78 protein-coding genes, 1 tRNA gene and 1 pseudogene (1 of these 80 running past the window's edge) are annotated in these 115,343 nt (G+C 43.1%); 45 read left to right on the forward strand and 35 right to left on the reverse strand.

From position 1 onward, the window contains the following. Positions 1-231: 231 nt before the first annotated feature. Positions 232-576, forward strand: coding sequence for a hypothetical protein (locus BMX56_RS19570; RefSeq protein WP_090651376.1), 345 nt, complete (start codon positions 232-234; stop codon positions 574-576). A 111-nt stretch (positions 577-687) separates the two neighbouring features. Here BMX56_RS19570 and BMX56_RS19575 read toward each other — a convergent pair whose 3' ends face one another. The 4 genes from BMX56_RS19575 to dusB form a co-directional block, all read right to left on the reverse strand. Beyond that, positions 688-1,380: a flagellar basal body L-ring protein FlgH gene (locus BMX56_RS19575; protein WP_090651377.1), complete on the reverse strand. Its 693-nt coding sequence runs from the start codon at positions 1,378-1,380 to the stop codon at positions 688-690. Beyond that, complete coding sequence (locus tag BMX56_RS19580; RefSeq protein ID WP_177183867.1) at positions 1,370-4,867, reverse strand: RICIN domain-containing protein; 3,498 nt, start codon at positions 4,865-4,867, stop codon at positions 1,370-1,372. The genes BMX56_RS19575 and BMX56_RS19580 overlap by 11 nt, the downstream gene beginning before the upstream one ends. Positions 4,868-5,251: 384 nt before the next feature. Continuing rightward, positions 5,252-5,638 (reverse strand): Co2+/Mg2+ efflux protein ApaG, encoded by a 387-nt coding sequence (apaG, locus tag BMX56_RS19585; RefSeq protein ID WP_090651379.1) that lies wholly within the window; start codon positions 5,636-5,638, stop codon positions 5,252-5,254. Between the two features lie 48 nt (positions 5,639-5,686). Continuing rightward, positions 5,687-6,679 carry a tRNA dihydrouridine synthase DusB gene (dusB, locus tag BMX56_RS19590; RefSeq protein ID WP_090651380.1) on the reverse strand — a complete coding sequence of 331 codons (993 nt, stop codon included), beginning with the start codon at positions 6,677-6,679 and terminating at the stop codon, positions 5,687-5,689. 40 nt (positions 6,680-6,719) lie between these two features. Here dusB and BMX56_RS19595 point away from each other — a divergent pair, with 40 nt between their 5' ends. The 4 genes and pseudogenes from BMX56_RS19595 to BMX56_RS19610 form a co-directional block, all read left to right on the forward strand. Next, complete coding sequence (locus tag BMX56_RS19595; RefSeq protein WP_090651381.1) at positions 6,720-7,658, forward strand: CPBP family intramembrane glutamic endopeptidase; 939 nt, start codon at positions 6,720-6,722, stop codon at positions 7,656-7,658. Between the two features lie 7 nt (positions 7,659-7,665). Beyond that, on the forward strand, positions 7,666-7,878 hold the full coding sequence (locus tag BMX56_RS19600) for a hypothetical protein (RefSeq protein WP_090651382.1): 213 nt from the start codon (positions 7,666-7,668) through the stop codon (positions 7,876-7,878). After that, positions 7,875-8,681 carry a phosphatidate cytidylyltransferase gene (locus BMX56_RS19605; protein ID WP_090651383.1) on the forward strand — a complete coding sequence of 269 codons (807 nt, stop codon included), beginning with the start codon at positions 7,875-7,877 and terminating at the stop codon, positions 8,679-8,681. Before BMX56_RS19600 ends, BMX56_RS19605 begins: the two co-directional genes overlap by 4 nt. 26 nt (positions 8,682-8,707) lie before the next feature. After that, positions 8,708-9,361: pseudogene (locus BMX56_RS19610) on the forward strand (phosphatidylserine decarboxylase family protein); the annotation flags it as partial. Positions 9,362-9,655: 294 nt separating this feature from the next. On the opposite strand, the gene BMX56_RS19615 reads toward BMX56_RS19610, so the two are convergent. The 6 genes from BMX56_RS19615 to BMX56_RS19645 all read right to left on the reverse strand — a co-directional run bounded on the left by BMX56_RS19615 (position 9,656) and on the right by BMX56_RS19645 (position 16,959). Beyond that, positions 9,656-10,756 (reverse strand): SGNH/GDSL hydrolase family protein, encoded by a 1,101-nt coding sequence (locus BMX56_RS19615; RefSeq protein ID WP_090651384.1) that lies wholly within the window; start codon positions 10,754-10,756, stop codon positions 9,656-9,658. A gap of 402 nt (positions 10,757-11,158) precedes the next feature. Beyond that, positions 11,159-11,572 (reverse strand): hypothetical protein, encoded by a 414-nt coding sequence (locus tag BMX56_RS19625; RefSeq protein ID WP_090651386.1) that lies wholly within the window; start codon positions 11,570-11,572, stop codon positions 11,159-11,161. Between the two features lie 256 nt (positions 11,573-11,828). Continuing rightward, entirely contained in the window at positions 11,829-12,410 is a 582-nt protein-coding gene (gene ruvC, locus BMX56_RS19630; RefSeq protein ID WP_090651387.1) for a crossover junction endodeoxyribonuclease RuvC, read from the reverse strand. A 19-nt stretch (positions 12,411-12,429) separates the two neighbouring features. Further along, complete coding sequence (aat, locus tag BMX56_RS19635; protein WP_090651388.1) at positions 12,430-13,068, reverse strand: leucyl/phenylalanyl-tRNA--protein transferase; 639 nt, start codon at positions 13,066-13,068, stop codon at positions 12,430-12,432. Between the two features lie 11 nt (positions 13,069-13,079). Then, positions 13,080-14,852: a DUF3857 domain-containing transglutaminase family protein gene (locus BMX56_RS19640; RefSeq protein WP_177183868.1), complete on the reverse strand. Its 1,773-nt coding sequence runs from the start codon at positions 14,850-14,852 to the stop codon at positions 13,080-13,082. 172 nt (positions 14,853-15,024) lie between these two features. Further along, entirely contained in the window at positions 15,025-16,959 is a 1,935-nt protein-coding gene (locus BMX56_RS19645; RefSeq protein ID WP_090651390.1) for a DUF3857 domain-containing protein, read from the reverse strand. Positions 16,960-17,333: 374 nt separating this feature from the next. Here BMX56_RS19645 and hflX point away from each other — a divergent pair, with 374 nt between their 5' ends. Continuing rightward, on the forward strand, positions 17,334-18,518 hold the full coding sequence (gene hflX, locus BMX56_RS19650) for a GTPase HflX (protein WP_090651391.1): 1,185 nt from the start codon (positions 17,334-17,336) through the stop codon (positions 18,516-18,518). A 114-nt stretch (positions 18,519-18,632) separates the two neighbouring features. Here hflX and BMX56_RS19655 read toward each other — a convergent pair whose 3' ends face one another. Further along, positions 18,633-19,493: a menaquinone biosynthesis family protein gene (locus BMX56_RS19655; protein ID WP_090651392.1), complete on the reverse strand. Its 861-nt coding sequence runs from the start codon at positions 19,491-19,493 to the stop codon at positions 18,633-18,635. 140 nt (positions 19,494-19,633) lie between these two features. Beyond that, positions 19,634-20,254 carry a futalosine hydrolase gene (gene mqnB / locus BMX56_RS19660; RefSeq protein WP_090651393.1) on the reverse strand — a complete coding sequence of 207 codons (621 nt, stop codon included), beginning with the start codon at positions 20,252-20,254 and terminating at the stop codon, positions 19,634-19,636. Positions 20,255-20,351: 97 nt separating this feature from the next. Here mqnB and BMX56_RS19665 point away from each other — a divergent pair, with 97 nt between their 5' ends. From BMX56_RS19665 to BMX56_RS19680, 4 genes are all read left to right on the forward strand, one after another. Further along, positions 20,352-20,768 (forward strand): 6-pyruvoyl trahydropterin synthase family protein, encoded by a 417-nt coding sequence (locus tag BMX56_RS19665; RefSeq protein ID WP_090651629.1) that lies wholly within the window; start codon positions 20,352-20,354, stop codon positions 20,766-20,768. A gap of 9 nt (positions 20,769-20,777) precedes the next feature. Continuing rightward, positions 20,778-21,416, forward strand: coding sequence for a GTP cyclohydrolase I FolE (gene folE / locus BMX56_RS19670; RefSeq protein ID WP_090651394.1), 639 nt, complete (start codon positions 20,778-20,780; stop codon positions 21,414-21,416). 87 nt (positions 21,417-21,503) lie between these two features. Next, positions 21,504-22,388: an ACP S-malonyltransferase gene (fabD, locus tag BMX56_RS19675; protein ID WP_090651395.1), complete on the forward strand. Its 885-nt coding sequence runs from the start codon at positions 21,504-21,506 to the stop codon at positions 22,386-22,388. A 63-nt stretch (positions 22,389-22,451) separates the two neighbouring features. After that, the gene (locus BMX56_RS19680) at positions 22,452-26,183 is read left to right on the forward strand and encodes an ATP-binding protein (protein ID WP_090651396.1); all 3,732 of its coding nucleotides are present in this window, start codon (positions 22,452-22,454) and stop codon (positions 26,181-26,183) included. Positions 26,184-26,309: 126 nt separating this feature from the next. Here BMX56_RS19680 and BMX56_RS19685 read toward each other — a convergent pair whose 3' ends face one another. Next, entirely contained in the window at positions 26,310-26,840 is a 531-nt protein-coding gene (locus BMX56_RS19685; RefSeq protein WP_090651397.1) for a YfiT family bacillithiol transferase, read from the reverse strand. An 88-nt stretch (positions 26,841-26,928) separates the two neighbouring features. Here BMX56_RS19685 and BMX56_RS19690 point away from each other — a divergent pair, with 88 nt between their 5' ends. Then, positions 26,929-28,266: an FAD-dependent oxidoreductase gene (locus BMX56_RS19690; protein ID WP_090651398.1), complete on the forward strand. Its 1,338-nt coding sequence runs from the start codon at positions 26,929-26,931 to the stop codon at positions 28,264-28,266. Here the strand turns inward: BMX56_RS19690 and BMX56_RS19695 are convergent. Beyond that, a complete protein-coding gene (locus BMX56_RS19695) occupies positions 28,263-28,784 on the reverse strand; it encodes a GNAT family N-acetyltransferase (protein ID WP_090651399.1) in 522 nt (173 codons plus the stop codon). The two genes, BMX56_RS19690 and BMX56_RS19695, sit on opposite strands and share 4 nt — an antisense overlap. An 87-nt stretch (positions 28,785-28,871) precedes the next feature. Here BMX56_RS19695 and BMX56_RS19700 point away from each other — a divergent pair, with 87 nt between their 5' ends. The 21 genes from BMX56_RS19700 to BMX56_RS19815 all read left to right on the forward strand — a co-directional run bounded on the left by BMX56_RS19700 (position 28,872) and on the right by BMX56_RS19815 (position 57,864). Beyond that, positions 28,872-31,235 carry a prolyl oligopeptidase family serine peptidase gene (locus BMX56_RS19700; RefSeq protein ID WP_090651400.1) on the forward strand — a complete coding sequence of 788 codons (2,364 nt, stop codon included), beginning with the start codon at positions 28,872-28,874 and terminating at the stop codon, positions 31,233-31,235. Further along, positions 31,235-31,939, forward strand: a complete 705-nt coding sequence (locus tag BMX56_RS19705) for a hypothetical protein (RefSeq protein WP_143065483.1) — start codon at positions 31,235-31,237, stop codon at positions 31,937-31,939. The genes BMX56_RS19700 and BMX56_RS19705 overlap by 1 nt, the downstream gene beginning before the upstream one ends. Before the next feature lie 126 nt (positions 31,940-32,065). After that, positions 32,066-32,530, forward strand: coding sequence for a ribosome assembly cofactor RimP (gene rimP, locus BMX56_RS19710; RefSeq protein WP_090651402.1), 465 nt, complete (start codon positions 32,066-32,068; stop codon positions 32,528-32,530). Between the two features lie 3 nt (positions 32,531-32,533). Beyond that, complete coding sequence (gene nusA, locus BMX56_RS19715; protein ID WP_090651403.1) at positions 32,534-33,769, forward strand: transcription termination factor NusA; 1,236 nt, start codon at positions 32,534-32,536, stop codon at positions 33,767-33,769. Positions 33,770-33,828: 59 nt separating this feature from the next. Then, positions 33,829-36,894 (forward strand): translation initiation factor IF-2, encoded by a 3,066-nt coding sequence (gene infB, locus BMX56_RS19720; RefSeq protein WP_090651404.1) that lies wholly within the window; start codon positions 33,829-33,831, stop codon positions 36,892-36,894. Positions 36,895-37,800: 906 nt separating this feature from the next. Beyond that, positions 37,801-38,541 carry a hypothetical protein gene (locus BMX56_RS19730; protein ID WP_090651406.1) on the forward strand — a complete coding sequence of 247 codons (741 nt, stop codon included), beginning with the start codon at positions 37,801-37,803 and terminating at the stop codon, positions 38,539-38,541. Between the two features lie 92 nt (positions 38,542-38,633). Then, entirely contained in the window at positions 38,634-41,411 is a 2,778-nt protein-coding gene (locus BMX56_RS19735) for a TonB-dependent receptor (RefSeq protein ID WP_090651407.1), read from the forward strand. Positions 41,412-41,452: 41 nt separating this feature from the next. After that, positions 41,453-41,779, forward strand: a complete 327-nt coding sequence (locus BMX56_RS19740) for a hypothetical protein (RefSeq protein WP_143065484.1) — start codon at positions 41,453-41,455, stop codon at positions 41,777-41,779. Beyond that, the gene (locus BMX56_RS19745; RefSeq protein ID WP_090651409.1) at positions 41,779-42,951 is read left to right on the forward strand and encodes a DUF4249 domain-containing protein; all 1,173 of its coding nucleotides are present in this window, start codon (positions 41,779-41,781) and stop codon (positions 42,949-42,951) included. The genes BMX56_RS19740 and BMX56_RS19745 overlap by 1 nt, the downstream gene beginning before the upstream one ends. A gap of 17 nt (positions 42,952-42,968) precedes the next feature. Next, the gene (locus tag BMX56_RS19750; protein ID WP_177183869.1) at positions 42,969-44,141 is read left to right on the forward strand and encodes a DUF4249 domain-containing protein; all 1,173 of its coding nucleotides are present in this window, start codon (positions 42,969-42,971) and stop codon (positions 44,139-44,141) included. A gap of 74 nt (positions 44,142-44,215) precedes the next feature. Further along, a complete protein-coding gene (locus BMX56_RS19755) occupies positions 44,216-46,600 on the forward strand; it encodes a hypothetical protein (RefSeq protein ID WP_090651411.1) in 2,385 nt (794 codons plus the stop codon). 204 nt (positions 46,601-46,804) lie between these two features. Beyond that, a tRNA-Asp gene (locus BMX56_RS19760) sits at positions 46,805-46,878 on the forward strand. A 235-nt stretch (positions 46,879-47,113) separates the two neighbouring features. Beyond that, a complete protein-coding gene (locus BMX56_RS19765) occupies positions 47,114-47,263 on the forward strand; it encodes an Arm DNA-binding domain-containing protein (RefSeq protein ID WP_090651412.1) in 150 nt (49 codons plus the stop codon). A 218-nt stretch (positions 47,264-47,481) separates the two neighbouring features. Next, positions 47,482-48,384 carry a site-specific integrase gene (locus BMX56_RS30405; protein ID WP_255369882.1) on the forward strand — a complete coding sequence of 301 codons (903 nt, stop codon included), beginning with the start codon at positions 47,482-47,484 and terminating at the stop codon, positions 48,382-48,384. A 388-nt stretch (positions 48,385-48,772) separates the two neighbouring features. After that, positions 48,773-49,216: a hypothetical protein gene (locus BMX56_RS19785; RefSeq protein ID WP_143065486.1), complete on the forward strand. Its 444-nt coding sequence runs from the start codon at positions 48,773-48,775 to the stop codon at positions 49,214-49,216. A gap of 1,209 nt (positions 49,217-50,425) precedes the next feature. Next, positions 50,426-52,096, forward strand: a complete 1,671-nt coding sequence (locus BMX56_RS19790) for a vitamin K epoxide reductase family protein (protein ID WP_090651417.1) — start codon at positions 50,426-50,428, stop codon at positions 52,094-52,096. A 74-nt stretch (positions 52,097-52,170) separates the two neighbouring features. Next, the gene (locus BMX56_RS19795) at positions 52,171-52,434 is read left to right on the forward strand and encodes a hypothetical protein (protein WP_090651418.1); all 264 of its coding nucleotides are present in this window, start codon (positions 52,171-52,173) and stop codon (positions 52,432-52,434) included. Positions 52,435-52,506: 72 nt separating this feature from the next. After that, positions 52,507-52,767, forward strand: a complete 261-nt coding sequence (locus BMX56_RS19800; RefSeq protein WP_143065487.1) for a hypothetical protein — start codon at positions 52,507-52,509, stop codon at positions 52,765-52,767. Positions 52,768-53,217: 450 nt separating this feature from the next. Next, positions 53,218-54,333 carry a TlpA family protein disulfide reductase gene (locus BMX56_RS19805; protein ID WP_177183870.1) on the forward strand — a complete coding sequence of 372 codons (1,116 nt, stop codon included), beginning with the start codon at positions 53,218-53,220 and terminating at the stop codon, positions 54,331-54,333. Between the two features lie 11 nt (positions 54,334-54,344). After that, the gene (locus tag BMX56_RS19810; protein ID WP_090651421.1) at positions 54,345-56,531 is read left to right on the forward strand and encodes a peptidase domain-containing ABC transporter; all 2,187 of its coding nucleotides are present in this window, start codon (positions 54,345-54,347) and stop codon (positions 56,529-56,531) included. A 4-nt stretch (positions 56,532-56,535) separates the two neighbouring features. Beyond that, on the forward strand, positions 56,536-57,864 hold the full coding sequence (locus BMX56_RS19815) for an HlyD family secretion protein (RefSeq protein ID WP_090651422.1): 1,329 nt from the start codon (positions 56,536-56,538) through the stop codon (positions 57,862-57,864). Positions 57,865-57,869: 5 nt separating this feature from the next. Here the strand turns inward: BMX56_RS19815 and BMX56_RS19820 are convergent, their stop codons facing one another. Both BMX56_RS19820 and BMX56_RS19825 read right to left on the reverse strand, forming a co-directional pair. After that, positions 57,870-58,067, reverse strand: coding sequence for a hypothetical protein (locus BMX56_RS19820; RefSeq protein WP_090651423.1), 198 nt, complete (start codon positions 58,065-58,067; stop codon positions 57,870-57,872). 243 nt (positions 58,068-58,310) lie between these two features. Beyond that, positions 58,311-58,949, reverse strand: coding sequence for an RNA polymerase sigma factor (locus BMX56_RS19825; RefSeq protein ID WP_090651424.1), 639 nt, complete (start codon positions 58,947-58,949; stop codon positions 58,311-58,313). Positions 58,950-59,155: 206 nt separating this feature from the next. Between BMX56_RS19825 and BMX56_RS19830 the strand changes: the two genes are divergently transcribed. The 7 genes from BMX56_RS19830 (at position 59,156) to BMX56_RS19860 (ending at position 77,714) form a co-directional block, all read left to right on the forward strand. After that, entirely contained in the window at positions 59,156-60,319 is a 1,164-nt protein-coding gene (locus BMX56_RS19830; RefSeq protein WP_090651425.1) for a FecR family protein, read from the forward strand. Between the two features lie 367 nt (positions 60,320-60,686). Then, positions 60,687-64,100 (forward strand): SusC/RagA family TonB-linked outer membrane protein, encoded by a 3,414-nt coding sequence (locus BMX56_RS19835; RefSeq protein WP_218152460.1) that lies wholly within the window; start codon positions 60,687-60,689, stop codon positions 64,098-64,100. Positions 64,101-64,123: 23 nt separating this feature from the next. Then, complete coding sequence (locus BMX56_RS19840; protein WP_090651426.1) at positions 64,124-65,776, forward strand: RagB/SusD family nutrient uptake outer membrane protein; 1,653 nt, start codon at positions 64,124-64,126, stop codon at positions 65,774-65,776. A gap of 306 nt (positions 65,777-66,082) precedes the next feature. Next, positions 66,083-67,546, forward strand: coding sequence for an alpha-L-fucosidase (locus tag BMX56_RS19845; RefSeq protein WP_218152461.1), 1,464 nt, complete (start codon positions 66,083-66,085; stop codon positions 67,544-67,546). A gap of 1,790 nt (positions 67,547-69,336) precedes the next feature. Next, the gene (locus tag BMX56_RS19850) at positions 69,337-72,495 is read left to right on the forward strand and encodes a SusC/RagA family TonB-linked outer membrane protein (RefSeq protein ID WP_090651427.1); all 3,159 of its coding nucleotides are present in this window, start codon (positions 69,337-69,339) and stop codon (positions 72,493-72,495) included. A 21-nt stretch (positions 72,496-72,516) separates the two neighbouring features. Beyond that, on the forward strand, positions 72,517-74,076 hold the full coding sequence (locus tag BMX56_RS19855; RefSeq protein ID WP_090651428.1) for a RagB/SusD family nutrient uptake outer membrane protein: 1,560 nt from the start codon (positions 72,517-72,519) through the stop codon (positions 74,074-74,076). Positions 74,077-74,150: 74 nt separating this feature from the next. Then, positions 74,151-77,714 (forward strand): VCBS repeat-containing protein, encoded by a 3,564-nt coding sequence (locus tag BMX56_RS19860; RefSeq protein WP_090651632.1) that lies wholly within the window; start codon positions 74,151-74,153, stop codon positions 77,712-77,714. A gap of 152 nt (positions 77,715-77,866) precedes the next feature. Here BMX56_RS19860 and BMX56_RS19865 read toward each other — a convergent pair whose 3' ends face one another. The 6 genes from BMX56_RS19865 to BMX56_RS19890 form a co-directional block, all read right to left on the reverse strand. Further along, complete coding sequence (locus tag BMX56_RS19865) at positions 77,867-80,092, reverse strand: CRTAC1 family protein (protein ID WP_090651429.1); 2,226 nt, start codon at positions 80,090-80,092, stop codon at positions 77,867-77,869. Between the two features lie 283 nt (positions 80,093-80,375). After that, complete coding sequence (locus BMX56_RS19870) at positions 80,376-81,581, reverse strand: endo-1,4-beta-xylanase (RefSeq protein ID WP_090651430.1); 1,206 nt, start codon at positions 81,579-81,581, stop codon at positions 80,376-80,378. Between the two features lie 77 nt (positions 81,582-81,658). Beyond that, a complete protein-coding gene (locus BMX56_RS19875; protein WP_090651633.1) occupies positions 81,659-82,513 on the reverse strand; it encodes a sialate O-acetylesterase in 855 nt (284 codons plus the stop codon). A 14-nt stretch (positions 82,514-82,527) separates the two neighbouring features. Further along, entirely contained in the window at positions 82,528-84,501 is a 1,974-nt protein-coding gene (locus tag BMX56_RS19880; RefSeq protein WP_090651431.1) for an alpha/beta hydrolase-fold protein, read from the reverse strand. Between the two features lie 30 nt (positions 84,502-84,531). Beyond that, positions 84,532-85,806 (reverse strand): glycosyl hydrolase family 8, encoded by a 1,275-nt coding sequence (locus BMX56_RS19885; RefSeq protein ID WP_090651432.1) that lies wholly within the window; start codon positions 85,804-85,806, stop codon positions 84,532-84,534. Between the two features lie 67 nt (positions 85,807-85,873). After that, on the reverse strand, positions 85,874-87,823 hold the full coding sequence (locus BMX56_RS19890; protein WP_090651433.1) for a family 43 glycosylhydrolase: 1,950 nt from the start codon (positions 87,821-87,823) through the stop codon (positions 85,874-85,876). A 621-nt stretch (positions 87,824-88,444) separates the two neighbouring features. Between BMX56_RS19890 and BMX56_RS19895 the strand changes: the two genes are divergently transcribed. Next, entirely contained in the window at positions 88,445-92,581 is a 4,137-nt protein-coding gene (locus BMX56_RS19895) for a hybrid sensor histidine kinase/response regulator transcription factor (RefSeq protein ID WP_143065488.1), read from the forward strand. Positions 92,582-92,784: 203 nt separating this feature from the next. On the opposite strand, the gene BMX56_RS19900 is transcribed toward BMX56_RS19895, so the two are convergent. The 6 genes from BMX56_RS19900 to BMX56_RS19930 form a co-directional block, all read right to left on the reverse strand. Then, on the reverse strand, positions 92,785-94,065 hold the full coding sequence (locus BMX56_RS19900; protein ID WP_218152462.1) for a family 43 glycosylhydrolase: 1,281 nt from the start codon (positions 94,063-94,065) through the stop codon (positions 92,785-92,787). A 234-nt stretch (positions 94,066-94,299) separates the two neighbouring features. Then, a complete protein-coding gene (locus BMX56_RS19905; RefSeq protein WP_090651435.1) occupies positions 94,300-95,877 on the reverse strand; it encodes a glycoside hydrolase family 43 protein in 1,578 nt (525 codons plus the stop codon). 99 nt (positions 95,878-95,976) lie between these two features. Further along, a complete protein-coding gene (locus BMX56_RS19910; RefSeq protein ID WP_255369876.1) occupies positions 95,977-97,074 on the reverse strand; it encodes an alpha/beta hydrolase-fold protein in 1,098 nt (365 codons plus the stop codon). A gap of 193 nt (positions 97,075-97,267) precedes the next feature. Further along, positions 97,268-98,716 (reverse strand): family 43 glycosylhydrolase, encoded by a 1,449-nt coding sequence (locus tag BMX56_RS19915; RefSeq protein WP_090651436.1) that lies wholly within the window; start codon positions 98,714-98,716, stop codon positions 97,268-97,270. Positions 98,717-98,767: 51 nt separating this feature from the next. Beyond that, positions 98,768-99,499 carry an acetylxylan esterase gene (locus tag BMX56_RS19920; RefSeq protein WP_090651437.1) on the reverse strand — a complete coding sequence of 244 codons (732 nt, stop codon included), beginning with the start codon at positions 99,497-99,499 and terminating at the stop codon, positions 98,768-98,770. A 464-nt stretch (positions 99,500-99,963) separates the two neighbouring features. Further along, on the reverse strand, positions 99,964-100,518 hold the full coding sequence (locus BMX56_RS19930) for a histidine kinase dimerization/phospho-acceptor domain-containing protein (protein WP_090651439.1): 555 nt from the start codon (positions 100,516-100,518) through the stop codon (positions 99,964-99,966). 531 nt (positions 100,519-101,049) lie between these two features. Here BMX56_RS19930 and BMX56_RS19935 point away from each other — a divergent pair. Next, positions 101,050-101,502: a pyridoxamine 5'-phosphate oxidase family protein gene (locus BMX56_RS19935; protein WP_090651636.1), complete on the forward strand. Its 453-nt coding sequence runs from the start codon at positions 101,050-101,052 to the stop codon at positions 101,500-101,502. A gap of 121 nt (positions 101,503-101,623) precedes the next feature. Further along, positions 101,624-102,451: a universal stress protein gene (locus tag BMX56_RS19940; RefSeq protein ID WP_090651440.1), complete on the forward strand. Its 828-nt coding sequence runs from the start codon at positions 101,624-101,626 to the stop codon at positions 102,449-102,451. Between the two features lie 106 nt (positions 102,452-102,557). Here BMX56_RS19940 and BMX56_RS19945 read toward each other — a convergent pair whose 3' ends face one another. From BMX56_RS19945 to BMX56_RS19955, 3 genes are all read right to left on the reverse strand, one after another. Further along, positions 102,558-102,947 (reverse strand): HIT family protein, encoded by a 390-nt coding sequence (locus tag BMX56_RS19945; RefSeq protein ID WP_090651441.1) that lies wholly within the window; start codon positions 102,945-102,947, stop codon positions 102,558-102,560. Positions 102,948-103,045: 98 nt separating this feature from the next. Continuing rightward, complete coding sequence (gene greA, locus BMX56_RS19950) at positions 103,046-103,519, reverse strand: transcription elongation factor GreA (protein WP_090651442.1); 474 nt, start codon at positions 103,517-103,519, stop codon at positions 103,046-103,048. A 254-nt stretch (positions 103,520-103,773) separates the two neighbouring features. Beyond that, a complete protein-coding gene (locus BMX56_RS19955) occupies positions 103,774-104,706 on the reverse strand; it encodes an NAD(P)-dependent oxidoreductase (RefSeq protein WP_255369877.1) in 933 nt (310 codons plus the stop codon). Positions 104,707-104,835: 129 nt separating this feature from the next. Here BMX56_RS19955 and BMX56_RS19960 point away from each other — a divergent pair, with 129 nt between their 5' ends. Together BMX56_RS19960 and BMX56_RS19965 are read left to right on the forward strand one after the other, a co-directional pair. Beyond that, positions 104,836-105,549 (forward strand): hypothetical protein, encoded by a 714-nt coding sequence (locus tag BMX56_RS19960; RefSeq protein WP_090651444.1) that lies wholly within the window; start codon positions 104,836-104,838, stop codon positions 105,547-105,549. A 92-nt stretch (positions 105,550-105,641) separates the two neighbouring features. Then, a complete protein-coding gene (locus tag BMX56_RS19965; RefSeq protein WP_090651637.1) occupies positions 105,642-106,196 on the forward strand; it encodes a hypothetical protein in 555 nt (184 codons plus the stop codon). 10 nt (positions 106,197-106,206) lie between these two features. Here BMX56_RS19965 and BMX56_RS19970 read toward each other — a convergent pair whose 3' ends face one another. Beyond that, positions 106,207-108,108, reverse strand: a complete 1,902-nt coding sequence (locus BMX56_RS19970; protein ID WP_090651445.1) for a DUF4153 domain-containing protein — start codon at positions 108,106-108,108, stop codon at positions 106,207-106,209. Positions 108,109-108,249: 141 nt separating this feature from the next. Here BMX56_RS19970 and BMX56_RS19975 point away from each other — a divergent pair, with 141 nt between their 5' ends. Further along, positions 108,250-109,233, forward strand: coding sequence for a pyruvate dehydrogenase complex E1 component subunit beta (locus tag BMX56_RS19975; RefSeq protein WP_090651446.1), 984 nt, complete (start codon positions 108,250-108,252; stop codon positions 109,231-109,233). A gap of 376 nt (positions 109,234-109,609) precedes the next feature. On the opposite strand, the gene BMX56_RS30540 is transcribed toward BMX56_RS19975, so the two are convergent. The 3 genes from BMX56_RS30540 to BMX56_RS19990 form a co-directional block, all read right to left on the reverse strand. Then, on the reverse strand, positions 109,610-111,070 hold the full coding sequence (locus tag BMX56_RS30540) for a TolC family protein (protein ID WP_090651447.1): 1,461 nt from the start codon (positions 111,068-111,070) through the stop codon (positions 109,610-109,612). Further along, a complete protein-coding gene (locus BMX56_RS19985; protein ID WP_090651448.1) occupies positions 111,070-114,234 on the reverse strand; it encodes an efflux RND transporter permease subunit in 3,165 nt (1,054 codons plus the stop codon). Before BMX56_RS19985 ends, BMX56_RS30540 begins: the two co-directional genes overlap by 1 nt. 147 nt (positions 114,235-114,381) lie before the next feature. Further along, positions 114,382-115,343, reverse strand: the 3' portion of a protein-coding gene (locus tag BMX56_RS19990) for an efflux RND transporter periplasmic adaptor subunit (RefSeq protein ID WP_090651449.1). It continues 178 nt past the right edge of the window; only the last 962 of its 1,140 coding nucleotides appear in the window; the start codon falls outside the window, past its right edge; the stop codon is at positions 114,382-114,384.

Consider the following 115,343-nt stretch of genomic DNA (forward strand, 5'->3'; position numbering starts at 1 on the left):
TTGATGGTATAATAAGAGCCGTATGAAGTGAGAGCTTCACGTACGGTTCTGTGAGAGGCTTGGGCTGAAATGCCCTTGCCTACTCGACCCTCCAGCCTTGTGGCCCGCTGATAGGTAAACGCCATGCTAAGTAATGAATGTGCAAATCCCGGGTGTTCGTTTCATCCGGGATTTTGTATTTTTAAACGGAGCAAAAGAGTAATACAAGAGCATTAAGAAAAGTAATAAAAAATGGGGACATTTAATACGCTAACTATCGATTTTAAGTGTGAGCATTGCGGCCAATTATTTGCCCACAGGATTCAGTTTAAATTTGCAAAAACGTGGCAATACGAATATAAAGTAAACGACGAGCTAGCCCGTGGGAATCCCCGCTATGATATTGGTGCTCCCGGCCTGGATAGGGTTAGGGCTTACGGTATCCTGGAAAATGAGCTTTGCCCGCATTGCAATGAGTTAAATTCAGAAGACTACGATGTTATAATTGAAAAAGACGTTATCAAAACCATTACTCCAGTGGCGGACCTGAAAAGGTATGACGATGATGTTTATTACAATTATTATATCGATGAGTAGCCTTCCGGAAAAATATTTCCCTCAGTTCAAACAGCGCAGGCAAACCCGCAACCAGTCACACAACACTTGCACCAAAGTAGTCGGCAGCCGGCATACGGGGGATTACAAAACTCAGTTCACTTTAAATTGGAATAAGCCGGAATCGGAAGTATTACCATTGGCATCTTTGGTAACAATTTTCCAATAATATTGTAATCCCGATAGTACACTAACATTATTATAGAAATTATCTATAACGTTGCTTTTTAATACCGCCGGTGATGTACTTGTACCGAAATATACATCATAGCCCGAAATATTCCCGCTAACCGAACTGCCTTTCCAGCTCAGGTTAACCGTACCTGCGGCAACATTTTGACCAATAGCAGGGGCAACAACATCTGCCGGGTAAGGCGCATAGGATACCGTGCCGGCACCGGCATTGTAAAATTTCCAGGTATCGCTTTGTACCGTAGTCGCCGACTTGCTTGATTTTGATACGATATACCACGAATATGGCGTGTTTCTGAATAGGGTTATTTGCAGTTGTGTAGTGCTTGCAGTTTGCGATGTGGTAAGCCCCGTTAAAAGGTTTTTGAGGTTTAAATCATAACTATCGGCATTGTTTGAAGCAGCCCATGTAAACAAAACAGAACTTTGGGTTGCAGAAATAATTGTTCCGCTTGTGCAGGCCTCATTTTGTTTTGGAAGCGTCAAAACCGCCTTGCCTGGTGTCAAATCCGGGGCAGGAGGCGTGGGAGAACTCTTTTTCCCGCAGCCCGTCGCTATTAAAAACAATGCGGCTATTAATAATCTACTTTTCATTTTTTATTATTTTATATAGCGTTTCGGAATTATCTAATGACAGCTTAAGAATATACACGCCCTTCGCAAGACTGGACAGATCTAAAGAAATGATGCCCGATTGATTGGAATATTGCTTAGCATAAAGCACCTGCCCGGTTTTTACGCTACAGATTTGAACAGCAGCCTTATTAACAACATCATTACCAATGCTCAGGTTTAACGAACTTTCAAAAGGGTTGGGATAAACCAGCGCCTTGTTAGCTACGATGATGTCTTTTTGTATAATGCCCTGGCATTCCTTGTCGGTGGTTACGGTTAGTTTATTCATTCCTTTTGAAAGGGACAGGGTTACCAGGTTTTCTGTTGTGGCGTACAACATACCGTTTAGGTTTATATTGTAGCTGGCGCCGCCCTGTAATTTCAAATCAATACTATTGGTGCTGTTGTTTACCGTTGAATAAACCGATAGGTCTTTCGGCTCAGTTACTACTACGTTGTCACATTGCAGATTGTCCGTTTTTCCCGCTATCGTTATGCAAACAGCATAACTGCCGGCCGCTAAATTTTGCACCTGCAGGGAATCTGTAAACTGATAGGGCGTGCTTACGCTATTTCCTGTAATGGTGGCGGTATAATTTAAAGATTTGGCCGCTTTGATATTTATCAACCCGTTATTTTTTCCTTTACAGGTGGCGCTGGTTACTGATATTTTAAAGTTTGTTACCGGCAGCGCTATAGTTAAAGTTTGGTTAACCGGGGTTGCCGCGGTATAAATATTATTGCCCTGTTGCAATGCGGTAATTATACTTGTTCCCGGGCCGGCTACATGTATTTTCCTATTAACAATGGTTGCAACGGTAGTATCGCTGCTGGTATAACTTACCGGCAAGCCCGAGCTTGCTGTCGCGCCGGCATCAAAATCGGCGTCGTCCGCTTTTTTCCGGGGAATGGTGTTAAACGTAATGGTTTGGAGGCCTCCTGTCAGCTGGGTAATTTCGCTTACCGATAAAGCGTAGTTGTACACCCTGAAATCGTCGATATTGCCGTTGAACAATGGATCGGGGTATTGACTGCGGCCTATGTAGTTCAGTATGGGTTTAAAGTCCAATGGCCGTATGGTGATAGCAGCAGAGGAAGCCACTTTTTCGCCATTAACATATATGGTTGCACCGGCCGTATCTAAGGTTACAGCCACATGGCTCCACTTCCCCGAAGGTAATGCCGCTGCTTCTAAACCTTGCTCGGCCCCGCCGTTCTTAATTGCAAAACGTAGTCCCGCCCCGCCGTTTGGGGTTAAAAACAGGTATTGATCCTGGTCGTTCCCAAAATCGAAGATGCGTTGCCAGGCGGCCCCTCCGTTCCAATAAACCCACGCGGCAATGGTAATACTTTGCTGATTTGCCAAAGTTGCCGGCAGTTGCACAAAAGTATTTGTACCGTTGAGCGCAATTGCCTGTTTACCAACCTTACCCGCAACGAATGAAACATCGCCATACGAAGCACCGTGGTTTAAATTTATTGAGCTATCGCGGGTATTCCCTTCGAATTGGAGTTGAGCAACAAGGTTTTTTGCTCCGGTTGTAGCAGCCGAAACCTCAGTTGAATAAGCCGAAAAATTCAGGGATTTATCTACCGCTTTTATTTTATAAAAGTATGTTCCGTTTATGGTGGTGGTGTTATCTACAAAAGAGGTTGAGGTTATGTTGCGTGCGATGGTAGTATAGGTACCCCCCGTCGTTGCTGAACGATAAATGTTATACCCGGCCACGTCTTTGTCGGGGCTGGCAGTCCAGCTCAACAGTACAGATTCGGCATTTGCCTTGGAAACCAGATTGGTGGGTGTAGCCGGCGCAACAAATTCCACCGCTGCACCAACAGGCAGAAGACGCCATTGCTGGTTGGTTCCCCCATTTTTATCCCATTGGCAGATGTTTGCCCCATCTGCGGTGCTGCCATTAAATACATCAATACATTTTGCACTGTAACGGCTGCGGATATAAAACCAGCCATCCTGGGTATATTCCAGGTACCATTGCTGGGCGGCGTTTTTATTATCGTCCCATGCGTCGATGGTAGCACCATTGTCCAGCGAAAAATTAAAGAGGTCTGCCGCTTTGCTGCTGTTTACATTAATAAAGCTAAAGTAACTAAAGTCGCCCCCTATTCTTGAATCAACCGGGGTTACATCCCATTGCTGATAAGCGGCCCCGGTATTGGTTCCCTGCACAAGATTTGTACCTGCTGCGGTACCGCCCCCCGCAACCTGCAGTACTTTACCGCTATTGCGGTTCACCAGTACGTAACGTCCGCTGATAACGGGCTGAATATCCTCGCCCCAGGTTACATTTACCACCCTTTCGGCATTGGTTTGTCCATTCTGGTAACTGCCGGCAGCGCCGCCGGGCATTACCATGGTGTATTCCCGTTGCGGGCCATAACCATTGTAGTACACGTCCCTGTCTTTTGATACAAACCGATAGGTGGTGGTAACGCCCTGCCGTTCAGACATGCCGGCGAAGGCCTGCACCTTGCCATCGGGGTTCCGGTAAACCGATGCAGCTGTCCAGTTGGGGCGGTGTTCGGCATATCCGAGCCGAACGCCGTCGCTGGCTTTTACAAACTCGCCGCGGGCCAGCTCGGCTGTGCCCCACCAGATACCGGCCTGCATACCATATTCAGCACCAACCATCGCTTCCATAACATTGTGCAACTCATCATTAGTGGCATAATGGGAGTTGGCCCTCACGGTTTGCTGAAAAGAAGCATAGTTATCAAAACTACCGGCAAGCTGGTGCGTATTTCCTTCATCTAACCTGTCTTTTAAAGGGATGTACCAGGTTAAGGCCTGATCGTCATTCAGCGTGTTGCCCCCGCTGATACGAATATTGGCAAAGCGGGGATTAGCTTTCAGCAAGCCGGCAATATTAAAAAAATCGGTAACCGAACCTTGCGTACTCGATGGGTTATCGGGCTCATTAAATGGCGAGACGGTAATTACGGTGTGTCCGGCATCCTGGTGCCGCCGGGTAGTTACATCTATTAGTTGCGCCCAATTAGTGGCATTGCCAGCAAACGAGGGATCAACCGTGGGGTTGTCGTCATTTAACACCACTTTGGTATTTGGGCTCAGCCAGGTATTAATTATATTTATTCGTTTATTAAGTGTGGCGAGTTCCGCGGGCGCGAGGTCGCCATTTACCAATGCGGAAGTTGGCGTAAAGGAAGACCGCACCAGGCGCACCCTATCCGCACCCATAAAGGCTACTCCCCGTCTCACGTTTTCTTCGCTGAGCCAGGCCAAATCTAATCCAAACGTAATGGGTTTAGAAACGCCCGCATCCGCAACTCCAAATATCACCGTCCTATCCGGAACGGGTTGGGCAACAAAGTAGTTACTTGCACTGGTGGTTTGAGCCGAAACATACGAAGAAGCCATTATGGTCAAAGCAGACAGGCCCAATTTGTACAGGCTATCCAACTTAAAAACAGCGGTTTTAATTTTCACGATACTTTTTTTGTATGTATTAGACCGCATTACGAATAAAAGGGTGAACTACCTTGTAGTTTTAAGTTGCTAAATCGATCACCGGGAAACCAGGAGATTAAGCGCATAGCAATTGGATGAGGGACAGAAGAAGACTACCAAACTATTTAGGCGACACAATAATTATGGCGTAACCCTCCTTTGGTCGGGTCGGGCTATACACTTATACGGCTGCAGGCATTAGGCGCGGGGCCGGTATTTGTTACTATCCCTTACGCAAACGCGGGGAAATTACAGGCTTCCGACAGTATTTAATCTCAGCCCACCCCACAAAAAAGCCCGGACAATCACTCATCCAGGCTTTATATTTTTTGTCTTAATTCTTGATTCTAATCTCTTGACTCTTTAATTCATCCTATACGGTGCAATCAAATAAAATTCCGGGATTTGCACATTAAAGCTGGCGTTATCCATCAGGCGGGTCATCTGGTATTCGCCTTTCATGCTGCCCATATCGGTTTTAAGGTTACAGCCCGAAACGTACTCATGCGCATGGCCGGGTTCTATCACCGGTTGCTGGCCTACCACACCTTCGCCTTCCACTTCGCGCTTGGCGCCGTTGGAATCAAAAATATACCAGTGGCGGCTAATTAGCTGGATAGCATAATTGCTCATATTCTCGATGCTCACCTTGTAGGCAAACATAAAATGATCATTAGCCGGGTTAGAATACTCGGGCTGATATATGGTTTCTATGGAAACCTTAACACCTTCTGTAATAGTGGTAACCATGAGGATATTGTCTCGTTTAAATTCAAATATAATGAAAGCGAACAAATATTAAGCCATTTCTATGGCATATTTTTCGTCAATCTCGGCCAGTATCTGTTGCACCTCCTCTAAATCGCCTGCCGTTACCAGCCTCATGCGGAATTCTTTAAAGTGATCTATCCCTTTAAAGTAGTTTGAATAGTGCCTGCGCATTTCAAAAATACCGGTTTTCGGGCCTTTCCACTCTATAGATTTTTGCAGGTGGGTTGAGCAGGCTGCAATGCGTTCGGTAATGGTTGGTTTATCTAAGTGCTCGCCGGTATTAAAAAAATGTTTTATCTCCCTGAAAATCCAGGGGTAACCAATGGCTGCACGGCCAATCATCATACCGTCTACCCCAAATTCCATACGCCAGTTGGCCGCTTTTTCGGGCGAATCGATGTCGCCATTGCCGAAAATGGGGATTTTTATACGCGGGTTTTTCTTGATATCCCTTATCAGCGACCAATCGGCAACGCCTTTATACATCTGCGCACGGGTACGGCCGTGAATGGTAAGGGCTTTTATGCCCACATCCTGCAGGCGTTCGGCCACTTCGTATACGTTTTTGGTATTATCATCCCAACCTAAACGGGTTTTTACGGTTACGGGCAGGTGGGTAGCTTCAACAACCGCTTTGGTCATGGCTACCATTTTATCAATATCCTGCAATAGACTGGCGCCGGCGCCGCGGCAGGCTACCTGTTTTACCGGGCAGCCGTAGTTAATATCCATCAGGTCGGGCCCGGCAAGGGATGCAATTTCGGTGGCCTCGCGCATATGGTCGATATCGCTGCCGAAGATCTGGATGCCAATGGGCCTTTCGTACTCAAAAATGTCCAGTTTCTGGCGGCTTTTTGCCGCATCGCGGATGAGGCCTTCGCTCGAGATGAACTCGGTGTACATCATATCCGCGCCGTTTTGCTTGCACACGTAACGGAAGGGAGGATCGCTCACATCTTCCATCGGTGCCAGCAACAGCGGGAACTCTCCTAAATCAATATTTCCTATTTGTACAGACATGCTTATCTTTAGCCCTGCAAAAATACGAAAATTACCCTAAATGATACAAGAACCTATAAAACAGGACACTCCGCAAACAAATACCATTAATCCCTTCCTTCAGTTTCTAAGCATCACCGGGATAACTATTGGCTTGGTGATCGTTTTTTCGGCGATAGCCGCGGGGGTTATCATGTCTGTTTTTGGGATGAAAACCCTTACCGATACCTTTGCATTTAATACCGGCAATCCCCACCTTGGTTCGGCGTTGTGGATATTGCAAATAGTAAGCACAACTATCCCGTTATTCCTGGCTCCGGTCATTTTTGCCCGATTAATCATGAACGATACCCGCGATTATCTGAAGCCCACCTTTAATTTCAACCCGGTTTTTTTGCTGCTGATATTTACCATCATGCTGTTTTCAAACCCTATAATGGAGGCTTTAACCAATATTAACCAAAGGCTGGTTTTACCCGCATCGTTAAAAGGACTGGAAGAGTGGATGCGCGCTGCCGAGCAATCGGCACAAAAAGCAACCGAGGCTATGCTCAGCATGAAAAATATCTGGAGCATGTTGTGGGCGGTATTTGTTGTAGGCCTGCTTACCGCCATTGCCGAAGAGTTTTTGTTCCGCGGCGTCATCCAAACCATTTTTGTGCGCCTTACCAAAAACAAACATGCTGCTATCTGGATAACCGCCATCCTGTTCAGCGCTTTTCACATGGAGTTTTTTACTTTTTTGCCAAGGTTGTTCCTGGGCGCCATATTCGGCTATTTTGTAGCGTATAGCGGCAGCATCTGGACGGGCGTTTGGGGGCATTTTTTAAATAACGGTTCGGCGGTGGTTATTACATACCTGTATAATCAAAAAATAGTTAAGCTTAATCCCGATGATCAGCATGTATTTAATTTATGGGCCTATACTTTTAGCTTGATAATTGTATTATTTTTGCTTTTTATATATAGAAATGTATCGATGCAAAAAAAACCGCGCTGAGTAATTAATGGAAAAAAACTGGGTCAAAATTTTTAGTTCATCCAATTTTTATCAATCAGAGATTGTTAAGCAAGTACTTATCCGCCACCATATCGATACCGTTTTATTAAACAAACAAGATTCATCGCACCGTGCCTTCGGCGATATTGAAGTTTACATTCACCAGGAGGATTTTAGTAAGGCTATCGAGATCATGATCCTCAATCAAATTAGTTTATGAAATTACGCGCCATCACCGGCTTCTTTTTTATTATCGTGATGATTGCCTCAAACCTGTTGGGGCCATACGTTTTCAGTGGGTTTTACCTGTTATTATCCGCCTTCTGCCTGTTCGAATTTTATAAACTGGTAAGGGAGGGCGGCATGACGGCCAGCCGCGAAACCGGTATTATCAACGGCGCATTGTTTTTTTTACTGGTTGCGGCCAACTTCTACTTCCCGGCCTGGCGGTTAATATTTTTACTCCCCGTTACTTTCAGCGCCATTTTTATACAGGAATTATATAAAAAAACAACTGCTCCGTTCACCAATATCGCCTTTACTTTTCTGGGGATCATATTTGCAGTAGTGCCGTTCATGTTTTTTCACGCTATGGCATTTATGGGCGCGGGCGCTGTTTTTAACTTCCATATCCCGCTTGCCTTCCTCATTATTTTGTGGAGCAACGACACCGGGGCTTACCTGGTGGGCAGCAAAATGGGTAAAACCAAGCTGTTTGAACGCCACTCGCCTAAAAAAACTTACGAGGGACTAATTGGCGGCATCATCATCAGCGCAGTTGCCGCTTTAATACTGGCCCACTTTTATACCGAACTTACCTGGAAACAATGGGTTACCATAGCTATCCTTATTTCGTGCTTTGGCACCCTGGGCGATTTGGTTGAATCGATGTTTAAACGCAGCATCAACGTAAAAGATAGCGGCGGCATTTTGCCTGGCCACGGGGGCCTGCTGGATAGGTTCGACGGATTATTAATGGCCGCGCCTATTGTTTATGCATACTTATACTTCATTTCAAATTAGTAGCTTTGTAATAAATCATCTATAATATGACTTTTCATAAAGAAGGATACACCTCATTAGCCATAACAGTACTTTTTATTTTTGTACTTAACGCGGTGGTGCAGTTTTATTTTCCGCAGGAACATGCGCTTAAATGGTTTATTTACATCTTATCGGGATTTTTTTTCCTGGTTATCGTGCAGTTTTTCCGTAGCCCGTTTTTTGACATCAGCACCGACGAAACTACTGTACTTTGCCCTGCCGATGGAAAAGTAGTGGTGATTGAAGAAACCGAAGAAACCGAATTTTTAAAAGATAAACGCATCCAGCTGTCGGTATTTATGTCGCCGGTTAATGTGCACGTAAACCGTAACCCAATTGCGGGTGTGGTAAGCTATTTTAAATACCACAAAGGCAAATACCTGGTGGCCTGGCACCCCAAATCGTCAACAGAAAACGAGCGTACTACTATCTGTGTTCAAAACAGCGAGGGTGTATCGGTTTTGTTCAGGCAAATAGCAGGCGCTTTGGCCCGCCGTATTGTATGGTATGTAAAAGAGGGTGATATTGTAGAGCAAGGGCAGCAGTTTGGCTTTATCAAGTTTGGATCAAGGGTTGATGTTTTCCTGCCTTTAGGATCAAATATTTTGGTAAATATTGGCGACGTAGTGAAAGGCGGCCGTACCATCCTGGCCGAACTGCCAACCGGTTTAGCTGCGGTTGCCGAAGAACAACAGGCAAAAATAAACAGGCCCGAAAGTTTTGATGATGAACCTGCCGAAATAACCAACGAAGGTCATCAGCAGGAGTTGCCTTTGGTTATTGACCATCCCGAAGTTGAAGAACCCGCAAAACCGGCAAAGAAGGCAGCACCTACAAAAAAAGCCACACCGGCTAAGAACGCGCCGGTTAAGCCGAAAGGCGACGCGTAGTAACATGGTTTAAAATATAAAAAGGGGGATGTCATATTGGTGACCTCCCCTTTTTTGTGCCTGTCAATTCGCTTTCAACAGGCCTTCAAAAAATGGTTTAAGCTCTTCGGCCAGTATTTGATGATCGGCCACACTGGGATGGCCGGAACAACCGTGTGCATCCATCGGCTTAAAAAAGAAAGTGGCTACCGGTTTATCACTGGGGTAAATAGTATCTATCTGCTTTTTTATGCTGATAAGGCAATGCTGTAAAATAGTATTGGATGTATCCCGTATCATGGGGCTGCTTAGCAAAGCAATCTGCGCTTTGGGATATTTGGATTTTACCAGCTGCACGAATTTTACATAATCGGCCACAAACTTCAGGGTATCAAAAGCGGCCCTGGGGCTGCCGTCGCCTTTGCTCATATCATTTGTTCCTAAAGCAATACTCACAATTTTGGGGCTGTATGTATTAAAGTTCCATTTTTGCGGATTGTTAACCTGGAAATCAGTATTTTCATACACCTGCGGCATCGAAGGGCCGTTCCTGTTCCACGTACGATAAATGCCAATACCACTTACGCTGGCCAAAACAAAATTGGCATTTAAAGCCCGGCTCACCCTTGGCCCGTAAGCCATATAGGCATTGTGATGGTCGTGGTATTCGCCGGTGCCGCATGGTATTTCCGAATCATCTGCCGCCGCGCCGCAGGTAATGCTGTTGCCTATAAACTCAATTAATGGCAGTTTGGGTATCGCCTGGCTTTTTATACCGGGCGCTGCTATTTTTGATATGATGATGGCCCCTGTATGGGCTTCCGTTGCTTTATATATCCAAACGCGGTGTTTCCCGGGGGCGTCCGCCTTTATTATAACCGGCGCGGTTACACCGCCATCGACCCTTACTCTTTTTTGGTAAACACCATCCAGCTCATATTGCAGGTAATTATGCTGACCGGCTACGGCAATTGTGGCATATACCGCGCATTCAGTCCCTTTAAAGCTAAAACCAAAATGTGCTGCGGACGTAATCAATTCTAATTGATGCTGCTTGTTGATTACGGTACGCCCGATAGGTTTTAACAGCGCCGCAAAAATGGTATCTGTTAATTTTGTGTACCCATAGCTTTCGCCGCAGGCCAGTACCAACAAAATAAATGCTATCGCTAATCTTATTTTCATAAAGGTTGTATTGAACAGGCAATATTGGTCATATTTTGATGAAATACAATATTGGTGAATTTATTAGCATAAAAGGTTATAATAATACCAGTAGGAAAAAACTGTACGGCCGGGAGGTTTTGATATTCGTGGAAGACAGGAACCTTTTTTTGGAAAATACACCGAATAATATGGAGCGGAAAATGATAACTACATTATGTCGGGTACCCATCAGGGAAACCTAAAAAAATTGGGATAACGGGCAAAGAAATGTAGTTAGATCAATGTACTAAATTCCCGTCATTGCCAGGTACGAAGCAATCGCGAACTGTGCAAATCCGTTAAGCATGCGGCGAGGTTGCCACGCCGGGCACTGACAATTTATTTAAATACGGATAATGTGTACGTATGCTACAACGTATTTTAACTCGAAGCCTTTACCAGCAGGGGCATCACCGGAGCATCGAAAATATTGGCAAAAGCATTTGCAATGCCCTTGGCTTTTTCGGCTTTCTTGAAATCTTCGGGATAAAAAATGTAATCAACGCCGAGCACTTTTAAAAGGCTATCAACCTTGGTGTGTTCCTTTTGCTTGTAACAGCAAATCTTTATTTTATTGTAAGCGGGGTTTGATTGTAAGCGACGCAATATCTTTTCTATGTCGGCGTTTAGATGATCGTAATCAAAAATTACCAGGTTGGGTTTTTGCTCGTGAATGGACGGAAAAATATGACTTGTTGACGAAATATGCTTAAATTGTTTATTATTCGGCAACAACTCAACCGAAAAAGTATCGGGAGCAACCAATAGCACATTTTTAGACCGTACTCGGATCATGATCAATCAATTAAGGGGACTTAAAAGTAATTGTTAAAGTGCACTTTGTCAACAATTTATTGCTTTTTGTAATAAAATAATGCAAAAAAGAACGGTTTGTTGCGAATTTAATAGGCTGACAGACACGTGGTTTCTTTGGGGTTAAATTTCTTAATTCCGAAAGCGATCTGCGTTTGTCATTGCGGCTTATACGGCGGGAAACAGAAAATGTTACCGAAGGCCTGTTGGTTTTTAAAATGACTTTGGGGAGCCGGATTTAAACTATCCTTTTTGCATTGTCCTTCACAAAGGTATCCCAGCCCGAATATGATTTTTTGCTGCCCGAAGCCGATTTGGTGGCTGTACCCATCCTTTGAAAAGAATGGCAAACAGCAACGGCCAGGCCATCGGTGGCATCTAAAAAATCGGGCGTTTCTTTAAACTTTAACAAGTTTTGCAGCATGGCGGCAACCTGCTCTTTAGTAGCATTTCCGTTGCCGGTTATAGATTGTTTTATTTTGCGGGGAGCATATTCTGTAATATCTAAATTGCGCGATAGCGCCGCCGCAATAGCCACGCCCTGCGCCCGGCCCAGTTTAAGCATAACCTGGATGTTTTTACCGTAAAACGGCGCTTCGATAGCCAGGCAGTCGGGATTATAATTATCAATAAGGGCAACGGTTTTTTCAAATATGCGCTGTAGCTTGAGCATGTGGTCGTCAAGCTTTTCCATCTTTACAACACCAAGGGCAATAAGTTCTATCCTGGGGCCGGTTTCTTTCACCAGGCCATAGCCCATAACAGCGGTTCCGGGGTCGATTCCTAAAATAATACGCTCTTTTGTGTTGGCCTGTTGCATACCCCTCAAAGGTAACCAATCAAAGCAAACTATTGTGCAAAATGGCTATATATTGCTCTCGTGGTATCATTCGTGCCCCCATTGATTCCAGGTGACTGGTGTGCACCTGGCAATCAATTAGTTTAAATTTATTGGTTTGGCACAGGTAAATTAACGCTGTTTTTGACGCGTTGCTTGCTTTACTAAACATGCTTTCGCCACAAAAAACATCGCCAACCCAAACGCCGTAAAGCCCTCCAACCAATTGGCCTTGCTCCCATACTTCAACAGAATGGGCGTAACCTTCAGCATTCATGTTGATGTAGGCGGCCTGCATGTCATCGGTAATCCAGGTGCCGTCCTGCCCTTCGCGTGGTGCCGCCGAGCAGGCTTTTATAATATCGGCGAAGCAGGTATTGGTTGTAACCCCGAACCGGTTGGAGCGCAACACCTGGCGCATTGATTTGGAAATTTTTAATTCATCGGGATACAGTACAAAGCGCTCATGCGGCGAATACCACAGGATAGGCGAATCGTCGCTATACCAGGGGAAAATGCCATTTTGATAAGCGAGTAACAGCCTTTGAGTTGATAAATCGCCGCCTACAGCCAAAAGCCCGTCTGGTTCGGCCAGATCGGGCTCAGGAAAAAGTAAACGTTCATCAAGCCTGAATATCATCAGGCGCAAATTTAAGCTTTGCGGCGTATCACCAGTTTTTTATTTTGCACTTTGGCGATGGCGTCAAAATATACCTGCATTTCGTTGTATTTGGCTGCAGGGATTACCTGGTTGGTTAAGTTGAACTTTGTCGTGTTCACCACTTGATTTTTAGCCGCATCGTATGTGTACTTGACGTCATAAGTACCATAGCTGAATTTGAGGCTTTGGCTGGCAGGTAAAGTTTCAACTTCAAAGCCTGCCGGGAGATCGATAGTAGTAACACATGTTTTTAACACCGGCACATCAAAATAATAATCGTTTTTTCTTTTTTCTTCAACAGGCAATGTTGCTTGCCACAGATCAAATATACGGGGCTTATAAAAATGTTTATCGCCAGAGGTTATGTCGCAAAACTTATCGTAACCCAAATCAATATTTACCTCTTTAATGCCATTGCTATCTATCGATGGCTTGAAGATTAATTCGGAGGGTTGTTTCATATTAAGCATTCTTATAATTACTTGCTTTTGTTCATCCGTTTTCAAAGCTTCTATGCCAATATAATCATCACGATAATCGCCGGTTGTTAAAATTTTTAGATGCGCCTTGGATCCACCATCAGCATCCAATACAATATGAGCTTCGGCATTAAGCTGATTATCAATAGCAATACTTTTGGGGGTGTTAACCAATTTTCCGCCATCATCCGTAATTATTAAGGCATTTCTGTTTTCTGTAAACTTGCCTAACTTGCCAAACGATTGTGTTTGGCTGGTACATTCCAACCACGTTGTGTCATTCTTAAATGGAACGCAAACGATGATGTGATTTGATAAATCGTTAGGAAATGTAGGATTATATGGCTCCTCATTTGTTCCTGCCCTTACTTTGGCGTAATATGCAGGAATGTTGACCGCTTTAAGCATCGCACACATATAGTTTGATAGTCCTTTGCAATCGCCGTATTTTTTTTCATCAACAAAACTGGCAGGGAAGGGCTTCAATCCTCCTATGCCAAGCTGTATCCCAACATATCTAACATTTTTTTGCAAGTAATTGTATAGAAATCTTACTTTTTCCTTGTCTGTTTTAATATCTGCAGTCATTGCCTGTATTTCCTGAACCCGCTTCGGGCTGAGGCTGCATACGTCTGCGTTTAAAGACTGTTGCCATTTTCCATAGTTTTGCCAGGAGCTGATGTTTCCGGGAACCCCATAATATTCAAAATCATTAGCCGCAAAGGATACTTTGGGTAGCACCCTCCATGATTCTGACCCTTCCTCTGGTTTAAAAGCCTTTAGGTTATTAATTTTCCAGGAATAGCTGTCAATTTTATCAATAGTGTTTTTTTGCGGACGGACATTGGTGTTTTTGTTAATATATCTAAATCCAGCATTGCTGTTAATGGAAATATGGTAGTATGCATTTTCAACAGCTTGCTCATAATCCTGATAGACCCAAGCACCAAGATCAATGAGACTCCTGACATCTAAATCATAAATATACTCAATTGTTGTAGGATAGACTGCGATAGTATGTCCAATACTAAGCGACCTATCATCGGTTACCATCGTTTCATTATCAACGGTCAACCTATCATACATATCACTTTTGTGGTATTTTTTTATTAATGTTCCGTCGGCACCATAAACACGCATCTCAAATGAGTTTACTATAGTGTATTTTTTATTATAATGCAGCCCGATTTCAGCTTCATCATTTCCTTTTTCGTTTAAAACGGTAACAATTTTATGGAAATGTTCATAAGCTCTGCCGGGGCCAACAATATTATCATCTTCCATGCTGTACCGCACAACCGAATTTGCATCCTCCTTCAACGAATCGGGTATCGTTGCTGCGATATAAAGATTTTTAGGTATATTTTTATCCTGGCTATAACCCGTGGTATATAGCGCACATAAGGCCGCTGTGGTAAGCAGCAGCCTGGTGCAATGTTTAATAAGCATAATTTTATCAGCCTTTTTTAAGTACAATTTGCTCGTTAAGCATGTCGTACATTTTTTTACAAAACTCACGGAACTCGGGGTAATTCTCTTTAAAATACATCGACTTTTTATGATCGATGCTAAAGCGCACCATTATTGACCCATCCTGCTCGGCAACCAGGCGTTTAAAAACTACGGTTCCATCGGGTATAGCCATGCTGATGCTTTTAGGCATAGCATCAATTTTATATCCTGTCGGAATTTTAAAAATGCCGGTGATGGCGTAGTTGTCGCGGTAGCCAAAATCAATATCAGTAAAGCGGTTTTCGGCCAAAAACGGGTTTGTTTTAAGGCCGGTAAACAGGTTTGAGTTAAAGTAGATATAATTATCATCGCTACCGGTAAGGTCAAGATTGAAGCTGAGCTTTTGACGCAGCGGCAGCGTGTCGATGTCCATATTCTCGAACGTAAGTTCCGATATTTTAAGGTTGTTGTTGTCCTCGCGTAAATAGTCGTTATATTTTTTTTCGCCGTCGGTTTTAAACTTTTTAGTATACCTTATTTTATTGTAGCTGAAGCTGCTGATATCGGCGCTGCCGCTCATTTTGCCATCGGGCTTAATTTCGGCATTCAATAAAACAACCTGGCGTACAGGTTCCGGTTCCTGTAAAAACGAAAGATCGTATATCTTATTTGCGTCATCAATATAAAAGCCAAACGAGTTTAAAAAGTTATCGGGCACCTTATTGTAAAGGTTGTATTTACTGGTGGCATCAAGCGCATAATATTTAGCGCTATCAACAGGGATATAAGCTATCATGCTGTTGAACTGATAAACACTCGGGTAGCTTGGGTTTATCCGCCCGTTTGTGCGTGTGCTTACCATCATAGGATAAACAGTCAACCCCGATTTTTTTAGTAAGTGATAAAGTATTATGTTTATTTCGGCAGAGTTACCCACTTTTTTCTCCCAGGCTTTCGGGGTTCCGTCGGTACTGCTAATGTCATAACTATCATTCCACTTCATGATGTTTTTAACCTCGTTAAAAACATAGGCAATTTTTTCATCATTGGTTTTAAGGGCCTTGGCCTTGTTGATAATTAATTCTTCGCCGGCAAGTTTCCTGTTCAGCTGACCGCCAAAATCCTCGTTATTCATCCTGTTTTCACCCACTTTTTTCCATGAATCCTGGAAATTTGGCATAAAATACCCGGGTATGCGGATACTTAACAACTGGAAAAGGATCCGCTCAGAATTATCATTACGGGCATCCATATAGGGTTCATCTTTTAACGATGGAATATTGGCCATCGCTTCGGTATGGGTATTTGACGAACTTGTTTTATCAACTACGTATGGCGAATGCAAATTTGGCAGCCTCTTATAGGTTAAAATATCCGGGATGTTAGTATCTAACTCGCTGTACCGAGTAGGCAGATCACTTTGAAAATACCAGTCGGGAAAATCGCTCACAGAGGCGCTGGTTAGCCTGTATTTATATTCGATAATACAGCCTGGTTTTACATTTGGAAACGAGAAAACCAGCGCCGAGTAGTATTTATCTACGGCTTCGGTGAAGATCTGTTTTTTATCTACCTTAATAATTTCAACGGCGCCATTGGTTAAATTAATGGTTTGCGCCTGTAGCCCGGTTATATATTGCGAGCGATTGGCGCTATAGTATTTTATGCGGATGTTTGCCTCATCCTTACCGTTATCGTTAAATATTTTGATTCGCTTGTGCCTGTCGGTATTGATATTGTATTGTGTATCAAAATAGGTATCGCCCTTGTCAAATAGAATTTCGGCATTGGCATCGGGCTCAAAATCGCATTTGGTCATTTCCAGATCGGCTTTATCAACTTTACCGAATGATTGAGCTGTTGGCACAGGGGCAGTAGTTTGTGCGTTTGCGGTAATTGCTAAAGATCCCAGCAATAGGAGGGAAAAGAATTTCTTCATGTCAATAAGGTTTAATCAGACGAATATAATAATAGGAAAATGATTCTTGTTAAAATAAATAAAACAATTTATTTACTTGTTTGTAATGCAGCAAAGTGTTTTTCGGGGCAAGCGGACTAAATAGTTAACGGCGACCAGTTTAGTGTTAACCATGTAAAAACCACAAAGCATTGATTATGAGGAAATTGTAAAAATAATATCTGAAATGTGTTAAGTTATGTTAACCCTGTTAGATGGGTTTGTCCTGTGTTTTTTGTAAAACATATTTTATTAGTAATGACAGCCAATTTCCTTTGTATGTGCTATTTTGGCGTTAAATAAGCCCGTTTGTGCTATATTAGTAAATTGGCACCGTGATTGATATACCATAGTTAATGAAGCAAAAATTTTACGATACTGCTGTGAAGCAGGAAAAAGCTGTTTTGGTTGGCGTAATGACACCCCACGTAACCGACGAACAGGAGAAAGAATATTTAGAGGAACTGGAGTTTTTAGTTGCTACAGCAGGCGGCGAAACAATAACTCATTTTACCCAAAAACTACAGCGGCCCGACAGGGCTACCTTTGTAGGCAGTGGTAAGCTGGAAGATATAAAGGCTTTTGTTATTGAAGAAGAAATTGATATGGTGGTGTTTGATGATGAGCTGTCGCCATCGCAATTGCGCAATATTGAAAACGAGCTACAGGTAAAGATCCTTGACAGAAATAACCTTATCCTGGATATTTTTGCCAATCGGGCGCAAACAGCCCAGGCCAAAACCCAGGTAGAGCTTGCTCAGCTACAATATTTGCTGCCCCGCCTTACCCGTTTGTGGACTCACCTTGAGCGCCAGAAGGGTGGTATCGGTATGCGCGGACCGGGTGAATCGCAAATTGAGACCGACAGGCGTTTGATTTTGAACAAGATAGCCTTATTGAAAGACCGGCTGAAACAAATAGACAAGCAAAACGAAACCCAGCGCAAAAACCGCAGCCAGATGGTGCGTGCCGCGCTGGTGGGTTATACCAACGTTGGTAAATCAACCATCATGAACATGGTATCCAAATCGGAAGTGTTTGCCGAAAACAAACTGTTTGCCACATTAGACACAACTGTGAGGAAAGTGGTGCTGGAGAATGTACCTTTCCTGTTATCAGACACGGTTGGTTTTATCCGCAAACTACCTCACCAACTGGTGGAGTGTTTTAAATCGACACTGGATGAAGTGCGCGAAGCAGATATTCTGGTGCACGTGGTAGATATTTCGCACCCTAATTTTGAGGATCAGATACGTACCGTTAACGAGACCCTGAAAGATATTGGCGCTATTGATAAACGGATGATAACGGTATTTAATAAAATAGACGCCTTTAAACCGGAAGATCACCAGATAGAGCAGCAGGAAGAACCCTTAACGCTTGACGATTTTAAACACAGCTGGATGGCCAAAAACAACAGCCCGGCTATATTTATATCGGCCACCAAAAGAGAGAATGTAGATGAGTTCAGGAATTTGCTTTATGAGGAAGTGAAAGCGATACATACCGAAAGGTACCCGTATGATCATTTGTTGTATTAAACGGCGAAGCCCCCTAACCCCCTGAGGGAGGAATTTTTGATTCACTATGTCACTAAATAAAACGGCCCCTCTGATGCAAGAAGGGCCGTTTTATTTTAAACGATGGTTCCCCCTTCAGGGGGTTAGGGGGCTTAGAAATATTTCCTCGTTTATTTGGGGGATAATGTGTTTTTTCTGGGCAGTGTTAAAAAGCAGCTTTATCGCTTTCCTCCCCTCCTCTCCCAATTCTACAGAATATTTATTTACATACAAATCAATGTGTTTGTACATGACCTCTTCACTCATTTCCTGGGCGTGCGAGCGGATAAACTCCAGGCCCGATTTGGGGTTTGCAAAAGCAAACTCAACCGATTTACGCAATACCCTGTTTAATTTGTGCTGAACATCTGCAGGTAAATTACGGTTGGCTACTATCCCGCCAAGCGGAATGGCGCAGCCGGTTTGTTTTTCCCAATGATCGCCCAAGTCGATGATTTTTTTTAAACCCTTATCCTGGTAGGTGAAGCGGTTTTCGTGGATGATCAATCCCACATCAACACGATCTTCCAATACCGCGTTCTCGATATCCGAAAAAACAAGCTCAATTTTATTGGTTGCATTGGGAAAAGCGTTGCCTAATAAAAAATTGGCAGTAGTGTATTTGCCTGGGATCCCTATTTTAAGGTTCGGGCTGCCGGATTCGAGTTGCGAGTAAAGTTTTTCCGGATCTGATTTGCAGATCAGCATTGGTCCCACGCCAAAGCCCAGGGCGCTGCCCGAGTCAAGCAGTACATATTTATCGGCCACGTAAGCAAACGCATGGTAGCTAAGTTTGGTAACATCCAATTCGCCGCGGAAAGCTTTTTGGTTCAGGGTTTCTACATCATCATAAAAAACCTCAAACTCCAGGTCTTCGGTGTCAATTTTATGGTGAATAAGGGCATCAAAAATAAAGGTATCGTTTGGGCAGGGCGAAAAGCCGAGGGTTAGTTTCATGGTACGTTGTAAGTTGTACGTGTTACGTTATACGTTAAAAAGGGGCACGTATAACGTATAAAGTCAAACGTAAAACCCCTGTTTGCGTTTTTGAAGCCCTACGTATAACCTACCACGTCAAACGTAAAACCTCGACGCAATTAAAGCTTAATGATCGCGTCAATCAGATCAATGGCAAAGGTATTCAGATTTTTTATAGCCAGCCCTATCTGCCAGCCATCCCTGTTGCGTTTTTCAACATAATTTGACACAGCCCTGATTTGGATACAACGCGCATTAACCTGCTGGCAGGCATAAAAGAACGCCGCGCCTTCCATACTCTCTAATTGGGGGGTTAACCGCTCCTGCACTTTTTTAATAGATGCATCATTTCCATGAACGGTATTTACCGTAATGGCCCGGCCTTTTTTCAAATAAAAATTGCTTTCAATTTCATCTAATGTGGTTGTTGGTTTATAGGTTACCTCGCCAAAGCCCAAAACGTTCATCGGTATAAACCGCTCGTCGTCTTCCGCACCGGTTTCGGCAAAAGTATCTTCGGTTACTTCAACTAAAAAACCGGGTTCAATGTTCCTGTCGAAGCTGCCTGCAATGCCCAAGTTTATTACCAGGTCATATTTAGCATGGGTAAATTGGCGTCCCAGGGCAAAGGCAGTGGGTACCATGCCTGCGCCGGTTATCAATACATCTATTTTGTTACCGAAGTATTTGACTAAGGGTTCAACTTCGGGCGCTGTTGCGGCAACAATTAATATAAGCATATTGCTTTTTGTACGTTTAATTTACAGATTTTTGACCACGAATATAAAACAACTGGCCTGTTTTTGTTTTGTATATTTGCACCCACTTATTATTATGATGATACATATAACGCGCAAAGAACATTTTAATGCCGCTCACCGGATGTACCGTGAGGAATGGAGCGCTGAAAAAAACAATGAGGTATTTGGCAAATGCGCCAACCCCAACTGGCATGGTCATAATTACAATTTATTTGTAACGGTTAAGGGCGAAATTACCCACGCCACCGGCTATCTGATGGATTTGAAAGAGCTTAAGGTTATTATTAACGAGCATGTTATAGAAAAGCTTGATCATAAAAACATCAATTTGGATGTTGAATTCATGGCGGGTAAAATGGCGTCGACGGAATTGCTTTGCATCGAGATTTTTAATCAGCTTAAGGCGCCTATTGAGGCTTATGAGGGAGTGTTTTTACACTCGGTAAAACTATATGAAACTGAAAATAATTCCGCGGAGTATTTTGGCGGATAACTGGATAAAATGATTGATAAAAACCACATCCCCGACCGCGATGATGATATTGACGGTTACACCAAAATAGACCGGTACAATCCGCAACTAATTGAAAACCTATCGGGCCATTATCTTGACGTTTTAAAGCAGATTGGAGAAAACCCCCAAAGGGAAGGCCTGTTAAAAACACCGGAACGCATAGCCAAGGCGATGTTGTTTTTAACTCATGGCTATGATCTGGATGCTAAAAGCATCCTGAATTCGGCTATGTTTAAAGAGGAATACAGCCAGATGGTAATTGTAAAAGACATAGAAGTGTACTCTATGTGTGAGCACCATATGCTACCCTTTTTTGGAAAGGCTCATATTGCCTATATTCCTAATGGCTATGTGGTTGGGCTAAGCAAAATACCGCGCGTAGTTGATGCCTTTGCCCGCAGGCTGCAGGTGCAGGAGCGCTTAACCAACGAGATTCGCGATTGTATACAGGAAACGCTTAACCCGGTTGGAGTAGGTATTGTTATTGAGTGCCGCCACCTGTGCATGAGTATGCGTGGTGTGCAAAAACAAAACTCGGTTACCACCACATCGGCCTTTACCGGTGAGTTTTTGAAAGAAAAAACCCGCACAGAGTTTTTAAATTTAATAAGTTCGAAATTAGGTTAAACCCCCGGCCCCATAAGGGGTGCAGGAAGGGTTGATAGGCAATAATTATAAACATAAAATTCCCCCTTTAGGGGGTTAGGGGGCTAAATGAAAGCATATATTTTTCCAGGGCAGGGCGCCCAATTCCCGGGTATGGGTAAAGATCTCTACGAACAGTCTGAAAAAGCACATGAGTTATTTGAAAAAGCAAATGAAATATTGGGTTTCCGGATTACTGATGTGATGTTTGATGGCACAGCCGAAGATTTGGTGCAAACCAACGTTACCCAGCCTGCTATATTTTTACATTCGGTAGTTTTAGCTACCGTTTTGGGCGATGAATTTAAGCCGGATATGGTTGCAGGCCATTCCCTTGGCGAATTTTCGGCCCTTGTTGCTGCAGGTGCCTTATCATTTGAAGATGGTTTGCGATTGGTTGCCGCGCGTGCCAACGCCATGCAAAAAGCCTGTGAAATACAGCCATCAACTATGGCTGCTATTTTAGGGCTGGATGACTTTACCGTTGAGGATGTATGCCGCCAGGTAAGCAACGTGGTAGTAACCGCAAATTATAATTGCCCGGGCCAGTTGGTAATATCGGGTAGCATTGCTGGTATTGAAGAGGCTTGCGAGAAATTACTTGCAGCTGGCGCAAAAAGGGCATTAATACTTAAAGTTGGAGGCGCTTTCCATTCGCCGTTAATGGAATCGGCAAGGGTTGAGCTGGAAGCGGCAATTGTAGCTACCGAAATTAAGGCGCCGGTTTGTCCTGTTTATCAAAATATTGATGCTAAGCCATATACAGATCCGGCACTCATCAAACAAAATTTAATTTCCCAGCTTACCGGTGCAGTAAGGTGGACGCAAACCGTTAAACACATGCTGGAAGATGGGGCCACCTCATTTACCGAAGTTGGCCCTGGCAACGTATTGCAAGGGCTGGTAAAAAAGGTTGATAGGGCAATACCCACCCAAAGCGTTGTTTTAGCTTAATAATAATTAAAAAGGCACTATTATAGTGCCTTTTGTTTTTAACGTGTAATATCTGATAGTAATTTGACAACCTCCGGAAAAATACGCTTGTTGCTTACCCTGATAGGTATCGGATTGTTGTTTACGGCCATTTTTATCCAAAAAACATATACGCCGGTAAATAACCTTGACCAAACTGCGCGGGAACTTGAGGATAATTTGCACAAAAAAGAGGCTTATATTGATAAACAGCTAAGTGATAAGGCACAGTTTAACAAATTTAAAATCCTCACAGATAATGATCAGGAAGCAATTAACGGAATAGAAACCTTTACCGCAAAAAAGAATACCTGGTTTATAACGACCTATAAAAACCATCTGAGTTTTTGGAGTGGTATTAAAGTTTTGCCGGATAGCCTTTGGAATATAAAGGAAGGCAATTCGTTTATTAAGCAACCAAACGGGTATTATGAAGCGATAAGGAAAACCGATGGTGATTTTTCTGTAATATTTTTCATCCCGGTGAAAAACAATTACACCTTTACCAACCAGTATCTTCAAAACACTTTTGCTAAAGACCTAATTACCAGCGACAACATTGAACTTGCCGATTTGGGCGATAAGGACGCCTATGATGTACATAGCATTAGTAACGATTATCTTTTTTCGGTAAAGCAAAAAGCCAACAGTGTTAATTATGCGTTTATATACTACGAGGCCGCTTTTTGGATTTTAACCATCCTAACGCTTTGTATATTAATCCATAATATTTGTTGCCATGTGGCGGCAAAGGGTTACGCCTGGTTGTCGGTGATATTCCTGGCATTTTTTATAATGCTGTTCCGTTTTGTTAATTTATATTACCACCTGCCCGATTTTAGCGGCATGCTAAAGCTTTTTGACCCCCAAATTTTCAATTCGGGCATTTTGTACCCGTCTTTTGGCGATTTATGTATTAACCTGCTTTGCTTTTTTTGGTTTGTTGTATTTATATACCTGCAGCGCCGCAGATTGTTTACGGCGGTATATACAAACGCTGTCGGCTATTTTATTGTAGTTGGTTGCATTCTTTTGCTTATCGCGATATCCACATCGTTGTTAAGATTGTTTTCAGACCTTGTTATCAACTCGGGCATTAACTTTAATGTAAATAATGTGCTGGGCTTGTCATCGTTTAGTGTGCTGGGCGTTTTAATGTTATGCTTTAGTTTCCTTATTTTTTATCTTGTTGATGACGTTGTTCTTTTTATATGCCTTAGGCTGGGTGTGCCGCGGGTGCACCAGTTATTACTACTAATAGCAGGTGTTGCTATCAGCACGGCTGTTTTTGCCCGGTATTATGGCTTTAGCCTGTTTTACCTGTTGTGGATGATGCTGGTATTGATAAGGGCGTTTGGTTTTATATACCACAGAAGCAAACTTACCACAACCTCCTTTTTGGGCGTACTTTTAATATGCTCATTAATATCGGCCATTAAGTTAAACCATTTTGAAAGTATTAAAGAAGAGGTTGTGCGCAAAAAACTGGTACACCGGTTAGAAGACCCGGTTGATCATGATGCCGAAAATACTTTTATAAAAACAGAGAAACGGATTCTTATTGATACAGCCATTGTGCGCTATTTTAAGGAAAATGTACATAATACCGAGTACCTGCTAACCCGTTTTCAGAAATTATATTTTGACGGGTACTTATCAAAGTATGTAGTTAAAATACACGAATATGATGCTAACGACCAGCCCCTTGTTGAAGATGATGTTCCGATAACCAGCTTCAAAGATCAGGTTGTATATAACTCCTATAAGGTTGTGCCAACATCTTATTTTTACCGGGGAACGGCATCGTTTGGGCTTCAGAGCTACTTTGCGATACTCCCCATAAAAAGCAGGAACAAACAATTGGGCACCCTGGCTATTGAGTTTACCTCAAAACCCCTTCAATCGTTAGGTGCCTTCCCCGATTTATTGATAGATGGGTCGCTGCAATCCGAAGATGAATTTAAAGACTATTCGTACGCGTATTATTACGATAATCGCCTGCAAAGCCAGCGGGGCACTTATGTTTATACGCTTAATAATCCCGATTTTAAAGGGGTATTAAAAAAATATATTATAAAAACCACCAGGACAAACAACCCCGAATGGTACAACACCTTTACAAAATACGAACACCTTATTTATAAGCCCAACAAACGTAACATAGTTGTAGCAAGTAAGGAAACAAACCCGCTTTATAATGGGGTAACGTCCATCACCTTCTTTTTTATGGCTTTGCTGGTATTCAGCGCAATTATTATTATTGTCAGGGGTGCATGGGTACGCGTAAGAATTTTAAGCATCAAGGATGACAAAATCCGCTGGAATTTCCGGATCAATTTTGATAAGGTACTTTATAAAACGCGCATACAGTTTGTAATGATTTTTGCGGTTGTTGTTACGCTGATAGCGGTTGGTTTTATCACTTTTGTATCAATAGGGAGCCAGTATCAAAGCCAGCAGGATAAACAAATCCGTAATAAAATAACCCGTATCGCCGAGGCTTTTCAAACGGGAGCGTTAAACAAGTACATATACAATGTAAACGAAAAAAGCCAGGTTGATTTTGACATAATGGCCAAAACCTATTCAACCGACCTGGTTTTGTTTGATACAAACGGAGTACCGCTGGTAACAACCCAGCCCAAAATGTACGAAGCCGGCCTGGTAGCAAAAAAAATGAACTCCCGGGCTTTTATCTATTTAAGCCGCCTGCAAAAAACAGAATTTGTAAATGATGAGCGGATAGGCGAATTGAGTTATAAAGCCGCTTATGCGCCCATTACAAGCTCTGGAAGGATAATAGCCTATATCCAATTGCCTTATTTTTCGAACGAAGCAGATTATAAAGAACGCATAACAGCGCTGCTGAACGTGATGATAAACGTTTATACGCTGGTGTTTATAGCTATTGGTTTATTTGCTATTATTATTGCAAGGCAAATTACCACGCCGTTAAGCTTCATACAGGAAACGTTGAGCAAAACCATATATGGCAAAAAAAACGAACCGATAAAATGGCAGCGAAATGATGAAATTGGGGCATTGGTTAAAGAGTACAATAAAATGATATCGGCCCTTGAAAATAGTGCGAACAGGCTGGCACAGTCTGAGCGTGAAAGCGCCTGGCGCGAAATGGCTAAACAGGTAGCTCACGAAATTAAAAATCCGTTAACCCCGCTAAAATTAGGTTTGCAACTGCTTGATAAATCGTGGCGCGACAAGGACCCTAAATTCGATCAAAAATTCGAGCGCTTCAGCAAATCGTTTGTCGAACAAATAGAAAGTTTATCCTCAATCGCGTCTGAGTTTTCGGCTTTTGCCAAAATGCCCGATACCCGTATCGAACAATTAAATGTTTTTGAAATGCTTAACCAGGCGGTTACCATATTTAAGCAAATGGACAATATGCATATCATGTATCAGCCGCCGGAGCCCCCCTTTATGATTAATGCCGATAAGGATCAGTTGCTGCGTTGTTTTAATAATTTATTAAAAAATGCCATAGAGGCCACCCCGCCGGATAGAAAAGGGTTGATAGATATCAATTACCTAATTACCAGCAAAAATGTACTGCTTACCATAAAAGATAATGGCAACGGGATTCCCGAAAATATGCGCGAAAAGATATTCGAACCCAATTTTACCACCAAAAGCTCCGGAACGGGCCTTGGGCTTGCCTTTGTGAAAAATTCAATTGAGAATGCCAACGGCAAAATATGGTTTGAAACAACCATTGGTATCGGCACTACTTTTTACCTAAGCTTTCCATCTGTTTAGGGTGAAAGGGTAAAAGTAAAAGGTTTTTTTGCGGCGAACGTGGAAGCCAAGGCCTTTTGATAGGAAACAGAAGCCCTCGTCAGTTAACTACTAAAACCCTTTTACTTTTACCCTTTCGCCTTTGACCTACTTAATAAATTTCTTCACTGTCTCGGTAATATGGGCTAAATGGTGTTTGCTGTGCCATGAGTATAATGCCAACCCTTTTTTAAGCGAAACAGTATCGCCGGATGCCGGATGCACAAAAGAACGTTCCCACTCGTTTTCGGTAAAACTTTCAAATAAGGCAACCATGTGGATGTGTATGCCTTCTAACATTTTTAATGATGATTCTACCGGCAGGCGATAATCGGGGAGTAAAGCCCAGTCGGCTTCTTCGTATGGTTTTATAACCGGGTTGTTTTCGGTAAGCGCCAGCTTAAACCGGGTGATTGAATTCATGTGGCTGTCGGCCAGGTGATGGATCACTTGCCTCAATGTCCAGCCGCCGGTACGGTACGGGGTATCCAGTTCCTGGTAGTTTAAACCGGCTATTGCGTTACGCAATTTACCGGGCAGCGTGCGCAGGTCGTCTATCCATTCGCGAATGTTTTCGTCGGTATAGGATGCCGGTGGTGCAAACTTCCCTATCGGGAACCTCATTTGTTGGTCTGTCATATGTCTATAAAAAAATTAAATTAGGTATAATTTTATAGTACAGCAAGCTTTAGCCTAAATTAGCGTTCTGTACGTGTTATTTAAACCGATGATAAAAAAACTGTTTTTAGTACTGCTGCTGTTAAAATGCTCCTTTACATATGCCCAAACCATTAAAACCGATATCCTTGTAATTGGCGGTGGTCCTGCCGGCGCCTCGGCGGCCATACAGGGAGCCCGCAGCAAAATTAAAACAGTACTTGTTGAAGCTGGCCCGCAATTATGCCCATCAATGCAGGCTCAAACAATGATAACTATCGGTAACGGGCGTAACCTGCAATCAGGTATTTGGGGCGAATTTCGAAAATGGGTAATGATTTTTTATAAAAACACTCCGGGCCGCGATACCGCGTATAATGCCCCTCTTCGTTTAGAGCCATTCACCGGGGCGGCCATCATAAAAAAAATGACCGATACCGTCAAAAATCTCACTATAAAGTTAAACACCACTGTTGGCACGGTAAAAAAAGACGGGGATGGTTGGGTGGTAACCGTTAGCCAGGATTCAAAATCGCAACAAATAAAAACAAGGGTGATTATTGACGCCACCCGCGATGCTGCAATAGCCGAAAAACTGCATGTCAATTTTAAGCCAGCGGATTTAATGGCCAATAACTACCAGTCTACCGCCTATCGTACCAGCATCGCGACAGGCGATGGTTATAAGGGCCGTAGTGATGATAAAAAGAACACATCAAACAGTTACCCGCAACCGCCGGTATATTGTATTCCATTAGGCGCTGTTGTAGCGCCGGGCGCAGAGAACCTGTTGATAACGAGTTCGTTTTTCCCCGAGGATGACATTCAATATCTGCCCAACCAGCTTATGCTGGGCCAGGGTGCCGGAGCAGCAGCAGCATTTTGTGCGTTTTTTAAAACTACTACCCACAAATTAAACGCACGCACTGTACAGGGCGAACTACTTGATTTTAAAAGCTACCTGCTTCCATTTGCCGATGTGAACCAAAACGATCATTATTTTAGGGCAGTGCAGCAGGTTGGGGCAACCGGTTTATTAAAGGGAGTGCAAAAATTGGATAGTAATAAAACTGATGTACTGTTTATGCCCGATTCGACTGTTAATACGGCCGAGATTGAACCGGTATTAAATGATATTTATACCCGTACATTTTTATGGTTCAACAGGGAAAAGCCCGCGCTAAAATTTACAGTAGAAAACACGCTGTCGCTTATAAGCGAGATAACGCTAACTGATCCTAAAACCCTGCACATCTCCATGGCCAAGGCCTGGAAAAACCAATATAAATTCCAAACGGATTTTGATGTTAACCGGCCAATAACCCGCCGGGAGTTTGCTATACTGGTTAACCAGTTTTTAAACCCGTTTGCCCGAACGGTGGATTTATCGGGCAGATTTGTTAATTAAACGGAAGGCTTAAGTATAGCGTATAAATGCTCATCTAAAATAAGACCATTTTTAATAATGGCATTTTTACAGATAGCTTCTTTTACGAAACCCGCTTTTTCCAATACCCGCATCGATTTTGGATTGTTGCCCAATACGCCCGCCTGCAGCCTTACAATATCAAGTTTGGCAAAGCCGTAATCAACAACCTGTTTCACAGCTTTGTGCATTATGCCTTTTCCCCAATATTCCTGGCCCAGCCAATATCCAATTAATGCGGATTTTCGATAAATATCGACCCTTAAATCAATGCCAATTACGCCTGCAACTTCGTGGTTAATAACTATCGCAAACTTAGTTTGCACTTTGTCGGCCATTGCAAGCCCTATAAAATCAACGGCATCCGCAATTTTATATGGCGATGGAAAGCGATCAAGAAGGGCATCAAAAACCCTTGTGTTATCGGCATGTTTTTGTAACGATTTAGCATCGGCCAACCGCAACTCCCGTAAAATAAAACCGTCGCCTTTAATTTCCATTTGTAACAATAAACGCCTAAAATTAGCAAAGCAAAGCCAAACTGTTAAATTGCATCGCGTATTAGTTACGCAAAATAAGACTGACTCATGAAAAAAATATTTACGCTGTTGTTGCTTGCCAATACTGCCGGTGCTTTTGCCCAAAAGCTGGATACCCTTACCATTGAAAAAATTATGCGCGATCCAAAATGGATAGGCGTATCCCCATCAAACATTCACTGGAGCGATGACAGTAAGAAAATTCTTTTTACCTGGAATGCAGATAAAACCGGGCCGGATGAATTGTTTGCCGCTACGCCTGCCGGTGCGGCACCACAAAAAGTAAGCATTGCCAATAAGCGCGGTTTACCGGCAGAAAATGGTAATTGGAATAAAAAGCGCACTCAAAAAGTTTTTGAAAAAAACGGAGATTTGTTTTTAGAAGATCTCAAAACGGGCAAAATAACGCAGCTTACTCATACCGAGGAAGGAGAAAGTTCGCCGGTTTTTAACGGCGATGAAAACCACATCATATTTTCTCAAGGCAGTAACCTGTTCTCCATGAAACTTAACGGAAATGGGTTGGAGCAGCTAACTAATTTTGTTAAATCAAAAAGTAAAAAGAGCAACGACGAACTTAACGAAGAAGAAAAATGGCTTAAAAGGCAGCAGCTGGAATTGTTTGATATTGTTAAAGTTGAGAAGAAAGAGAAAAAACAAGACTCAACTGAAAGTGCAGAGTTGGCGCCGAAGCGATTGAGGGAACTGGTTTTTGGAACAAAACGAGTTGGGCGGGTTAAAATAAGCCCCGATGAACGCTTTGTTACTTACCGGCTTACAAAGCCGGCCGATGACGTTAAAAACAGCATCGTGCCTAATTATGTAACCGAATCGGGGTTCACGGAGGATATTCCCAATCGTTCAAAAGTAGGCCGTCCATCATCAACGTCCGAAACTTTTATTTATGACCGTCAGCGCGATTCTGTTTATCGCATCAGCACGGCCGATATCCCAGGAATTAAAGACCAGCCCGATTATTTAAAAGATTATCCTAAAGAACAGGAAGCTTATAAAAAGGCAAATGCCGACAGGCTGGTAACCATAGAAGGCGTGTTATGGAGCGAGAACAGCGCCCATGCAGTTGTTGTAATATCGGCCCAGGATAATAAAGACCGCTGGATTATGCGATTGGACGCCGCTACCGGCAAGCTTAGCCTGCTTGACCGCCAGCGCGATGAAGCCTGGATTGGTGGTCCCGGAATTGAAAACTCGGCGACAGGGAATGTTGGGTTTATCGACAATGATCATTTTTGTTTTCAGAGCGAGGCCAGCGGTTACTCCCACATCTACGTAATTGATGTTAATAGCGGCGTAAAAAAGCAAATTACCAGTGGCAAATGGGAAGTGCAAACCTTGCAGTTATCCAACGATAAAAAAAGGTTTTACTTCACCGCTAATATCGATCATCCCGGGTTGACGGATTTTTATAGTCTGCCGGTTGATGGCGGGACGCCAACAAAAATAACCGGCATGAAGGGCGGCAACGACGTAACACTATCGCCCGACGAAAAGTGGCTGGCTATCCGCTACTCCTACTCTAACAAACCATGGGAACTATATGTGCAGGCCAATAAGCCCGGTGCCAGGGCGGTGCAGGTTACCAAATCCATAAGCAAAGAATACGAATCATACCAATGGCGTGCCCCGGAAATTATCACCTTTAAGAACCGTTATGGCAGCGATGTTTACGCCCGCCTTTACCTCCCCAAAAAGGCCGACCCCGCCAAACCGGCGGTGGTTTTTGTGCATGGCGCAGGATACCTGCAAAATGTAACTTATTCCTGGAGCTATTACTTCCGCGAGTTTATGTTTAACAATATGCTGGCCGACAATGGTTATACTGTGATTGATATTGATTATACGGCAAGCGCGGGTTACGGCCGCGACTGGCGCACAGGTATTTACCGGCATATGGGGGGCAAAGACCTATCCGACCAGGTTGATGGCGTAAAGTACCTGGTTGATAAATATGGCGTAAACCCCAAACACGTTGGCTTATACGGCGGATCATACGGCGGGTTTATTACGCTGATGGGCATGTTTACCGAGCCCGATGTTTTCGCGGCGGGCGGTGCTATCCGCTCGGTTACAGATTGGGCGCATTATAATCATGAGTATACCTCCAATATTTTAAACGAACCTTTTACAGATGAAGCAGCTTACCGCAAAAGTTCACCCATTTACTTTGCCAATGGCTTAAAAGGCAATTTATTGATGTTGCACGGGATGATAGATCAGAACGTGAATTACCAGGATATAATCAGGCTGACCCAGAGATTAATTGAGTTGCACAAAGAAAATTGGGAGCTGGCATCGTACCCCGTAGAAGACCACGCCTTTGAACAGCCCAGCAGCTGGACGGATGAGTATAAACGGATTTATAAATTATTTGAACAAACGTTGAAGAAATAATGGGACGGCACAAAAGCATCCGTTTTGAACGCGGGCGAAGACTCACCCGGCGAGGCTACGCCCGCCACCCTCTCTTCACCTACGGTGGAAAGAGGGACTTGAACGGTGAATATCACAATGTTAAAAAAAAACAATTAATAAATTTTCAAGCCCCTCTTTCCGGCGAAGCCGAAGAGAGGGTGGCGGGCGTAGCCTCGCCGGGTGAGTCTTCGTCACCATGCGATGTGCGTCAATCGCTCTTCAGTATTTTGTCGAATTTTACTAACTCGAATCACTTGTTTTTTTATCAGGCACTTTTGCTTATTACCCTCTTTTACGCTGGCTGCTCCTCCGATAAACCCAAAGTCAACAACGTTAAAATTAACCTTACCCCCGATAAGCATTCCCTCAAAATAACAGGCCTCGACCCATTAATAGTCCAGGATATCAACCGCGACTCATCCGGTGGCAACTGGCAAAGCCTGGTGCCTGTATTTAAAATGCCGATAGATACCGAGCTAAAAAACTATCAGCCCATACAGCCGGGCAAGTATGTGGTTACAGATAGCGTGGTGGTTTTTACGCCCGACACCCCTTTTATCGCGCAGCAAACTTATTTTGTACGCTACTATAAATTTGATGCCAATAGCAAGGCCTCTGATTTTATATTAGGAAAAAACAAACTGGGCAGCTTGCACTATACAGATTTGATTTTTAAGCAATAACCCTATTTGATAGTTGAAAAATTAATAAATTTGATTATATTTGCAGTCAATTAATAAAAGAGGGGGCAAATAGCCCCCTCTTTTATTTTATCAATTAAAAATTATCAATCAAAAAACGGGCGGGTAATGAACATTGAAAAAAGAGTAAGGGAACTGGTAGGAGAAAAAATAGCCGATAAGCCGAATTTGTTTTTGGTGGATGTTAAAATGCACTCAAACGGAAAACTTATAGTGTTGCTTGATGGCGATGACGGTGTAGGTATTGACGATTGTGTGGCGGTAAGCAGGCATGTGGGCTTCCATTTAGAGGAAGAAAACGTAATTGAAACAGCCTACAACCTGGAAGTATCGTCGCCGGGGATTGATTTTCCGCTTTCATCGGCAAGGCAATATGCCAAGAATGTTGGGCGCACATTGGGTATCAAAATGGCCGATGGCGTAAAACGAGAGGGTGTTTTATCGGCATTAACCGAAGACGCTATTATAATTGAAGAAAAAATAAAAGAAAAAGGGAAAAAGGCCGAAACTGTTGAAAGCGTTATCCCATTAGATAAAATAACAGAAACAAAAGTTTTAATATCATTCAAGTAGAAAATGAGCAATATTAATTTAATTGATTCTTTTCAGGAATTTAAAGATTTCAAGAACATTGACCGCCCAACCATGATGAGCGTTTTGGAAGACGTTTTCAGAAGCATGATCAGGAAAAAATACGGCACAGATGAAAATTGCGACGTAATTGTTAATACCGATAACGGTGACTTAGAGATTTGGCGCACCCGTAAGGTTATGGAAGATGGGTTTAGCGAAGACGATGACCTGGAAGTTGAACTGGCCGAGGCCAAATTGTTTGATCCGGACCTGGAAGTTGGCGACGAGCAAATTGAGCAAATTACCCTGGAAAGCTTTGGCCGCCGTGCTATTTTAGCGGCACGCCAAACACTGGTTTCAAAAATTCTGGAATTGGAGAAAGACGAGATCTTTAAAAAATACAAAGATCGTGTGGGCGAAATTGTTACAGGCGAAGTTTACCAGGTTTGGAAAAAAGAAACTTTGGTATTGGATGATGAAGGTAACGAATTGTTGCTTCCAAAAACAGAGCAGATCCCGGCCGACTACTTTAAAAAAGGCGATAGTGTAAAAGCGGTTGTTCATAAGGTAGATATGCTGAACAGCAACCCTAAGATCATCATTTCGCGTACAGCGCCCGAGTTTTTACAGCGTTTGTTTGAGCTTGAAGTACCCGAGATCTTCGACGGATTGATCACCATTAAAAAAATTGTACGCGAACCGGGCGAAAGGGCCAAGGTTGCCGTAGAATCATATGATGATCGTATTGATCCGGTTGGTGCCTGCGTAGGTATGAAAGGTTCACGTATACATGGTATCGTTCGTGAATTAAAAAATGAAAATATTGATGTGATTAACTTCACCAATAATATTCAGCTTTATATTCAACGCGCGTTGTCGCCGGCCAAAATCACATCTATTAAATTAGATGATGAGAAAAAAACAGCAGCTGTGTACTTAAAGCCCGACCAGGTTTCTTTAGCTATCGGCCGTGGTGGTCATAATATTAAACTGGCTGGTAAATTAACCGGCTATGAAATAGATGTTTACCGCGAGGCTGATGAACATGATGAGGATGTGGATATCGAAGAATTCTCAGATGAAATTGATAGCTGGATTATTGATGAATTTAAGCGTATTGGCTTAGATACAGCAAAATCGGTATTGGCTTTAACTGTTGGCGAGTTGGTAAAACGTACCGATCTGGAAGAAGAAACGGTAAAAGAAGTGCTATCAATATTGAATGCTGAGTTTGAATAAGCATAATAACCAAAATTAAAATCGTATTTTTGCGATAATTAGCAGAGAAAATATAATAAATGTCAGAAGACAAATCAATAAAATTAATTAAGGCGGTAAAAGAGCTCAACATTGGTATGGGTACCATTGTCGATTTTTTGGCGACTAAAGGCTATAAGGTTGATAAGCACCCCATGGCCCAGCTAAATGGCGACATGTACAATGCGTTGTTGAAGGAATTTGCCTTTGATAAAAGTATTAAAGAGGAAGCCAAGCAGATCAGTATCGGTAAGATAAGGAAAGAGGAAACTGCACCGCTGCCTGAAAGACCGGTTGAAAACCGCCGTTCGCGCGATTTTGAGAACGAAGAAATACTGATCAAAAATGCCGGCCAATATACTGCGCCGCAGGCCGAAAAACCGAAACCGGTTGAGCCTGCTGCTCCTGTTGCCCCGGTGAAAACCGAGGAGCGCAGCGATGTATTGCCCGGAGTTAAGGTAATTGGAAAAATTGACCTTAATAATCTGAATGCGAAGCCGCAGCCTGTTGCCGACAAGCCGGTTGTAGCAGAAGCGCCTAAACCAGAACCAGTTGTGGAAGCGCCTAAACCGGTTGTTGCTGAAGTGCCGAAAGTAGAAGCGCCAAAACCAGAGCCAGTTGTGGAAGCACCAAAGCCGGTTGTTGCAGAAACCCCTAAGGCAGAAGCACCCAAACCACCGGTTGTTGAAATGCCAAAGGCAGAAGAGTCTAAAGTAGAGGCTCCAAAACCGCCTGCAGTGCAAGCCCCTGTTGTTGAAACCCCGGCCGAAGCACCTGCAGATGGTGATGATGACGTAATACGGGCCAAGGCCGAACGCCTTACAGGGCCTAATATTATTGGTAAAATACAATTGCCGGTTAATGCGCCAAAGCGTAATCCTATAGCATCTTCATCAAATTCAAACAGCGCCGATCATAAGCGCAAAAGGAAACGTAAAGATAGTCAGGGCAATCCGCAGCAAGGTGGCGGTGGCAACCATCCGCAAAACCAACAAGGCGGTGGAGGCAATCATCCTCCGCATACCCCATCGGGTGGCGGTACTATTAACCCCAACCGTCCGGATTTCAGGAATCGGGGTAATGGTGCGCCAGGAAACGGAGGCCCTCAGCAAGGAGGTGGTGGTGGAAACCGCCCCGATTTCAGAGGCAACCGTAATAATGCGCCGCAAAATACCGGTCCTAAGGAAGAACCTTCAGAAAAAGATATACAAGACCAGATTAAAGCAACACTCGCTCGCTTAAGCGGTGCAGGTAAATCAGGTAAGTTTGCACAGCGGGCCAAATTCCGCCGTCAAAAACGTGATGACGTTGCCGCCAGCGCCGATGAATTGGCAATGGAGCAGGAACTGCAATCGAAAGTATTAAAGGTTACCGAGTTTGTAACTGCCAATGAGCTTGCATTAATGATGGATGTATCTGTAACACAGATTATATCTACCTGTATGAGCCTTGGCATGTTCGTATCTATCAACCAAAGGCTTGATGCAGAAACATTAACCATTGTGGCCGATGAATTTGGCTACCAGGTTGAATTTGTGAAGCCACAGGATGAAGAGGCCAACCTTGACCAACCCGATGATCCGGCAGATTTGGTTCCCCGTGCTCCTATCGTAACCATCATGGGTCACGTGGATCATGGTAAAACATCATTGTTGGATTTTATCCGCAAAACAAACGTAATAGGCGGCGAAGCCGGCGGTATTACCCAGCACATTGGCGCCTATGAGGTTACTTTGCCGGATAATAAAGGAAAAATAACATTTCTGGATACACCGGGTCACGAGGCGTTTACCGCCATGCGTGCAAGGGGTGCACAGGTAACAGATATCGTAATTATTGTAATTGCTGCTGATGATAGCGTGATGCCGCAAACCCGTGAGGCCATAAACCACGCGCAGGCTGCAGGTGCACCAATCATCTTTGCTTTCAACAAAATTGACAGGCCCGGAGCCAACTCGGATAAAATCCGCGAGCAATTATCGGCCATGAATATTTTGGTTGAAGAGTGGGGTGGTAAATACCAAACACAAGAGATATCGGCCAAAACAGGCTTAAATATCGAATTGCTGTTAGAGAAAGTATTGCTTGAAGCCGAATTGCTTGAATTAAAAGCAAACCCTAATAAACGTGCCGTAGGTACTGTTATTGAGGCGGCGTTGGATAAAGGCCGTGGTATTGTAACCACTATATTGGTACAGGCCGGCCGTTTAAAAGTAGGTGACCCTATTTTGGCCGGTTGCTACAGCGGTCGTGTTAAGGCATTAACCAATGAGCGTGGTCAAAGGGTTGAATCTGCCGGCCCATCAACACCGGTACAGGTATTGGGTATGCAGGGCGCGCCAACAGCGGGCGATAAATTCAACGTATTGGAAAGTGAAGTTGAAGCACGTGAAATTGCCAACAAGCGTTTACAATTACAACGCGAACAAGGTTTACGTACGCAGAAACATATTACACTTGATGAAATTGGCCGCCGTTTGGCAGTTGGTAACTTTAAAGAGCTTAACATTATTGTTAAGGGCGACGTGGATGGATCTATCGAGGCGTTATCAGATTCGTTGCTGAAACTATCTACCGAGCAGATACAGGTTAACATAATATCAAAAGCGGTGGGTCAGATCTCTGAATCTGACGTATTGCTGGCTTCTGCGTCAGATGCTATTATCATTGGTTTCCAGGTTCGTCCTTCGGGAAGCGCCCGTAAACTGGCCGAGGCTGAGCAGATTGATATCAGGCTATACTCTATCATCTACGATGCCATTAACGAAATTAAGGCGGCGATGGAAGGCATGCTTGCACCAACCTTTGAAGAGAAGATTGTTGCGAATGTGGAGATCCGAGAAACCTTCAAGATCAGCAAGGTGGGTACCATTGCAGGTTGTATGGTGCTGGATGGTAAAATTAACCGTAACAGCAAAATCCGTATCGTTCGTGATGGCGTGGTTATCTACACCGGCGAGCTTGCCTCACTGAAACGCTTTAAAGACGATGTGAAAGAAGTATTGACTGGTTACGAGTGCGGTTTGAACATCCAAAACTTCAACAATATTGAAGTAGGCGACATTGTTGAAGCTTACGAAAACGTAGAGGTTAAACGGAAGCTGTAATAACATTAGTCTCCTAAAAAATACAAGGGCCAATCTTCAACAGATCGGCCCTTTTTTTATTTGTTCGCCTGGTGTGGGTTCAAACAAAGGATAAAATCCGAATGATCTTTGATAGTGGGAGGCGTTAACCCAGGGCGATGGTATCGGGGGGGAGCACCCGAAGCAGGAAGACCCCGTGCGGCTAACCTTAGGCTGGCGAACAAGGGAGCAGATGAGACGTCAGTGCCTGAAGAGTACTTTCGGCAGGACGCATGCCCCAATACCCCCCCCCTTTTTAACAAATGCCCCCCTATTGTTTAACAAACGTTCCATATTATTATTTGTACCCATAAATATTGGTGTATACTTTTAGCCAACCAAAAAAACTTAATCTTACTAAAAGCCTTTATGCAAAGAAAACTAAGCAGCTTTGCGGTATGCGCCGGATTTTTATTCATGTGTATGTTGTTTGTTTACCCCAAAAACAACCGCGTGCCAAGTCAGCACAAGCCCGATCCAAATACCGCGATTAACGAAGGTTTGGTAAAGCATTATTATAACAGTTCTTTGATAAAGAAACCTGCAACAAGTGTTAGAACTTATCAATTGACAATTTGCGCAGATCCTAATGCTATACCTGGAGAAAAAAAATGTAAGTCGCGGAGGTTTGCATGGAGCTTAAAGTTACAAAACAATAAAGTAACCTATATTGAAATACCTGTCGGGTACAACCGGCGGCGTCATCTATCGCGGGGCATATATAAATATTTAACAACCCTTGTTTCAATCAGTTTCATACTTCCGTAATATTATTATTTCAATGCAATTGTAACATAATCAATACATTATTAATGTAACAGGCCTTTTGGAGTGAGCGGTTTGATTGTTAATTAAAAGTAATGTACATTTCATCTTTATAAAACCTAAATGACAAACAAACTGGCCCTATGCTTTTTTATCGCCTTCACTTATTTAAGCAGCCACGCCTTCGGGCAAACGGCAACGGATGACAGTACCATGCAAAAAATTGCCATTGGCCACGTAGTTGACGGCTACAATACTTCTATAGGTCAAATGTCCCGCCTGTATAATGGCCCCGAATATGAATTTTATGATCCTTTAATAAAAGGCAATGCTTGTTTTTTAGATATAAACGCGTTCAAAACAGGTTCGGTTAATTATGATGGTATATATTACGCAAATGTGCCAATGATGTACGACATCAACAAAGACCTGGTGGTAACTTTGTTGTATAATGGCTTTTCTAAATACTCATTAATAAACTCCAGGATTCAGAGTTTTGATTTGCTTAACCATCACTTCGTATACGTTGCGGCCGATTCAACAAATGTGGCATCATCAATAAGCAGCGGTTTGTATGAACAGGTATATGTCGGCAACCTGCAGGTGTTGGTTAAATGGACAAAAAGCATTCAAAGCATATCAACGCAAACCACACTCGAAACCTTTTTTACAGAAGCTAAAAAGCATTACTATTTAAAAAAGGGTAGCAATTATTATAGTATTGGAGGGCAAGGTACTTTCCTGAATGTATTGAAGGATAAGAAGAAAGAACTGCAGCAATATATAAAGGCAAATAAAATTAAATTTAATGATAACCCGGAAAAAGCAATGTATTTGATTGCAGCCAGGTATGATCAGTTATAAAAATAAGTAAGCTTTATAAAATATTGTATCAACCCCAAAATAGCTGTTAAATCTTCACCAGATATAGGGCATTGCGAAAAATAAATATGCTAATGAAAAAAATTTACTTTCTAAGTTTTTGGTTTTTGATCCTGATGAAGGTTGGTAATGCCCAGCAAACTGCGGTTAAAACAATAAGTGTAAACTTTCAGCAGGCTACTATCGGGCAACTTGTTGCCGATGTTGAAGCCCAAACAGGGTATCACTTTTACTATGAGCCCTCACTATTTGATAGTTTAAAGGTAACAATTAAGTTAGATAATAAACCGGTTGAAGCAGTGCTGGATGCCGCATTCAAAAATACTGCTTTTCGTTACGCTATAACAGCTGATCGCCAGGTGTTTTTAACCAAAGGACGCGAAATACAACCATCGCTTGCCGCCGGCTTTTTTGGAGGTAAACCCGGCACCCAGGCGGTAAAAAACAATGTGACCACAACCGTAGCGGAATTTACCGATCAGAAAGAAAAGGTTGTTCCAGAAGCGACAACCGAAAACAAATTATATGAAATAGGTAACAAAACAAATACCATTGGTCCCGGTAATGCAACACTATCTGGTTATGTTCGTGATAGTAAATCTGGCGAGGCGGTAATTGGGGGAAGCATTTTTGTTACTAATACCAAAACAGGGGTTGCAACAGATCAGTTTGGTTATTTTACCATCAGCCTGCCCAAAGGCCGCCAAATTTTAAGTATCCGTGGACTTGGGATGCGCGATACGCGCAGGCAAATTGTGCTTTATTCTGACGGAAAGCTAATCATCGAAATGAAAGAGCAAATTACCAGCCTGAAGGAAGTAAAAATATCGGCCGAGAAGGTGGCCAATGTGCGTAATGTACAATTGGGCGTAAACAGGCTGGATATCAAGAGCATTAAACAGGTGCCAACGGTATTTGGCGAGGCCGACGTTTTAAGGGTGGTATTAACGCTGCCGGGAGTACAATCGGTTGGCGAAGCTACAACAGGTTTCAATGTGCGTGGCGGATCGGCCGATCAGAACCTTATTTTAATGAACGACGCTACAATTTATAACCCCTCCCATTTTTTTGGGTTTTTCTCGTCATTTAACCCCGACATTGTTAAAGATATTGAACTTTACAAAAGCAGTATTCCGGAAAAGTTTGGCGGGCGCCTGTCATCGGTGCTGGATGTTACCAATCGCGAAGGCAATAAAAAGAAGTTTACCGGTTCGGCAGGCATTGGTTTAATAACCAGCAGGCTTAATGTGGAGGGGCCTATCATTAAAGATAAGACCTCGTTTTCATTTGGCGGCCGCACTACCTACTCTGATTGGCTGTTGAAATTGCTGCCCGATGCTTATAAACACAGCCAGGCATCCTTTTACGATTTAAACCTCGACATTAGCCACCAGATAAACGAGAAAAATAACATTTATGTAACTACTTATCTGAGTAAAGATAAATTTAAACTAAACAGCGATACATCATACGGATACAGCAACCGCAACGCCAACATTAAATGGAAACACAATTTTAACGATAAGCTGTTTAGTGTAATTGGAGCAGGTATAGACAGGTATCAATATGACATTGCCAGCTATGATAACCCGGTTAACGCCTATAAGCTTAATTTCGACATCAACCAAACCAACTTTAAAGCTGATTTTGTTTATTACTTTAACCGTAAAAACACCATTGATTTTGGTTTAACATCTATTTTTTATAAGCTACATCCCGGAAATTTTCAGCCAAATAACCCCAAATCATTGGTGGCGCCTGATGTTATCCCGGCACAGCAGGCTTTGGAGAGCGCCTTGTACCTGGGCGATAAGTATGATTTTACCGAAGACTTTTCGGTAAGCGGAGGCATCAGGTATTCCATTTACAATTTCCTGGGGCCGCAATTGGTTTATAATTATGCACCTAATTTGCCAAAAACAACCTCAAACCTGCTCGATAGTACAAATTATAGCAGCGGGAAGTTCATTAAAACATACTCCGGACCCGAGATTCGGCTTTCTGCACGGTACCAATTGGGCGATAATACTTCTTTAAAAGGAGGCTACAACACGTTAAGGCAATACATTCATTTATTATCAAACACAACTGCCATTGCCCCTACTGATGTGTGGCAACTGAGCGATCCTAATATTAAGCCACAATATGGCGATCAGGTATCGCTTGGCCTTTACCATAACATGAAGGCAAACACCATCGAGACATCTGTTGAAATTTATTACAAAAGGCTAAGGGACTACCTGGATTACCGCAGCGGGGCCAACCTGGTGTTGAACCACCACATTGAAAATGACGTATTGGGTACCGAAGGCAAGGCTTACGGCATTGAATTTTTGCTAAAGAAAACTACAGGCAAGGCCAATGGCTGGATAACCTATACCTACTCGCGCACGTTCTTAAGGCAAACCAATCCTAATGAAGGAGAGTTGATTAATGGCGGCACGTACTATCCGGCCAACTTTGATAAGCCACACGCGTTTAACTTTATCGGCAATTACCGCTTTTCGCACAGGTTTAGTGTCTCGTTAAACGTTACTTATAGCACAGGCAGGCCTATTACATTGCCGGTAGCCAAATATGAGTACGGCGGATCGGAGCGGGTATATTATTCAGACAGGAACCAGTACCGGATACCAGATTACTTCCGTTCGGACTTTTCAATGAACATTGAGGGGAATCACAAAGTGCATCAGCGCACACACAACTCATTCACCATAGGTGTGTATAACTTAACCGGCAGGCAAAATGCCTATTCCACTTATTTTACCGAGCAGGGGGGCATAATAACCGGGTATAAACTATCCATTTTTGCAAGGCCAATTCCGTTTATCAATTATAACATCAGGTTTTAACCAAATATGTATAGGGGGCCAATTATATGGTTTATTTGATAATGCTTACAGCAATTACGCAGGCTTGTCATAACGCCAATGCGCATTTACCAGTTGAAAGTGAGGCCGGCATAGTTTATTTGTTAAATAAGTTTAAAGCAGGGCGCTATATGCCGGGTGGTGGCCTGTGTGAAAAGGTTAGTTACCGCCTCAATAATGACGGCCTGAGCGCGCCCGGGGCTGTTTATCAAAAAAGGAAATTAAACCCGACAGATACCGTTATAAGACCGCATGCCGGGAGCGTTATTGGTTACGACGCTTCTGTCGTTTGCTGCACAGGGTGCCGGGCACATGGGACATTAGTTGCTCCTGATTTTTGGATATTATAATGATGATAAAAAACAAAGACATATGGTGTATTATTGTAATACTGGGCTGTATAGTTGCCGGGTGCAGAAAACCCTATAACCCGCCAGCAATTTCGGCGCCTAATAGTTACCTTGTAGTTGAGGGGGTAATAAACAGCGGCGCCGACTCAACAGTTATTACATTAAGCAAAACGGTGAACCTATCCGAAAAGCCGTCGTCAACGCTGTTATCAAATGCAACGGTAACTGTCGAGGCTGACGGTGGTGCCATCTATCCCTTGCAAGCATCAATGTCAAACCCGGGTAAATATATTGCCGTTGGCTTAAACCTGGATAATACTAAAAAGTACCGCCTGCATATCACCGCATCGGGTAATGAATATGTATCCGATTACGTGGCTGTAAAAGCTACCCCGCCAATTGATAGCATTACATATAAAATAACAGAGAAAGGCTTGCAAATAAACTCGAACACTCATGATGTCACCAATAACACCCGATATTACCGTTGGGCCTATGAAGAAACATGGCGCTTTCACGCCAGGTTCAATTCGGGATTGATAGTAAAAAACGGCGAGATTGTGTTTAGAGGAAACGATGAACAGATTTATTATTGCTATGCGGGAGATAAGTCGAGTAATATTGTCCTGGCATCATCGTCAAAGCTGGTTCAGGATGTTATATCACAGAATCCGGTTACATTAATACAATCCAATTCAGAGAAGCTTGAAATAAGATACAGCATTTTATTAAAACAGTATGCGTTAACCAAAGAAGGGTATGCATTTTGGGAAAACATTAAGAAAAACAGCGAACAATTAGGTAGCATATTTGATCCTCAGCCGTCAGAGATAAAAGGAAATATTCATAATGTAACCAATCCGGCAGAGCCGGTTGTTGGTTATTTAAGCGTAACGAATGTGCAAACCAAACGAATATTTATATCAAACAACGATTTGCCATTAACCTGGCAACCGCAGGTGGATGCTTTCTGTCAAATAGATTCTGTTTTGTTTGCCAACCCGCATAACGGAGCTAATGATGTTCAAAATCAAATTGTAAATGGTGGGTTGATACCAATTTCGACAATAAGCAAGGATGGGTTTCATGTTATTGGATATACAGCATCAACAGTAGAATGTACAGATTGTAGGGTACGAGGGCAGGTAACAGCTCCTCAATTTTGGAAATAATTGACGATAAAATGATTATGAAAAAATATATATGGTTTTTGGCGATACTTTGTGGAATAACCGGAGGGTGTAAAAAGCCGTATAACCCATCGGTTATAAGCAGCCCCAACCATTATCTGGTGGTAGAGGGGGTAATTGATGTTGGCGATAGTATAACAGTTATTAAGCTAAGCCAAACTGTGAACCTTGGCGATGATGTTAAAACATCCGGCCTGGCCGGTTACACGGTAACTATTCAGGATGCAGCCGGAGCGTCCATAGCAGAATTGCAGCCGATACCCGGACAGGACGGAAAATATGCTTCGGCGGCGCCATTAACGCTTGATCAGTCAAAAAAATACAGGCTGCATATTTCGGGCGATGGCAAGGAATATGCTTCAGACTATACAGCAGTAAAAAAAACACCGCCTATTGATAGCATCGGTTTTATACCGAAGGGCAATAATTTGAACGTATATGTTAATACCCATGATGCAACAAACAGTACACGCTATTATCGCTGGGATTACACAGAGGCCTGGAAATTTCATGCCAAATACGTATCAGGGTTCCTTGTAGACCCGGTAACCAAAGAAGTAAGGAGCAGAAAAGAGAATGAAGCCGCATACTATTGCTATACGGGCGATATATCAAGTAATACAGTAATAGCATCATCAGCCAAGCTAACATCAGATGTTATATTCCAGGCACCGGTAACAACGATACCTTCTACCGCCGAGAAAATTTCAGTGCGGTACTCTATTTTGGTAAACCAGTATGCCTTAACAAAAGAGGCCTATGCGTTTTGGGAAAACATTAAGAAAAACACCGAGCAGTTAGGGAGTATATTTGACGCGCAGCCCTCACAGTTGCAGGGTAATATCCATTGTATATCTAACCCTGCTGAACCTGTTATAGGATTTGTAATTATCACAAACGTACAACGGAAACGCATTTTTATTGACAACCGCCAGTTGCCGACAGCGTGGTATCCTGTTTATCCATATAACTGTGAGGCAGATACGGCGCGTATATATAATCCGAAAAATATGCAGCACGAAGTACAGCAATTTATAATTGATGGAAATGGCATTCCAATTTCGGCCATTATAGAAATGAATGTATTAATTGGTTACACGTATTCAACTATCGAATGTACGGATTGCCGGATAAGAGGTAAATCATTACCTCCGCCATTTTGGAAGCCATAACGCACAAACAAAACACTAAAACAACAGCCAGGTAAGGCAGCTCACATAATTGTTAAACAAACCAGCTTTTAGCTATGGGAAAACATAACAGAATTACTAAGACTATAGTTTCGTCGTTTTTGGTTTTATTGCTTGCACAAACAACGGGCTTTGCTCAGGTAATTGAGCAGGTAAAAAGCAGCTTTAACCAATACCGGCAGCACAACGTACAGGAAAAGATATATGTGCATACCGATAAAAGCGTGTACCTGCCGGGCGAAATTATTTGGTTTAAAATATATAGTGTTGATGCCTCTTTTCATCAGCTATTGAACCTGAGCAAGGTAGTTTATGTTGACGTAATAGATAATGGCCATAACGGTATAATGCAAGCTAAAATAGCTGTGAATTATGGCACAGGGAGCGGCTCGTTATACATACCCGTATCGGTAAGTAATGGCAACTATACCTTGCGCGCATATACCAATTGGATGAAAAATTTTAATCCCGATTATTATTTTGAAAAAAACATCACCATTATAAATCCGTTGAAGTTGCCTGATGCTTCTGCCAAAGAAACGGTGCCGGTTTACGATGTGCAATTTTTCCCTGAAGGGGGCAGTCTTGTGGGCGGTTTAAACAGTAAGGTAGCCTTTAAAGTTACTGCGCCCAATGGCAACGGACTTGCAATATACCGGGGGGCTGTAATTGACCAGCACAGCGATACGGTGGTACGCTTTGAGCCATTAAAGTTTGGTATTGGCAGTTTTACATTTACACCGGCGGCAAACAACAGCTACAAGGCTATTATTAAAACAAGCCAGGGTAATAAGATTATTAAAGAACTACCCGTGGTCAACAACCGGGGCTATGTAATGCAGCTAAAAGATAATGGAACCAATTTAGATGTTACAGTAAACTGCAATAGCGGCGACAATCAGGTGTTTCTTTTTGCGCATACAAGGCAATTGGTTAAAGCTGCTTTAAGTTCTTCGCTTAATTCGGGTGTGGCTACATTTAGCATCGATAAAAGCAAACTGGGCGAAGGCATATCGCATATAACCATTTTTAACAGCGCCAGGCAGCCGGTGTGTGAGCGTCTTTATTTTAAGCGTCCTAAACAGTTACTACAAATAGATGCGGCTGCCGACCAACCTCAATACGCTACACGAAAAAAAGTAAATATTAATGTGGGCACTAAAAGGGCAAACGGGGCTGCTGTGTTGGCTAATTTATCACTTTCGGTTTACCGGGTCGATTCGTTGCAGCAAATGGATGCTGATGATATATTTAACTATCTGTGGCTAAGATCGGACTTGAGGGGCAATATAGAATCGGCAGGTTATTACATCAAAAACCAAAACGCCGAAGCTGATGCCGCTATGGATAACCTGATGCTGTCGCAAGGCTGGCGCAGGTTCCAATGGAATAATATTCTAAATGGCGGGTCGTCGCCATTTAATTTTTTACCAGAGTATAATGACCATCTGATAAGCGCGAAAATAACCAACACACTAACGGGCGCTCCGGCAAAGGATATAGTAGCATATTTGAGTGTGCCGGGCAAAAGGGTACAATTATATGCATCCAGGAGTGATTCATTGGGTCGCCTTGTGTTTAATACCAAGCAGTTATTTGGCCCCGGTGAAGTAGTTGCCCAAACCAATCCCGAAAAAGATTCAACCTACCGGATTGATGTTTTGAGCCCCTTTTCGGAGCAATACAGTAAACGTATCACGCCCCAATTAGCCTTGTCTGCCGATTTACAAAAGGCCTTAGAGCAGCACAGCCTGGGCATGCAGGTACAAAATATATATGCCCTTAATAAAATCAAACGGTTTTATGATCCGGGTGTAGATAGTGCCGGTTTTTTTGCGCAGCCTTATAAAACCTATCTGCTGGATAACTACACCCGATTTACCACAATGGAAGAAGTGTTGCGCGAGTATGTGAGAGAAGACAATATAGTGCGCTCCAAGGGTAGGTACCACATTAAAGTATTGAACGAAAAAGGCTTTTTAGACGGCGACCCCATTGTTTTACTGGATGATGTGCCGGTATTTAATATAGATAAGGTAATGGCAATTGATCCCTTGAAGGTAAGAAAGCTTGAAGTAATAAGGGACAGATACTTTTATGGCCCAACCGTTAATGAGGGTGTATTTAGCTTTACCACCTACAAAGGCGACCTTGGCGGCGTTGAAATAGACCCACACGCAGTAGTTTTGGATTATGAAGGCTTGCAGTTAAAACGAGAGTTTTATTCGCCGGTTTATGATACCCAAAAAGCCGCCGATAGTCGGGTACCTGATTTCAGAAGCTTGTTGTTTTGGTCGCCAGATGTAAACACAAATGCTGTGGGTAAAGGCCTGGTATCGTTTTACACGTCGGATCAGAAGGGAAAATACGTCGTATCGGTGCAGGGAATTAGCGAAGAAGGCGACGCCGGCGCCCAGTATTTTAGTTTTGAAGTTAAATAAAAAAATAAATTTTAAGAAAATTATTAAAGAGATGGCCAACCCTATCGTTCTTTTTTCTTTGATATTGAGATAGTTATGGCGGGTGCAAAGACCGAGGTTAACATTGAAAAGCAGTTGAGGCGGCTAATAAAAGAGATTAAAGCAAGGTTTTTTAAAAAACCACTTGTGTAAACCAAAATGGTGCGTATATTTGCAGACCCAAACGGAGTGGTAGTTCAGCTGGTTAGAATGCCTGCCTGTCACGCAGGAGGTCGCGGGTTCGAGTCCCGTCCATTCCGCGGAAAACTAAAAAGCCTTACTGAGAAGTAAGGCTTTTCTGCATTTAAGCCCTTTTTAAGCGGTTTCTCACAAAAAAGCATATCAAATAAAATCAATTGTTTACAGCCTTGTAGGGTACCATTTCGGGTAACACTGAAAGTGCCGAAATTTGTTACCCTCGACCCTGTGCAATGCGCTATTAATCAGTGATTTGAGGGAAGGATGATTAAAATCATTCATTAAAAATTATTGAGTATGAAAATCAATGAGAGGGTATCATTATTAGTTATGCTGGAGAAATCCAGATTAACCATCGATGGCAAGGCACCTATTTTTATTCGGCTTACGGTTGACGGTAAGCGTGTGGGAATGTCGTTAGGACAAAAAGTACATCAAAAAAATTAGAACCAGGAAACTGGCTATGTGCGGGGAGCATCTATTGAAGCAAGACTGATTAATAACGCCATCGATGCCGCAACGTTAAAAGTCAGGCAGTTGTATGATCAGTTATGTGTCAACGAAGACTATGTTTCAGCTACCATGGTTAAGCAGACATACCTGGGGAAACGTGAAAGAGAAAAGACCTTGATGGACGTTATTGATTTTGTGATCGAGAGAGTTAAATTAAAAGTAGCAGGAGACAAACGGTCCCCGCCACACTAACCAAATGGAACACCGCTAAAGATAAAGTGGTTTCATTCCTTCAATCCGAATACAAAGCTAATGATATACCACTCAGTAAAGTCAAAATGTCCTTCGCGGAGGATTTTGTAGATTGTCTCACCCTTAAAGAACATATTGGGAACAATACCACCATGTGTTACCTAAAGAAAGTACGTTCTGTGCTAAAAACAGCTGTTGAAAGGGAATGGCTAAACAGGAATACTTTAAGTTCCTACCAATGCTCTTATATAGAGCCTGAAAAGGATATCCTTGACGAAAAGGAGTCGTTCACCCTTTATGAAAAGAAGATGGCTGTAGAGCGACTGGAAGACGTAAAAAACGCTTACCTGTTTATGTGCTTTACCGGCTTTGCCTATAAAGATGCCAGTAAATTAACCCGTGAGCACATAGTTAATTTTTTTGCCGGGGAGGAATGGATTGTAAAGAACAGGCAGAAAGTTACCAAAGCGATATGCAGGGAAAGCGTTCCGTTGTTGCCAATAGCCAAAGAGATCATCGAAAAATATAAAGACCATCCCTACTGCCTACAAAACGATGTGTTACTGCCCATCAGCAGCAATCAAAAATACAATGCCTACTTAAAGGAAGTTGCCGATATCTGCGGTATCAATAAAAATCTGACTACCCATACCGCCAGGCATACTTTTGCCACAACAGTTACGTTGGCCAATGGTGTTCCTATTGAAACAGTAAGCGCCATGTTAGGACATAAATCAATTAAGACAACACAGATCTATGCCAAAATAGTGGCCCAAAAAATCAGTACTGACATGAGCGACTTAAAGAAAAAGCTCATGATCAAGATGCCTAATCTGCAAAAACTAAATGAATTAGTGGCTTAATGAATGAAGAAAGCGGCGATGGAAACAATAAAGCCCCGGGATTGCCGGGGCCTTAATTCTTAAACTTGATTACGTTTTTATCGCTAAAAAGAGGCTTTATCAAGCATTACGGAACAAAATCACATAATTTTAGAGTAAAAGACAATAGCGAATTGAAATATCATAAACTTGAACACTTTGTATCAAAACCGAGATTAGACCGGTTTTTAAATGCTTGTGGTAACTCAAAATCAAAGGCGCAAAAACTATATATAATAAACCTTAGGGTATCCCAGGAAGCGTACCCGCTTTTAAACCTTTTTGAGATTTTCCTAAGAAATGCAGTCAACGAGAAGTCTCAGCTTATTTCACAGATACTGACTGGATGGTTAATCAGAAAAGCCGGTTTATGAGTAATCCTTCATTAGCCCCATCCCGGTATCAAATGCGAAATTCTGTTCAAAAGGCAGAAAATACCGTAATAGCGAAGGGGGCGGTAGTAACCTCGGGTAAGGTAATTGCCGAACAGACATTTGGTTTTTGGACCAGCCTGTTTGAAAATCACCATTTCAGATTAGTAGGTGGTGCTCCATTAAACAGTTTTCCGCTAAAGCCAGCCGCTGTTAACCGTAGCGTTATGGCAACCAAACTGAATGAGATTGGGCTGTTTAGAAACCGTGTTTACCACAACGAACCGATATGCTTTCTAAATAATAGGATTGATTTTGCTCATGTTCAAAGAATAATCCAAACGATTTACGATTTACTAAGCTGGATAGAACCAGACCTGGTAACATACGTGAATTATTTTGATAATATCAATAGCAAAATTGCTGCGGGAATGACTCTTTAAGTGGTCTGTTTTATATATTTAACAGTTTCGAGTTTTTTAAGTTGCGGATTTGCCCTTGAAGACATAACAAGTTCAAAAGAAACACCTAGCTTTAAAGGTTATCAATAACGATCAAATTATAATTTATCAAATCCCCAATGGCGAAACTGCAATTGACGTTCAATTGCACGATGAATCCGGCTCTCCCTTAAATCAACTAACAATATTATTTAAACGGGACAAGTTTTCTATTCCCAGACACTTAAAAATATATTCCTCGAAGGAGAATTAGAACGAATTTTAGTTGTTGCAAAAAATGCTAAAACTGCCAATGATGGAAAAACTTATGAGGTATAATATTTCAATCTCGATGTACACAAGCATCTAACCATCAGGGGTGAAGGTATAATTCCGTTCTTATAAAAATCTTTTACCAATGGCATTGTTTTTCCTTGTGGACAAAGTAAGCTTTCGATTAAAGCCCTTAAAGCAGGAGTCAAACGCCATCTCCGTCGAACTGCCGAGGATTGCCCGGTAGTTCGGCAGTCGGGAACCGGAGGTTATTAATGTAGATATTCCGAAGCCATTGATCACCAGAAATGGAAAAAAGCATCATCAGCAATAGTCAAGCTCAATTTTGCAGAACCCTATATTTTACGGCTTGAGATTGGGGATTTTACTAAAAATGAAGAGGCTACCACGGACATGCGGTAAAACCGACTACAAAAGAAAAAGTGGACAAACACATTATCCGCCACGGGTAAGCCTATTCCAGTAGATTTTATTTCACCTGAAAAAAAGGTAATCTTCCGAGCCGGAGCGACAAAGAAATGCAAAAATAAAAGATATCCGAGGTCATTTTTTAAACACCAGAATCCATCAAAATGCACTGCATGCTTGTTTCCTATATCATATTTGTATAATAGTTAAAAAGCAAAGAAAATAAACACAATTACATGAAAATTAATTCTTAATAAGAATAGATATTTGATATGTTTTTACAATTAACACAAAATTGTTACAAATGATATTTCTTTAATGGAAATCATGTGTATATTTTTAGGAAATTATTCTCTACGGAGTTAATTAACGTACCTAATACTTTAAAACAAATGAAACTATATTTACCAGAACGACACGCTCTCTCTTGAATTTCATCTTGACTTTTTCAAGGACCTAACCTTTCACCTAGCCTGCAAGCTATTCACTGGTCTTTCAATTAGAATTCTGATGATAAATTTGCTGAACAGGCTTTTAGAGCCTAAAATGAACGGGCCTGAGATCGCCCATTTATTCGCGACCTTGCTAAAGGTGGATATTTCGAACACGACGCTTGCTATAGAGATTGAAAATCACCCGGACTACCCCAGCCTGCTGAGTATCAGCGACGTCCTGAAGCAGATTGGCATAGATAATATCGGGCTTAGGATCGATGCTAAAAGGTTTTCAGAGATGCCGGTGCCGCTGATCGCCCAGATCAAAGGAAAACAGACCGGAGACGATTTTTTTACCGTGGTCAGGGAGGTCAAAGAAACACGGGTGGATTTTTTTGACCCGGAAAGCCATAAATGGAAAGCTATTCCGAAAGATCTTTTCCTGGAACGATCCTCAGGTGTAGTATTGCTGGCGGAAGCCTCAGCAGGTGCTGGCGAAAAAGATTATAAGATTAAGGTAAAACAGGAGCGGCAAAAGAAGACCGGGGCTTTCCTGGCCGCCTTGGCCATTCCTGCATTGGTCGTGCTCAGCGGGGTTATCGCGTTGGCGCAGGACAGGAACGCCATTTTCCCTTTTTTATTCTCACTGTTGACGGTCTGCGGGAGTATCATCGGCGGTTTACTGCTGTTATACGAACTGGACCAGCACAACCCTATCCTGCAACAAATTTGCTCCTCCGGAAAAAAGGTGAACTGCAGTTCCGTCCTGCAGTCAAAAGCTTCAAAAGTCATGGGACTTAGCTGGAGCATTATCGGCTTTACCTATTTCACCGGAATGCTCCTCCTCCTGTTGTCCGAAGGGATGACTAGCCCAAGAGTCCTATTCGTTTTGGCCTGGCTGAACACCGCGGCGCTGCCTTACATTTTGTTTTCGGTTTATTATCAATGGCGAATCGCCAAAAACTGGTGTATATTGTGTCTTTGCGTCCTGTTCACTTTAGGGATGCAGTTCCTTGTCGTAGCAACGCAAAACTGGTATGGCAGCATATCCCCGGACATGTTGAACTTAACCCTAGCCATGAAGATCCTGGTTTGTTTTGCATTCCCGCTCTTAGCTGTGAAATTGATCGTGCCGGCGCTTGAAGGGGCCAAAGAAGGGAAATACTTTAGAACAGAACTGCAAAAGCTGAAAAATGACAAGCTTGTCCTCGGGGCCTTGCTGAAAAAGCAAAAACAGGTCATCGCTGACCCCAGAGGCCTGGGAATTACGATCGGCAACCCAGAGGCCCCTTATAAGATAATCAAGGTCTGCAATCCATACTGCGGCCCTTGCGGAAGGGCGCATAAGGTCATCGAGGAATTCGTTGAACACAATCCCAACCTGCAGGTACAAATTATTTTCACCGCTACGACTTCAGATCTTGACCACAAGAAGCCACCCGTAAAACATCTTCTGGCGATCGCGCAGCGAAAAGACCCCGCCATGACCAGGAAAGCCCTTGATGACTGGTACCTCGCACCTGAAAAAGATTACGGGGCATTCGCGGCCAGGTATCCCATGAACGGCGAACTCCAGCAGCAGGAAGCCAGGATCGCGGGGATGTTTGCATGGTGCCGGGCGATGAAGATCGAATCGACCCCGACATTTTTTATTTCCTCAGCCGGAGAAGACTCTGCCTTTTCCAGGTTCCATCAGCTGCCGCCTGCTTACTCGATCGCTGACCTCAGGTATTTCTATCACGCTTAAGCAATAAGATCGTGCCTTGAAGTCGCCGGGCCTGATAATAGGCGGCCATCATTTACTTAAATTTTTATTATTTTATGAAAAAGTCAGAACTGGGATCGCTTTCCTACGCTGGTTCGGAAATGCTGTCCAGGGAGCAAATGAAAAATGTATTAGGTGGCTACGTGCAGCCCCCCAATGACGGCATTAAATGCAATTTCGGCACTTCTGCCGGCTGTGGGGTACTCGATGACTTCGACGGTTGTAGTGATTCCTCAAACCTGGATTCGTGTCAGGACGAGGCCGATGCAGCTTGCGAAAAATACGATTGCTGCTATGACGCGGCCTGCAAGTATGCTTAAAACCTTAAAAAAAAGCCGCGGACGTCGTGGCGCTTAAACAATCAATTCTTAACATTATTCGAGTTATTAATCATGAGAAATTCAACATTAAATTTATGGGCTTCAGGGGAGTCGGAGTTGCTTACACGGGATCAAATGAAAAATGTATTTGGTGGTTATGTGCAACCGCCAGACAATGTACAGTGCAATTTTTATTCGACAGGCACCGGATCATGCGCAGCCGCAGATGATATGCCTTCTAACTGCGGTGACCTTGATGCCTGCCAGGATAAGGCGGATTCCATCTGCGAGAAATATGATTGCTGTGATGATTCTACCTGCAAATATGCTTAATTAAGCGCCTGACCAGCCCGGTGGACCATAGGTTCGCCGGGTTTTTACAGGTACGCCAGTTCAAAACATCCTATTTTAAATTTCATGCGCCAATTCATTATCGCGTTCATTTTTTGCCTCATCTTTCAGCTCCGGGGCCTGTCCCAATCCAGGTTCAGGGTAAGCTATCAATTCGACGGAACCCAAAAAAGGGGCTTATATTTCCAGTTGCTCAGGCCACTGAGCAACAATCCGGGAGAGCACCTTCCCGCTTTCCCCCTGCTATCCATCGATACAGGGATAACGAACACCATAACCTGTGTTTTCGCCGTCAGGGATACCTCGATCTGTTTGTTCGCGGATGGGTTTGGACACGAATCATTCATTATACCGGGTGACCAACTGACGATCAGGGTCAAAAAGATGCCGAAAGCAGGGACGCGTGGGGCTGACAAGCTCAATGGGAAATTCATGAGCCCTTTTTTCTACGAATTTGACTACCAGGGCCCCAATAAAAATATTTACACACTTTTCGACTCGCTGACCTACCATACCGGCGGCTTGTTCGCAGGTGGAGATATTGGCTTCAAAGAAGTCGGGCACGATGTAAAAGTGTTCTTTGATACCGTTACCAATCAATACCAGGCCAGGCTGAAATACCTGGATTACTATGCCCGCAAGTACAAACTTCCGAAGACCATACACCAACTGGCCTTTATGGAAATCAAAGCCGATTACGTCGGCAATTTGCTCGAACCGATGCAGAATATCGTAAAAGACCTTGATTTTCAAGACTACCCCAGGGGCTATATCGATAGTTTGAACAATATAAATTTCAATGATCCCCGTTCATTCTTCCGCTCGAGAGAGTTCGCGCTTAAGGCCTATTATTATATGCTGTTGTACCAAAACCGTCCGCGGCTCAGCAGCAGGCTGGATGATGAAGAAACCTTCAGAAGGGTTTTCCGGACGATCAATAAACATTACGATAACAAACAGATACAGGAACGGCTTTTAGCGACTTTACTCATTAACAATCACAAGCACCCTTTCAGCTCATTTGATTCCGTACTTAATGTTTACCATGAGCGTTACCCTTCATCGGTCTACAGGAAAAATATTGACTCACTGTACTTCAACTACAAATCAAGGCCGCGGGGAACAGTAGCGGACGTGCTTGCGGGCCAGCTCGTCGACCCCGCCGGGAACAAAGCGACCTTATCAGACCAGGTAGGTGAAGGGCCGACGGTCATCGATTGCTGGGCCTCCTGGTGCGTACCCTGCCTGCAACAGTTCCCTTTCTCCGAGGAACTGGAAAAGAAATACGCCGGGAAAGTGAAGTTCCTGTACCTATCCTTTGACCGGGAACCTTCAAAGTGGAGAATGAAATCGCAAACCCTCGGTCTGAAGAATTCCTTCCTCCTACCGGACGATTTCAAATCAAGCCTCGCGAACTATTTTGAGATCACCGCGATACCGCGCTACATCATCATCAACAATAAAAATGAAGTGGTATCGCCGGACGCCCCGAGACCTTCGAATAAGGCCGCCCTCGAAAAAATATTAAACAAATTGCTTAAAAACTAGTCCCGCATCTCATGGCCTTCCCCTTTTATCGCCAACTCAATGTCATGGACTGTGGGCCGACCTGCCTCCGGATGGTATCTAAATATTACGGCAAACATTACAGTGCCGATACCTTAAGGCAAAAAGCGGGTTACAGCAAACAGGGCGTTTCCCTTTTAGGCATCAGCGAAACTGCGGAACGGATCGGCTTCCGTACCAGGGGTCTGCAGATCAGTTTTGAAAAGCTGCTTGCGGCGCCGCTGCCGGCTATCCTGCACTGGGACCAGAACCATTTTGTGGTCCTCGTCTCCGCGGGCAAAAAACAAATCCGGATCGCTGATCCCGGGGAAGGCATAGTCACCTATGACAAACAGGAATTCCTGCATTTCTGGCTGTCGAACGGATCGGCCGAAAAAGGAGCTACCGGGACCCTCCTGCTCCTGGAACCAACCAGCGACTTTTACAAGAACGAAGGCGAGGAACAACAAAAACTGGGCTGGGGCATCATTCTTCAATATTTCCGCCAAACCAGGCCCCAGCTGATCAGCATATCCGTTTCGATCATTGTCGGTTCCATCTTACAGCTGATATTCCCCTTTCTGACCCAAAGCATCGTCGATACCGGCATCAACACCCATAATTTATCGTTCATTACGGTCATTCTCTGCGCCCAGCTTATGCTGACCTTCAGCACGACCGTCATCGGTTTTATCAGAAGCAGGTTACAATTACGGGTCTCCAATGTCATCAACATATCGATCCTCTCAGATTTCTGGATCAAACTGACCCGCCTGCCACTATCTTATTTCGACCTGCACCAGACCGGTGACACCCTGCAACGCCTGGAAGACAATAAACAGGTTCAATCCTTCCTGACCGGCCAAACACTGACCACCGTATTCTCTTTGTTCAGCTTCGTTGTCTACGCCGCTGTACTGGTATTATACAGCGTCCAGCTATTTCTGGTATTCCTGGTCGGGAACCTCGCTTATTTCGGCTGGATCAGGATCTTCATGGGTATCCGCCGGAAAATAAACTATGAAACCTTCCGGCTTTCCTCGAAAGAGAACAATTCAACACTTGAACTGATCCAGGGGATGCAGGAGATCAGGCTGAACAACGCGGAGAAACAGAAACGATGGCGCTGGGAAAATATCCAGGCCAATGTCTTCCGCTTAAATTTCAGGAGCCTCAATTTCAGCCAATGGCAATCCGCCGGCGGCTTGTTCATATCCCAAACCAAAGACATCGTGATCACGTACATGGTCGCCCAGATGGTCGTTAAGGGAGAGCTCACCTTAGGTACCATGCTGGCCATCCAGTATATTATCGGGCAGCTCAACAGCCCTGTCAGCCAGTTCATCTCGCTTTCCCAGAACCTCCAGGATGCCAAAATAAGCATGGAACGCCTGAACGAGATCCATGAGCTGTCGAGCGAGGAACCCGATAACAAGGTATTCTCCCAGCTCCTGCCCGCGGACAAATCCCTCTACTTTAAGGACCTGTCATTTTCCTACCCGGGTGCTGGTAACGAACCCGTTCTGAGGAACATCAACCTGGAGATTCCGCAACAACAGGTCACTGCGATCGTTGGCACCAGCGGCAGCGGTAAAACCACGCTTCTAAAGATACTGCTCCGGATATATGACCGCTACCATGGTGAATTGAAAGTCGGGGACACTCATCTGAAACAGATCAGCCATTCTTTCTGGCGGAGCAGATGCGGAGCTGTTTTACAGGATGGCTATATTTTTAACGACACGATCGCCAATAATATCGCCGTCGGGGACGATCATGTAGACCAGGACAGGTTGATCCAAAGCTGTTCCATAGCCAACCTGTTAAGCTTCATCGAGTCGCTCCCTAACGGGCTGAATACCAGGCTGGGTGCCGAAGGTATCGGTATCAGCCAGGGGCAGCGGCAGCGCCTGCTGATCGCGCGCGCGGTATACAAACAACCGCAATTCCTGTTTTTCGATGAAGCTACGAATGCCCTCGACGCCAATAACGAGAAAGCCATCGTCCGCCAACTCGATCATTTTTTCAAGGACAGGACCGTGATCGTCGTCGCCCACCGCTTAAGCACCGTCAGGAATGCCGATAAAATAGTTGTACTGCATGAAGGCAGGATCGTAGAAGAGGGTACGCACCAGGAGTTGACCGAGCTCCAGGGGCATTATTATGAATTAGTCAAAAACCAGTTGGAATTAGGTAGTTAAACGCATGAACGATACCATTGAAAAAACCATCGCCTCACAGAAAAGGGACCTCTCTAAAACCATCCTCCAGCGCTCAGAACTGGCCCAGGAACTGATCACCACCAAATCCGGCCTGCTGGAGCGTATGGGCATCTATATCTTTATCGGTGTCCTGGCAATTGTGGTGCTGGCAGCCTGGCTGATCAAATATCCGGATACCATCATTGTAAAATCAAAACTGACCAGTCAGAACGCGCCTAAAGAACTCCTGGCCAGACAGGACGGCCGCCTGGTCAGGTTATTCGTACGAAACGGCCAATCACTGAAACAACACCAGGTGATTGGCTGGCTTGAAAGTACAGCCAGTCATTCAGAAGTTATCGACCTCTCCGCGAAAATAGAAAGCTGTACCCGGTTGCTGGACATGAACCGGATGGCGGAGGCCTCCGCTCAATTCAGTACCACTTATGGTCAGCTCGGAGAAATTCAGCAAACGTACCAGCAGTTTATGAACTCGGTTCAACAATTTAATGATTACATGGTGAATGGATTCTACGATCGAAAGAAGCGGAGCCTGGAAGATGATATCCTCGCGTTAGATAGCGCCAGCCGGACTATCAGGTTCAAAAGGACTTTAACAGAGCAAGACCTACGATTGGCCAATGAATCTTTCGACATGAATAGAAAACTTTATAAGGAGAAAGTGATCACTACAGAAGAGTACCGAAGCCAGAACAGTAAACTGATCAGCAAACAAATATCGATTCCTGAATTAGATGCTGCAGTACTGGCCAACTTAACTTCGAAACGTGAGAAACAAAAAGACCTTGATCAGCTCGACCATGATTTCGCACAGGAAAAAGAACTTTTTGTTCAAAACCTCCAATCCTTAAAAAGTCGGGTCGACGACTGGCTGCTCAAATATGTGCTAAGTTCCCCTACCAGCGGACAGGTATTTTTCACACTTCCCCTGCAGGAGAACCAATATCTTCGCGGAGGAACTGTCTTAGGTTATGTAAGTCCCAATGAAGGGTCGCTGTATGCTGAGGTTTACCTGCCACAGAACAACTTTGGGAAGATCGACACGGGCAAATACGTTGAACTTCGCTTTGACGCCTACCCTTACCAGGAAACAGGCTATGTTGCAGGCAAACTTGATTTCATTTCAAGCATTCCTTCAGACAGCGGTTTCCTGGCGAGCGTACGCCTGACCAAAGGGCTGCTTACCAACAGCCGACACATCATTCCGTTTAAAACCGGACTCACCGGACAAGCTGTCATCATCACCCGGAATATGCGATTGGGTAGCCGGCTTTACTATACGATATTAAAATCCACGTCAGCAAATAAATAAATCCTTTAGTAACCAACCGGGTTACTCATATATAGAAGATGTAAATCAGAAAACCGCGCCTCATCTTGCCTGATTTTATAAATCTTATCCAAAAAGAAATTTAAACCGAAAATCCTGTCTGTAAATATCGGCCAGCCGATATCATAGCGATGAGGGAATAGCTCAAAGCGTCCACGGAATTTGAAATAGGTATCCGATGTCATAAGATTATTATACGTTTTCAATAAACGATATATTATAATTTGGTTTATCAGATTTCATAAGAAATATTAATTATCGAAAGGATTCGATTACCCTATGGGCTGAGCCAAAGTACCGAGAACAACTATTTCTTTAGCCCAAATGAGAAATTCTTTGAACACTTATTTGAGTTTTTGGAGGCTGTTGAACCAATTTTGAAAACTGAAAATAATGGTTCAACGACTACTGATGTTTCTACCAGTTGATCAGTGTAGTAGATGCAATAAGTTGTCAGGGTCGGGGATTATGCTGGACACGGAATAGAAGAACAATAAGAAGACAAGAGCGATGTCTTGATTTTTAAGTAGGTATTCTCGCACGAGCTTCATCGATTGGGTCATGTGGCTGTTGACGGTTGGTACGGAGATACCCAATTCCAGGCCGGTTTCTTCGTAGGTTTTGCCTTCGATCTTGCAGCGGGTGAAAACCTCGCGACGCTGTGGCGATAACTGGTCAATGGCTTTTTGCAGAAGTTCGCGGCTTTCTTTGGTTTCCAGCAGGATGTCTGAATGCAGGTAATAATCTGTGGCGTTCAGCAGTAATCTGGCAACCAGTCTCTTGTTTTTGGCGATCCGGCGGAAATGATCATAAACCAGATGTTGTGCAATAGTAAACAGGTAGGCTTCAAAAGATTGTTGGGGATCGATATCTTCCCTGTTTTGCCATAATTTAAGAAACAGGTCTTGAACGAGCTCATCAGCTACGGCTTCGTCTTTAACCAGCGAAAAGACGCGGCGATAAATTGGGCGGAAACAGGTACTGTATAGTTTGTTAAAGGCACGTTCGTCATTGTTGTGGAGTCGTGCCAACAAGTACTGTAGTTCCGTATCCTCAAATAATTTCACGCTGCCAATAGTTTAAAGAATTTACTAATGTAACAATTATCGATTATTTCTCAACTACCAACGGTTTCAGCACAATAAAAATATTTTATTTTTTATGAATTTTTATCTTTGATTATCAGCTTCTTATGATATAGTTGAAAATTATTGGCCTTTTGATTCATTGGTTTTTTTTCCATTGACGTATTACCACAACAAATGCTTGAATTATGGATGGAAGTCAACGGGGTTTATGGGAACGCTTTATTCGGAACGAATGCACGACAGCAGAAATCGAAGCTTTATTGGCACAATTTAACAATGCTGGCAATGAAACCGATTTGCTTACGCTGATCGAAGCAGAACTGCATAAAGAGGCAACCCAGATTGATCATGCCTTACCAGACCTGGAACAGAAGGAGAATGAAATATATGCAGCCTTATTGCCACATATCCGGATGGAACGCAAACCATCTTTATGGCCGCGCATTGCTGCCGCAGCTTCCATCGTGGTATTATTAGGATTTGGCGGTTATTTTGCGTTGCACAAGAAGCATACATCGGTACAATTAGTGCAAAATCATATACAAGTTATTGCCCCGGGACAAAATCGGGCAACGTTAACTTTGGCCAATGGCCAAAAAATCGTTTTGGCTAAAGGTTTGAAAGGGCAATTAGCTGTACAGGGCGGGACGGTTATTCAGGCCAGCGACAATGATATTACTTACAACATTACTGATAAAGAAGAGACAGTTAGTTATAATATCTTATCCACAGCGAAGGGCGAACAGTCTCCCTATCCATTGATTTTGGCGGATGGTACCAAGGTGTGGCTGGATGCCGCTTCTTCAATCACATTTCCAACGGCTTTTACCGGCAAGCAGCGCAAAGTCCGACTCACTGGACAAGGTTATTTTGAAGTAAGTCATAATCCGGCTATACCATTTATTGTGGAAACGTCCAAATCTGAGGTGCTGGTATTGGGTACACATTTTAATGTATCGGCATATGACGATGATCTTGAAACTAAAACAACGTTGTTGGAAGGTTCAGTGAGAATAAAAGGCAAAACTGCAACCGGCATACTAAAGCCTGGAGAACAAGCTGTATTAACGGACAATGACCGACTGTCAATAATTAAAGACGTAGATACTGAAACGGCGGTTGCATGGAAGAATGGATTGTTTGTATTTAAAAATGCGAGTATCGAGCAGGTTATGATGAATGCTTCACGCTGGTACGATATAAATATTAAATACGAAGGAAACGTTCCTAAAAGAAAGCTTAACGGAAGGATGTCACGCGCAGCGGATATCTCAGAGTTGTTGGGAATATTACAATTTGGAGGCATTAAATATCGGATAGAAGGAAAAAATATCATTGTTGCTAATTAGATAAAAGCAGGTTCATCATGGGAAGGCCAATCTATTGAATATCTGATATAGTAACGGATTTAATAAACAACCAATTATTTATTTAAAAAACTAATTATGGAGAAAGAACTACGAACAACCAACTAAAAAACTGATACCCTTAATAATTATATATAGCCTATTAGTGTAATATCCTTATTACGCGGTTGGTCTGTATAAATAAAAACCGGGGAGTGCTGTAACACTTTCCCGGCTTATATCTGGGTATCCAATCATCAGAAGTAACCAATTTAAATCTAACGTTTAACCCAAACTAACCAAAATTATGAAAATTAATTTAAAGTGCGCGGAAGCGTCATGGCGCACTATGTCCCAAATTTTTCTAATTATGAAGCTAACGATTGTCATATTGATTATAGCATTTGCACAAGTAAGTGCAAAAAGCTTTGGTCAGCTAATTACACTTCATGAAAAGAATGTGTCTGTAGACAAAGTTTTATCATTAATAGAAACCCAAACAGGATATCATTTTGTATACTACGATAATCTTGATATTCTTAAATCAAAAACTTTAAATATTAATGTAGAAAAGCAGACCATTGCCGATGTTCTCGACCAGTGCCTCAATGGTATGCCGGTAAGTTATAGAATATTCAAAAAGACCATCGCTTTAAAGGAGACTGAGCCATTACAAACTGCAAAGCCGGTTATTGCTGTTCAAAAGATCAGTGGAACTGTTACCGACGACAAAGGCGCGCCATTACCCGGAGCATCTGTAATATTAAAAGATACTAAAAAAGGTACTGTGACCAATGCAGAGGGACAATTTTCAATTGATGCCAAACCTGGCGACGTGCTCGTTATTTCTTTCATAGGCTTTCAAACCAGGGAGGTTGTAATTGGTTCGCAATCGAATATTGAAGTCAGAATGACCGCTTTTGCCAACTCATTAAATGAATTGGTGGTTGTAGGATACGGCACGCAAAAAAAGGTTAACTTAACCGGGGCAGTTGCCAGCGTGGGTGCCGATAAACTGGAAAGCAGGCCGATTGTAAACCTTGGAGATGGTTTAAACGGCTTGATCCCTAATTTGAATGTTAACCTTAACAACGGACAGCCTGGCACCGGGGCCAGTTATAGCGTAAGAGGGTATACAACCATAAGCGGTAGCCCAAATCCGCTAATATTGGTTGATGGGGTACAGCGCGACCCCAACCTGATAGACCCTAATGATGTGGCGAGTGTATCGGTATTGAAAGACGCCGCTTCAGCGGCTATTTACGGGGGGCGGGCGGCTTTTGGTGTGATCCTGATTACCACCAAAACCGGCAAAAAAGGCGCTACACAAATTACGTACTCGGGCTCCTACACTTCATCTCGGCCAACCAAAATGCCTGATTATATCAATTCCAAGGATTACCTGAATATGTTTAACGCCGCCCAAAGATCGGGCGCGAAAAGTGGCGGTTATACGTCCAACGATCCTTTTACCGCCCAGGATTCCACTAATATCATGGCTTATTTTAACGATCCTGCCCATAACCCTTCGGCATACGTGGATCCCGGCAACCCGCAGCGCTACCGTTATGTAGGCAATACCGACTGGATCAAGGTATTATATCCCGGCTGGGCACCTCAGCAACAGCACTATTTGTCGGTATCCGGTGGCGAGGGGAAAACAACCTACTCGGCCAATATGGGTTATTTTACCCAGAACGGATTGGAAAAAGTAGCCAACCAGGTATATAAAAGGTATACGCCAAGCTTAAAGATTGTATCGGATGTTACCAAGTGGCTTACATTTAATTTCAATATGTCCATGACGCATACTGATAATAATCAAAGCGCCTATACTAACCAGTCCAATCAGGGCGGTGCATGGATCCCGAACGACCTGCGCCCTTTGATGCCCGTGTATAACCCTGATGGCAACTTTTCAGGCCAGGGTAATTATACAAATCCTGTAGCGGTTATAAAGCAGAATGGCCGGGATATCAACTCCGAAAACGATTTCTGGACAACCGGCCGCATTATATTAAACCCGGTTAAGCACCTTACCATTACGTCAGATTATACCTGGAACAGCTATACCGCGTTTGACAGGGAACAGGTTATCCCCTTTAACGAATACGGTGTCGACGGCGCTTTTTTAAATATATTCCCCCATACCAATCCATCCAGGGTATCTGAATACCGGCATAATGATAATTACAATGCCTTTAACGCTTATGCCACGTATGAAAACACTTTTGGAACTAAAAACTATTTTAAAGCGCTTGCAGGATATAACCAGGAGTATTTTCATTATGTACTAAGCAATGCCACTGCCCACAACCTGATAGACCCTGCGTTGCCGGCAATTGGCACTAATAATGATCCAAAACCTACAGTAAACGGAGCTGAAACGCAATCTGCATTAATCGGCACTTTTTTCAGGTTGAACTATATATATGATAAAAGGTACCTGTTAGAGGTAAACGGCAGGTACGATGGCACATCACGTTTCCCGGCTAATCACCGCTATGCCTTCTCTCCATCAGTATCGGCTGGCTGGAACATAGCCGAAGAAAGCTTTATGGCTGGGCTTAAAAGTACCATTGATGAATTAAAGATCAGGGCTTCTTATGGCCAGTTACCCAATCAGCAGGCATCAAACGGTGTATCTTCATCGGCGCAGTATCCTTATATAGCTACGCAAAGCACAGGTACGGTTAACTATTTATTCAATAACCTGCCGGGTGTTACTGTTGGTGCGCCGGGCCTTATCAGCACTACCCTTACCTGGGAAAAAGTGCAGACAAAAAATATAGGTTTAGATTATGCTTTGTTAAACAGCCGGCTAAGCGGCAGTTTTGACTACTTTATTACCGATACTAAAAACATGCTGGTTGCCGGGCAACAATTGCCGGCAGTTTTAGGTACGGGTGCGCCGTTAAGAAATGCTGCCGACCTGAGAACAAAAGGCTGGGAGTTGAGTGTGAGCTGGAAAGACCGCATGTTTGATAAGCAGCTGTTTTACAGCATTAGCCTTGGCCTGTCTGATTCCAGGAGCACCATAACCAGGTACGACCTTAACCCAACATTAAGCATAGGCGATTATTATCCGGGCCAGAAACTTGGCAGTATCTGGGGCTTTGTAAGCGATGGCTTTTACAAAACCGATGCCGATGCAGCAAAAGTTGATAACAGCGCACTCGCCGGGTACACCTGGCTTGCCGGGGATATTAAATATGCCGACCTGAATAACGATGGAAAGATTAGCTACGGCAGCAATACGGTAACAAACCCGGGCGATCAAAAAATTATAGGTAATACTACCCCACGCTACCGTTTTGGGGTTAATTTAAACCTGGCATACAAAAGTTTTGATTTCGCTGCTTTTTTCCAAGGGATCTTAAAAGGTAATTTTGTACCTAACGACTACGTTTTTTACGGATTTAAAGGTAACGAGTGGAATATCCCCTATGGGTACGCAACAGACTACTGGACGCCACAAAACCCAAATGCCTATTTTTCGCGTCCGAGGTTTAATGGTTCGGGAAACCAGCAAACCCAAACCATGTATTTGCAAAATGCTGCTTACTGTCGCGTAAAACAAATAACCCTGGGTTATTCGCTTCCGGCACAGCTTATTAATAAACTAAGCCTGCATAAGGTGAGGGTATATGTTACCGGCGCCAACCTTTTTACCATAACATCCATGTTTAAAGGTTACGACCCTGAAATTGTGAGTAATGGCGGCAATTTTGGCACATATCCCATCAATAAATCGGTATCGTTTGGCCTGCAGGCCACTTTATAAACTAATTTAAATCGTTAAATAAGATGAAAAATAAGCATATTATATTCATGACATTTTTTGCTGCGCTAATATTGGCATCATGCAAAAAAGATAGTTTTCTTAACCGCTATCCGTTGAGCGACATCAGTCCGCAAAACTTCTTTAAAAATGAAACCGATTTGCAGATCTATTGCAATCAGTATTACTCAACGTTACCTGTTCAAAACTTTGTGAATGCCGATGACGATTCTGATGATAAGGCAAATGCCTCTATCAACTCCTACCTTGCAGGCACATCAACAGTGCCTACAACAGGCGGCGGATGGAATTTTGGCTTTATCCGTACCTGTAATTTTTTTCTGGCCAACTATTCAAAAGCGACTATAAGCGATGATATCAAAAACATTTATGTAGGCGAAACGCTATTTTTCAGGGCCAATGATTTTTGGGGCAAAGTAAAAACATTTGGCGATGTACCTTACGTTAATAAATATATTGTTGACACATCTAAAAGTGTTTTATACGGAACGCGTATGCCGCATAAGCAGGTGATGGATTCGGTGCTCAAGGATATTAACTTCGCTGTCGCCCACTTGCCCGTAGATGCCCCCGATGGCCGCCTTAATAAGTATATGGCGCTTGCGCTAAAGGCAAGGATATGTTTGTGGGAAGGAACTTACCGTAAATATTTTGGCGTAGGCGACGAAACAATTTACCTGCAGCAGGCTACCGATGCAGCAGAACAGATCATGGCTTCGGGGCAGTTTGATATTTACAGTACGGGGAACCCCCAAAGCGATTATTACAACCTGTTTATACAGGATGAACTACAAGGTAACCCTGAAGCCATTATGCCTATGCGTTATCTGACAACAGTATTAACCAATAATTTCGACAGGCAGCTTGGCGAGGCCGGTGACGGGTATTCCAAGGATTTTGCCCGGTCGTTTTTATGTACCGATGGCAAACCAACCTCGCTTAGTTCGCTTTATAAGGGTGATAATACGCCCGATGATGAAGCAACCAACCGCGACCCCCGTTATAAACAGCAAATTGCGACAAGAGGGTTCGACTTTTTAAACGGGGATATTATCACGTTACCCCGTATCGGTACGTCAGTTACTTCTACCGGTTATCAGCCAATAAAGGGGCGTTCTTCAAGCCTTGCTGCCTGGAATGCAGGACAATCTACATTTGATGTATTTATTTTCAGGTATGCCGAAACGTTGCTGATAGAAGCAGAGGCTAAGGCCGAACTGGGGCTTTGTACGCAAACAGTTTTGGATAATACAATTAATAAATTGCGCGATAGGGTCGGCATGCCTCACATGATCATTGCCAGCCTGGTTAAAGATCCAAAATCAGACTTTCCAGCATTACCGGTACTCATTGACGAGATCAGGAGAGAAAGAAGGATTGAACTGGGATCAGAAGGATTTCGCTTTGATGATATGCACCGCTGGCATGCCGGTACGCTCATCAATAACTCCGAAACAGCTCTGGGTATGAAACTTACGCCTGCACTCAGGGCCCAGTATCCCGCTGACCAGGTAAGCAATATTGTTGTTGATGTTAATAATTATATTAAAGTTTACCCGGGTATTACACGTACGTGGAACGATAAATTATACTTAAATCCTTTACCTATACAGGAGTTAACCCTGAACCCTAACCTGAAGCAAAACCCTGGATGGTAGTAACAGAGCTTAACTTATTAAAGAAACATCAGTTTTTAACCACAACCTTATTTGCTTTGGGTAAGGTTGTGGTTATGAAATAATTTAATTGGAGTTTTTTATTGGTCAATAATAAACAAAGCCCGATTGGATATACAGAATTTGTTGAGACGAATGATATCAGGATCAAACTTTATTTTAAAAAGCATTACGAATTTTTGCAAAAGGCAGTGTCCTGATATAAGGAAGATAGCAAAGCTGGCTTTAAACGGGCGATACAATTACATTATTAACATTATTTATTCAAATGGATTTTTAACTACTAACATGAATTTTAAACAATTAGTCACTCAAATAAAAAAGCAGCTCAGCTTAATTGCTATAGTCTGGGTTTTAATGCCATTAGCGGTTAATGCGCAAACGGCCCCAATTCCCGTTGGCCCGGTACCCAACGCCAGGCAAATTGAATGGTACCATCGCGAAATTATAGCTTTCTTTCACTTCGGGATGAATACGTTTGCCAACGTTAATGAAGGTGATGGCACAGCAAGCCCCCAACTGTTCAATCCTACAGCATTGGATTGTAACCAGTGGACAAGTGTGCTTAAAGGCGCCGGGATTACAACAGCCATTTTGGTTGCCAAACATGCCGATGGTTTTTGTAACTGGCCAACCGCGCATACCAATTATTCGGTAAAAAACAGTCCCTGGAAAAATGGTAAAGGCGATGTTGTAAGAGAATTTACAGATGCGTGTAAAGCCTCGGGAATAAAAGCAGCAATTTACCTGGGACCGCATGACAGGCATGATTCCAGGTATGGCACACCTGATTACAGCGATTATTATGCGGGCCAGCTATCGGAATTACTAAGAAATTACGGGCCCATTTGGGAAATATGGTGGGATGGTGCCGGCGCCGACCAGATTACCACGTCGTTTTATGATCGCTGGGCAGATACCGTGCGCAAATTACAGCCTAACTGTGTTGTTTTCGGAACAAAGAACTCCTACCGCTATGCCGATAGCCGCTGGATGGGTAATGAATCGGGACTATCCGGCGATCCGTGCTGGTCAACCATTAACCCGGTTTCTATCCGCGAGGAAGCCGCCCACATTACCCAATTAAACCACGGCGAAGTTGATGGCAGCGCTTATGTGCCGGCCGAAGTAGATGTATCCATCCGCCCAAGCTGGTTTTATCACCAGGAAGAAGATGCCCATGTTAAAAGCGTAGCTGGTTTGTGGGACCTTTATTTCAATTCCGTAGGCCATAATAGTGTGTTGTTATTAAATTTTCCACCGGATAAACGAGGGTTGGTTTCTTCTATTGATTCTGTAAGAGCCGCTGGTTTACATAACCTGATCAACGGCACGTTTAAAAAAGATCTTGCTGCTGGTGCTGTTATCACATCGCTTCATCCGCGCGGCGGCGTATACAAGCCTGGTAATATGGTTGATGATAACGAAAAAACGTACTATGCAACAAACGACAATGCAGCTACAGATACCATAACTTTTAACCTTGGTAAAAAGAAAACATTTGATGTGATAATGCTTCAGGAGGTTATCGAATTGGGCCATCGCACAACCGGCTGGTCTGTAGATTATTCATCTAATGGAAAAGATTGGATTCCTATTCCCGAAGCAACCAGCAAGCAGTCTATAGGCTATAAATGGTTAATCAAATTTAAACCGGTAACTGCATCGAGAGTTAGGTTGCGTGTTACTTCCGGTAAAGCTTGTTTAGCCATTCATACTTTTGGTATTTATAAGCAGCCGTCGTTACTATGACGGTCTGATCAGAGCGAACATTCAATAGTCATTCGTCCGCTCAGCTGAATTTTATTGTTGGACAAGTAATAGTTCTGTCCATTATATGCGAAATTCCGATTTTTTCAAAGGGTTCCTCTGCAATCCATGCACAGGCGGAAAGTGCTATTCTCATGGCTTTTAGTGTTGGGTTGGCTATATTTAACCTTGAACTAATATCACTAAAATGAAAAAAAAGACCAGCCAAAAGAATTGCAAAAAAAGGAATATCAAAATTTGATAACAACGAAGCTGAATTAATAGATCTGATTGCCCAACTTATAGTAGAAATAATAATAGACGATGATGAAAATGATAAAGATTTAGTCCCGGAAATTTAAAGAGTATTTGAAACAAATCCCAAAAAGGGATTAGAATACTTGAAAAACAATCCAAATAGCTGATTAACAGAGTGTTGTTTGGTCGCTGAAAAAGCCGGACAGAAAGAACATCTTAGCTAAAAAAATCGGTAAGCCTCTAACAATCAAATTGTTAGAGGCTTAAACTTATTGTAGTAGCCCGTAGGGGAATCGAACACGATTCACTATCAGTTAATTATGACACTTTTGGTGAGTAAATCGGTAATGGGCCAAAAAACGCTTTAAAACTCACCAGAACAGTGAAAAAAGATGCATAAAATGGACATTTTACCAAAATCAAAAGCCTGTAAATATTTGATTTTCAGGCTTTTGATTGTTTTTTGAATTAGGCGTATTTGGTCCCGACGAGAATCGTACTTTGTTACCACAATGTGCTTTAGTGGTTATTGCCTGTTTTTACTTCAAAACCTCACCGGCATTTTATAAGGCCTGGCTGTAAACCCTGTAATCAAATTAGGGATTGTTTTTTAAAATACTGCTAAATGTTATTTTTTTGAAGGGATCAAATTTCGTTGAATAATGCTCAACGTTCGATCAGTTCCGGATTTATCCATCAGTAATTTTTGATATAAAGAACCTAGCAGTAGATTAAGCCAACGCTATCTTTTAATAATATTCTTACGTAGCATCCAAAAAAACAAAACAATGGTGAAGCATTCCGGTGGCAAACATTTCAGCAACTTTTTAACACATATGTATAATAAAAAATTTTATTGCCTTTAAACCGCCAATTTTTTAATCAAAAAAAATTGGCGGTTTATTCAGAAGAAGATCACGCTTTAACTTTTGCGACGCTGGTAGTTGATGGTGTATATCGTATAAGTTGACAAATGTTGTGTTTTTATGTTAAAAAATTGGGTACCTAAATTTGCTTCAAACGTAACTTTACTGTTGCAAAGCGGCTATATTCTTATCAATAGCCGCTGAACTATAAACCAATAAAGCCGACCGGCAAGTTCTGTAAATTTTGATTTAAGTTATAAAACTTGATCGCCCTGTTTATTACAATTAGTTGTATCCAGGAAATATACAAACAGGCCCGGCTTCACAATCGATTGCAAACCTTTTATGACGGATATTTATGAGAGAATAAATCAAAGATCTTGTTTTGCCGGTTGCAGATTGCGACCCGCATTAAACTACACCGGTATCCATGTTATCTACCTTGCAACTGAGAAGTCCAATCCCGATACCGCTACCGGTTAAGCCAATAATATAAGTAAACCGATCTTTTATCAAACTAAATGGAGTGATAGTTAAACCATATGATTTATAACTGTGGATACGGGCAATCCATCTATAGCTAAACGTATATAATACCCAAAGAGGCTTGATAAAAGCGCTAAATCTTACCAATTTCTAAACCAATGTTTTCAATTAACAAACCAAAATATGAAAAAAAAATATTTACTAAGTACTTTCATGAGAATGACGGTTGTAATAGTATTTATAAGCATTACTATTATAAGTTCCGCGTTTGCGGATAATGGCCCGGTCAGTGTGCCATATACGGATGTGATAAAAGCCGACGTGAGCAAGGTTATAACCGGTAAAGTAACCGATGAAACCGGATTAGCATTACCAGGTGTAACAGTTACCTTAAAAGGCACCACTACTGCAGTCGGATCCGATGTCAATGGCGTATTCCGTATTGAAGTACCTAATGACCAGGCGGTGCTTGTTTTTAGTTTTGTAGGTTATGTCTCGAGGGAAGTTACCGTTTCCGACAAATCGGTAATTAACGTATCATTAAGGAGTGATTCTAAATCCTTAAGTGAAGTTGTTGTTGTTGGCTACGGAACACAAAAGCGCGCCAGTGTAACCGGCGCTGTTTCGTCAGTAAGTGGCAAAACAATATCAGCGTTACCTGTTGGGGGTGTCGACCAGGCCTTACAGGGCCGGGTAGCCGGTTTAACGGTTACCAACAATGGCTCGCCAGGTACTGCTCCAATTGTACAAATACGTGGCGTGAGTTCTGTTGGTTATGGATCCGATCCCTTGTATATTATTGACGGCTTTCCGGGTTCTATCGGAGCTCTTGATCCAAGAGATATTCAATCAGTTGATGTACTTAAGGACGCGAGCGCTGCGGCGATTTACGGTTCAAGAGGAACTAACGGCGTTATCATCATTACAACCAGGAAAGGTTCCAGTGGTAAGGTTCAGTTAAACTTTGATTCGTACGCGGGATTTCAGGAAGTTGTTAAACGATATGACCTCCTTAACACCAACCAATATGTACAATACGAAAGAGCTTTAGACGGAGCTGCCAATATTGGAGTACCGCCGCGTTTGCAACCGGCAAACTTTAATCTGCCTATTTATGCGGGTTCTTCGCAAACATTCGCCCAAACCAACACAGACTGGCAGAGCGCTTATTTCCAAAAAGGAGTTTTGCAACAGCATAATGTCTCGTTAACCGGTGGCAATGATAACTCACATTTTTTTACTTCCGCCGGTTATTTTAATCAGGATGGTATTACCGTGGGTACAAGTTTCAGCCGGAAAAACTACCGTATGAATTCTGATCATAATGTGAATAAATTTATTACCATCGGCGAAACATTCAATGTTTCGGTAACCCGTCAGCGTTTTGGGATCCCCCCCGGCAACAGAACGCCTATTACCAATGTGGTAAGGATGCAGCCATACATACCTATTTACAATCCAAACAATCCTGGCGGTTTTTTTGGCCCTCAGAACAGTTTTGACGGCGCCGACCCGGTTAACCCGATTGAACAGGCATTAATTAACGAGAACCGTAATTTTGGTTTCGGAATACGTGGCAACGCTTATTTAACCGTAAAGTTTACTCCATGGTTAAAATTCAATTCTACTTACGGGATTGATTACGGAACAAACAGGCAGGAACAATACACTCCTATATATAACGATGGGGGTACTTCAAGCAGCCCGCTTGCGTCAATAACCGAAAATACCGGCACCAGCACTACTACCCTGTATACACAGCAATTAACTTTCGACAAAACCTTCGCCAAACACCACGTTTCGGCTGTGGCAGTTTACGAAGTGCAAACCAACCGGAGTGACAGCCAAAACTCTTTTGGTAACCAAAATAACAACATTATACGCACACTTAACAACGCCACCAACATCACCACCAATTATACTTATGGCACCAACGTGCTGCATTCATTAGTAGGCCGGGTGGGGTATGATTTTGAAGGGAAATATTTAATTTCCGGTTCGATACGCCGCGATGGCTTGTCAGTTTGGGCCCCCGGTCACAAATATGAAAACTTCCCCGCGGCTTCAGTAGGCTGGAAGGTTGATCAGGAAGATTTCATGAAGAATTCTAAAACAATCAGCGAATTAAAACTACGGGCCGGTTACGGCGTTACCGGGATAAATGGAACTGTGTTGGGGAATTATCCTTACGTATCAAATGTTTCTGCAGGTGGCACAACGTATCCTTTTGGCAATTTGGCAACAGGTGCTAACTCTGGTAACGGATCTTATTATAGTGCATTAAGTAATTATTTTCTTCACTGGGAAATAACCAAATCAACAAACATTGGTCTTGACCTCGGCTTACTTCAAAACACGTTTACGTTATCAGCGGAGGTTTATAAGAGAAAGACCAATAACCTGATCTTAACCGTACCGGTACCGCCAAGCGATGGCGTTGGTGCACCGGTTGCAAATGTTGGCTCTATGCAAAACACAGGTATTGAATTTACCGCAGGATACCATAAATCAAGCGGAGACTTTAAATTTGATATAACCGGTGTGTTTGGTTTAGACAAAAATAAAGTTACCTCGTTGACAGGAACTGCAAACGGTTCGATAGTGGCAGGCGGCGATGCAGATTTCGGTGGCGGCGGTCCGATTACTAACACCGTAGTTGGTCAATCTATCCAGTATTTTTATGGTTATGTTGTAGAAGGCATATTCCAAAATGCAGCTGATGTAAGCGGCCATGCTACTCAAACCAATGCAGCGCCAGGCGATATTAAATTTAAGGATATCAATAACGACGGCAAAATAGATGCCAATGACCGGGTTAACCTGGGCAGTTATCTCCCTAAGTTTACTTATTCGTTAAATTATTCGGCGAATTATAAAAATTTCGACCTTGCTTTGTTTTTCCAGGGTGTTTACGGCAATAAAATATTTAATGCCGAAAAAATCATTCTTGAAGGTATGCCAAGGTTATTTAACTCCGGAGTTAACGTGCTTAAGGCCTGGACACCCAACAATACCAATACTACTATCCCGAGGGCTATTTCCGGCGACCCTAACGGCAACGTAAGGCCTTCGTCGCGTTGGGTAGAAAACGGCTCATACCTTCGTTTAAAAAACCTTCAGCTTGGCTACAATTTTCCTACAGCCTGGCTTAAATCGGCTACTGACGGTCATGTAAGCAAAGTGAGGTTTTATTTATCATCCACAAACCTGTTCACGATTACAAAATACACCGGACTTGATCCTGAGGTTGGCTCCAAAAACGGAACACTTACAAATGGTATAGACTACGGCCAATATCCTTCGCCAAGAGCGTTCCAGGCAGGCTTACAGGCAACATTTTAACAATCATTAAATTGATATATTATGAAACATAGAAAAATTTATTTATTGTCAACCATTATCTTACTAACGATAACGGTGATTGTATTGTCCTGTAAAAAAACAGCGCTAAATACATCCGACCCCAATAATCTTACTACAGGTAACTATTATAAAACTGCAGCGCAACTAAAGGCGGGCGTTAACGCCATCTACGCTGTTATGCATCAAAACAACCTCGTATCGCGCGAGTGGTATTATTTGCATGATACCAGGAGCGATGAAGTGTTCCCTGGCGGCGGCCAACTGGAAATTCCGCGCCGGCAACTGTATGAAAATACCGATGACCCTACCAACTCGGTTATGAACTCGGTTTGGAATGGCTGGTACACAGTAATATTCCGCGCCAACGTGGTAACCGACAATGCGCCCAATGTTACTGACAATGTTGCAGATAAGAATGAATCGGTTGGCGAGGCAAAGTTTCTTCGCGCCTGGGCTTATTTTGACCTGGTTAGTATGTGGGGAGGTGTTCCGCTGGTAACTACAGTGCCAAAAAGTCCAAACGATTATAAGCCACGTGCATCTGTTAGTGAGGTTTACGCGCAAATTGTTCAGGATTTGAAAGATGCTGCCGCAGTATTGCCCGGAAAATCGGCTACCGATAAGGGGCGGGCCACCGCATCTGCTGCCAATGCTATGCTGGGCAGGGTATTGATGCAACAAGGCGATTATGCCGGAGCCAAAGCAGCGTTTCTTAAAATTCCAACTTCAGGAGCAGATGGATATTCTTTAACCGCACGTTACCTGGATAATTTTGAGTTAGCGACCGAGTTTAATTCAGAGTCAATTTTCGAAGTTGTATTTGTAGACAAAGGCGATAATAATTACAACTGGGGTGGCGAAAGCGCGACTGAACCACAATCTACAGTCAGAAACCAGGAATACTGTCCTGTTGCCTGGAGAAACCTCATTCCTTCAAACAAATATTTGAATGAATTTGAAAACACAGCTACAGGCGCAGCCAAAACAGACCCGCGTTTTTCATACAGCGTTTACCAGAGCGGCGATACTTATAACAATGGCCAAAGCGTATTAACTGATGGAGATCAAAACGGTAATTCTTCAGTGGTTAACGGCGTTACCAAAAAAATAAGCTGGCGTAAATTTATGATTATCTACCAGGAAAGTTCTGCGACGGCTGGCTTTCACCCTGCCGGAAACAATCAGCGTATTATACGTTATTCGGAAATTCTGCTTAATCTTGCCGAATGCAATGTTGAGCTGGGTGATATCCCCGGAGCTGTAACCTATCTTAATATGGTGCGCGCAAGACAGGACGTTGCTATGCCTCCTTATCCAACGGCTCAATTTCCGGTTACTACAAAAAGCGACGTGATTAAAGCCCTAATGCACGAAAAAATGGTAGAGCTGGGCGATGAAGAAGTACGCAACATCGACATTTTAAGATGGCGTAAAAAGGGATATTTCACTACCGAGCCGATTGCTAATTTCCATGCCAACAGAGACGAATTATTACCTATACCTCAAGCCGAACTGGATAATAACCCATTAGTTAACGGTCATCAAAACCCAGGCTATTAATTTATTTTGCAGTTAATTTGAAAGCGGGCGGCCTAAAAGCCGCCTGCTTTTTTCTTATATTTAAATTACATTTTATGAAGAGGCTCCTCATAGGTTTTACCATTGCTGTATCACTTTGGTCTTGTAAAAAGCATACACTATTTGTGCAAGTGCCATCTTCCGGCTCGGGCATTGTTTTTAATAACCTGATCACCGAAAACGACTCCATTAACCCCATTGATAACGCTACTGTGTATAATGGCGGAGGCGTGGGTATAGGCGATTTTAATAACGATGGATTACAGGATATTTACTTTGTTGGCAATATGGTGCCCAATAAGTTATATATCAACAAGGGGAACTTCAGGTTTGACGATGTTACTGCAATGGCAGGGGTGGATGGCAAGGGCCGATGGGGAAAGGGTGCATCTGTAATTGATATCAATAACGACGGCTTGCCCGATATATACGTATGTAATTCGTTTGCCAATGATCCACAAAAAAGACAAAACCTGCTGTATATAAACAAGGGGCTTAATAAAGATGGTGTTCCGGTGTTTAAAGATGAGGCAAAGGAGTACGGGCTTGACATTCAACTATTTTCTACAATGGCCAGCTTTTTCGATTATGATAATGACGGCGACCTTGACATGTACTTAACTGTTAACGAGCCTAACCCCGCTGAGTTTCCCAACCAATTCAGGCCTATTAATATTAGCGGCACGGGGAGAAGCATGGGACGATTGTACCGGAACGATTGGGACCCGAAACTCAAGCATCCCGTATTTACAGATGTGTCGTTAGCGGCAGGCATCAAGATAGAAGGTTACGGGCATGCTGCAACTATAGCTGATATTAACCTTGATGGCTGGAAAGACATATATGTTACCAACGACTTCCTATCTAATAATATCCTGTACATCAATAACCATGATGGCACGTTTACAGATATGTCGAAGGCGTATTTTAAGCATACCTCGTTCAATGCCATGGGCCAAGATATTGAGGACATTAATAATGATGGACTGGCCGATATATTTGAACTGGACATGAGCCCTGCTGATAATTACCGAAAAAAAATGATGTCGGGGCCGAGCAGCTATAATACCATTCAAAATTTCGACCATTATGGTTATCAATATCAGTACGTCCGAAACACATTACAGCTGAACCAAGGTCCATCTATGGGAGAAAATAACCAGGCTGGCCCCCCGGCATTTAGCGAGGTAGGCTTTTTAAGCGGCGTAGCCCAAACAGACTGGAGTTGGACCCCGATGGTAACCGATTTTGATAATGATGGTTATCGGGATGTTATTGTTACCAACGGTTATCCGCGCGATGTTACAGATCATGATTTTATTGCTTACAGATCCAATGCATTTTTAATAACGCCTAAGAGTGAAGTTCTTAAACAAATACCATCAGTTAAAATTCACAATTACGCCTTCCGTAACCAGGATGGTTTGCAATTTAAGGATGTGAGCATGGATTGGGGCCTGGGTATCCCCTCATTTTCAAATGGTGCAGCCTATGCCGACCTGAACAATGATGGCGCAGTGGACCTTGTGATCAACAATATTAATGATGAGGCGCTAATTTATAAAAATACCGCCGGCGAGGATAAGGAAAATGTGGAGCACTACCTTAACATAAAGTTTAAGGGACCAAATCAAAATCTCGAAGGAATTGGAACCTTCGTTGATATATATTACCAGCACGGCTTACACCAGGTTTACGAAAACAACCCTTACCGGGGCTATCTTACCAGTATCCAGCCTATAGCACATTTTGGGTTAGGCAAATGCAAAACCATAGATTCGGTAGTGGTTAGATGGCCGAACAAATACAGGCAAACATTTTTAAATGTAGCTGCCGATCAAACTTTGGCTGCAAACATTAACAATGCCGGCCAAACCTATACATGGGCAAATCCGGGACAACCAAAAGCACCGATATTTACCAATATCACGGGCAAAAGTGCGATTAACTACATACATTGTGACACAGATTATGCCGACTTTAATATTCAAAAGCTTTTGCCGCATAAGCTTTCAGAATATAATCCGGCGCTGTCAGTCGGCGATATCAATAGTGATGGCTTAGATGATATAGTTGTTGGTGGAAATTTGAAAGAGCCGGCACAGATCTTTTTTCAACAAAAGAACGGAACATTTATACAACGGGGCCTTTTAGAAGAAAAGAAATATGATCACGCCTATCTTGATGGCGGAATTCTGATTTTCGATTCAAACGGTGATAAGTTTCCTGATGTACTAATTACCAGCAGTGGTTATAAGGCAGCGGCAGACGATCCGGCATACCAGGACCGCTTATATATTAATGACGGCAAAGGTCATTTTACGCTTGCAAAGGATGCGGTGCCGGTTTGTTTTAAAAGCAAGTTGTGTGTAAGGGCTTTTGATTATAATAACGACGGCAAATCAGACCTGTTTATTTCGGGACGGGTGGAGCCATGGAGATATCCCGAACCTCTGAATAGCTATATTTTAAGAAATGACACAAAGAACGGAAAAGTAAAATTCACAGATGTAACTAATGAAGTTGCCCCAGACTTAAAAAAGATAGGGTTGATATGCGATGCCATTTTTAGTGATTTTGACAACGATGGTAAAACAGACCTGATATTAGCCGGAGAATGGATGCCGCTAACTTTCTTAAAAAATACAGGCGGCAAATTTGTTAACGTTACAGCCCAAAGTGGCGTTAGCAATAAAACCGGATGGTGGAACTCAATAATTGCGGGCGATTTCAGGCATACAGGCAGGATGGATTACATAGTGGGTAATACAGGCCTCAATACCCTTTACCAGGCCAGTGACGAATTCCCGGCCTTTATTACAGCAGGCGACTTTGACAAGAGAAACCGGTTTGATGCATTTCCATCGTTGTACCTGCCGGGTAAAGACGACATTAAACGGGAATACCCGGCAAATGTACGGGAAGATGCTGTTAAGCAAATGATAACCCTGCGTGCCAAATTCACCAATTATCATTCATATGCCGAGGCTACGATGCAAGATGTGCTCAGTGCCGATCAAATGAAAAATGCCTTACGGCTTAAAGCCACCGAGTTGAAGTCCTGCTATTTCAGGAACGATGGTGGGGGTAAATTCACCATAATTCCGCTGCCAATTGAGGCGCAGGTTTCTGTTTTGAATGGCATGGTGGCTGATGACTTTGACGCGGACGGCAACCTGGATATATTGATCAATGGAAATGATTTTGGCACCGACGTTTCTATTGGCAGGTATGATGCCTTAAATGGCTTACTGCTGAAGGGTAACGGCAAGGGTAATTTTGCGCCCCTATCAATTGCGCGCAGTGGGATATATTTACCTGGAGATGGAAAAGCCCTTGTAAAATTAAAGGGTGCAAACAATAATTATCTGATGGCGGCAAGCGAACATTTAGGGCCGCTTCGGATTTTTCAATTAAATGCTAAAGTATCTATGTTAAAAATAGATGATACAGATCAAAGCGCTATTATAACATACAAAAATGGCAGCCAGGCTAAACAGGAATTTTACTATGGCAGTTCGTTTCTTTCCCAATCGTCCAGATTTATTCTCATTAATGATAAAATAGCACAGGTATCAATAAAAAACACCTCAGGGACAAGCAGGCTTTTTAAATTCTAATATCGTTATGTTAATTACTACCTGACCATTTTAACAAAGCAATTCAACCAGGGCAACCCAACTCATCGTACACAATATGCTGTATGAAGGTCAGGGTTGTCCTTTTTATTTTCAGGCAGGCGTATATCATCTACTTAAAAACACCTTCGCCTTTACATGCCAGCCATTTGCATTTGCATCGCGGGCTCGCCTGTATTAAATTTAAGTGGCTTCAAATTAAGTGGGGTTAACTTTCCATCCTCTGTTATTTCCACGAACTGATTGGGCTTTAGATCGTAAAAATGCTGCACAGTACCGCTGCCTGCCCAGCGTATCTCGATGTCATCAATCATTTTGGCCTGTCCTATTCCTATCTCCTGCCTTAGCGGAGATGAACCGAAGCTGCCGCCGGAATTTACATCCTTGAACACACTTCGCTGTACGCCATTTTCTGTAAAGGTTACCTTTATCCTCGAGCCAATAGCCGACTTATTTGATTGTGTTCCCACCAATTTTAAACCCACCCAACTATTATTATTTTGGCCCGGATTAAGGTATAATGCGCTTTTGTAGGCATCGCCTATATAAGCGCCGCCCATTTCAATGAAAATATCCTGCAACCCGTTATTCCTAAAATCGGCAAATGATACGCCATGCCCTTTTTGCAAATTGCCGGTGCGCGATGAGCTGGTTACATCCGCAAATTTTTTGCCCCCGATATTTCTGAAAAGCTTGTTAGGTATCAGTGATCCAAAATCGGGGTTGCCGGTTCCAAAATAAATATCGGGATAGCCGTCATTATCAATATCGCCAAAATTGCCTCCCATGCTAAAAACTGCCTTGTTCAGCCCAACATCGTGGGTTACATTGGTAAAAGTACCATCGCGGTTGTTTTTAAAAAGAAAAATATTGCCATTATCTGCCACTGGGGTACCCAACGCCTCCAATGCTGCGTAATATCCCAGGGTTGTGCTAAAATTGTAACTACTCAACAAAATATCGGGCCAGCCATCATTGTTGTAATCATAAAACCAGGTGGTAAATGTATTTTGTTTGATATTGATGCCGGCCTTTTCGGTAACATCATCAAAACCTACGTTGTTCCCTCCTTTACATTTATTTTTCAGCAAATATTTTCTTCCACTCATGGTAGATACAAAAATGTCGGGCCAGCCGTCGTTATTGTAATCGGCCGATGTTACCCCTTTCACAAAATCGTTTATCTGGCAATGGGCCTTTTGCGCCATTTCTTTAAAAGTGCCATCATGATTATTCATATAAAGTGCCGATGGATGGTTATTGTTAGGGTCGGTTCCGCCATGGCTTTCCATCCCGATAAAAACATCAAGCCAGCCATCGTTATTAAAATCGGCCCATACGGCAGTTTGTGTAGGATGCATAAACTGCAGGCCGGCTGCAATAGTAACATCGGTAAACTTACCGTTGCCATTGTTTTTAAGCAATGACCCCGGCTGATTGCCAAAGCCGTCCCGAAGCCAGCCGCCGCGCATGATAAAAATATCCGGGCGGCCATCATTGTTGTAATCTGTTTGTTGGATATTAAGGCCGCCAACTTCATCCTGTAAGCCACTTTGAGCGGTACGGTCGCTAAAAGTACCATCGCCATCGTTGTGAAAATAATGCATATGATCTTGCAGATCCATTCCTGATGTTATAATGTCTATGTAACTGTCACCGTCAAAATCATCGGCTATGGAGCCACCCGCCCTGCTATTCAGGTTAATGCCCACATTTGCGGCTACATCAGTAAATGGCTTCACCTTGTACGGCCCGTCGTCAGCATTTAAATTAGGGATCAAATACTGGGCGGGTACCTGGTCTGGATAACGACCTAATGTCATATAAGCGATATTTAACAGCCACCGGGACTGGGCATCCTGAGAATTACTTTTCAAAATACTCTGTAATGTTTCAATTGCTTGCTGCGATCCTGTTTGCGCCTGATGGATTCCGGCTCCTTTAATAGGAAATATGCACGATGCCCCGTTATGGCCAAGCATACAATTTGCACGTTCGCCCAAACGCATAAAAGCAACCGCCTGATCGGGCAATGTGTTTACGGGATTCATGTAACGTGGCAGCTTGGCAATTTTCGAATATATATCAACAGCTTGTTGCTCATGTCCCTCCTGTAACTCAAACAATGCTTTTTTCGATAAAAGCTGCACATCATAGTTTGGCGAATCGGCCTTTAACGCCGAATCGCAGGCGGCAAGGCGGGCGTCGGAACTAAAAACATTTTGAGGATTATAGTTTCGCTTTTTGAGCTGCTGCAGTAAGTCGGCCATTTTTATTGGGGCGTGCGGCTTACATGATAGTAGTAAACTACAAGTAGCCGCAGCAAAAAGCATGGTTATTTTGGCAAATCGTGATAGCATGATAATTGGTTAAAAAAACGACACGGATTTCTGCCCCTAACCCTAAAAGGTGACCAGATAAACAAATTCACTCGTAAAACGAATAGAAAAAAACTAATTGATATCTGATAACCCTTGTTAAGCAACAGTTAACAAATATAAAAAGCGATGATACTATCAAACACAACGTTTGTTAATATTCCTATAACACCTGTTTAAACTGCCTGCAAGGTTTGCGTTTGCGCCCCACATCGCTTTGCTAATTCCACAGGGTATCCTGCAATGAGGCAAAAGCTGCCTCGGTTTAAAAACCCACTACAGACCAGTAGGCTTTTTTGCGTTGCCGGTTTTCATCAAACAATAAGGGATAGGCTTTTTTAACAATGCGTGGCGTGTTGCCGCCTGCGGCGGCTCCGCCCATTAGTCCTCCGCCTCTCTGGTCAAGCCAGCTGTACCGGTCAGATACATTCCAGAATGTAACGTTTGTTATAAACTTTTTATACTGCCGGAAAATATCGAAAGCCATTTTGTATTGCGCTATTTGTTTGGCTTCCAATCCTGGTGTATAACCAGGGTCAGGTACGGGCGGCGTTGTAGCCCCCGGCGCAGGGTTTGGTTGTGGCAAACGTATAGTAATATCCAATTCGGTAAATTGTACTTTTAAACCTAAGGAGGTTACTTCATCGAGGGCTTTACGTAATTCGTCGGGCGATGGCTCATTTAACTTCCAATGCGCCTGCATGCCCACCCCATCAATCGGCACGTGGTTATCAACCAATTTTTTTAATAATTTATATATCTTCTCCCTTTTTACAGGGTGCTCGCTATTATAATCATTATAGTAAAGCTTCGCCTGTGGATCGGCTTCATGCGCATACCTGAAGGCCGCCTCTATAAAATCGGGACCATTGCATATGTTGTACCAGTTGCTTTTGCGGTATATTTGCATTGTATCATTGCTGTCATCAACGGCTTCGTTAACCACATCCCAGGCGTAAATTTTACCCTTGTATCTTCCCGCAACGGCAAAAATATGATCCTTCAGGCGTTTTAACAGCAACTCTTTGGTAACAGGCTTTCCATCAACCCCTTTAAACATCCACGCTGCCTCCTGGTTATGCCAGCATAAGTTATGCCCCCGTATTTTTATATGATGACTCGTGGCAAAATCAACAATATCGTCGGCATTTTTCCAATTATAAACATTTTCTGAGGGGTGTATAGGGCCCATCTTCATATCGTTCTCGGCCGTTACGCTGTTAAATTCTTTGACAATTAATGCAGAATCGGGTCCATTCAAGGCTGCCGTGTTAACGGCTACACCAATTGGGAAATAGCTTTTATAATAATCTTTTAAACCCTTATTCGGATCATCGGCGGTAGTACCTGCCTTGAATGATGAAGCCACCTGGTGTTTTGGTGTACATTGAACGAGCGACAAAACAATAATGGCAATTGCCGGGAGCAGGAAGACCCGGTTAGCTTTTTTATTAACAGCAGAAAAGTTCATTGGTTATTAGTGGTTTTAATTGATAGTGTTAACTGTTTATACTTCGCTCAGCATTGTTTATCCTAAACAGATGACGGTTAATGAATGGTAGTATCTGACAATTTATAACCTAATAATGAAAGCATAGCCTCGCCATATCGTTTGCCTAACAACCTGCACCCTGCTGCATTAAAATGCAGGTGATCGGGTGAACTAGCGCAACCCGCTGATGAAATAACGTATGAGTTGGCAACTGTTTGTGGCAGGGTTGCGATAATTTTATTCATCGCGGCGCAGGCTCCCCCCTGGTCGGCGTTGACCAACTCACCTGCAAGTAAAGGCACTTTTTTAGGTTTCAGCTTTAAATCCCTAATTAAATTATCATAAATCCCTTTTACTTTTTTTGTCCATAGCGTATCATTTGGGTTTGATTCTCCCTGGTGTAACAAAACACCTTTAATTATACCTGATTTTTGAGCTAATATGGCCAGTTCTATTAACCTGGCATATGGATTACCGCCATATTCGGCCGCTATGCCTTTCATCCAGCCGGGGGCGGTTGCAAGGTATGATTGATAGGTGTCCTTTTCAAAAACCTCGATTTTGGCACCGGCGACAGAAACATTTATAATGCCAATCCGTATCTTTTCAGGAAGATTCGCCACCAACGTCCGGCCGAAATAATCTGCCGGGGTTAAGCCTGTTGTGCACCGCGCCAGTGGCGGTACAGCTGTATACCAATTATCTTTTATCCTGCCTCTGTCTCCGCAATCAACAGCCTGCAACACCTGAAACCTGCTATTAACAGCGGTAGTGTCTTCGGCCTCAACTCTTGCATTACCTTCCATATTTGATTGGCCGAAGCAAATAAATATGTAAAAATTCTTGTCTTGTGAAAAACTTTTAAGGCTCAACAACGTAAGGCATGTTGCAGCTATCAATCTAAGCTTCATTTTCATAAATAATTTCAATTCTTGAATATCAGGCTTGCAAACTGGTTTAAGGAACGCCTCCAGGATTGCCACTCATGCGCCGTGCCCGGCGATTCGTAAAACACATGTTTAATGCCGGCCTTTTCAAGTGCTTCGTGAAAACCCTTTACCGTGGTTTGCATTCTTTCCGGCTCGGTAGTTCCAACACTTAAATAAAGCACGTTAAGCTTTTTGTTAAAAGCATTGGCATCAGCAAATACACCGTTATACATTTTGGTTATATCGGTACCTGGCTGCATGAAGGCGGCACCGCTAAAACCTCCCACGAAGGCAAACTTATCGAGGTTGGTCATGGTGGTCTGCAAAGTTTGAAACCCTCCCATGGAAAGCCCTGCCATAGCCCGGTGATCGCGGTCGGCAAGTGTCCTGAATTTTACGTCAACCATCGGGATAATTTCCTTTACAAGCACATCCGGAAAAACATTACCTGCCATACTCATTCCACGGGCGTTAGTAGTAACCGGTTGGGTTGGGTCAGTAGCATAACCCCTATCCATAACAACTATCATCGGCGTTGCCTGTTTCCCGGCTATGAGGTTATCCAATATAAAGTTCATTTTACCTTGGGTGGGCCAGCCGGTTTCGTCTTCGCCCGAGCCATGTTGTAAGTAAAGCACCGGAAATCTTTTGCCGGTTTGCGTATCATAACCAGGAGGTGTATACACATTTGCCCGCCGCCATGCCTTTGTTATATTTGAGTAGTAGTTTACCGAACGCACCTCGCCATGAGGCACCTCTTTAGTGGTATAAAAATCACCCTCCGGATCAGGAATATCAATCCCGCTTGCCATTTTTCCCATACCGTAAAATGTTTGACTTGATGGATCGGCCACGGCAACGTCGTCAATTATCAGGGAATAATAGTGAAACCCCAATACAATCGGATCGGTAGTTACTGTCCAATACCCGCCGGTGTCTTTGGTCATGGGATACTTTTTCAATAAGTCAATTTGCACACTTTGCGCCTTTGGGGCCTTTACACGAAAAAAAACTGTATTGTCTGGAAATATCTGCGGGTACTGTACCCCCGGTATATTAGTGGGCGCCGATATACCTGCTTCATTATAAGTATATTGTGGAAACGTTGAGACATCTACCGGCTTAAAAAGCATTTGTGAAAACATATACAAGCCATTTTTCCAAACCTTAAAGTTATGGACACCCGGCTCGATATAATAGACATGCGGCACGCCTTTCTCTGCCAGGTAATCATGGGTACGTTTGCTAAATGCAATTAGCCCGTCGCTTGATCCACATGATATCCAAAGCAATTTTAGCTTACTCTTTGCCTCGCCGGGGTTAGGTACCAGTTCTTCTGGCTTTTTAGTATTGGGGGCCGAGGAAAAACCACCTACCCATGAAAATACGTCAAGGTTTCCCAAACCGAAATTTAATGATTGCCCGCCTCCCATCGATAAGCCTGCCACTGCCCTGTGATCCTTATCAGTAAATACACGGTATTTACTATCAATAAAGGGTATCAGATCGTTCAACAAATCTTTTTCAAAAACGGCAAAACCTTGTACCTTATCGGGTGCCATGATATTTCCTGTCGCGCGGTCATCCTTTAAAGCCCTGCCGTTCGGTAACACTACTATCATGGGTACAATTTTACCTTCGGCATATAGATTATCCAATATAACCTGGGGGCTACCACCGTTATACCACTCTTTTTCATCGCCACCTATGCCATGCAAAAGATACAACACGGGGTATTTTTTACTTTTGGAATATCCGGGAGGTGTGTAAAGAAGCGCACGCCGGGTATTGCCCACGGTTTTTGATTGATAATTAATGGTATCAATTTTGCCATGCGGAATGTCTGCACGAAACACATCAAAGCCCGCCCTTGCCTGGTGAACTATATTTTGTGAAAAAACCGGTATGCTAAATAGCAGAACAGCGTATGCCGTAACAACCAATTGCTTTATATATTGTGATTTGTTCATTGTTAATTAATAAGATAGGTACATAATTTATCAATTGGTTTGTGGTTGTATAAGCTGGTATTTGCCGCTGAGATGCATCAGGCTGAATAAATACAACAAGCCATCATAATATGGATCGAAATATCCATCTGCATAAGGTTCAAGTTTAGCGTTCCAAAGAGGCTTCACAAAATCGTATTTTGTATTATCGGCTATCATGAGCGAGGCTGAGGCCGAGGTGGCCACCAATCCCAAAGAATGCCTTAACTTCTTTACTCCTCCTGCCGGAAGAACAAACGCAGGCGTGGATCCATCTGTGTTAAACTGATCCTCAAAATCATTGATCCCCTTTGATCGTAAAAAGTTTTGAAAGCGTTTTGCATAATCCTGTTGCCACTTTTTGTCTTTCCCAAACCACACATAATCCATTGCGATATTCATCGGTACGCGCCAGGAGTCGAAACGAAAAGCCGATGGCATCCGCCTTCCACCGAGTGCCTTACCATTAAAATCGGTATTATCGGGATTAAGAGCTGTAACGGGGTCACAGGCCCTATGTAAAAATGCTCTTGCTGTATCTGCACAATCCCGGTAAAATTGTTCATGACCGTCTTTTGCATAAAGCGCCCATACCTCGTAAAATGCAGGCAGATGATAGGACGGATCTGTCCATCCATATCCGGCGCCTTCGGGCACAAAGGAAATTTGCTTAGCCGCCATGTTTATTAAAGGATGAACATTCGCGGCACCTTCTTTTTTCCACATGGCGTCAAGTATCCGCCTGGCCTCCGCATAATAATTAATGCCTGTACTGTTTCCCCACTTATTAGATGCAAAAAGCAGGTCGGTTACATAGTATAGTTCTCCGTCAGATGCAGAACCCTCTGAGTTATGCTTCATGGTTTGCGGATTAATGCTCCAGGCAAAATACCCTTCACTTGGTCCGTCCTGGTGTTGAAGATATTTTTTTGACCATCGCCATATACGGTCGAATACATCTTTTTTATTAAGCTGCACAGCGATCATCATACCATATGAAAGGCCCTCTGTCCTGGCATCGTGGTTTTTTACATCAGACACGTAGGCCATTGAATCGCCTACCTCGAAATAAACCTTGTTGGAGCCTTCAAACACATCATGATAAGCCTTGGCTACCTTAATGTTGATATCATCCTTGCTGTATCCCGCTTCATGAAAAAGATCGGGATAAACGCCGGATGCAAAGGCCCCTTTACTTGACATTTTTTTTGAAGCTTTGTGATTTTGGCTATTTGCCAAAGCAGGCAGCAAAGCAATCATTACATACAATAACACTAATTTTTTCATACTTAAGTCGTAGTTAAATAAAGATTTTGTCTTACTAATTTTCATATGGTCAATAACTAAAGTTATCCTACTTGCCGGGAAACCTTATGCTTTTAATAAAGATGCTTTGCGGAACGCCTGCAGGATACCGCACAAAAACATCATGTTGCCCGGTAACGTTTTTAAGTTGTTTGCTGAATGTTTTATAACTACCGCTGCCTGTAGCGCTTAACGGTATTGTGGCTATCAATTTACCGTTCTGAAGATCATCAAGCCATATTTGAAGCGAGCCTTTGCGATTTGAAGAAGCAAGTACCTGTACTGAAGATGGGGACTGATTTCCAAGTTCCACACCAGATATCATAAACCATCCACCGTACGCCGATGTATTGGTTACCATTTTATTAACAGTTGCTATTCCATAGTAATTACTATAGCCTGCTGCCGGTAAGGATGAGGCGCCGTCTTTGCAAATAAAGCAGTCAAAGTCCGCCGGCTTTCCTTCGGCAAATAACCCTACACTTGTACCTACCCATGAATTAAAATTTGGCTGGGTTTCATCAAGTTTAAATGCGTTAATTGGCCTGCCTAAAGAAACCCAGGTTTTTCCGTCGCCGCTATAATATCCGGTTAGTTCGTGGCCGTTTCTTTCCAGTTTCAGCCAAACTACGTTTCCGAAGATGTTCGGCACGCTCCTACTGGCCGTATCCATTGTAAAAACAATTTTCCTTCCGTTATTGTAACCACTGTAAAGCCTCACCACTACTGCCTGGTTTCCGTTAGTAAGATAAATACCAGCCCTGGTAGCGTCATTGGTTGCCCGCAGGTCAACCTTGGTAACAGCGGAATAATAGCGGTCTGTTTCTTTTTGAACAACGTGAGTACGGGCAGTATCGGGTGTAAGCCTTATCCATCCCCTCCGGGCGGTAAGTGAATAAGACGCCGAAGCTTTTTTGGTGAGGAAATGCCAGTTAAGACTCAGTACACTGCCGTCAAAATAGTCTGTTTTTACACTTGTCCATGAAATACCTGACTGTGGCAGGTTCGGTTTCGATATAGGCAAGGTGGTTGGCGCCATGCCCCATGGCCTGTCGCCCTCCCAGGTTACGGGATAAAGAGCGGTTTGGCGCCCGGTACCAGACCAGTCGTCGCCGTCGTACTTTTCATAGCTTTGCCCGATGGTCCACCACGTTCCATCGGCTAATTGAACGGGAGCCGAAATGTGGTTAGGGCGACGAAAACCTGCCTTATCATCGGTAACCGGCTTAAAAAAGTTACCCAGCCTCTCCCATTTTGTCGAATCGCCTGTCAATGCTCTTCCTCTTAAAACATATTGTCCGCCGGTAACATCACCAGCCGGAAAGTAATAATAATAACCATTGCGTTTACACATTACCGGGCCCTCTGCCCAGCTATATTGTAACCTGGCGTTTACCCAGTCGAGATTTATCACATGATCTGTTAATTGGCCATCCCTGCCCAAGGCTTGTAAACGATTAACTTTTTGACCGTTTTTTATGACCATGTAAGGTTTTCCGTCATCATCCACAAAAATTGAGTTGTCATAACCAAGGTTACCTGTTTCGGGGTTAGACTTTACCTGTACAGGAGCAGACCATGGCCCTTTAGGCGAACTTGCCTTACAAAACCACTGCCCGCCGGCCGAAAAGTAGATCCAGTAGGAGCCGTAAAAGTAGGTTATGGCTCCCTGCCAGATACCCACTGAAGGCCTATCGGTAACCCAGGCTGCCTTTGATGATGGCAACACCCTGCTTATTACCTCCCAATGAACAAGGTCTTTTGAGTGATAAATGGGCAGGTAGGGGTTAAAATGAAAGGAAGAGCCGCAGTGATAAAAATCATCTCCTACCTTAAGTAAGGTGGGGTCCGGGTGATCGCCAGGTAATACAGGGTTCACATAGGTGTTAACTGTTTGATAAAACGCAGCCGAGTCTGGTATTTTTTCCTGGCCGTTTACCAAAAAAGCTGAATGCGTGAAGATGAAGATAAGGCCCGTAAGCCGGATTAATTGGTGCATGATATTAGATAATTCAGATTGTGCCCGGGCGTTTTAAATTGAAGTGTTGGTTTACAGATTGGTTGTTTATCTGGCGGTTTAAGTATTCAACGTTGTGAAACCAACATTTGTTAAATCAACCCCGACCAAAAGTATTTTGAAAACAGAACTTGATGTGCCACAAATGTTGAATTAATCAACACTTTGGTTGAAATAAGTACTCTTTTACGACACCTGTGCCTTAATCAGGGCAAGGCAACAGCAAAACTCTAAATCATTTGACTGCCTAACATTTCATTTCTGCATTGGAAAGTAAATTGTGATACCGAAGGTTTATCAGCAATAAACGGCTCCCCCTCAAGTTGCTACAAATTAAGAGGCTTTACCTGGATGTTTTACGTTACAAATTCAAATATGCAAGTAAATATTGCACCAGGTATTCAGGTTAAAATCGCTATTTTTTTATTTATGCAATCGATTGCTTTTTATTAATTTATAGTTTATATTTACGTTGTGTGATTTTCACCAAACACTTGTTTGAAGTTGCACCGTTATAAACCTCCTATTTTTGAAAATGAAATTATTAGTACATCATCTGCGGATAAAGCGGGATGCTGTACAAATTTTTTAAACAGTACCGGAATGTTAAACTCCCTATCACTACTTAAGCGAGCTGCGGTTAAACGATTATTCTTAATTGTATTCACAGTATCAATCCTTATCACTAATCAATGCCAGGGGCAGTCTTTACGATTTACTGTACTTACATCTCACGATGGTTTGCTGTCAAACACGATTAATGCAATCATTAAGGATCGTTATGGTTTTTTGTGGTTTGCAACAGCGGATGGGCTGGACAGATTTGACGGATTAGAACATAAGCCGTATCGCTTTGACCCCGCAGACAAATCGGGCTTTCGCTCCAGGGAAGTTACAAGTATGTACGAGGATGAGACGGGGCAGTTTTGGGTAGGTACCATGGGGGGCGGGCTATATTACCTTGACCGTTCTCAAGATCAGTTCCGAAATTACAAGGAGAGTTCTGCCCGCGGACATCTCGCAAACAGCTACATCAAATCTATCTACGGTGATGCGCACGGCCGGCTTTGGATTGGTATGTTAGGAGGCCTGTGCGTACTTGACCCTAAAACAAAAAAAGAGGTATTTTACAAAACCAATGAGCAAAAACACGGACAGCTAAATTCGGGTGTTATATTATCCATCTTTCAGGACAGTCAGCGCCGGATGTGGATAGGAACAGGTAAGGGCCTTTATCTTTATAACGAACGATCAAACAGCTTCATTGCCTTTATGCATAAAAAAGACGATCCCGCAAGTATACCGGGTGACGCGATAAATACCATAGCCGAATTTCAGCATAAATTATGGATAGGAACTGACGATGGCTTAGGCAGTCTATCAGCAGATTTAAAAACCTTTACAAGTTTCAAATACAGCCCTAATGATGATAGTACCCTTAGCGGCAGCCTTATATACAGCATGGCTGCGGATGGCAATAAAATCTGGGTAGGTACCGAAGGTGGTTTGGATATATTAGACCCAATAACCGGAAAGGTAAAACGTTACAATCATGACGATAGGGATAAATACAGCGTAAGCAGTAAATCAATCCGTTGCATTTATAAGGACCCTGATGGGATTTACTGGCTTGGCACTTACCAGGGTGGTGTGGATAAGTATGACAAAAACCTTACTTTATTTAATTCAAAACAAAACAATGCTTATGATCCTGCCGGGTTAAGCGCGCCATTTGTTTCGTCATTTGCCGAGAATAAGGCCGGGGACTTGTTTGTTGGCACAGATGGCGGAGGCTTGAATCTTTTTCATGTCAAGAGCGGATTGTTTAGTCATATTCCTATAAAATCAAAAACAAGCAGCAACTCGGCCGGGCTTCCTATATTAACCATGATGCTTGACCGCAATCAACAACTTTGGATAGGCACGTTTCAGGATGGGTTGTTCATTTACAATACAAAAACAGGCGGGTACCAACAGTTAAATGCAGGAAATGATAATGCACACATAAACCACAACGAAATTTTTTGTTTAAAGGAAGATAGTAAGGGCCGGGTATGGATAGGGACCAATGGCAGCGGCGTTAATGTATTTGACACTGGTACAAAAACCTTTTTTAAATATACGTCAACACCCTCGTCTAATGGCGAACGTAAGTTACCCGTAAATGGTTATATCAGAGCTATTGAAGAGGACCGCGACGGAAATATTTGGATTGGCACCTATGGCAGCGGAATAGCAGTCTTAAATCCCGCAACTCAAAAGTTCCGGGTGTATAATAATAAGATTACCGGAATGGCTATTGATCGTCCGTTTTCGTTTTTGCAGGACCACAAGGGCAATATGTGGATTGGCACTGCCGGAGATGGGCTATTTTGCTTTAATCTCGACCATAAAAAATTTGTCAATTACTCCGCCCCAAACGAATTGCCAGATGGCGTTGTACATAAACTATTGGAGGATTATAGCGGCAACATATGGTTAAGTACTGATAAAGGAATATGCAGGCTTAACTCGGTATCTAAAAAGTTTACTCATTATTCCACCTACAATGGCTTACAAAACGATGCCTTCATCGACGGATCGGGCCTCCGGACAACCAGGGGCCTGCTTTTCTTTGGCGGGGCCAAAGGCTTTAATTATATTGACCCGCAGCAGGACGTAAAACTTAACAACAATACTCCCCCGGTATTTTTAACCACCCTTAAAATTAATAATAACGTTGTGTTATCCGGCAGTCACTCGCCGCTTAAACAGGATATTTCGGTAGCAAAGCAAATTGACCTGGATTATAAAGAAAACTTTTCAATCAGTTATTCTGCCATTAATTACACGCTTCCCCAGCAGAGCAGGTATGCCTACATACTTAAATCGTTCAATAAAAACTGGAATTATGTAGGTTCGGCTACAACGGCGTATTACACCAATTTAGATCCTGGCGAATACCTGTTTATTGTGCGGGCTTGTAATAACGATGGGATATGGAATAACTCAGGTGCCCAAATCCGTATTATCATTCATCCGCCAATATGGATGACCTGGTACGCCTATTTGTTATACGCCCTTATGGCTTTGGGCTCGTTACTGTTCATCCGCCATAGGGGGATAAAGAAATTAAAAGGGAAACTGGCGCTGGAACAGGAAAGAAGAGAAGCAGAACGATTGCATGAACTTGATGCGCTCAAAATTAAATTTCTTACTAACCTGAGCCACGAGTTTCGCACACCAATCTCGCTTATCATGGCGCCTGCAGATAAGCTATTGGCAGAACATAAGGATGAACAAACTACAGGCCAACTGGCCGTGATACGGCGCAATGCGCGGCGCCTGTTAAATTTGGTTAACCAGCTTTTAGATTTCCGCAAGTTAGAAGAACAAGAATTAAAGCTTAACCTCACCGAAGGCGAAATATTTTCATTTGTATGCGATGTTGTTGATTCCTTTCATGATCTGTCAGAATCGCGAAGCATCACCTTTAATTTTAAAGCACCCGCCGAAAAATTGTTCGTTCGATTTGATCACGATAAGGTAGAACGCATTTTATTTAACCTGCTCTCCAACGCATTTAAATTTACACCACCCGGTGGGACGGTTTCTGTTGATGTTATTCAGCATCCTACGCCGCACATAGATAAAACTACTTTGGAATTTAAAATAAGTGACACCGGTATCGGCATCAACCCGGACAGAAAACACCTGATATTTAAGCGGTTTTACCAGGCAGGGGAAACTAACACCGCAAACGTAAATCCGGGAAGTGGAATCGGTTTGTCAATTACTAAAGAGTTTGTTGAAATGCACGGTGGCACCATTACTGTTGAAAGCGAATTAGGAAGAGGTTCAGATTTTAGCGTGATGATCCCCCTTGAAGTTTTTGCTAATCGGTCAATTCAAGTTCAACTTCCTAGTAAAACAGATATTAAGGAAAAAGAGACCCGTACAAAAAGGAATATTGCCCAGGCGATTGCCGACATGCCGTTACTGCTTATTGTGGAAGATAATGATGAGTTCCGCTTTTACATTAAAGACCATTTAATGGCGCAATATAAAATTGTTGAAGCTTCAAATGGCGTAGAGGGTTGGGATAAGGCGCTATCATGCCATCCTGATTTGATCATTAGCGATATAACCATGCCATTTATGAATGGTATTACGCTGAGCAGGAAAATAAAAGCCGATAAACGTACCAGCCACATTCCGTTTATAATGCTTACCGCCTGCACACGCGAAGACGAGCAGTTAAGAGGGCTTGAATCGGGGGCAAATGATTACCTGACCAAACCCTTTAATTTTGAAATATTAAATGTCAAAATTAAAAATCTGTTGCAGCTTAATACCATGCTTAAAAACACCTATAAAAGGCAATTGACGGTCATTCACCCCGATATAGCGGTTGAATCGGGCAGGGAGAAGTTTTTAAACAAGGTGATCAATTACATAGATAACAACTTGAACAACCCGAAATTTTCCGTTGTGGACCTTAGCGAACATTTGGCAATGAGCCGGGGAGCACTTTATACAAAAATATTTGAGCTTACCGGTCTTCCGCCCGTTGAATTTATCCGCTCCTATAAGCTTGACCGTGCCGCGATATTGCTTCTAAAGAGCGATCTGACAGTTACTCAAATAGCGTATGAAGCAGGTTTTGCGACGCCGCATTATTTCTCCCGGTCATTTAAAGAAAAGTTTAACATGTTGCCATCCGATTACAGGAAGGCAGAAAATAACACCGTGATGGTATAAAGCAGAACGCCATATATTATTGAAAACATCAACCTATGGCCGTAACATCCGCACGCCCTATGCTTTTATGTACAACACTGCATAAAAAGCGAGACCAAAATGTCTGTCATTTGGGCCACGCGTTGATTTTAATGGCGTAAACATGCTGATCTCAATATGTTTAATACGGATAGTTTTATCCGGAAACATTAGGTAAGTACGGTTTATTTGAAGCTTATCCAGTCAACTTCTACGTGGCCTCTACCTTCTGTTTGTACAATAATGTTTTTGATGCCTACAGGCATCGATATTAATGTTTTTTTAACAATGCTCCAGTTGTTGCCCTTTGGTATAATAACTTTTGCTATAACCTTGTCCGGGTTATCTTCTGTACTAATTAATAATGTTCCACCGGTTGCCGAACAAGCGTTTACATTAACGTATCCCGCTGTTTGTTTACCAAAAAACACATTGTTATATTTTATCCATGAGCTGGCTTTATTGAAAACCGCTTTCCAGCCCTTGAATTTGTTTAGTGTGTCTATAAACTCCGTCTCTACTCCATTCGCGCTTTTGGCGCTATACCTATCTACCTGTATTTTTGTTGATGAGGCGGTTACGCCAATGCCACGTAGTGTAGGGATGACCTTACGGATTGTGCCATTTTCATTAAAAAACAAACTATCGGCCCGTACCGCCCGGTTTTTATCAAAGGCTGGCGATAAGTCGTCATTGTGATAAAACAAGTACCATTGATTTTTAAATTCTATGACAGATTGATGGTTTGTCCAGCAACCTGAAGCTGATTCGTCCATAAGTACGCCGGCATATTTAAAGGGCCCAAGGGGACTATCTGACATGGCATATTCAAGTCGTTCTGTTTTATCGGCCACATGCGGATAAGTCATGTAGTAGATACCTTTTCGTTCAAATAAATAAGGCCCTTCCTTTAATCCCTTATCGGGGAAGCCATCAAGTTTTATCGGCTCTGATGCCAGTTCAAGCATATTAGCTTTGAGTTTAGCGCCGTACAGGTTTCCTTGCGCCCAGTAAATATACGCCTGTCCGTCCTTATTAATTTGCACATTTGGGTCTATACCATGAACCCCGGCGATGGGCAACGGTTGCGGAGCAAATGGGCCGTAAGGTTTATCGGCTATTGCAACACCAATTGAAAAGCCCTTGGTGCCGCCAGGTTTTGCAGGTGCCGGGAAATAAAAATAATATTTTCCTGCCCGCTCAATACAATCAGGCGCCCACATACTATATGCCGCCGAGTCGGCCCATGGCACTTTATTTTGGCTTACAATTACGCCGTGATCCGTCCAATCGGTTAGGTTGGCTGACGAGAACACATGATAATCCTGCATACAGAACCAGCCAGCCCGGCCATGCCCGGGGGTAGCGGGAATATCGTGTGAAGGGTAAAGATATATCTTGCCATTAAAAACACGTACCGAAGGATCGGCAGTAAACTGGTTTTGTATAAGGGGGTTTTGCGCCATTAAGCAATTAAACCATAAGATAGATACAATCAGCGCCGCGCATTTTTTAAAATTCATCATCATTTACAAGATAGTGCCGCAAGGTAAAGGGATTACTCATTTCAGAATAACACTGATTAATACAATTGCAACACTGGTGTTTATAATCAAACAAATAAGGGTATTTGCTTCGTTTAAAGCGTATCCCTGTTTTAAGTGTTGCTATAACTTCCCCTATCTTTATAAACAACCGAATTAATGTTGGGTGGCTATTTTATCGCCTAACCGAAAATAATCGAAGTCGGCATATCCGCCGGTAACTTTTGTTGCATAGTTAAAAAGACCAAACCGGTAACCCATAAAATGCGGAATAGTATACGCCATTTGAAGCGTGGTGCCAATGGATACCCAATTATTTCCGTCGATGCTGTAATAAAAATAAGTCTTGTCGGCCCTATCCCTAAAATCACACGCGGCCTTCAAATACACCCGGTTTTGGACTAACGGAATACTTGCCAACTCGGCCGGCGAACCGCCCTGCGCATTTACCATAACGATAAACTTATTCCCGTTTTTAACCTTTACACCCACCCATCCAAATTTTTGCTGTAACAACGCAAGGCCGGCACAATCACCATCTTTAAGCCCGGATACATCAATAGCTGTAATGGCCGAGCATTCAGGGCCATACGTACGTTGTGTAAGCGTATTTCTCGCCGTAATTAAAGTAGTATCAAGCCTCCCTGTAGTTAGCCTAAGATACCCTTTACGCTGACGCAGCGACCATAATTGGTTAACCGGGTTATGGTTCCATTGCCAAACCAGGGGCAAATCTTGCTCACCAGGCCTGCGGTTAAACTCATCCGAGGCTATGATACCCGGCATTAATGATTTATTTGCCGGTAACCCGACGGTATCTGGGGCCTGATGATTTATACCCAATACAGGCCAGCCATCCTCCCATTTTACCGGCACCAGGTAAGGCACCCGGCCTACCGAACCAAAATCGCGAAAAAGGTAGGCAAACCACCGGCCATTGGGTGTATTCACCAAACCACCCTGCGCTACGCCTTTATCCTGCAATGCCAGCCTGCCCTCGTAGAGGCCGGTAATATTATCTGCCCGGTGAATAAGAACACTTCGCATTCCACCACGCGGCCACGAAATATTGAACAGGTAATATTTCCCGTTGATTTTGAACATCTGCGAGCCTTCTGCCGGCAATCCTAAATTCGGCCCTGCAGCCAGGCTGGCGTTCTCTATCAGCACCTGTGGCTTTGTGTCGGGTTTTAAGCCGGACAGATCATCCTTCAATTGTGCCAGCATGATGCGCCCGCTTCCATAAATCATATAAACTTTGCCATCATCGTCAAAAAACAAGGAGTGGTCATGCAGGCTTGGTTTAAAGGATAAAGCCTTCCACGGGCCTTTTTCAATATTATGCGTGGTATAAATATAAGTTTTGCCGGTGTTGCCCGCAAAAGTAGATACATAGTAAATGCCATTGTGATAGCGCAGGCTGCTTGCCCACGAACCTCGCCCATAGCTACTTTTACCATTGTTTAAGTTTAGGTCATCGGTATCATCCAAAATATCATACGCATAGCTAACAAGTTTCCAGTTAACTAAATCTTTAGATTTCATTATCGGCACCCCGGGGCTCATATGCATGGTAGTACTGCTCATGTAATAAGTATTGCCTACCCTGATTATTGAAATATCAGGCACATCCGCATAAATAATTGGATTATGAGCCGTTTGGGCAAAAGAGGCGGAGGTAGCCAACAAAAAAAAAGCGAAGCCCAGAAAATAGTTATTCAAAATTTTGCTCATGGTTGGTTTATGGTATTATATGCATAAATAGCAAAAAACACGCTTAATTGCTTTACTCACAATTAAGCGCACTTAAATATATTAACACAACAAGGCAGCTTAATCTTTAAACAGTAGCGGCGCAAGTTCTTTCAGGCTGCGGCGCCAGGTTAGAAACTCATGGGCAGTATTCTCTGAAATAAAAGACACGGCGTTGTAGCCTGCTTCTTTTAATGCAGCCGCGGCGTTATTTACGCCAGCAGGATTTTCCTTGCTTCCGCAACTTATAAAAATAAGTTTAGCCTTAGGTTTATCTTTTAACTCAGCGGGCGTATAAATCCCGCCGCTTAAAAGACCGTAATAGGCAAATTCATCGGGCTTGGCAAGTGTTATTAAATGCGTTTCCATGCCGCCCATTGATAACCCTGCCATAGCGCGGTGTGCCCTATCGGCAACCGTACGGAAATTGGCATCCACATAAGGTACCAATTCATCTGTTAATACAGTTTCAAAAGCATCTATCTTAAAATCCCTCAAGCCACCAGGTTTCATTTTAATATCGTTGGTCATGCCATAGGTCATCACTATAATAAAAGGTTTTATTTTGCCTTCAGCAATCAGGTTATCCATGATCAGGTTGGCATGGCCCTGGTTGCTCCATGCAGTCTCATCTTCGCCCCAGCCGTGTTGTAAATACAGCACAGGGTATTTCCTCGATCTTTCCTTGTCGTATCCCGGAGGCGTATAAACGAAGGCCCTTCGCTGCGTATTTGTACTTTTTGAAGGAAAAAATATTTGTTGCACATTGCCGTGAGGCACATCCTTTAAGGCGTAAAAGTCCTGGTCATGAGCAGGTATTTCTATACCGCTTTCCCAACGGGTAGAACCGTAATAATTCAACGTGCCCGGGTCGTTAAAAATGCCTCCGTCAACTATTAAGTGGTAGTAATGGAAACCCTCATCCATTGGCCCTTCCGTTGTGCCCGAAAAATATCCGTCGGTACCTTTCACCAGTTTAGTCCCGCCTCTTCCGCCCAGGCCTAATGTAACCCGTATACTGTCGGACTTTGTTGCTTTTATACGAAAACGTGCATAACCTTGCGAATTAACCTGGGGATATTCCTGGCCAGGCTGGTTAAGGCTTGAAGACCGGAAATCTTCTTTGATCTCGCCTGTGCCGGTTTGAGCTTCACAAAGGCTACCGGCAAATGTGGCCATTAACATTATAACTAAACATTTTGAATTCATATCGTTGATCATTTACATTTCAAGTTCGTTGTATTTCAAGATCGCCTTTCAACAAAATAGTATTTAGTCAACAGTACTAAGTCTAAAGTTGAATTTTCTTTTTTGGCTTAGAACTTAAGACTTTGGGCTAAAGACTACCCGTCATTTTATCATTGACAAGACATCAGTGAGTCCTTAAATTCCACTTGGAATTATCACTATTCATATCAAACCTGGCGAGTGTAGGGGTGCTGTCTCCAGATGAAACTAAAGCCAGCTGCTCCCCCGAGTTTGGAACCACTTTTGGCATAATCCGATAAGTTCCATCAGTCAGCTGATCAATTCGCCATAATTGTTCCGGCGCTCCGGTAAACGTTGGTACTGTCACAAGCTCAGCTTCGGCTGTTGCTGCTAATGCGCGGTCTGTTCCGGCAATTACTATTTTATAATACGGTCCGCCCAGGTATCCCCCTGCGCCTGGGACTGATGAAATTGCCCATTTTTGATGTGGGCGAAACATATAATCACTTATCCTTACACCAATGTTTCCGGCTGGCCAGCCGGAAACTACATCTGCTAACTCCTGGGATGGTACCGGTTTCACCGGTTCATCATTATTCCGGTTAAATCGCATTCCGCCTGGCATTCTTGTAAAATCAACGCCCAATTCTAAGGCGTATCCCCTTCGCTCAGACTCAATCTCATAAGTTCCTTCTTTGCAGTTATCACCTGCCACCGGCCATCCATTTTTCCATAGTAGTGGGCGAATGCCTAATACGCTACGGCCACTTTGATCCAGGTCTGCCTCGTAATGGCAAGACATTTTTTCAACGCCATCGCCAACTATAATACGTCCAAAATGTCCTGGCCCAACCAGCCTGTCGCCGGCTGCAACTACCATTTTGCCACCTCCCTTCAACATATCCCTTCCTATATTATCAAGGTACGGCCCGGTTACTTTCCTGGAGCGGCCAACAACAATATTATAGGTTGAGTTTGGGCCATCGCAGCAGGTACCATGTGTTCCAAGCAAATAGTACCATCCATCACGGTATAACAAATCTGTGGCCTCACAATCAATAGCTATGTTTAGTGCCTTATTACCTTCAACACGCTTACCCGTTTTAGGGTCAAGCTCCACAAGGCGTATATACCCAAAATAGGTACCGTAGGATAACCATAACCTTCCATCGGTTGGGTCAAGCAGAAGCCCCGGATCTATCGCATCACAGTCTTCAATACCATCAGACGAAGCAACTTTAACAGGTTCCGAGTATTTAAAATCCGGGGACTTTGGATCAAGCGACTTATTCCACATGGTCAGTATTGTTCCGTTATGACCGCCTGCCAGGCCGCCGCCGGTGGCGCCATAAACAATAAGGTAGCGGTCACCAATTTTTAATACATCAGGAGCGGCCCCGCCGCCGGGCCTTACTCCGCCGCCATTCCATGTCCAGCCATCTTCGGATATTAACCCGCCTCCAAACGTTCCGAATGTGTAGTACTTTCCATCGCATTCTGCAATGGTGGAAGGGTCATGTATAAATGGTTTGCCAACTTGTGCATTGGCCTGTGGGGCTAATAATAATGAGAACAGGGATATAGTACTTAATACCTTTACTATTAATTTCATAATAACTCAATTGCTTTACAAATCCGGTGTTAAATGCGATGATCAGTTAATTTATTGCAGCGTGATAGATACATCTTTTATCGGCACACCTTTTTCATCCAGCAGCCGGACACAAAAATCACTGAGTCCGGGACCATTGATTACTGCTCCGCGTATGATGTTTTTCCCATTGTTTAGCGTCAGCCGGGGCGAAACGCAATCATCCATTACCATGCGCCTGTCCCCATCAAGTATTACCGCTTCTTTTCCATTTAGCCACCACATTGATCCTCCGTTTGAGCCCACCGCCAATCTTACATTTTTTATCTCCCGCGGGCTGTTTACTATGGTTACTGCCCAAAATAATACAGCATAGGTCTGTTTCCTTAACCCATAGGCCAGACGGAATAATTTGATGTTGAAATTGGGGCTTTCCAATGCATGCCATAATAATTCCTGTTCGCCAGCTTTTACTTTTTCTCCATTCCGGGGAATAACCGTAAACTGGTTTGAGAAATAATCGGTTTCAAATTGCGTTTTCAGATAGTTAACGGTAAAAACAAGATTACTGCGTATTGATTTGTTAATGGGCTCTAATAGTGACCAGCGCTGAATAAATCCTTCGGCATTCGGGTTTTTTTTTGATGCGGTAGCCGGGGTAAAGAATGGCGCGATACTTCGTGCGGTATCATTTTCGGTTATAACATCGATCTTGCCTGAGGTTGCAGACTGGCCTTGTGATCTTAAGCCTAACAGAATTACAAAGCCCGCCGCCAACAATAATGCACTGCGTTTAATATTCATGGTAGATACTTTAACTTAAATCAATTTTGGTAAATAATGGATTGTCGAAAATGCATTGATGTTCCGGCCTGTTGATGCATTGCATAAAAAATCGTTTGCATGGAACATCGACAGCCTGATACCCTCACATCTTATTGATGATACTTGGGGTTAACATTAAAATGTTTCTTCAATTTTTAAAAATGGCTTATAAATTATTGGCTCAAAACTATACCTTCAGAAAAGGACATCATCACACTATTCGGCAATAAAAGTCAACTTTTGTCAATAATATAGCATGAATTTTAGGTTACGACCGATTTTCATTATTTATTCGAACATGTCCTTGATGCCATTTCCTGTCGAAATAAAAAAGTTGTCCCTGCGGCGAAATTCTATGCAAAAAAACTTAGCCCTCATTACTTATCAAAACCTGGCGACTGAAATGAAATTTCACATCAAACCAGCTCAGGCAGATATGTTCTTCAATTTTTCTTAAAACGGTTTGAAAAAATCCTCAGCAGGATTACTTGTATAAGGAGAGTTTTAAGCCTAACATCCGGCATTTGATACTTAATACTGTTGCTGATCATATTATGAAAAATGCTTTCCAGGTAAAGCCTCGGGAAATTTACTTCGCCTACCTCAAATCTGGAGATCACCTCCACACGGAAGCGAATAATTTCTGAAGTAAACATGTTCAACGTCGTCTCTAATACCCCCTGCAGGGAACACCGTTTGCCCAAAATACTTCCGTTCAATCTCACTTCCAGAATCTGCATCAAGTCGCCAAGCGTCTCATTTAAAGCCTTCGCAGAAGTGGATAGCATTTCGATCAGTTCTCGTTTTTCCTCGTCCGACCCTTCAGTCCTTATCATCTCGGTCAAATTAATTATGGAAGCTATTGGTCCCCGTAAATTATGGGTAACTATCCCATTAAAGTCCCGCAGTTGGCTGATTTCATCATTGAGCTGAGTGGAAGTATGTAAGAGGGTCTGGTTCTTTAATTGCTGTTCGTTCAGCAGTTTCCGTCCGTCCATTCCGCAAATTCAGTAATGAAACAGTAAAAACCCCTCAGATGACATCATCTGAGGGGTTTTTACTGTTTCAAGGCGTACCAAGTTATTATGGATCAATCAGAAGTTGGGATCAGTCCGAAAAGTTTGCGTCTTTCGAAAAAATGCTGGTATTTGGGAGTCATTTAAGATACGCATACGAACTCCGAATTAGTGCCTAACTATTTGATATACATAATATAAAATCGGAGATGGCTTTCTGAACCTCGCTCTCTTTGCCTTTTTTCTGAAAAAGCCAAAAAAATATTCAGTTCATGGCAACGGTTATCGGATTAACAATATCCCTGAAAATAAAACCTGCAATTAAACGCTCTAAGGTTCCAATCACCGGGATCAGATAAAGGCAGATGTGATAATAATGGACGCGTTTTTGCGGTTTTGGCAAGCGATAGTGACAGGAGTCACTTTTTAATAACAAAACGGTCATTTTTAAACAAGGGAACCAGCCTTAGTTTTGATGCTGTTAATCACTTTGTATTGCTAAAATTAAAAATTATGTTGGGAGCACTTACAGATTTGCAGATAGAAAGCTTGTTGAAACAGCAGGTTACCGGCCGTATCGCTTGCCATGCCGATGGAACGACTTATATCGTTCCGATAAACTATGTTTATAGCGCACCATATATATACAGCCATTCTGCAAATGGTAAAAAAATTGAAATGATGCGAAAGAATCCTGAGGTATGTTTTGAAATTGACGACATCCAGAACATCTTTAGCTGGAAAAGCGTTGTTGCCTGGGGGCATTTTGAAGAAATAACCGATATAGACGAAAAGGCTCGCCTGATGCAGGGAATTATACATCGCATAATGCCCATGGCCAGTCATCCCGCTAATCATCCTTCGCATGGGATAACTGAAAACGACAGCGATGTGGGCGACAAAGTTGAACTTATTATTTATAAGATCAATCTTGATAAAAAAACCGGCCGGTTTGAAGGTAACTGAGGCCAGCTTAAATATGGCCTATATGATTGATGATTACAAGCAATTTTTAGGATGACCGTAATCATGTTTTCCCTGACAAGCGTTTGTGAGATTTACTCTTGAAAATTATAACTCCGACACTATGAAAACGATTATCGTAATTAACGATGGTTCTCCATCAGCCACCCACGCATCAAAACAGGCTTTCGCTATTGCCAGGGCGGTGCAAGCCAATATTTTAGTGGCCGATACCTATGAGGTTAATACAATGGTTTCCGCGAAAGTGCTGGCCGGGCACAGTATTCAACAACCGTTGATTGCCGGAGATCGTTTAGCTCGAATGTTAAATGCGCTTAACCAGGAACCGGCAAACTACCATCCCGAAATATCAGCAATGGATATCGCCGATTTTGATGCTACACAATTGGCCGCTATGATAATCAAAAATGATATTTGGCTAATGGTAAGCGGAAGCGGTACCGTGTTGCAAAATGGGCCGCGACAACCTTTATTAAACCTCCAAAGCGTATTAAATAAAGTGCAGTGCCCGCTGCTAATAGTGCCCGAAAACTGGACATTAAAGAACATACAACATATAACTTATATGGCCGATTTACGGTATTGCCGCGCTGCCGTTGTAAAATACCTTGTTCAACTGGCCGAGCCTATGCAGGCCAGCGTAGCTGTAGCGCATTTGTCGGCCAAGGGAATTCCGGATATCGAGGAAAGTTATGGACAGCAACTGTTTACCGAACGGGTTGGAAATCATATCCGTAATTTCCCGGTTGCTTTTAACAACATCAGAGAAAAAGACATTAACAAGGCGCTTGATGTTATAATTAACGGAATGCATAACGATGTGCTGGTGCTTGTTAACCACCGTTATCATTTTAAAGAGATCATTGGGGATTATTTGACCGAAGCGCTGCCGGGGCATATTACAATACCATTGCTGATATTTCCGTATTAACCAAAGCCAGGGGAATCATGAATGGTTTTGCCTTCAGGGTTAAATAAAAAAGGTATTGCTTTAAGCAATACCCCGTTATTTTTTTTAAATCAATGCAGACAAGTATTTAAAACGCTGCTTTGATCTTATCTTTTGTAACACTCAATTCTTCGGCACTGAAGCTTAATTTAGGCCTCGAAAAGTTAAGGTCGTCAACCCGGTTCATGGGGATAAGATGGATGTGTGCGTGCGGTACTTCGAGGCCGATAACAGCCACCCCTACTTTTTTACATGGTATAGCTGTTTTAATGGCTGTAGCCACAATTTTGGCAAATATTTGCAAACCGGTATAAGTTTCGTCATCCAGGTCGAAAATGTAATCAACTTCTTTTTTCGGGATCACCAGCACATGCCCTTCGGCCAGTGGATTGATATCTAAAAAAGCCAAAAACTCATTGCTCTCGGCCACAACATATGCCGGAATCTCGCCTGCTATAATTTTCGAAAAGATGTTCATTGTTAATTATTTGAAAATTTAAGGATTTGAGAATTTGAAGATGGCCGGGCGATTCGATATTTTCAAATTCTCAAATCTTCAAATTCTCAAATTAAAACTTACCGGCTAACTTCCAGTATTTCAAATTCAATTTTACCTGCCGGTACCGTGATCTCAATTTTTTCGCCAACTTTTTTGCCTAAAAGGCCCTTGGCTATGGGCGATGCTACTGATATTTTGCCAGCCTTCATATCAGCTTCACTTTCGGCCACCAACTGATAGCTCATGGTTGCGCCGTTTTTAAGGTTTTTAATTTTAACGATAGAAAGCGCCAGCACTTTTGATGTATCCAGTTTTGATTCATCCAATAAACGGGCATTGGCCAGGGTTTCCTGCATTTGGGCTATTTTGGCCTCATGCAGGCCTTGCGCCTCTTTAGCAGCATCGTATTCCGCGTTTTCCGATAAATCGCCTTTATCGCGCGCTTCGGCAATTTGTTTTGATATATCCGCACGGCCGGTTGTTTTTAACCTTTGTAATTCTTCTTTTAGTTTTTCTAAACCATCCTTGGTAAAGTATGATACCTCTGCCATAACACGTAAATTAATTATTATTTATCCTATTGGTTGTCCAAAAAAAACCGCCCTCCCTTTTTTAAGAAGGACGCAACGACTGTAAAAACAAACAAGACTATATGGGCCATGCCTACATAGTCTTGTTTAGTATTGAACGAAGATAAGTGATTTAAGTTTTAATATGCAAATTTATTTGCCTTCGGCTGTTCATGGATCATTGTTGATGGTTCATGGATAAAAAGTAAGCGGATTCGGCTATGATCTATGAACCATCAACCATGAACTAAATCAACCAATTTCTCCGCCATCACTTCACTTATCTTCCGGTACGAATCAAACGTCCAGCCGGCAACGTGGGGGCTTAGGATAACCTTGCCGCTTTGGCGCAATTCGTCGTACCAGGCCTGCTCGGCCAGGGTAGGGAATTTTTCAACTTCAAGTACATCTAATCCTGCACCCAATATTTTACCTTCTTTAATGGCTTTTAATACGCTGCTTACTTTTGCGGTTTTTCCCCTGGAGGTATTGATAAAAAATATCGGCTTTTTAAAGTGAAACAGGTATTCGTCATCAATAAGCCCATTGGTTTCTGATGTAAGCGGTACGTGTATACTTAGCACATCGCTTAGTTTTACTATCTGTTCCATGCTTACTTCGCGCGCATGGCGGTCGCTAAAGCCGGTTTTATACTTATCGTAAGCAATTACATCAACCTGGAAGCCTGATAGCTTACGGGCAAAGCTATGCCCCATATGACCATAGCCTATAATGCCAACAGTTTTTCCTTTCAGTTCGTAGCCGCGGTTGCCCTCTCGCTCCCATTTGCCATTCCTGATCTCGGCATCGCCCCGGTTAAAATTATTCATTAGTGAAAGCAATAACCCTATGGCATGTTCGCCAACAGCATCGGAGTTGCCTTCGGGCGCATTAATCAGTTTAATGCTTTTTTCGGCGGCGTAAGCCTCGTCAATATTGTCCATCCCGGCACCGGCGCGGGCCACAAATTGCAGGTTTGTGGCCAAATCAAAAACTTGTTTGGTTACCTGGAATTTTGAGCGGATAACCAGGCCCGCGTAATTGCCTATAATTTGTAAAGCTTCTTCGGTTTTTATGATTGGCCTGTAATCGCATGTATAACCCTTGGCTTCGGCCAGCTCCATAAATATGGGATGTACATCATCAACAATTAGAATGTTATTTTTCAACTCGTCAGTAATTTTTTTATAAAAGGCGAATTTACAAACACATAGGTTATTAATGCGTAGCATTTTACGGTTTTACTCATTTTTACGCTTTAAATATATTTACATTGCAATTTTAAACCTATTGAAGCAATGGAAAATCTACCTAAGCAAATAAAAACATTAAAATTATACCTGGCCCTACTTACGGTAACTATAATTGTGTGCTTTGGCTTTATTATACGGCTGATGAGCAATCAAGCCCATTTTAAACAAATAACCGCCGAGCGGATTGACATTGTTGAGCCTGATGGTAAAATACGCATGGCCATAAGCAATCGCCAAAGCCAGCACCCTGGCACTATCGACGGCAAACAACTGCCCAAACGCGACCGCCCAGCCGGCATGATATTTTTTAATGATGATGGCAATGAGTGCGGCGGGTTGGTATATGATGGCGATAAAAAAAGCGCGAGTATGACCTACTCCATCGATCAGTATAAGAACGACCAGATTATGCAGCTTCAATATAGCCAGGAAAATAATGGCCCGCAATTGCAAAGAAGCTATGGTCTGAAACTTTGGGATAAGTACGATAATTTCCCTTCATCAAAGGTTTTGGCTTATATTGATTCACTGAACAAATTAAATGATACTGTTGCATATAAAACAGGAATTGACAAGCTTAACGCATCTGGCCGGGTAACCAAAGAAAGGCTTTTTGTTGGTAAAAACGCAGGGGGCGATGTGGGCTTATTTTTGAGCGATGCCAATGGTAAGCCAAAGCTGAGGATATATATTAACAAACAAAATCAACCCGTAATTGAAACCCTGGATGATAAGGGCGCGGTGATAAAAAGCCGTTAACTTTCTGCCATATTTACCCGCTTTATTAATTGGCACGAGAATAGCTTAGTATGTTACAAGGGCTTGCTCTTTTTGCAATAAACCAATTAAAAATGAAATCATTAAAACAAATAGGCACCGATATAAAACACTATTCCGAACAATTATCGCACGATGGGTTTAAGCAGGTGTTTGATCATATCGATCAATTGAACGTAAAAAAAGGCGTCGACAAACTTGGCCTTGATAAATTTATAAACCAGTGCGCAATTATGGCTGCCGGCAGCGGTGCCATATCGGGCAGCGGCGGTGTTTTAACCATGGTAATAGGTATGCCTGTTGATGTGCTTAACCTGATAACCCAGCAATTCAGGGTTACTATGGCCATTATGTACCATAACAGAGGCAGCTATCAAATGGGGTTCGATGAGTTTATGAAACTGGTAGCTATATCTTTTAAAGTAGAAGCAGGTATCGCCATTAGTAAAACCATGATGGAAAGCATTGCCGAAAAGATAATCTTAAATTTAGGCGTACGCACTGCCGAAAGGTTGGTGCCGGTTGTTGGTGCTGTTATTGGCGGAACAACCAATTACTTGTTTATTAAACGGATGGCAAAATCGGTTAAGGAAATGCAAGGGCTGCCGGTGGTAATACAGGTGAATTGATAATCTTCTGTTATCTACGTTTGATGTAATAGGTGAAGGTTAAAAACATAAATTGAGGTTGTTTTCCTTTGGGGGCCGATATGCGGACATTTTCGACCTGGAGTTTTACTTCAAAGTTGTTGTTTTTGAGACTAAGCGATAAAGAATCGGACGGTATTCTGTAGATATCCGAGTAAACGTCTGCGGCTAAGCGGGATTTATATGCAGCCAGCTTTTTCGGGTCTTTCATCAATTTTTGGATAATATCGTTGGCATCAAACCGGAAGCTCTCTTTATTGATTTTTAAAATACAAACCCTGCTGTCAAGCGTAGTATGATTTAATTGTAAATCGCCAAGCTCGTCGGTTAAGCTATCAATCATATAGCCGGGGCTGTATGAAAAATCGTAGCCTTTGATGTTCCTTATCTTGCTTTTTTCACTAAACTCATAATCGTCGGTTATCTTGGCGCTGTCGCTAACGGGATAGTCATTGGCTTCAAAGTGATGCAAGCCCAGGAAGGTTCTTGCCCATTCATATTTACTTTGTCTCAACTCGTAGCGGCTGTAAAACCCATTCATAATTGGATAATTGGGCTTTTTTATTTTTCCTAACGAGTCGGATACAATGGCAAGATCCTTGTTAAAGTAAGGCTGTAACGGCGATAAATCGTATTTACTCACAAAATAATTTAGGGTAGCTACTATCTTACTGCCATCCTTAACATTCACTTTAGTACTGTCAACCTTGATAAATTTGCCATTTTTTAAAGCGTTATATTTTTCAAAAAACTTAACTATAATGCGCTTTTGCGAATACAAACTCACCGAAAATGCACTCTGTGGTCCGTAAACCGATAACAGTGTTAGTATGCAAAGCGATATGGGAATCAGCTTTATGTTTTGTTTTTTGAAGGCTAAAAAGTAAACAGAGATAAATAAAAGCCAGCAGGCCAGCGCCAATAAAAAGTAACGCCACTCGGTAATGCCATATTTAAATACCCGGGCACCTACAGCCACAAATAGCAGGCCCAGTAGCGGGATTAAAAAAAAATAAAAATTGCGGGCATAAGTTTTGATCCATCTGTTTTCGGCTTGCTCACGCACCGGGTAAACCAACAGTAAAGATAATATGCCGAAAACGGCGTATCCGAGGATAAGGTTTGACACCAGGCCCTTAGGCAAGCTCCATTGTATTAATATTTTCAACCCGTAAGCCAGCAGGATAAGCAGGTAAATGGTAGATAAAGGAATAAGCACATATTGGGCAAAATTCTTTAACCCCTTTGGGTAACTTAAATCGGCATCAAGTGATTGGGTATCCTGGGGTACTCCTGCTAAAAAAATCGTTGTTGTAAAAATGCCCACTATCCAAATCCAAAGGATGGCATAAGTATCCCACTCAAATTTAAAATTGAACAAAAAGTTGGTTGCACCAATAGCTACAGCAACGCCTAAAAACAAAGCTGCGCCGAATTGGACGCTAAGTAAAAACCGTAAAAAAAGGGTGCGGTTAAACTGCCAAAACCCATTAACTTGCCCCTTGCCCGTAAATGCCGCAAAGGCAACCAGTAAATGAAACGAAAGCGATAGCAGGAAAAACCGGATATAATCGGCTTCGCGGGCGATAGGATTGATGATGAAAATGAGCGAAGCTGCAAAAAGCGCAGCTATGGTTTTTATAATGAGTTTATTTTGTTTGCTAAACTGCCGGCTTTGTGTAAATAGCGTGGCCGACAGGCTTAAAAGCAAACCCAGGTTGGCCGTCATCACCCCGCGCATCAGCCAGCCTTCATGTACCCGGTTCAAATGGCGAAGTTCCACCTCGATAGTGCCTGCTATGGTGCCAATAAGGGCAAAAAATAATTCAAAGGGATAGCGCTTTAAGGTGGACAGAAAGCCTTCGGCCAGCGTTTTTATGGATGGGAATTTCATTGCGACAGGGTTTATACAGGCAATGTAAGTACAATTTGTAAAATATCTATACTAAAAAAGTAAACTGCGTGGGTGGCAATTGCATTTCACACATTAGTGATTATATTTGCGGTCGCAAAAAACATCATTTTATACAATATAATGAGAGAAATACAATTCAGAGAAGCGCTACGTGAGGCCATGGTCGAAGAAATGCGCAACGACGGAAATATATACCTGATGGGTGAAGAGGTTGCCGAATATAATGGTGCCTACAAAGTAAGCCAGGGTATGCTAGATGAATTTGGTGCTAAACGCGTTATTGATACGCCCATCTCTGAATTAGGCTTTGCCGGTATTGGCATCGGTTCGGCTATGAATGGCTTACGCCCGATCATCGAGTTCATGACCTTTAACTTTTCGTTAGTGGCTATCGATCAGATCATCAATGGTGCGGCCAAAATCATGTCGATGAGCGGTGGCCAGTTTTCTGTACCAATCGTTTTCCGTGGCCCAACCGGTAATGCGGGTATGCTTAGTTCGCAGCACTCACAATGCTTCGAAAACTGGTATGCCAACTGCCCGGGTTTGAAGGTTGTTGTTCCATCAAACCCTTACGATGCAAAAGGCTTATTAAAATCTGCAATATTGGATCCCGATCCGGTTATTTTCATGGAATCGGAATTGATGTATGGCGATAAAGGCGAAGTGCCGGAAGAAACATACTATATCCCATTGGGTAAAGCCAAAGTGGTAACAGAAGGTACCGATGTAACTTTGGTAGGTTTCGGTAAGATCATGAAAGTGGTTATTGCCGCTGCTGCCGAATTGGCAAAAGAAGGCATCAACGCCGAAGTGATAGATTTACGTACTGTGCGCCCTATCGATTACGAAACTGTGATCAATTCGGTAAAAAAAACAAACCGTTTGGTAATTATTGAAGAAAGCTGGCCTTTGGGTTCAATTGCTACCGAGGTTGCCTTTAAAGTGCAAAAAGATGCTTTTGATTACCTTGATGCGCCTATACTGCGTATTATGGGTGGCGATGTTCCGTTGCCTTATGCGCCAACTTTAATACAGGAATACCTGCCAAACCCTGAAAGGGTTGTTAAAGCTGTTAAAGAGGTAATGTACGTTACTAAGTAATTACACGATTTAAGGATTGACAGGGTTTTTCTTGTTGCTTTTAAAATTTAAATAATATCAAAAAGCCCGGTATTTGTATCGGGCTTTTTGCTTTAAAACAAATACACAATAGAAGGATCAACCGTAAAAGACAGCAACGGCAACGTCCTCAATAAGAGGATTGTCATCCTGAACGTAGTGAAGGATCTATTCGCGAACTTTTCCGTCGGCGATGCATGTCGGTTAACAAATTCTTCACTCCGTTCAGAATGACAAAGGGGTTATTTATAACATGTCATGGGTGGGTACGAAGGATGACAGGGAAATTTGATATTTTATGAGGGCAGCTTGGTTAGAGTAGTTTTTCACCTCAACGCAATTTACACAGCTAAATAGCCTACCGCCACCCTCCACCTACCGCCTGGTACAAATTCACCGAGCTTAGAAATATATTTCGCTTAATGTTGGTTAGTTCCAGTTCGGCATCCAGTACACTGCGTTGGGCGGTAATAATCTCGAGGTAATTGGCGCGGCCAACCAGGTAAAGATCATTAGCTACCGATAGGGCGTTATTGAGCGCTTGCAACTCCTGTTGTTTAAATTCAAAAGCCTGTTTGTAATTGCTGATGCCGCTCAGGTTGTTATTAACCTCCTGGAAACCCGATAGGATAGTTTTCTGGTAATTATAAACCGCTATCTTTTCTTCGGCAATGGTACGTTCATATTCCGCATTTATGCCCTTGCGGTTGAATACAGGCGCTGTAAGCCCGCCAATCAACCCATAGGTAAACGAGCCGGGGTTAAATAGCAAACCCGCGTTAAAGCTGTTATAGCCCGCGTACGGCGTTAAGGTAAGTGTAGGGAAAAAGCTGGCCCTGGCCGTTTTAATATCGGCATTCATGGCCGTTAGTTCCAGCTCGGCAGCGCGGATATCAGGACGGTTAAGTAATAACTGTGACGGCACGCCCGCTCCAATAATTACCGGCAAGGCGATTTTCATGATAGACGTATCCCTTGTGATTTTTCCTTTAAAACTACCCGATAAAAAATTGAGATGGTTTTCGGTTTCGGTTATTTGCTGCAGGGTTGTGTATTGCAGGCCTTTGGTCCGCGCCAATTGGGCCTCAAATTGCTGTACGGCAAGCTCGGTAGCCCGGCCGCCCAGTTTTTGAATTTTTACAATTTCCAGCGCATTATCCTGTAGCGCTATGTTTTTTTTGATGATAGCCAACTCTGCATCAAGCGCCAGCAACTGGTAATATAGCCCGGCTATTTGTGCCGTAAGCTGGGTTGTAATTAGCCGGTACCCGCTTTGGCTGGCCAGGAAACGGGCAAAGGCGGCCTTTTTTTGGTTACCTAATTTACCCCACAGGTCAACCTCCCATGAACTTTGAAAACCCAGGAAATAATTGGGCGTTGGGTTTGGGATGTGCTGGTTGCCATTAATGTTTTGCGAAAAATTGGTATCGTAATTACCAACGCCGTTTTGCGTATAATCACCATATTTTTCCAGCCCGACATTGGCCGCGATATTAACGGTTGGTAATAATTTCGACGCGCTGAACCTGAGGTTGGCACGCGATGCTTCTACGCGTTGCAATGCCGTGAGTATATCCGGGCTGGCCTTTAGCGCGGTATCAATAAGGCTGATGAGTTTTTGATCGCCAAAAAACTGGCTGATGGGTAGGGCTGCTATGGTTATAGTATCCTTGCTGCTGCCAAAGGTGCCGGGTAAATTAGCGGCTGCATCCGAACCCGTAACGGGCTTATAAGTTTTGCAGCCAGCCATTAAAATCAATAAAAACGCGGTATTCAGGATATATAAATTTGCTTTTTTTAGCATGGGTAGCTTTTTCATTAGTTAACAATTTCCATTTCATGGTGCATTTCGGTAAGCGGCTCTTCGGGCGTTTTATGTTTACGCGCTGCTAATCCGGCAAATATTACATACAGGCCGGGTATTAATATTACACCGAAGATGGTTCCCATCAGCATTCCTCCTGCCGCCGCAGTACCTATCGACCGGTTGCCCATGGCCCCCGCACCATCGGCAATACATAATGGAATTAAGCCGGCAATAAAGGCCAGCGATGTCATCAGGATAGGCCGTAAGCGGGATACAGCGCCTTCAATAGCCGCTTTAACTATGGTTAAGCCCTCTTTTTGCCGCTGGATGGCGAATTCTACTATCAGGATGGCGTTTTTGCCCAGCAAGCCAATGAGCATTACCAGGGCCACCTGCGCGTAAATATTGTTTTCGAGCCCGGTTATCTTTAAAAAGAAAAAAGCGCCGAAAATACCGGTAGGTAACGATAGGATAACAGGCAGCGGCAACAAAAAGCTTTCGTACTGTGCGGCCAGCAACAGGTAAACAAATATTAAACAGATGATGAAAATGTAAATAGCCTGGTTGCCCGATAAGATCTGTTCCCTCGTCATCCCCGACCATTCAAAGGTATAACCCTTGGGTAGCTTTTGTTTGGCTATCCGTTCAATAGCGGCGTTGGCATCGCCGCTGCTGAAACCTTTAGCCGCATCGCCGGTAACCATGGCCGATGTGTACATGTTGTAGCGGGTAAGCTGCTCGGGGCCAAATACTTTTTCCATTTTAACAAAAGTGGAAAATGGCACCATTTCGCCCCTATCGTTTTTAACCTGCAGGTTTAAAACATCCTCGGGCCGGGCGCGGTACTCGGGCGCGGCCTGCACCATCACTTTATACATTTGCCCGAAGCGGATAAAGTTGGATGCATAAAAACTGCCCATTAAGGTTTGCAGGGTCGACATCGCTTTATCAACCGTAATTCCCTTTTGGGCCGCTGTTTGCTGATCGACGGAGATCATGTACTGCGGAAAATTTGGATCGAAACTGGTAAACGCGCCCGAAATTTCGGGCGAGGCATTTAGCGCGTCCACAAAATCCTTAGTTACTTTGGCTGCTTTTTGCAGATCGCCCTGCCCGGAGCGGTCAAGTACCCTGATCTCGAAACCGCTGGAGTTACCAAAGCCCGGAACCGTTGGCGGCGGAAAATACTGGATTGATGCATCGCCTATGTTTTTGGTTTTTGCTGTCAGCGTGGCAATAATATCTTCTAACGATTCCTTGCGCTCATCCCATGGTTTCAGGTTAATCATGGCCATGCCGTAGGATGCACCCGCAATTTCGTTTACCAAGCTATACCCCGATAAAGTGGATACCGACTCAATTGCCTTGATGCTTTTGGTTTTACTTGCTATCTCTTTTAAAACCTGCTCGGTACGCTCAACTGTTGCGCCGGCTGGTGTGGTTACGTTTACGTAAATCATCCCCTGGTCTTCGGTAGGGATAAAGCCTGTTGGTAATATAGCGCTGGTGCCCCACGTAAGCACAAAAAAGCCCATCAGCAAGGCAATAGTTATTCCTTTGCGTGGCGACAGGAAGGTCATGAAGCCCGAGTACTTGTTTTGCAGGCCATCATAGCGTTTATTAAAGCCGGTAAAAAAGCGTTGGGTTAGGCTTTTCTTTTTAGGCACGGGGTTATGCTTTAGCATAATGGCGCAAAGTGCGGGGGTAAGTGTTAAAGCATTCACGCCTGATATCACAATTGAGATGGCCAGCGTAAGCGAAAACTGGCGATAAAATACCCCAACCGGCCCCGACATGAACGCTACCGGCACAAATACTGCCGACATAACCAGCGTAATGGCTACAATAGCCCCGCTGATCTCTTTCATGGCCTGTATGGTGGCATCCATAGCGTTCATATGCTCTTCGGTCATTTTTACGTGTACGGCCTCAACCACCACAATGGCATTATCCACCACAATACCGATAGCCAGCACCAGCGCGAACAGTGTAAGCAGGTTGATGGAGAAGCCCAGCAACTGCATAAAAAAAAGCGAACCAATTAGCGCCACGGGTACAGCCAAAGCAGGTATTAATGTTGAGCGGAAATCCTGCAGGAAAATGAACACTACAATAAATACCAATATAAAAGCCTCTACAAGGGTGCGCAGCACTTCATGGATAGATGCATCCAAAAAACGCGACACATCGTAATTAACATTAAAACTCATGCCTGCCGGGAACGAACTTTTCTTAAGCTCGGCCATGCGTGTTTTAATGTTGTTGATAACATCCCGCGCATTTGAGCCTGGGCGTTGTTTTATCATGATAGATGCTGATGGCTTACCATCGGTATTGGATACCATGCTGTAGGTAAGCGAGCCAAATTCAACATCGGCAATTTCTTTCAGTTTTAATACAGAGCCGCCTTCTTCGGCACGGATAACAATGTTTTCATATTGTTTGGGCTCAAAAAACTTACCCGGATAGCGCAAAACATATTGCAGCATTTGCGGCGATTTATCTGAGCTTTGCCCGGTTTTACCCGGCGCGGCTTCCACGTTTTGCGCGCGAATGGCATCAATAACATCATCGGTAGATACCTTGTAAGCCATCATCCTATCGGGCTTTAACCAAACCCGCATAGAATATTCCTTTGCGCCCATAATTTCGGCACGGCCAACGCCGTCAATACGTTTAAGTTCCTGTAGTACGTTGATGTCGGTAAAGTTGTAAATGAATTTCTCGTCCATGCCGGGGTCTTCGCTGATGATGTTCAGGTACATCAGCATACTGTTCACCTCTTTTTCGGTAGTTACCCCGGCTTTAATCACCTCTTCGGGCATCTCGTCAATAATAGTGGCAACTCGGCCTTGTACGTTTACCGCAGCCTGGTCGGGATCGACCCCAACGTTAAAATAAATCTGTATCACCGTAAGCCCGTCGTTGCTGCAAACGGTGGTCATATAAGTCATGCCCGGCACACCGTTAATGGCGCGTTCAAGCGGTGTAGCCACGGCCTTAGCGCAAACCTCGGCGTTCGCACCGGTATAGTTGGCGGTAACGGTTACCGATGGGGGCACAATATCAGGGAACTGGGTAACCGGCAAAGTAATTAATGCCAGCACGCCCAGCAGGGTAATTATTAAAGATATCACAAGCGACAGCACCGGTCGCTTTATAAATGTTTCGAACATAGCGAGTGAGGGTTTGTATACAATAAACTAAGTCTTGAGTTCTAAGTCTTAAGTTTTGAGTCAAAAAAGCCCATGGCCATAGTTTCAGGCTTAAAGCTTCGCGTATAAAACTTCAGGCCCGCTACTTAAGACTAAAGACTTGAAAAACTACTTCATAGCAAGCAGCGAATCCCTGCTGAGTTTTCTTGGTTTAATGATCATTCCGTCGCGTACATTCTGGGTGCCCTCCAGCAGTATTTTGTCGCCGGGCTTTAAGCCATCTTTTACGATATAGTAGTTAGAAAAACGGGTTTGCGGTACAAAAGCACGCATGTGCAGCTGGTTGTTTTTATCAACTAAATAAACATAGCTTTTATCCTGGATATCAAATACCGATTGTTGCGGCACCATAACCACGTTATCGGCCCTTGTTGATATAAATAGCTTGCCGGTGGCGCCATGCTTCAGAAGCTTTTGCGGGTTGGGAAAGCGAGCCCTGAAATTAATAGAACCGGTTTTTTGTTCAATTTCTGCTTCAACGGTTTCAATATCGCCCTCGTACGGAAAATCGAGGCCATCGGCCAGTACCAGCCGCACCTTGTCGCTTGTTTTGCCGGGTGCGGTTTTGCGTTTACGAACGTATTGCAGGTATTCATTTTCGGGGAAGCTGAAGTACGCGTACATCGAGCTGATATCAGACAGGCTGGTGAGCAGCGTGCCCTCATCAATCAAACTGCCCGACTTAAGGGGGATCCTATCCACAATGCCATCAAACGGTGCATGGATGTAGGTATAGGCCAGCTGGTCTTCGGCGCTTTGCACCATGGAGCGGGCCTCTTCAATGGTTGCCTTATCGGCGCTCAGCTTTGATTCGGCTACGTCCAGTTCCGATTTGGAGATCACTTTTTTATCAACCAGCATTTTAACACGGTCAACCTCCAGGGCGGTTGCCTTGGCGGCAGCAACAGCATTACTTAAGGTTGCTTTGGCCTTGGTGAGGTTTACCTTAAACTCCTGGTCGTTGAGTTTAAAAAGCAGCTGGCCTTTTTGTACCGACGCGCCTTCGTCGATAAAAACTTTTTCTAAAAAACCACGAACGCGCGAACGGATATCAATGTTTTTTAATGCCT

The sequence above is a fragment of the Mucilaginibacter sp. OK283 genome, assembly GCF_900110415.1.
GTDB lineage: Bacteria > Bacteroidota > Bacteroidia > Sphingobacteriales > Sphingobacteriaceae > Mucilaginibacter.

Excerpts from the sequence above, each read along its gene's own strand:
- BMX56_RS19570 (WP_090651376.1), top strand. The coding sequence starts at position 232 with ATGGGGACATTTAATACGCTAACTATCGATTTTAAGTGTGAGCATTGC.
- BMX56_RS19575 (WP_090651377.1), bottom strand. The coding sequence starts at position 1,380 with ATGAAAAGTAGATTATTAATAGCCGCATTGTTTTTAATAGCGACGGGC.
- apaG (WP_090651379.1), bottom strand. The coding sequence starts at position 5,638 with ATGGTTACCACTATTACAGAAGGTGTTAAGGTTTCCATAGAAACCATA.
- dusB (WP_090651380.1), bottom strand. The coding sequence starts at position 6,679 with ATGTCTGTACAAATAGGAAATATTGATTTAGGAGAGTTCCCGCTGTTG.
- BMX56_RS19595 (WP_090651381.1), top strand. The coding sequence starts at position 6,720 with ATGATACAAGAACCTATAAAACAGGACACTCCGCAAACAAATACCATT.
- BMX56_RS19600 (WP_090651382.1), top strand. The coding sequence starts at position 7,666 with ATGGAAAAAAACTGGGTCAAAATTTTTAGTTCATCCAATTTTTATCAA.
- BMX56_RS19605 (WP_090651383.1), top strand. The coding sequence starts at position 7,875 with ATGAAATTACGCGCCATCACCGGCTTCTTTTTTATTATCGTGATGATT.
- BMX56_RS19615 (WP_090651384.1), bottom strand. The coding sequence starts at position 10,756 with ATGAAAATAAGATTAGCGATAGCATTTATTTTGTTGGTACTGGCCTGC.
- BMX56_RS19625 (WP_090651386.1), bottom strand. The coding sequence starts at position 11,572 with ATGATCCGAGTACGGTCTAAAAATGTGCTATTGGTTGCTCCCGATACT.
- ruvC (WP_090651387.1), bottom strand. The coding sequence starts at position 12,410 with ATGCAACAGGCCAACACAAAAGAGCGTATTATTTTAGGAATCGACCCC.
- aat (WP_090651388.1), bottom strand. The coding sequence starts at position 13,068 with ATGATATTCAGGCTTGATGAACGTTTACTTTTTCCTGAGCCCGATCTG.
- BMX56_RS19640 (WP_177183868.1), bottom strand. The coding sequence starts at position 14,852 with ATGGAAGATGATAATATTGTTGGCCCCGGCAGAGCTTATGAACATTTC.
- BMX56_RS19645 (WP_090651390.1), bottom strand. The coding sequence starts at position 16,959 with ATGAAGAAATTCTTTTCCCTCCTATTGCTGGGATCTTTAGCAATTACC.
- hflX (WP_090651391.1), top strand. The coding sequence starts at position 17,334 with ATGAAGCAAAAATTTTACGATACTGCTGTGAAGCAGGAAAAAGCTGTT.
- BMX56_RS19655 (WP_090651392.1), bottom strand. The coding sequence starts at position 19,493 with ATGAAACTAACCCTCGGCTTTTCGCCCTGCCCAAACGATACCTTTATT.
- mqnB (WP_090651393.1), bottom strand. The coding sequence starts at position 20,254 with ATGCTTATATTAATTGTTGCCGCAACAGCGCCCGAAGTTGAACCCTTA.
- BMX56_RS19665 (WP_090651629.1), top strand. The coding sequence starts at position 20,352 with ATGATACATATAACGCGCAAAGAACATTTTAATGCCGCTCACCGGATG.
- folE (WP_090651394.1), top strand. The coding sequence starts at position 20,778 with ATGATTGATAAAAACCACATCCCCGACCGCGATGATGATATTGACGGT.
- fabD (WP_090651395.1), top strand. The coding sequence starts at position 21,504 with ATGAAAGCATATATTTTTCCAGGGCAGGGCGCCCAATTCCCGGGTATG.
- BMX56_RS19685 (WP_090651397.1), bottom strand. The coding sequence starts at position 26,840 with ATGACAGACCAACAAATGAGGTTCCCGATAGGGAAGTTTGCACCACCG.
- BMX56_RS19690 (WP_090651398.1), top strand. The coding sequence starts at position 26,929 with ATGATAAAAAAACTGTTTTTAGTACTGCTGCTGTTAAAATGCTCCTTT.
- BMX56_RS19695 (WP_090651399.1), bottom strand. The coding sequence starts at position 28,784 with ATGGAAATTAAAGGCGACGGTTTTATTTTACGGGAGTTGCGGTTGGCC.
- BMX56_RS19700 (WP_090651400.1), top strand. The coding sequence starts at position 28,872 with ATGAAAAAAATATTTACGCTGTTGTTGCTTGCCAATACTGCCGGTGCT.
- BMX56_RS19705 (WP_143065483.1), top strand. The coding sequence starts at position 31,235 with ATGGGACGGCACAAAAGCATCCGTTTTGAACGCGGGCGAAGACTCACC.
- rimP (WP_090651402.1), top strand. The coding sequence starts at position 32,066 with ATGAACATTGAAAAAAGAGTAAGGGAACTGGTAGGAGAAAAAATAGCC.
- nusA (WP_090651403.1), top strand. The coding sequence starts at position 32,534 with ATGAGCAATATTAATTTAATTGATTCTTTTCAGGAATTTAAAGATTTC.
- infB (WP_090651404.1), top strand. The coding sequence starts at position 33,829 with ATGTCAGAAGACAAATCAATAAAATTAATTAAGGCGGTAAAAGAGCTC.
- BMX56_RS19730 (WP_090651406.1), top strand. The coding sequence starts at position 37,801 with ATGACAAACAAACTGGCCCTATGCTTTTTTATCGCCTTCACTTATTTA.
- BMX56_RS19735 (WP_090651407.1), top strand. The coding sequence starts at position 38,634 with ATGAAAAAAATTTACTTTCTAAGTTTTTGGTTTTTGATCCTGATGAAG.
- BMX56_RS19740 (WP_143065484.1), top strand. The coding sequence starts at position 41,453 with ATGCTTACAGCAATTACGCAGGCTTGTCATAACGCCAATGCGCATTTA.
- BMX56_RS19745 (WP_090651409.1), top strand. The coding sequence starts at position 41,779 with ATGATGATAAAAAACAAAGACATATGGTGTATTATTGTAATACTGGGC.
- BMX56_RS19750 (WP_177183869.1), top strand. The coding sequence starts at position 42,969 with ATGAAAAAATATATATGGTTTTTGGCGATACTTTGTGGAATAACCGGA.
- BMX56_RS19755 (WP_090651411.1), top strand. The coding sequence starts at position 44,216 with ATGGGAAAACATAACAGAATTACTAAGACTATAGTTTCGTCGTTTTTG.
- BMX56_RS19765 (WP_090651412.1), top strand. The coding sequence starts at position 47,114 with ATGAAAATCAATGAGAGGGTATCATTATTAGTTATGCTGGAGAAATCC.
- BMX56_RS19785 (WP_143065486.1), top strand. The coding sequence starts at position 48,773 with ATGAGTAATCCTTCATTAGCCCCATCCCGGTATCAAATGCGAAATTCT.
- BMX56_RS19790 (WP_090651417.1), top strand. The coding sequence starts at position 50,426 with ATGATAAATTTGCTGAACAGGCTTTTAGAGCCTAAAATGAACGGGCCT.
- BMX56_RS19795 (WP_090651418.1), top strand. The coding sequence starts at position 52,171 with ATGAAAAAGTCAGAACTGGGATCGCTTTCCTACGCTGGTTCGGAAATG.
- BMX56_RS19800 (WP_143065487.1), top strand. The coding sequence starts at position 52,507 with ATGAGAAATTCAACATTAAATTTATGGGCTTCAGGGGAGTCGGAGTTG.
- BMX56_RS19805 (WP_177183870.1), top strand. The coding sequence starts at position 53,218 with ATGAGCCCTTTTTTCTACGAATTTGACTACCAGGGCCCCAATAAAAAT.
- BMX56_RS19810 (WP_090651421.1), top strand. The coding sequence starts at position 54,345 with ATGGCCTTCCCCTTTTATCGCCAACTCAATGTCATGGACTGTGGGCCG.
- BMX56_RS19815 (WP_090651422.1), top strand. The coding sequence starts at position 56,536 with ATGAACGATACCATTGAAAAAACCATCGCCTCACAGAAAAGGGACCTC.
- BMX56_RS19820 (WP_090651423.1), bottom strand. The coding sequence starts at position 58,067 with ATGACATCGGATACCTATTTCAAATTCCGTGGACGCTTTGAGCTATTC.
- BMX56_RS19830 (WP_090651425.1), top strand. The coding sequence starts at position 59,156 with ATGGATGGAAGTCAACGGGGTTTATGGGAACGCTTTATTCGGAACGAA.
- BMX56_RS19835 (WP_218152460.1), top strand. The coding sequence starts at position 60,687 with ATGAAGCTAACGATTGTCATATTGATTATAGCATTTGCACAAGTAAGT.
- BMX56_RS19840 (WP_090651426.1), top strand. The coding sequence starts at position 64,124 with ATGAAAAATAAGCATATTATATTCATGACATTTTTTGCTGCGCTAATA.
- BMX56_RS19845 (WP_218152461.1), top strand. The coding sequence starts at position 66,083 with ATGAATTTTAAACAATTAGTCACTCAAATAAAAAAGCAGCTCAGCTTA.
- BMX56_RS19850 (WP_090651427.1), top strand. The coding sequence starts at position 69,337 with ATGAAAAAAAAATATTTACTAAGTACTTTCATGAGAATGACGGTTGTA.
- BMX56_RS19855 (WP_090651428.1), top strand. The coding sequence starts at position 72,517 with ATGAAACATAGAAAAATTTATTTATTGTCAACCATTATCTTACTAACG.
- BMX56_RS19860 (WP_090651632.1), top strand. The coding sequence starts at position 74,151 with ATGAAGAGGCTCCTCATAGGTTTTACCATTGCTGTATCACTTTGGTCT.
- BMX56_RS19865 (WP_090651429.1), bottom strand. The coding sequence starts at position 80,092 with ATGCTATCACGATTTGCCAAAATAACCATGCTTTTTGCTGCGGCTACT.
- BMX56_RS19870 (WP_090651430.1), bottom strand. The coding sequence starts at position 81,581 with ATGAACTTTTCTGCTGTTAATAAAAAAGCTAACCGGGTCTTCCTGCTC.
- BMX56_RS19875 (WP_090651633.1), bottom strand. The coding sequence starts at position 82,513 with ATGAAGCTTAGATTGATAGCTGCAACATGCCTTACGTTGTTGAGCCTT.
- BMX56_RS19880 (WP_090651431.1), bottom strand. The coding sequence starts at position 84,501 with ATGAACAAATCACAATATATAAAGCAATTGGTTGTTACGGCATACGCT.
- BMX56_RS19885 (WP_090651432.1), bottom strand. The coding sequence starts at position 85,806 with ATGAAAAAATTAGTGTTATTGTATGTAATGATTGCTTTGCTGCCTGCT.
- BMX56_RS19890 (WP_090651433.1), bottom strand. The coding sequence starts at position 87,823 with ATGCACCAATTAATCCGGCTTACGGGCCTTATCTTCATCTTCACGCAT.
- BMX56_RS19895 (WP_143065488.1), top strand. The coding sequence starts at position 88,445 with ATGTTAAACTCCCTATCACTACTTAAGCGAGCTGCGGTTAAACGATTA.
- BMX56_RS19900 (WP_218152462.1), bottom strand. The coding sequence starts at position 94,065 with ATGGCGCAAAACCCCCTTATACAAAACCAGTTTACTGCCGATCCTTCG.
- BMX56_RS19905 (WP_090651435.1), bottom strand. The coding sequence starts at position 95,877 with ATGAGCAAAATTTTGAATAACTATTTTCTGGGCTTCGCTTTTTTTTTG.
- BMX56_RS19910 (WP_255369876.1), bottom strand. The coding sequence starts at position 97,074 with ATGGCCACATTTGCCGGTAGCCTTTGTGAAGCTCAAACCGGCACAGGC.
- BMX56_RS19915 (WP_090651436.1), bottom strand. The coding sequence starts at position 98,716 with ATGAAATTAATAGTAAAGGTATTAAGTACTATATCCCTGTTCTCATTA.
- BMX56_RS19920 (WP_090651437.1), bottom strand. The coding sequence starts at position 99,499 with ATGAATATTAAACGCAGTGCATTATTGTTGGCGGCGGGCTTTGTAATT.
- BMX56_RS19930 (WP_090651439.1), bottom strand. The coding sequence starts at position 100,518 with ATGGACGGACGGAAACTGCTGAACGAACAGCAATTAAAGAACCAGACC.
- BMX56_RS19935 (WP_090651636.1), top strand. The coding sequence starts at position 101,050 with ATGTTGGGAGCACTTACAGATTTGCAGATAGAAAGCTTGTTGAAACAG.
- BMX56_RS19940 (WP_090651440.1), top strand. The coding sequence starts at position 101,624 with ATGAAAACGATTATCGTAATTAACGATGGTTCTCCATCAGCCACCCAC.
- BMX56_RS19945 (WP_090651441.1), bottom strand. The coding sequence starts at position 102,947 with ATGAACATCTTTTCGAAAATTATAGCAGGCGAGATTCCGGCATATGTT.
- greA (WP_090651442.1), bottom strand. The coding sequence starts at position 103,519 with ATGGCAGAGGTATCATACTTTACCAAGGATGGTTTAGAAAAACTAAAA.
- BMX56_RS19960 (WP_090651444.1), top strand. The coding sequence starts at position 104,836 with ATGGAAAATCTACCTAAGCAAATAAAAACATTAAAATTATACCTGGCC.
- BMX56_RS19965 (WP_090651637.1), top strand. The coding sequence starts at position 105,642 with ATGAAATCATTAAAACAAATAGGCACCGATATAAAACACTATTCCGAA.
- BMX56_RS19970 (WP_090651445.1), bottom strand. The coding sequence starts at position 108,108 with ATGAAATTCCCATCCATAAAAACGCTGGCCGAAGGCTTTCTGTCCACC.
- BMX56_RS19975 (WP_090651446.1), top strand. The coding sequence starts at position 108,250 with ATGAGAGAAATACAATTCAGAGAAGCGCTACGTGAGGCCATGGTCGAA.
- BMX56_RS30540 (WP_090651447.1), bottom strand. The coding sequence starts at position 111,070 with ATGAAAAAGCTACCCATGCTAAAAAAAGCAAATTTATATATCCTGAAT.
- BMX56_RS19985 (WP_090651448.1), bottom strand. The coding sequence starts at position 114,234 with ATGTTCGAAACATTTATAAAGCGACCGGTGCTGTCGCTTGTGATATCT.